This window comes from Aquimarina sp. MMG016, assembly GCF_018100805.1.
GTDB lineage: Bacteria > Bacteroidota > Bacteroidia > Flavobacteriales > Flavobacteriaceae > Aquimarina.
Genome location: NZ_JAGJEA010000002.1, coordinates 461,372 through 576,714, shown reverse-complemented (window position 1 = coordinate 576,714; position 115,343 = coordinate 461,372). Strand labels below are relative to the sequence as shown.

Genomic DNA, 115,343 nt, shown 5'->3' with positions numbered 1-115,343 from the left:
TTAAAGTGACTTTAGCTCCATAAGCTCGCATGGTTTGTACCCGTTCTTTGGTAGAATTTTCAGGCATCACCAGTTCGATATTTAGTTTAAAAATCCCTGCAATCATAGCCAAAGCAATACCTGTGTTACCACTCGTAGCTTCAATAAGCTTGCTGTTTTGATCTATATCTCCACGATCTAATGCAGATTTGATCATATTATATGCCGCACGGTCTTTAACGCTTCCTCCTGGATTGTGGCCTTCAAGTTTTAGATATAAAGTAATATTAGGGTTGTCAATTAAGGAAGAAGCCTTTACTAAAGGCGTATTTCCTACAAGGTCAAGAATACTATGTGACATTTACACTACTTTTTTAATCTTTATCTCTGAAGTATTGGAGATAATTGAATTTTCAGGTACTGAAGATGTGATCCAAGCGTTACCTCCAATAGTACTATTTGCTCCAATAATCGTGTTTCCACCTAGAATTGTAGCATTAGCATATATGGTTACATTATCTTCTACGGTAGGATGACGTTTTACATTTCTAAGTTTTCGGTCGACATATAACCCTCCAAGAGTAACACCTTGATAGATTTTTACGTTGTTTTTGATGATCACGGTCTCGCCAATAACGATTCCTGTAGCATGATCTATAAAAAATGAATCTCCTATTTCCGCTCCTGGATTGATATCTGTGCCTGTTAATCTATGCGAATATTCTGTCATTAACCTTGGTACTAGCGGTAAACCAAATTTCAATAACTCGTGGCTTAATCTATATATTGCAATAGCATAAAACCCTGGATAGGCCATGTAAATTTCTTCAATAGAGTTAGCTGCAGGATCACTTTTCATAAATGCTTGCGCATCGAGATTTAGTTTCTGAAGTATATCAGGTAATGTTTCTAGATACGATTGCCATAATTTACTACAAGGTTTCTCGGTCTCCCAGCATGCAAGGTCTACCAATTCTTCAAAGGTCTTTTCAAGAATATCAATATTTTTTGCAACTTCAGTATCACTATCAAATAAGGTGTAGAATAATAAGTTGGTAAAATATTCGGTTCTCTCCTTAAGTTTATATTTCAGATTTGGGTTCTTTTTTTGCTTTTCAATTTTAGCAATAATCAGATCTCTTTCTTTAGACATAGCAAGTGTTTTGAAAACTCTAGTAAATATATAGAATAAAGAATACATAAGTCTTAATAAGTGCTAAATCCTTACATTTTTAAAATAATAATAACAAACTGAGGTTTAAATTCAGATTTATCTATAAAATTAGGTTAAAACGCTAAACAGAATATCAAGAAAATTAAGTTCTGACCAAAATGGATAAACCATATTTTAGAAAACCAAAACTATGGTTTAAGAGATTTTTTGCTTTACTGATTTAAGAATACTTTTTTGGGTTACCAGCTGATATTTGTCATTATTAATGAGAGTAGGCGATCTTATATTTGATAAACAATTTAAATTGACTCAAATGAAAAAACGAACTCCAGTTTCCAAAATTATGACTTCTGATGTAATAACGCTAAATTCTACAAATAGCTTAGAAACAGCAGAAATGTTATTTAAGAAAAACAATATCCGTCATATACCAGTAGTAAAGGGCGATACAATTGTTGGAATGTTAAGCTATACAGATTTACTGCGTATAAGTTTTGCTGATAATATTAATGAACACGAACACGATGTAGATACGATTGTTTATGAAATGTTTACTATAGAACAAGTAATGGCAAAAAATCTTGTGAGTGTAAATTCAACTACTACTATAAAGGAAGTTGCAGAAATATTGGCTAAAAAAGAATTTCATGCATTACCTGTTGTGGATGATAATAAGTTGGTAGGAATAGTAACAACCACGGATTTAATCAATTATTTGTTGGAGCAATTCTAAGTATTTGATTGATAAAAGTCGTACTTAAATGATTATAATTTAAGATTAGTGACCTTTCTGATAGACAGTACTGTTCTTTTATTAGGTTAATATAATGCAAGATGAAGGAAAAGTATAGGTCGTTATATTGCATAAATTTTAGTTAAACTTCAATTCAGAAAACAGATTTTAGTACTTTTAGATCAAAGTAATTTTATATGAGTACCATACCAAAATCGACCTTTGAATTTTTAAAAGATCTCAAAAAAAATAACCATCGTGATTGGATGACTGAGCACAAGAAGCGTTATCAAGCAGGAGAAAAGGAGTTAAAGACCTTTTACGCTGCTGTAGTAGAACGATTAAATGAAAAGGATGAGATTGAAAAGACAAAAGTATTTAGAATCAATCGAGATGTGCGTTTTAGTAAGGATAAAACGCCTTATAATGTGCATAGAAGTGTAAGTTTTAGTAGAGCAGGGGCACATAGAAGAGGAGGTTATTATTTAAGGCTGGAGCCAGGTAATTCATTAATGGCAGGAGGTTTCTTCAGTCCGGAACCAGCTGATTTACTTCGTATCCGAAAGGAGTTTGAGATGGATGATCAAGAAATTAGAGAAATATTAGCTAATCCTGAATTCAAAAAAGCTTTTGGAGGTTTCAACAACCAATATCAGGTTAAAACGGCTCCTAAAGGATTTAGCAAGGATCATCCTAATATAGATTTGATTAAAAATAAATCATTTTTTGTGGAACATGCATTTACCGATGCAGAGGTTTTTGCACCCGATTTTCTGGATAAAGTTGTCCATCATTTCGAATTGCTCAGACCATATTTTGATTATATGAGTGATGTATTGACAACTGACCTTAATGGAGTTTCATTATTAGAAGATTAAATCGTTAAGTTTAGCATAAAAAAAGTAATTATACTCTCTTTTTTACGACATTACAGATGGAAATTATAACACTATAATTTCATCATTTTTTTACCAACAAAAATAATGTAGTACATGAAAAGAATAGCGATTAATGGGTTCGGAAGAATCGGAAGAGCTGCCCTTAAAGTAATTATGGAAGAACCTGGTTTACAGGTGGTGGCGGTAAACGACCTAATGTCAATTGAAAATGCTCAATATCTCCTTAAATACGATAGTGTGTATGGAATTTATGATAAAGAAATAAATATTAGGGGAGACCATTTAATTGTGGATGGACAAGAGATTACATATTTTAATCAAAGAGATCCTGAACAATTACCTTGGAAGGAACATGACATTGATGTAGTCATTGAGAGTACCGGTTTTTTTACCAATAGAGAGGATGCAGAGAAGCATATTAAAGCTGGAGCGACAAATGTAGTAATTTCAGGACCCACAAAAAGTAAGGATACACCAACCGTGGTACATGGAGTGAATACAGAAGATGGTAAAACTGCCATATTCTCCTGTGCAAGCTGTACTACAAATAATATAAGTCCGGTGGTAGAAATATTAGGAAGAACCATTGGCGTTAAAAAAGCAATCTTAAATACGATTCATGCTTACACAGCTTCTCAGACTTTGGTAGATGCACCATCAAAGAAAAATCCTAGAATGGGAAGGGCAGGAGCAATAAATCTAACTCCTACAACTACCGGTGCTGCCATTGCTACTACTAAAGCACTTCCACAATACGAAGGAAAATTCGATGGAGTTGCCATTCGTACACCGGTCCCTGTAGGTTCTATTAGCGATGTTACCTTTATTGCTGAAAGAAATACTACTCCAGAGGAAATTAATAAGATCCTTGAAAAAGAAGCCAATACAGATCGGTATGCCAAAGTATTGGATGTAACTTATGAACCCATTGTATCTTCAGATATTCAACAAAATCCTTATGCAGCTACTGTGGATGCTTCTTTGACACGTGTGGTAGACGGAGATTTAGTAAAAATTATGATATGGTATGATAATGAATGGGGTTTTACTAATCAGATGATTCGACAAATACTCGAATTGTAATAATTTTAACAAAAAGTAAATTTTCGTATTCTATTTTTGAGAATTTAACAGAATAAATAGTATAAAAACATTAATACGGAAATTTCAGCATGAGGTTTTGGATAGTAATGTTCTCCATCATTTTGGTGTGGCAGAGCCAGGCTCAAACTAATAATAGTCAGAAAAAATCTTTTATAGTAGGTACAACCACCGATAAAATTGAAATTGATGGTGTACTAAGTGAAGCTATTTGGAGTAAACTAACTTCAGCCAAAGATTTTGTTCAATACTTCCCTTCAGATTCTATTCCAGCTAAGGCACAGACGGAGATTTATATGTGCACGGATAAAAATAGTCTATATATTGGCGTAAAATGCTATGCAGAGGGCAATGATTGGGTAGTGAGTTCTTTGCGTAGAGATTACCGGGCGGGGGGTAATGATAATATCACTTTCTTGTTTGATACCTTTGATGATGGAACCAATGCATTATATTTTGGTATTAATCCTGAAGGAGTACGTCGTGAAGGAACTATCAGCAATGGAGGAAATACATTTCAGGATTTTTCTACTTCATGGGATAACAAGTGGAAAGGAGAAGCCCAAAAATATGATGGATATTATACTGCCGAATTAGAAATCCCCTTTAGTACATTGCGATATCCCAATCCATCAAAAAAATGGGGGTTTTCTAGTTACCGTTTTGATACACAATCTAATGAAATTAGCACATACCCCGGAGTTCCCAGAAATCAAATCCTTTTTACTTTGGCTTATCCGGCAGAAATGATCTGGGAAGAAGAATTGACAACTAAGAGTAGTGTTGTATCTCTGATTCCTTTTATTTCTTCTGGTATTAATAAAGATTATGAAGATGCAACACCTACAGATAATTTTTTTGAATTAGGAGGAGATGCAAAAATAGCCTTGACTCCTGGATTGAATTTAGATCTAACGGTAAACCCAGATTTTTCTCAGGTAGAAGTAGATGAGCAAATTACAAATCTGGATCGTTTCGAGATTTTTTTTCCGGAAAGAAGGCAGTTTTTTCTGGAGAATGCTGATCTATTTGGACAATTTGGTTTTTCAAATATAAATCCTTTTTTTTCCAGACGTATTGGAGTAGGAGAAGATGTGCTTACAGAAGAGCTGGTACAAAATAGAATCTATGGAGGGTTACGCTTAAGCGGAAAATTAGATCCAAATACACGTATCGGTGTATTAAATATGCAAACTGCATCTAGTTTAACTCAAGGAATACCAGCTATTAATTTTGGTGTGGCGGTTGCGCAACGAAAAATTGGAGCACGATCTAACATTGGATTAATTGCTGTAAATAAGCAAACAGTAGATTTTGATGAAAATCTGGATACGCTCGATATCAATAGATATAACCGGATGGTTGGTATAGACTATAATTATGCTACCAGAGATAATACCTGGTCCGGTAAAACATTTGTACATGGTACATTCTCACCGGATATGGCTATGGCTATAGCTCAAGGTAGCACTCTAAATTATAATACCCGAAAATATGGAGCCCTATGGAAACACGAATATGTTGATGAAGATTATAATGCAGAAGTGGGTTTTATAAGAAGAACAGATTATTTTAGGATAAACCCTGTAGCAGAATTAAGGTACTATCCACAAAATGACTTTTTGAACAACCATAATTATAGAGTAGAAGCTGATATTTTCTGGCGACCTGGTTTTGGTAAAACTGACCATTTATATTCTGCCGGTTGGGGAGGAGAATTAACTCAACGCTCTAATTTTGGGTTTAACCTTAATCATAACTATGTTTATCTTTTTGATCCATTTGATCCGACAGGAACTGATTCAGAAGAACTGGAGGCAGATCAGGATTTTTCATGGACTAGCTTTACGGCCAATTACCAAAGTGATCGTCGACAAATATTCAGTTGGAGTCTTAATCCTTATATTGGGGAGTATTTTAATGGCTGGCGTTATGGGACAGGTGGAAGCTTTACTGTTAGATATCAACCACGAGGGTCTTTTTCGTTGAATTATGCAGTGAACTTTTTTGATATGCCTCATCTAGATGGTAGTAGAGAAACTTTTTTGATCAGCCCTAGAATCGATTATACTTTTTCTAAAAGCTTGTTCACCTCGTTATTTGTACAATATAACTCCCAAGATGATAATACCAATATTAATGCACGTATCCAATGGCGTTTTGCACCTGTTTCGGATTTGATATTGGTATATACGGATAATTATTTAACAGGAGATGTAGACCCTCAGGATAGGTTTGCATTTAATGTACGAACTCGATCTATAGTTCTAAAAGTTACTTATTGGTTGAATTTATAGAAAAGAAAAAGGTTGATAAAAACCAACCCTTTTAGATTTTAAAATCCTTAAATGCTAATGTCATTTAGCAATATGCATAGCTTAAATCTGACTTAATCCGCCATCAACTTCTAATTCTACACCATTGATAAAAGATGCATCATCTGAAGCTAAAAACAGTGCTGACTTGGCAATTTCTTCTGATGTTCCGAAGCGTCCCAAAGGTACTTGTGCTGCAAAGCCTTTCCCCATTTCTTCTACTACATCTTGCGGTAATCCCATTTTACCATATATTGGAGTATCAATTGGCCCGGGAGCAATTGAATTTACCCTAATCCCTCTGGATTTCACCTCAGAAGTTAATACCCTTTGGTATGCTCTTAATGCTCCCTTAGAAGCAGAGTACACACCTAATCCATCAAATCCTTTTTGATGTACAATAGAATTTGTAAACAAAATCGTTCCACCATCATTAACGTGTGGAAGTGCTTCTTTGGTAGCTAGTATAGGACCTTTTACATTAATGTTAAATACTTCATCATAGTGATCTTCTGTAATTTCGTGAGCTGGAGAAGGAGGTGCCACACCTGCATTAAGAAATAGGATGTCAATTTTTCCGTATTTATTCGTAGCCTCTTGAATTAGTCTTTTGTTATCTTCTAATTTAGATACATCCGCTTTTATGATAGTAAAATCTCCTTCGAGATCTTTTGCAACTTCGTCTAATGCTTCTTGTCGTCTACCAGAAAGTACTACTTTAGCACCTTCTTGAAGATATAATTTAGCTGTAGCTAATCCGATTCCACTATTGGCACCTGTGATAATCGCTACTTTGTTTTCTAACTTTTTCATTGTAAGTTTTTGTTAAGAGTTTATAATAATTAGTTTAAAATTAATTCGTTGATTCCTGTTTTTGCATCTTTTAGGATTTTTTCAGTATCGCTCATGATTTGATCAGATTTAATAAACTCAATATCTATGATACCAATAAAATTCAGGAAGGTAGTTAGGTATCCTGTCACGTGATCAACAGGTGTTCCTAATTTTGTGCCACCGGTGGTGATAATCACGTAGGCTTTTTTACCTTTTAACAGTCCTTCAGGACCTTTCTCTGTATATTTAAAACTAATCCCAGCTCTGGCGATTAAGTCAATATACGTTTTTAAACCAGCTGTAATACCAAAATTATACATAGGAACTGTAAACAGGTAACTATCTGCTGAGGCAAACTCTTTTGCAAGAATATTTGATGTTTGAACAGCTTCTTTTTGTGCTTCGGTTTGTTGGTCCTCGGGTGTAAAATACGCGGCAACGCTATCTTCATTACCTAAAGAGATTAATTCATCATAATATACATCTCTATTTGAGGTGATATAATTTGCTTCATTTTCTAATTTTTCCTGCAAGACATCTCCTAATTGTCTACTTATAGAGGAGTTTTTTCTTGGACTGCTATCTATTCTTAATAGTGTTCTCATAATTATTATTATTTTATTTGAAACAATCGTTTCAAATTAAGTTAAAAAAAATATTAGTATAGTACTTTAAGTACTGTATTTATAAGGTTTCTTAGTTCTTCTTCATTGTTGTTTAATATTCCAGTCATTCTTAATCCTTGAATAGAAGAGTATAAATAAAGAGCATATTGGTTTGCTGTTTGATCTTCATTAAAGATTTTCTCCATTTGCCCATTATGTACAACATCTTCTAACATAGCAATCGACTGTTCCTGGTTCTGCTCCATAAAAGATTTAATAAGAGGTTCCTGATTTGCCATCTCAGACTTACAATTTACAATCAAACAACCTTTTCGATCCTTATCGTCAAGAATATCATTAAGATACATTTCGAAAATTAACTTCATGGTATCTAATGCATTATGAGAATGTGCGAGTTCTTTTCCCATTTCAGCTTTTCCACTAGATTGGTAGTAAGATAAAACTTCCATAAACATAGACAATTTACTACCAAACGAATTATAGATACTTGATCTATTTAAATTAGTAGCATCCACCAAATCTTGCATAGAAGTACCGTTGTATCCTTTTTTATGAAATACTTCAGTAGCATTCTGCAAAACCTGTTTTCTATCAAATGTTTCTACTTTAGGCATATCTTAATGAAATGATCGTTTCAAAATTAAATAAAAACCAAACTACATTGTGTTATTGAAATCATAAAATTCTCAAAAACCTATAATTCCAGCTTCATCATAATATCCGTTTGTACTTCTGTACCTAATATAAATTGATGCTTGTCAAAGGTTTTGAAACCATTTCTTTCATAGAATTTTATAGCTCCGGAGTTTTTATCCCATACGCCTAGCCATATAAAATCTATATTCATTTCTTTAGCAATTTGTATGGATTTATCGAGTAGAAGTTGTCCAATCTTTTTACCCTGATAATCTTTTACTACATAAATCCTTTCAATTTCCAGGGATTTTCCTTCAATTATTTCAGTTTGTGCTTTTCCAGAATTTAACTTCAGATATCCTATAATGTTATTATCTGATTTGGCAAAAAAGAATTGCGAATTATCATCTTGTAACTCTCTGTCAATTTGTGCTAAAGTAAATTTTTCTTGTAAGTAGCTTCGAATATTTTCTTCAGTGTTTACCGGTGGACCAAAACTATTATAGAAAGTTTGAAGACCAATTTCTAATAGTTTTTTATTTTCTTCAGGTTTTACTTTTACAATGAGTATTTCTAAAGACTGTGGCATAGCTATTAGATTATTTCATTTAAACATATCTTCATAACTTCCGTAGAAGCTCTTAAACGGATTTTGATAAAACCTCATAGCACTTGGACGCTTTTTTTATTAGAAACGCCTAATTATAGTATCTGGCTTTTATTTTTAGGTCGTTTTCTGAAATGTATTTAATACTCAATCATTTTTGAGACTAGTATTAAATAACTCTTTTAATTACCCTAAGTTTATGGGTGTGTGTACGTTTTTCGTTATTATAAATTCCAGTATGGTCTATACGATCCACGCGCACTTTGCCATGCGCGTGAATAATATAGTTATCTTTCATCATAATGCCTACATGTATGATGTTACCTTCTTCATTATCAAAGAAAGCTAGATCTCCCGGTTCACTTTCCTCTATAAAACTAAGAGCATCTCCTTGAGTAGCTTGCTGTGAAGCATCTCTAAGTAGTTTATACCCATTCAGTTTATACACCATCTGAGTAAAACCGCTACAGTCGATACCAAAATTAGTTTTACCTCCCCATAAATAGGGAGCATTAAGAAATAAATAAGCGGTTTCTATAAGTTTTTCTTTAGGTTGTTGTTCGGTAACTCTTGTACCTTCGTATTGATGTTTAAAGAAGTCTAACGCCCCTAAAGAAGCTCCAAAAGGAACAGGCATTAGCTGATGTTCTTCACAATTTATGAATTCTACCATATCACCAACCAGAGTAGGAGATTGGTTCTCAAAACTCTTATAATCGTCTTCGGTAATTTCTAAATATTGTTTATTATCGATCCAACCTTCATAGGAATCGAAAGCCAAACGAATTTTACTCCATTTTTTTCGTTGTTCCAGGACTTTGAAATGTTCACCATACAAAACCTGGGTAACCATTTCACTAGGATCGCTGGGTTCAGCTCGTAAAGGGACAATACTTAGATTGCAAATACCGTATTGCATTCAGTATAAATAATTATGAATTCTTAATTAGACTAGACTCTTTCTATCACCATAGCAGAAGCACCTCCACCGCCATTACAGATCGCTGCAGCACCGGTTTTTGCATTATTTTGTTCCAATACGCTCATTAGCGTAATCAAAATTCGTACTCCAGAACATCCCAGAGGGTGTCCTAAAGAAACTGCTCCACCATTCACATTAGTATTAGAGTCATTAAGTCCCAAAATTTTAAGGTTAGCCAATCCTACCACAGAAAAAGCCTCATTAAACTCAAAGAAATCTACATCGTCTAAAGAAATCTCTGCTTTTTCGATTGCCTTTGGTAATGCTTTAGCAGGAGCGGTAGTAAACCATTTAGGTTCGTGAGCTGCGTCTGCATAACTTTTAATTTTTACTAATGGAGTAAGCCCAAGTTCAGCAGCTTTTTCGGCACTCATAACCACAACTGCACCAGCACCATCATTTATAGTAGATGCGTTGGCGGCGGTTACAGTACCTTCTTTTGTAAAAGCAGGACGTAAAGCTGGTATTTTTTCCATCTTCACATTTTTGTATTCTTCATCTTCTGTAACCATAATAGGCTCTCCTCGTCGTTGAGGAACAGCAACTGGTACTACTTCATTGGCAAATTTACCTTCGGCCCACGCTTTAGCAGAACGCTCATAGGACTGAATTGCAAAAGCATCCTGGTCTTCACGGCTGAATTCATATTTTTCAGCACATTCGTCTGCACAAACTCCCATAGCATGTTTATCGTATACATCAACTAATCCATCACGTTGCATACCATCTTCTAGTGTTTGAGGACCGAATTTATGACCTGCTCTTAATCTTACATAGTGAGGAATTAAGCTCATACTTTCCATTCCTCCAGCAACAATGATATCTGCATCTCCAAGAGCTATTGCCTGAGCAGCGTGCATTACGGCTTTCATACCACTGGCACATACTTTATTGACAGTTGTACAAGGCACAGTATCAGGAATACCTGCTCCTAATGCAGCTTGACGTGCAGGAGCTTGACCATTACCAGCTTGTACTACATTACCCATAAATACTTCCTGAACCAATGCAGGATCTAAATTTATTTTATCTAATGCACCTTTGATTGCAGTGGATCCAAGTTCTGTTGCAGGAACGGTTGATAAACTTCCCATAAAACTTCCTATAGGGGTACGCGCTGCAGATACGATGACTACTTCTTTGCTCATTATGTATATTTTAAAAAATGTGTGTATTGTTTGCTGCGAATTTAGCAATTTTTGAAAGATATTAGAAGTTATGTCTTCATAGTTTTAGATCCAAACTTTGGATATCCACAACTATTATGATGTAATCCATAATTCTAAATTTGATTTATTACTTTTGGGTAAACAATACAAAGTCTGAGGTGAAGAAATTTTTGAATACTTTATACAAAAACCAATCTACAATTTATAGAGTTTTTCTCTTTATATGTACAACAGCCTTGATTGTGTATTTATTTCCAAAAGGAGGAATATTCAAATATGAATTTACTAAAGGAAAACCATGGCAGTACGAGAATTTATACGCTCCGTTTGATTTTGCGATAGCAAAAACCGAAGAAGAAATAAAGTCTGAAAAACAGCGTATTACAGATAATATCATACCTTATTTTGAATACGATACCATTATCGCTAACACTGCAAAAGAAGCATATGATGCTGCATTTACCAGTAATCTTGAAGTTATTAGTCAAAGTAGTGCCAATGAACAAGCAAAGCTTTTTGGTCGCATCTTATTAAATGATATCTATCGTTACGGTGTTTTAATCGAAAACTATTCTTATGCAGAAAAAAGGCAAATATTTCTAAACAAAGGAAATAAAGCAGAAGCTATAACATATAGTCAATTGCTTACTGCAAAAGAGTTGACCACACTGATCGATACACGAATTGATAAAAGTGAATATGTAAAGTTTAAAAGTGATTTTGTCGCACTGTTTTATGATTTAATCAAACCAAATGTGCGTCTTAATGATAAACTTACCCAGAGCACATTAGATACTGAATTAGCAAAAGTATTAACCACTAGGGGAGGAGTATCAAGAGGAAGTAGAATTATTGCCAAAGGAGAAGTAGTAGAAGGTGATGAACTTCAGATTCTGAATTCGTTAAAGGCCGAATATGAATCACAGGTTTGGAGTGATAAAAACTTTTATTGGATAGTTTTAGGGTATTGTATACTGGTTTCACTGGCATTAATGATGTTATTACTTTTCTTGAGAAAGTATAGAAAAGATATTTATGAAAGTAATACACAGGTTACCTTCATTGCATTTAATGTATTGCTTATGGTTTTGATTACTACTTTAGTAGTGAAATACAAATCAAATTATATATATGTAGTACCTCTATGTATTCTTCCATTAGTCTTAAAAGCATTTTTTGACTCTAGACTTGGGTTATTTACTCATGTGATTACCGTACTTATTCTGGGATTCGTGGTGCCCAACAGTTATGAATACACATTTTTACAGATTATAGCTGGTATAGTTACAATTCTTACGATTTCAGAATCCTTTAAAAGAGCAAATTTATTCATTTCAGTAGCTCAGATAACTACAATTTATATCATAGCTTATATTGCATTTCATGTGATTCATGAAGGAAGTGTAGGCAATATTGATTGGACTACGGTACTTTTATTTGTGATTAGTGGATTTGCAACCTTGGTAGTACACCCGTTAATTTATATGTATGAAAAGCTTTTTGGATTAATCTCAGATGTGTCTTTACTAGAGCTTACTGATACCAATTCCAGCTTATTAAAAGAATTATCAAATAAAGCCCCGGGAACTTTTCATCACTCACTAAATGTTGCTAATATTGCAGAAGCTGCAGCAAGCGAAATAGGTGCTAATGCATTATTAGTAAGAGTGGGTGCTTTATATCATGATATTGGTAAAATGGCAAACCCTATCTATTTTACCGAAAACCAGACAGCCTCTGGTAATGCTCACGATGTGCTATCTCCAAAAGAAAGTGCTAGAATCATAATCAACCATGTAATTCTAGGAATTGAAATTGCTAAAAAATACAATTTACCAGATCGTGTTATTGATTTTATAAGAACTCATCATGGTACAAGTACTGTCTACTATTTTTATTCTAAGGAAAAAGATAATAATGAAAATGTGAACATGGAAGATTTTCAGTATCCAGGCCCTAAACCATTTTCAAAAGAAACCGCAATCCTAATGATGAGTGATAGTGTAGAAGCAGCTTCAAAGAGTTTAAAAAATCCAACCAGTAGTCTTATAGATTCATTTGTTGAAAAAATTATCAATAAACAAATGGAAGATGGTCAGTTTCTGAATGCTAATATTACTTTCAAAGAAATACAACAGATTAAAAAAGTCTTCAAGCGTAAGCTTACTAATATCTATCATCTACGTATTGAATACCCAGAGTAGCTTCGGAATTTTCATAATAAATGTTAAATTATTAATTATAGGGTAACATATCTTGTTTGGTTGACATAAACAATAAGTAGCAGGTTCTTTAGCTTAAAATATAGCTTAGATAATGGTACTATAAACATTTTCTTAAACCTTAAATATTTATTTATGTCAAAAGATTTTTTAAAATTAGAAACATCAAGAAAACTATCCAGAGAAGAACAAAAAAATGTTAATGGAGGTGGAATACCTGTACTAATCAGATCTTGTGTTGGTACTGGAACATTAGGAGGAAGCCCAGGTGACGAAGGAACTTCTCCGGCATGTGTAGGTAGAGACGGAGATTGTTTGATAAATGGTTATGAAGCAGTTTGTTCAGGCAATGATAGAGGAGGATTTTGGTTTAAATAATCGGTTAAACCTAAATAAAAAGAGCTTATCAGAAATGATAAGCTCTTTCTTATATTTATGCGTTTTTTGATAAATACTTTTTATCCATCCAGAAAGTTCCAAAAGGTATTATGGAACATAGTAAAACAATTCCTAGAGTTTTATTATTCCATTGTTTTTCTGCTTTGATTACTATCGCAAATACGATATAAGCCATAAATAGAAATCCATGAGCATAACCGACAAACTTATTTGGCTCTGGTGATTCGAAAAGATATTTTAATGGCATAGTTACAAAAAGGATCAGTAAGTACGAGATTCCTTCTAAATAGCTAATAATTCTAAAACCCATTGTCATAAAATTTTGTTTTAATTCAAAATGTATTACTTTTCTATAGAGTAATCTAACTCAAACACTTCTAGATTAAAATATGGTATTGCAGATAACAAGTGATCAAAAATATCTGCCATGATATGTTCATAGTTTTTCCATACTTTATCATTACTAAAAGCATAGATTTCCAAAGGAGTTCCTTGAGCTGTTGGAGCCAATTGGCGACTCATAATTGTCATTTCTGTATTGATATACGGATGATTTTCGAGATAAGATTCTACGTATTGTCTGAAGACTCCCATATTTGACAAATTTCTTCCGTTAACCAAAACACTTTTATCAATATTATGTTCTTGATTATAGGTGTCGATTGCATTCTGAGAAGCATTCAGATATTCTTGCAGTAGTTCAATACCTTTTAGTTTTTCAACATCTTCTTTGGATAAAAAAGAAATACTAGAAGTTTTGATTAAAATAGATCTTTTGATTCGTCTCCCTCCTGAGTCCATCATTCCTCGCCAGTTTCTAAACGATTCTGAAGTAAGGTGATATGTTGGGATCGTAGTGATCGTTTTGTCAAAATTCTGAACCTTTACAGAAGAAAGGTTAATCTCTATTACATCTCCATCAGCTCCGTACTTACTCATGGTGATCCAGTCACCAATTCTTACGGTATCATTTACCGCAACCTGAATACTAGCTACAAAACCAAGAATAGTATCTTTAAAAATTAATAGAATAACTGCTGACATTGCTCCTAATGCTGTTAGAAATGTCCAGATTGATTTTCCTGTTATAGAAGAAAAGATAAAAATTGCACCTATTGCCCAAGCAAATATCATAAATACCTGTACATAACTATCAATGGGTTTATCTTTAAACGAGTCTAAAGATTTTAAGAAATCCCTCAAGGTTCTTAGTAAGCTGCGTACAATCCAAATGGTAAGTACAATAACCATAATATCAAATAATACCTCTAAGTACTTTTCTGCAGTTGGAAAAGCAATAAATAGTTTTGGGATAACCCATATAATTATGGATAAAGGAACTATATGAGATAGATAGTCAAATGTTTTATTTTTTACCAGATAATCATCAAAAGTGTTTCTGGACTTTGATGCATATCTTTTAAAAATGGCTAAAACTACTTTTCGAACTATAAAATCAACAAGGTAAACGGTTAACAGAAGAACAACGATACCGATTAGTACATTGAGATACTCGGCTAAACTCTCAGAAACTCCTTTGGAGACTAATAGGTTGTAAAAATAACGGGTTAGGTTTTCCATATGACTTCAGTACTATTTTGTGCAAAATTCGGTTGAAGTCTTTTTAAAAACAAATCAAATATCAATTATATTAGACTAAATATAGCTAACGCGTATAGATAAAAACGTACAAAGCGCAATAACCCAAAAAGTAAATAACTAGTAAAAGAATATTTAATCATTCCGGCAGCGATACTGGTAATAGAGAAAGGTATTGGCAATAGTGCGCCCACTATGATCAGAAAACCACCCCATTTACGGGTGTTTCTAATATGTTTAGCCATTTTAACCTCCAGATAATTATGGATAGAAGGTATTTTGGTAATTGATTTTCCTATAAAATAAGATATGATTCCTCCCGAATATGATAAAAATGCTAATATTGATAAATACAAAATAGGATTTGTCGATTTATCACTCCAAGCTATGAAAATTTCTGGTGGGATTAATCCAAGTAATGATTCTGAAGCAAAAAACACACTAAAGACGACATAGTCTGAGTAGTTTTCAGTAACATAAATCAATAAATCATTGATATTAATTACAAAATAATTAATAGCTAATAACCCTGCTATAAATAATAGAATAGGAGGTAAGGCCTTTTTTAGACTTGTGCCTAAAAATTTATAGAAACCTGTGTAGGTATAATATTGATGTAATAATTGTAATCGTGTTTTTCTGACTGATCGGGACTTCATTTACTTTTGTTTTCTTCCAAAAAGGCTGTAAAAATAGTTTTTCTTTAATAGATATTCCATTAAAAAATCATAAAATTTGTCTCTAATGATTTATAAACCTTACACTTTAACAGTAAAAAGATTACTTTCTTAATATGTAAAAACAAAAAACCTCGAAAAATACATTTTCAAGGTTCTTTATTATATAGCGGGGATATAATTATTTTTTTATAAAAAATTACTCATTTAGAGCATTTCTATAATCCTTTAAGTCAGATAAGTTCATCTTGTTTTTTAGATCTTTTATTAGTGAAAGCATATACGACAAGCTTTCTACAGGATCTACCACAGCTTCTGTATTAGTGATATCGCCTTCTTCAATAGGTTCATCATCCGGAATTGGTATTAAAAAAGTCTCATTTTCCTCTAAGTGTTCATAAGTTAACCTTAACACTTTTACTACTAAAGGAATTTCTTCTTCTAATGCAAATGTTCTTAGTTCTTTAAGGTTGTCTATTAATGAATCGGTATTGATACCTGACTTTTCTAGATTTGTAACAATCTTTTCAATTAGCTTTATTGCCTTTTTATTTTCCAAGGATTTCAGAATTATTGAGGTTAAAAAATGTGTTTCGCAAATTTACTAGTTTAGAAGATTCTTTAAAATCTTTTAACTTATTTATTTATATCAAATTTTATTTTAAGAGATAATGTTAATTTAACATTATGTCATTTTAATTGTAAAATATTGTTAATCAAGTAGTTAAGTTGATTTATTTAAATAAATGCTACTATTCCAGCCAAAGTTTGAGGTAAAACCGTAACCTACATAACTACAATCCTCTTTATCTTTGAAAAGTATTCCAATTACAATTTTTCCCTTACTTTTTTTGTTTTCCCCAACACTTACCTCCTAACTCTAGGAGGTAAGTTCTTTTTATATCAGTTTGTAATTAAAATAATTTCACTACTTGCCCTTCGTCTTTTTTAGAAATGGTTTTTATTAATCTTCTCATTCCTAATTTGTTAACAAGGTATATCTTGGTTCCTATTGTCCAGTTTTCCTTTCTTAAAGCTAAAGGCATCATGGGGAATCCATAACCAAATTTTGATCCATTCGGTTTAGGCCCTACAACTTCAAAATGCCTTCTGTTAGGGGAATTATTCTCTATTTTAAACTTTATGTATCTAATCGAATTGTCATTTTGTTTTTTCTTTTTATTAATTATTCTTTTTGTATCACCTTTTAATTTTTTAGGATTTGAGATAATTTCTAGTGTGGCATTCTCGTTAATTTTAGTATCTAACGTATTTATTACGTTAACTCTTGCTGTTCCAGAATCCCAAATATTTATACGTGCATTTTCTGCAATTAGATCAGTAGCATTAATCTGAGCTTGTTCAGATGCTATTCTGAGTTCTTTGGTTCTACCCTCCAGGACAATATTACCAATAGGAGCAAGTACCTGAATGTAATCGTTATCTAAATTAATTACTCTGGTAGTATCATGAGTTCCGCTTTCCACTTTTCTGATGTTAGGAGCTCCAATTACAATTTTAGCATCCTCTGATGGCTGTATCCATTCTTTTTGATCTAAATGCAAAACACCATTTTCTATATCTTTATCAATTAGATCGAATAAATTACTGTCTGTAGTTATAGTTAAGTTTTCTTCTTTGGACTGATCTATAATTACTTGTGCATAAAAATTGATTTTTATGGTTTGTATATTTTCGATGTTAAAGGTTTTGGTCTCAATGTTTTTATTTCCTTTGATCTGTGCTATACCAGATAAACTAACCAGCATAAATATTAAGAGTACTTTTTTCATAATAATAGGTTTTGATCTACCAGAGGCAGATAGGTTAATGATTAAATAAAGTTTATGTCTGGTTTTGCAATTTTATATGAAGACCATTTTTTAGAAATTATATAGTCTAATCCGAATCTTCCTGATCCCAGTACCAAATTATATATTGATAACCATAAGAATCCCATGGCAGGTAGCATTCCCCATAGTCCTTGATCCCATTTTTGGAATACTATAGCTACGAGCATCGTACACATAATAAAAAAGGAAGCAATTCTTGTTTTTAATCCCAAGGAAAGAAAGATTCCTCCAATAGCTTCGCTGGCGGCACCCATCCAAGCAAAAAATACAGGGTACATAGCGAATAAACCTCCATATTCTGCTATATCTTTTGGAAACCAATCAACAACTTCTAGAAAAGACAATTCTACACCGCTAGGGCTCCAGGGTACACCAAATTTACTTCCGCCGAAATTAACAGCTAAAAAATACCCACATAAAATTCTAGGTATCGCAAATAACAAATCTGTATACCAATTTGTCATAGTAACAGGAGTGATGATTCTTTTAATTACATTTTTCATAACTGAAATGATTTTAGATTGTTTAACAGTTCAAATGTCTGAATCACCTTCTATACTTACGCCTCAGAACAAAATAAGACGGCTCAAATCATAATTTGAGCCGTCTTATTTATTTGAGATAGTATGTTTTCTGTTCTATTATTTAGCTTCTAAAAGAGCAATCTCAAAATCAGAAGTAAAGTTTACAGTGTTTCCTTTTACCGTAGTTTCTTGACCAGAATATCGATCAATTACAGTACTTCCTTCAGGAAATATAGAATTTACATTTAAAGTTTTTTCTCCTTTAGGAAGATCTAGTCCAATGACTACACTATCTGCAAATCCATTCTTACTATATGTTCGCGAGAATGTATATGGAGCATCAGATATCATTTTGTGTTTTCCGGCTCCTACAGAAGGATGGTCTTTTCTAAAGGTTCCTAATTTTTGCCAGTGTGATAACAAAGCTTTAGTATCTTCATTTTTGATATCCTCCCAATTCATATTAGATCTTAAAGTTGCATCACCTTCAGTTCCTTCAATGCTTAGAGACCTTGCTGTTTCATCACCATAGTATACTTGTGATATCCCAGGATTTAATAAAAGTTTAGTTGCAGATTCATAGGTTTTACTACGTTCCTTGTCAAAAGGCTGTCCATCATCATGTGATGTAATGTAGTTCATAACACCCTTACCTACTAGATTAGTATTTAAGATTTCGCTATACTTACTAAAAAGTTCTTCGTGGCTCATTCTTGCCGCATCATATTTAAATTGGAAATTGATCATATTATCAAAACCATTGGCAAAATAATCTACTTTGCGATCTCCAAAATTATAATATCGTTTTCCATCAATACCATAACCATACAATTCACCAAGAACATAGAACTCATTGTCATCAAGTACTTTATCCGGATTTTTCGCTTTCCATTCTGCAAAAGCAACTTTAGCTTGTTCTGCCAGTACGCTCCAGACACCTTCTTCTACATGTTTTACAGTATCTACACGATATCCATCAATTCCGAGTTCTTTTACATAATCAGTTAACCATTTAATGATGTAGTTCTTTGGAGATCTTTTTAGACCGCTTTTAGTAAAGAAGATATCTAATTCTGCAATCTCGATTTCATATCTCCCTTCAGATTTCCATTTTTTTACTAAACTAGGAGGTAAGTCTACTTCTTCATCACTTTCCGTTTTAATATCCGGAAGATTTTTTACTAACGTACAGGTTACTGCGGATTCATAATCTTTATAGGTACACTGAGGTCCTGTTCTTACCCAGCTATCTGGCCATACAGGATCTTTTTCAGTGACAGGTCCCGTATGATTTATAACTACATCCATCAAAATTCTGATTCCGTTTTGATGCGCAGTTTCTACTAATTGTTTCAGATCTGCATTTGTACCATAATTTGGATCTATTTTAGTCCAGTCTTTTGCCCAATACCCGTGATAAGCATATGTGTTTCCGGTTCCTTCATCTACGCTGCCGTGTACTTGCTCAACTACAGGAGTAAACCAAATAGCGTTGATTCCCAAGTCTTTAAAATATCCTTCTTCGATTTTTTGAATTACACCTTTAATATCACCTCCTTCAAAACCTCTCAGCGTACCTGTTTCATTGGTTCGCTCTAATAAGTTATCATTGGATGTATCTCCATTATTAAATCTATCGGTAAGTAAAAAGTATACATTGGCACCTTCCCAAATAAATGGATTTTCTTGTTTGGCTGTTGTTCTTTCTGTGGTTGAATCAGCAGTTGTCGATAATTCGGTTTCTTCTTTTTTAGCTTCACTTTTACAAGCAATAGCGGTACATAAAAGTGAAAAAACAATTGTTTTTACAAAATTCTTCATAAGTTTTTTAGTGGATTAAAGCGCTAATCTATAAAAAGTAACTCAAAAAATAGAGAGAGAAGAACTGAGAAATTCGTAAAAATATAGGATTATACTTTTTTCTGCATTTGAGCATATTGTGAAGGAGAGGTATTGGTCAATTTTTTAAATACCCTATTGAAGGTGGCTTTACTGTTAAAACCGCATTCATAAGCAATACCTAATAGCGATAAGTTTTTTTGTTTTCCTTGATCTAACATTTTCTGTACTTCCAGAACACGATAATTGTTTATGAAATCATTAAAATTTTTCTCAAAACCAGAATTTATAGCTTCTGAAAGGGAAGGGACCGGAATTTTAAGCATTTTAGATAACTCGGTTAGATTTAGATCCGGATTGAGGAATGGTTTTTCTGCTTCCATAAATTGTTGAACCTTTTCTTTATACTGAAGTAATTGTTGATCAACATCTTTTTCAACACTTTTTTTGATTGTTTTTGTTGAAATATCAAAATTTAGGTTTCTTAATTTGGTTGTATCCGTAAAATATCCCTTGATTCCTATATAAATGATAGCCAAGGCAGAGAAAAACTGATACCACCACCGTTGAGTCCAATGAAGATCTGTGATTAAGGAACCAATAACTCCTTCAAAAATACTATACAGAAAAAGAAAAGAATAAATAAAAAGGAAGTTTCGTATCCAATTCAATTCTAATGTATAGGTGTTAGAAAAAAAATGCTGAATCTTTCTTTTATAATTATAATATAGCTGAAAAGTGAAAGCCAGATATAATAACATCTGAAGGTTTTCGACAATACCAATTAGTGGTTGAACATACTTTTCATCTAAATGTATTTTTAGATAACCATTCTGAGTTTCTTCAAAACCTGGTTGTCCTGCATCGTAAATAAAAATAATGATTTTATACAATACAAAAACCATAACAGGTATAAAGTGTAAACCATCCTTTTTCCTAAATCTAAAATTAGATGTAGTAATAGACTTTACATAAAAATAGAGTAGTGGTCCAACAGATAAACTTAAAGCTATTAACCAATAATTGATTTTGGTATTACGATAAGTGTCATACCATTCCATAAAACCAATAGTATATGTAGTTCTATGATATCCGGTTATAAAAATCAGAAGTGCAAGAAAAAGTGCTGATACATATTTAGAGGTAACATAACGATGCAACAAAAGAAAAGCAAATATAAATGCTTGTAACACCAATATTAAAAGAGGTGTGCTGTATATGTTAAAAGAAGGAAATTCAAATAGAAATATAGACAGCATTTGGCTAAGTTAAAGAATTGATCGAATTTATTTTTATTTTTTTGTCAAAATGCATTTCCTTTGACATCTAAATAATAAAGAATGACCAAATTCAAAGCCTGGCTTTCGGCTGCCAGATTAAGAACACTTCCACTATCAGTTTCTGGAATTATTGTAGGATCAGCTTTGGGGCAAAGATTTTATTTAGAGTCAGGTTTATCATCTGAAACTTCGAGCCTGTCACTTTGCTGCGCAGGATGTCCACAGTTTTATCATACTTTAATATTCTGGCTAGCTATTGCTACTACCTTGGGTTTACAAATCTTATCAAATTTTGCTAATGATTATGGGGATGGTGTTAAAGGAACAGATAATAAGGATAGAGTAGGACCACAACGAGCTCTGCAGAGTGGAGCGATTACTAAACAAGGAATGTTTACTGGTATTGTGATTACAGCCTTAATCACACTAGCTTTTGCAATCACTCTAATCTATGTCTCCTTCGGAAAAGAGAATTTCTTTTATTCAGTTTTCTTTTTTATTCTGGGCTTAGCAGCGATTGTAGCTGCTATTAAGTATACAATGGGTAATTCTGCTTATGGATATCGAGGGTTAGGAGATGTGTTCGTATTTATATTCTTTGGATTGGTAAGTGTGGTAGGATGTTACTTTTTGTTTACAAAAAACCTAAACTTGTTAGTGTTTCTTCCCGGAATAACTATTGGATTATTGAGTACGGCGGTATTAAACCTAAATAATATGAGAGATCATAATAGTGACAAAAAAGCCGGTAAGAATACTCTGGTAGTAAAACTGGGGATACAAAAAGCAAGAACATATCATTTTTCAATTATAGTAGTAGCAATGATTTCTATATTAGCATTTTCATACCTCACATATGAAACTCCAATGAATGTATTATATCTGATAGCTTTTATCCCACTACTAATTCATTTGATAAAGGTTGCAAAAACCAAAAACTCAGAATTATTGGATCCGGAACTTAAAAAAGTTGCTTTATCAACTTTTTTACTTTCTATACTGTTTAGTTTGGGACAGATTTTTTAATTTAGTGACACTTAGTTTTATCAAGCTAAAAGCACAGATATAACTTTGTAGAACCTATCTTTTACGGTAGGCAGTCTTATCCCGTCGTAGAGCGGGATCTATATTTAATAATAGTTATAAACTCACACACATGAAAATCACATTTTACGGACATCATACTTTATTAATAACTATTGGTGATACTAAAGTATTAATAGACCCATTTATTTCTGGTAATCCATTAGCTAAAGGTAAAATAGATGCAAATGATATAGAAGCAGATTATATATTATTGACCCATGCACATCAGGATCATATTCTGGATGCTGAAGCTATAGCTAAACGTAATAATGCGACAATAGTTTCTAATTATGAAATAGCGACTTATTATCAGAATAAAGGATTTGAAGCTCATCCTATGAATCATGGAGGTAATTGGAAGTTTGATTTTGGAAATGTAAAATATGTCAATGCAATACATACCAGTAGTTTTCCTGACGGAACGTATGGAGGACAACCTGGAGGTTTTGTAATAGAAGGTGAGCATAAAACGATTTATATTGCCGGAGATACAGCTTTGACCATGGATATGAAATTGATTCCGATGAGTACAAAATTAGACTTAGCTATTCTCCCTATAGGGGATAACTTTACTATGGGAGTAGATGATGCCATCATCGCCAGTGATTTTGTAGAGTGTGATAAGGTGCTTGGAGTACATTATGATACTTTTGGGTATATCGAAATAGATCATAGCGAAGCTAAAAAGAAGTTTTTCGAAAAAAATAAAGACTTGATGCTATTAGACATAGGAGAGAGTATCGAGTTATAGATGACAGCAACCTATCATAAACATATTCTGGAGTTCAAAAGACCTAGCGGTACTTCTCGCGGAATCCTTAAAACCAAAGAAACCTGGTTTATAGTAATTGCTGATGATGATAAAAAAGGTATTGGTGAGTGCGGAATTCTGAGAATACTTAGTATAGACGATAGACCTGATTATGAAGAAAAGCTGAAATGGACATGTGAAAACGTTCATCTAGGAGTGGACAAACTATGGAAAGAACTTATTGAATTTCCAAGTATTCAATTCGGTGTCGAAATGGCTTTTAAATCACTGGAAAGTGATGATCCGTTTATATTATTTCCATCTAAATTTACTGCCGGAGAAGATGCTATTCCAATCAATGGCTTAATTTGGATGGGGGATCAACAGTTCATGAAAGAACAGATTGAAGATAAATTAGAGCAAGGTTTTGATTGTATCAAAATGAAGATCGGTGCCATTGATTTTAAAGCTGAAATAGAATTACTATCATATATACGATCACAGTTTTCTTCTGATGTTATTGAACTTCGTGTAGATGCTAATGGAGCTTTTTCTCCGAAAGAGGCATTACAGAAATTGCAACAGTTATCTGCATTTGATTTACACAGTATAGAACAACCCATTAAACAAGGTCAGACTACTGAAATGCAGGGGCTTTGTAAACAGACACCTTTACCTATTGCATTAGATGAAGAATTAATTGGTGTTTTTGATGTAACGGATAAGCAAAAACTGCTACAAACCATACAACCACAATTTATTATTCTAAAACCAAGTTTAATAGGAGGTTTTAAAGGAACAAAAGAGTGGATTGATATTGCAACATCTTTAGGAATCGGTTGGTGGATCACCAGTGCTTTGGAAAGTAATATAGGTCTAAATGCGATAGCTCAGTATACCTATACTTTACAAAGCAATATGCCACAGGGGTTAGGGACTGGTGGTTTATATACGAATAACATAGAATCTCCTCTGGTAGTTGCCAAAGGAGCATTGGAATATCATAAAAACAAAAATTGGAGTATAAATATTTTTTAAAACAAGATTACATATATGTATATAGAGCAAGCATTTAAGGGACAACATGATTGGTGGAGATATTTAGTAGGATTGGTAATTGTTTTTATTTTTTGGCAAATAATAGGCGTAATTCCTTTAATGGTGGGAGCTTTTATAGAAGCAGGTGATTTAGAAACTTTTTTGAAAGCAGGAGAATCTAGTTTTATGTCATTGGGTATGAATTCTAACCTGTTTTTGACATTGATGATTATAACTTTTATATCCGGCTTAATAGGTTTATTGATTGCGATAAAGTTTTTACATCAACAAAAGTTTAAAGAATTTACAACGACCAGAAAAAAAGTAGATTGGAAACGTATTTGGTTTGCCTTTTTATTGGTAGCTACGGTCAATATTGTGTTTTTTGGAATAAGTTATTATATGGAACCGGAAATCTTTACATTCAATTTTAAGATGATTCCCTTTTTGATTTTAGCTTTAATTTCAATATTTCTTTTGCCTTTACAAACTAGTTTTGAAGAATATTTGTTTAGAGGGTATTTAATGCAAGGAATAGGTGTTTTAGCCAAAAATAAATGGTTGCCATTATTTATTACATCTATAACCTTTGGTTTATTACATAGCTTTAATCCTGAGGTTGAGAAGCTTGGATATATTATGATGGTGTTTTACATAGGTACCGGGTTTTTATTAGGTATTATGACATTAATGGATGATGGTATGGAGTTGGCGTTAGGTTTTCATGCTGCTAACAATATGATTGCAGCAATGTTAGTGACTACAGATTGGAGTGCTTTTCAAACTAATGCCATATTTTTAGACACTTCAGAACCTTCTGGAGGAATAGACATAGTGCTTCCGGTAATTATTTTGTACCCTGTTTATCTTCTAATTTTTGCAAAGAAATACAAGTGGACGAATTGGAAAGGTAAGCTTTTCGGAAAAGTTGAAGACAAAGACAAAATTGAAGTCATAACTAATTTTTAATACATATTTTACATATTCGTAACTTTAGGAAATTTCAGAAAGTAGAAATTTGAATATGCAACCAGCGAATACTTTTTCTATCCCCGAAATACACGATAGTTTTGCTATTAACGGACAATCCTTGGATAAAGAAGGGTTAATACAAATTGCGTACAATTTTGTAAAAGAAGGCGAGGTATATGAACAAGAAGGAGGAAACTTCTTATTAGACTGGCTTAATGATAAAGACCATATTATTGTACAAACTTCTGGTTCTACAGGAAAACCTAAGGAGATAAAGGTTTTTAAGCAACAAATGATAAATAGTGCTATGGCTACCGGAAAGTTTTTTAAAACTGGAACAGGTACCACAGCTTTGTTATGTTTGCCGGCAACTTATATTGCTGGTAAAATGATGTTGGTACGCGCCATGATACTGGGATGGAAGATTGATCTGGTACCTCCTAAAACTAACCCACTAGATACTGTGTATAAGCAATATGATTTCTGTGCAATGGTCCCTTTACAATTAGACAACTCATTGAATAGATTACATCTAATCAAAAAACTTATAGTAGGAGGTGGGCCAGTTTCTGAAAACTTAAAACAATTGGTTCAAGGTATAAAAACCAAGGTTTTTGAAACTTATGGAATGACAGAAACGGTAACACATATAGCCGCGAGAAGAGTTAATCCAAAGAAAAAAGATAAAAAGGATTCAGCATATTTTAAAGCACTGCCTAATATTACGCTTAGTATAGATGATCGAGACTGTTTAGTGATCAAAGCTCCACAGCTTAATAATGAAACCATTGTGACCAATGATGTAGTAGCACTTAAAACGTATAAAAAGTTTATCTGGAAGGGGCGATACGATAATGTAATCAATAGCGGAGGTGTAAAGCTATATCCCGAACAGATTGAAACTAAATTACAGTTATTGATAGGACATCGATTTTTTATTACGAGCGTTCCGGATGATGTGCTTGGTGATAAAGTAGTTCTAATTGTAGAGAGAGATTATGATAAGATTGCATTTCTTTCCTTAAAAGAATCAATCCAAGCCCTTACATCATTAGATAAATACGAAATCCCTAAAGAGATTTATTTCTTGCCCCAATTTATAGAAACCAATACGGGTAAGGTTCAAAGGACTAAAACTTTAGACTTGGTTCTTAATAGAGGAAATTAATTATTACCTCTTTCCTCAACCAGAGGATAACTTCACTCATTTTGCATTTATAGAACATAGCTGTGTCCTTAGTTTTGTCTCTGTAATTAAAAAGATCAATTATGAAACTACTAAATAGCTTAAATACGAATACCATTTTTGTATTCATTATGATGTGTATGATTCCTTTTATACAGTATGGTCAATCTAATCGTAAAAGCCTAATTCCTGATCATAACAGAAAAGCGGCATTTTTTTTAGATTCAACTCTAGTACAAAAACAGACGATAAATGATATAGATCCGGAGAGTATAGAAAGCCTAAATGTTGTTAAGAAAGAGTTTGTTATCGAAAATGAAGTTTTCTATGGAGAAATATATATCAAGAGTAAACCACAGCGCAATTATAAAATGCTTACTATAAAAGAAATAAAAGATAAGTATATCAGTGAAAATACTCTGAAAAAAGGAGTTCTATTGGTTAATGGCTTTCCCATAACCAAAAATATAGGCGAATATATGATTGATGAAGATTACATTCTTGATGTCGAAGTAATGCAGTCTAATGAATTATTAGATTTTGAAAAGGAAAATGGTTTCTATATTATTATGATTACCACAAAAACTAAAGAAAATTTAGAAGAGAAAAAGAAGGTATATATTAGATGAAATATCATAAAGCAAAATATTCATTTAGCAGAAGACTTTACTTTACATAGTACTAGATTATAGCTTATAAATACTTTTGTATTATAATGCACTTGGGTATAGGTATACTTGTCTGTTTAAGCATCGCGAACTCCTTTAGAACATTAAACCCTCTATTATCCAAATCTCCTTGGGGTTTAATGGTTATTTGACTTATAAAATCATCTTTTACTCTGACGGAATTATCATTTCGTCAGCTTTTATGAGGGTTAAGCTGTTATTTAGCGATAAATTTAAAAATCAAAATTATGTTTAAAAAATATCGAATACTTAAATGGATAATCGTTTTTATAGCTGCTTCAATTGTACTTATAGTTTCTTTTGGGCTTTGGTTTAAAAGTTTAATTCCGCATAGTGATCCCAAAGTTAAAACTGCTTTAGTGGAAAATTTACCCTATTTATCAGAAAATAAAATTCCTCTAAGAGGAAAAATATTAGCAGTTGTTACCAGTACAGGTTTTATTGGGAATACTGAAGAAAGTACTGGTTATGAATTAACAGAGTTATCTAGAGCTTATTACACATTTAAAGCCAATGGTTTTGAAGTAGATATTGCAAGCCCTAAAGGAGGTAAGTCACCAGTAGTTATTGATGAAGAAGATATGGTTGCGTATGATTATGCTTTTTTAAAAGATGAAGCAGCACAATATAAAACTAATAATACACTTAAAATAGCAAATATAGTTCCAGAAGATTATCAGGCTATATATTTTGTTGGAGGAAAAGGAGCAATGTTCGATTTTCCAAATAATAAAGCTATTCAAACAATAGTTAAAAATTTTGATCAAGCTAATAAAGTAATAGGCGCAGTCTGTCATGGGCCATCTGCTTTGGTAAATGTGACTTTAGATAATGGACAACCACTATTAAAAGATAGAAGAGTAAGCGGATTTACTAATAAAGAAGAGTTATTATTAATTCCTGATGCAAAAACAATATTTCCATTTCTTTTACAAGATAAAATGGTTGCACAGGGAGCTTATTTTAATGAAGGTGCTATGTATTTAGAAAATATTAGTCACGATAAAAATTTAATAACCGGACAAAATCCCTGGTCAACGTGGAGTTTAGCCGAAAGCATAATACAACAATTGGGATATACACCAAAACACAGAAAATTAACTGATGAAGAAAATGCAGTAAAAGTGTTGATTACATATAAAACAGAAGGAAAAAAGAAAGCAAAAAAAATGATTGAAAAAATGTTAGTAACCGAGAAGAAACCTATTAGTAGAATATTACTTTTAAAGCATAGTATTATTGCAGCTATGCAAGGTAAAATAGGAGACACTTCTGGATTACTAGGATTAGTTTCGTTTGTTAAAAAATCTGAATCTTAACAAGATAATTTAATTAAATTTGGAAAAAAACTTTTGAGCTTTTTAGATATTCTCCTTGTTATTATAAGCAGTGCAGGACTTTTACATGGTCTTGCATTTGCTATTTATTTATGTTTTGTTAAAAAGAAAAGAACAATTACCAGTTACCTTTTAGCTTTTATACTTGTTTTTATGGGCTTAAGAATTGGTAAATCTGTGATGTTAAACTTTGGAAATGACCTTGAACCATTATTTATATTTGTAGGGTTATCTTTTATGCTTGCCATAGGTCCTTTATTAAAATGGTACGTTGTAGGAATGACAAAGGTAAATTTCAGACTACCACGGTATTATTTTTTAGAATTAGTACCATTTTGTATCCTCTTTTTAATGAGTCTTTTTGTTACAAAAAATTGGTTTGAGTCTAATGATAAAGAAGTGATTATTGTATTTGCCGGTTTTCTTATCTTTATTTACTTGCATTTTGTTTTTTACATTTTTTTGGCGGGTCGCATTGTAAAAAAGATAAAAAAAATATATCCAAAATCTTCCCAAACAAAATCTCAAAGTACAGTACTCTCTTGGTTACAGCTTTTAATAATTGGTTTTATTCTCATATGGATTTCTTATTTTTTAAACATCATTGATAATGCGGTTCCTTATATAACTGGCCCTATGATGTATTCTGTAGTAATTTATTTTTTAAGTTTTAAAGCATTTCAACTAAAAATAACCGAAATTGATGGTAATGTGTTTAAAAAGAATGAAAATACAGAACTTTTTCATCAACTAGTGCAGCGTATTGTAGGCGATAAATTATATCTCGATGCCAATGTTTCTCTATCTAGTTTGAGTAAACTAATTCATAAAAGCACACAAAAAACCTCTGAAATCATTAACCAAAATGCCAAACAAAATTTTAATGATTTTATTAATCATTTCAGGATTAAAGAAGCAAAAAAAATGCTTTTAGGTAACAAAAACCATACGATATCTGCCATTGCTTTTGATGCTGGTTTTAACAGTTTATCTTCATTTAATAGTGCTTTTAAAAAGTTTGAGGGTACGACACCATCTTTATACAGGAACAACACATTGAAATAATAAAACTACAAACTTTAAGGCGCGTGTAGGAGTGAAGTGGGAATGTGATGATTAGTAAAGTTTCGTTTGAATTTTTAGACAAAACATTCCCGTAGCTAGAAAAATAGTATTATGGACAGACCTATAAACACAATGTCATTTCTTTATTTCTAAAATAGTATGTACTCCATTTTCTAACTCATACAGTGTTGTGATTTCTTTATCTGTTAAATTTCTATTGAAAATAGATAATTCGTCCATCAATCCAATATATCCTAATCCTAAATAAATATTAGATTTAGACAAATCCCAGGTAAAAGGTGTATCAATATTCTTACGAGTACCCTTGAGCTTACCATTCATGTAAAGAGATGCCTCTCCATTATTAGTATTTAGATTAGAAAAATTAATCAAAATATGTGTCCATTGACCACTACCAAAAGGTGGATTTTTTACTCCTGTGAGACGCTTATTAAAAATAGGGTTTTCGTTATCAGGTCCCTCGGGATTTGGATTCCATACGTCACGATCTCCAATAACTCCTAATCGAAAATCACGAGGGTTTTCTTTGGTGAAATCAACCCAAATAGCAGCATCATTATAACTTACATCTGTAATTTGAATAGGATCACAATAGCCGGGTTTTAAATCCGTAGCGGGATCTAAACTTAACCAAAATGAAACTGCGCCACTCCAATTTTCTGTATTATAGGCTATATTTTTTTCACTGGGATAATAAATATATCCCTTGCTACGCTCTGTAAACACCAATCCGGAACCATATTTTCCTTTTCCTTCTTGTCTGCTAATATCAGGTTTGTGTAATCCAACCTGTGCAGAATCTGTCGCTTTTCTATTGGGTACGGTGTACATACGTGTATCACCTAATGAAAAATCTGCATCAACACCTTTATCAAAGGAGGCATAAAAGGTCAGTGCTTCTTTTAAAGTAGCTTTACTATCATCGGTAACAGCTGTTTCCTCTGTAACAGACGTTTCTTCAGACTTTTTTTCCTGTTTACATGAGTTTAGGATAACAGTAAAAATGGTAATGATAACTACAAATATTCTTCTTATGTATGTAATAAACATAACTTAATGAGATATGGGTGAGACAAATCAAAAGTACTAATTAAAAATTAGCTTTTGTATTAAAATATTCTCGAGTTATGTAGTACCCTGAACTGTCAAACTGAGCTTCCTCCAGAGGCGGACAGGTGTCGAAGGGATAGGAGCGTAGCGGGAGCTCGCCTTAGCGAATCATGATTTCCAAATTATAAAATAGCAAACAATGAGTATTGCTTGCCTTCAGTTAGATCTGTAGAATCAATAGACCTCTATATTTTTATGACTAATATCATAAGAAATAGTATCCTCCTTTTATAATTTTAGAAAATTCTAACCATTTATTAGTGAGCTCATGAAAAATTCAAATAGTAGAGTTATCGGATACAATGTATTTATTCTTGGGTTTTTATTTTTAGTAATAGCATGTAAAGATAGCCCTCCAAAAGAAAAAACGAATATAATTGAACCAGAGGAAATTGTAAAATTCAATGATATCCATTGGAATGTTAAAGCCATGTATCCAGATGGAAAAAGCTTAGATATTAAGGCTTTTGATGAAGAAGAGAAATCTTACGACATCATGGCAGTTCAAGACTCGGACCAAGATGTTTTATTAGATGTAAAAGCTATAGCAGCAGATGGTAAGAAATTACCCGTTAAAATTTTAATGACTAACGAACAATTTGCTCCTGTTTCAGTGATAAGTAATGAAGGAAATGAGTATAGCCTTAAAGCAATAACAGAAGAAGGAGAAAGACTGGATGTAAAAGGTATTAGAAGATTTGGAAATATTGTCATTATTAAAGCCATTACTGAAGAGGGGAAATATATAAAAGTGAAATCTATTGCTCCAGACGGACGACAGAATGATGTTAAAGGCATAAAAGTTAATACAGGGGAAAGAGAGATGACATTAAAAGGTGTAGGTGTGCACGCACATGTGAAAGCAATGCACCCAACTGCTAATGAAGATAAGTTTAGAATGTTTAAAAAATCCAAAAAGAATAAGAAAAGAAAATATAAAACTGATTTTAAAAGAGTTATATGGAATATTAAGGCGGTCACCGCTGATGGTAAAAATCTAGATGTGAAAGCTTTTGATGCCGAAGGCAACATATTTGATGTAAAAGCAACACAAGATTCTAAACAACATAGTTTTTTGAATATTAAGGCATTTGTAGAAGGTTTCGAAATACCTGTTAAAATAATGGATAGTTCAGACGAATATGCACCTATTAAAGCTATCGGAAAAGGTGGTGCGATTTACAAAATTAAAGCATTAACTGATGATAATGTAAAACTAGATATAAAAGGTGTTAGTCGTTCTGGTAATATTATTAATGTGAAAGCTATCAATGAAAATGGGGAATTTTATAGTGTTAAAGCTTTTGGTCCAGACGGAAAACATAATGAAGTAAAAGGTATCAAGATTTTTGATAGAAAAGTAGAGATGAAAGTACAAGGGCAACCAGTATATGCTCATTTAAAAGCTATTCATCAATAAGCTGTGTTGTTGTATCTAATCTCCTAAAGTCGATTTGTCTATCGATATAAAACACTGGCGTATTGTTATACCTGCCTGCAGAAGCATCTGCGCAGGCAGGTCTGCAATTATGTCAATCCGCCGCGGCGGACCGTCAATTTGCTTTAATAAATACATTTGTACTATAATGTACTTGCGTTATGCCCGTCCACCGCAACGGAGTGGAGGAGGATCACTTTGCTTTGGGACGGCCAAATGAAAATGGTTTGGTAGACCTTTTGAAGTAGGAGCGAGGAGGTGCTTTGGCGTTTATTACTTCTACATTTTCTTTAAAAGTTTTCTAACAAAATCGAAGATTCACGAACTCCTCTAAAACAATAAAAATCTTGTGAGCTAAATGTTCCTTTAAAAAAGGTAATGCAACACTTATTGCCAGAAACGACGGTAGGAGAGTAGGGGAAACCGACCCTAGGAGGTTCACGATTTCCAAAATATCAAATTATTATTAATGAGTAATGTGTGTGGAATGGTAATGATTGCAGAAATACTAATTAGGAGTTCTTAATTTTGGAATGTTTAATGAATATTGTATATTACACCAATAGTATGATTATTTAAACATTTAATTATGTCAACAATTAGAAAAACGATCACCTTTACAGAGAAACAAGATAAGTGGATAAAATCTCAAATTAAAGCAGGAGAGTTTACAAATGATAGTGAATATCTTCGTGATTTAGTAAGGCGTGACCAAGCTAAAAAGGCAAAGTTCTCAGCGCTGAAAGCCGCTATAACTGAAGGTATGGATAGTGGTATTAGTGATAAATCTGTTCCAGATATTATGAAAGAAGTCGAAGAACGTATGCGAGCAGATGGGCGTTTATAAAGTATCTAGAAAAGCCGAAACTGATCTTGCCAAAATGTATGAATATGGTATCGAAACATTTGGGTTAAAACAAGCCAAAGGATACTTATTAGGAATGCATACGTTGTTTCAAGTATTAGCCGATAATACTAATCTTGGGCGTGATGCATCAGAATTTATGCTATCATTAAAACGATTTTCTTATAAATCTCATACTATTTTCTATTTAGCTACAGACATTGATATTTTGATTATTCGTGTATTAAACCAAAGTATGGATTATGAAAAGAATTTATAGCGTATAACGCACATCCGAATACAATCCGAATACAATAAAACAATAATTTTTACAGTTGAAAAGCAATTTTATATAATGTCGAATTATGATTACTATTTCTGTATCATAATGTACTTGCGTTATGTCACTTTGCTTTGGGAAAAGCAAAGTTTTTTACTTCTACAGTTTATTTTAAAAGTTATCTAACGAAAAGTTCCTTTAAAAAAAGGTAATGAAACACTTATTACCCGTTCGACGATAGGAGAGTAGGGGAATGTGTATGGAATGGGACATTTCCCTTAATTTTTATTCAGAAGTGAGGGTTTCCCGTAAATGATTACTGAATTTAATTTCTATATTTGATAGACTCCATTTCGAGTTGAAAATTACCCCATACACTTTATCAAAACGAAAAGAAGACTTATAGTCAGATTACTATAAGGCATAATTTTATATGTATGAAAATAACAAAGATTAAAATTGAAAATTATAGACTTTTAAAACAGTTTTCAATTGATTTAGAAGAGATAATGTCTCTTGTAATTGGTAAAAACAATACAGGAAAAACATCTTTACTAACTGTAATAAATAGTTTTTTAAATGGCTCTGAAAAGAGTCGATTTTCTTTTGATGATTTTAATATAGATTTTAAAAAAGAACTAGAAGCTTTAATTGAAGGGGATTTGCCATTAGAGTCAAATTATAAACCTATTGGAATAAAACTTAAACTTTTCATTGAATATGATGAGAGTGATGATTTAACGAATATTAGTAGGGTAATGATGGATCTAGATCCTGAAAACAATAAAATTGTACTTGGATATGAATACCATTTAACATACGATGCTCTCGAAAGAATTAAAGATAAACATACTGAATTTCAAGTAAAAGAAGTTAATAAAAAAGCTGAAAATGAAGATTATAAAACTAGAGACATCTATGATTTCTTAAAAATATATCAAGGAGATTTTTTCAAATCTAATCGAAAATCTATTGAGTATGATAAAACTGATAATGAAGAAAATGATTATGTATATATCGATTTAGATTCAGAAAAAATATCTACTAAAGAAATTATCAATTTCAAGTTTATTAGCGCTAAAAGAAGTGTTACTAATAAAGAAAACGACAAAACCTTATCCACTCAGACATCTGAAATTTATAATCAAACTGAAAAAACAGATGAGCAAAATGAACAAATAGAAAAGTTTAAAGATGAATTAGTATCAACAGATCATACATTTTCTACTATTTATGAATCTTTATTTGAAAATGTTGTTGAAAAAGTAAGGTTATTCGGCGGTATTAGAAATGATGATTCCACAATTAGTATAGAATCGTCTTTGCAACACAGAGAGTTATTATCTGGAAATACAACAGTAATGTATAAACATAACGATACTACTCTACCTGAATATAACAATGGCTTAGGGTATATGAATCTGATTAGTATGATTTTTGAAATCGAAATTAAAATTCAAGAATTCAAAAAAAGTAAGCTAGAAAGACCGTCAGATATTAATTTGTTTTTTATTGAGGAGCCTGAGGCTCATACGCATCCTCAAATGCAATATGTCTTTATAAAAAATATAAAATCAATTCTCAATCAAGGTATCATTCGTGAGGACGGAGATAATAGAAAATTACAAACTGTAATTACAACTCATTCTTCTCATATTGTTGCAGAAAGTAATTTTGATGATATAAAATATTTAAAGAAGGAAAGTGAGAATAATGTTATTGCAAAAAATCTTATTACACTTAAAGAGCAATACCAAGAAGATCCAAAACAATATCAATTTTTAAAGCAATATTTGACTTTAAATAGGGCTGAAATATTTTTTGCAGATAAAGCAATTCTCATAGAAGGAGATACAGAAAGAATTTTGTTTCCTACCCTAATGAAAAAAAATGATTTTGAAGAAAAGAGAAGGTTTGAAGGGTTAAATCAAATAGACCCAAAACATCCACTATGTTCTCAGAATATCTCAATAATTGAAGTTGGTGCATTTTCACAAATTTTCGAAAAATTTATTGAGTTTATAGAGATTAAAACTTTAATAATAACAGATTTAGATGCGGTAGGTGATGATACTAAAAAGTGTAGAGTTGTTGTTGGAACTGATTATTCGAATGATGCACTAAAATTATTTTTTAATAATGCTTCGTTAGATGAGTTAAAAGTATTTACAATTGATAATAAAAAAATCACAAAGAATGGAGATATATGGCAATCAGACGTTAATGGAAACCTTTGTGTTGTTTATCAAACAATGGAAAATGGAGTAAATGCTAGAAGCTTTGAGGATTCGTTTATTCAAATCAATAGAGAATTTATTAATAAAAAAAAAGAAGAATTTAAAGGATTGAAGAATAGAACGTATTTTGATGTTGCTGAAAATGACTCTTACAAATTAGCAGAAGAATGTGTTAGAAAAAAAACACATTTTGCACTAGATATTTTGTTCCATACAGATGAAAATTATACCAATTGGCAAATTCCACTATATATAAAAGAAGGTTTATTATGGTTGAAACAGTAGACGAAAATACTCAAGAACTGGATGATTTTCAACAAATATTGAAACACATTGAAAATGAAGATAACTTTTTATTGAGTGGAGGAGCAGGAAGTGGTAAAACATTTACGCTTGTTCAAGTCATAAAAAAAGTAATTGAAGAATATCCAACTTCAAAAGTTGCTTGTATGACCTATACTAATGCAGCTGTAAAGGAAATAGAGGAAAGAGTAAATCATAAAAATCTAAATGTTACTACTATTCATGACTTTTTATGGGATAACATAAAACATTTTCAGAAAGAACTCAAAAAAGGTTTGATAGATTTAGCAAATGACGATGAGATAACAAGAATTAAAATTTCAGATACAGAGGTTCCTACAGATTATTTTAAAGACATTGAAAAAGGAATACAATACAAAGAATATTTAAGATTAGCAGAAGGGATTATATCTCACGATGAATTATTGATTTTGGCGAATCATATGTTTAAGACATACCCAAAACTCAGTGATATACTTAAGGATAAATTTAAGTTCATTTTCGTGGATGAGTACCAAGATACTAATGAGCTAGTAATAGAGATATTTTTAGACCATTTTAAATTAAGTAGTAAAAGTAATATTGTCGGTTTTTTTGGAGATGCAATGCAATCCATTTACGATGATGGTATTGGGAATTTGGACAATTATAAAGGAGAAGAAGAAGGGCAAATAAAAGAAGTTAAAAAAGAACAAAATCGAAGAAACCCTAAACTTATAATTGATTTAGCAAATAGATTAAGGACCGATGGCCTGACTCAGACCGAATCTGATGACCCCAATGCGCCAAATATGGGTGGTGATGGACAATTGAAGTTAGGAGACATTAAATTTTTATATTCATACGATAATGATATTGAAAAAATTAAAAACCATCTAGCTTGGGATTTCAATGATGTGAAAAACACAAAAGAGTTAAACTTAACCCATAATCTGATAGCTGATAAAGCTGAAATTCGCAACTTAATGAATATCTACAATAACGATGGTATTCTTAATTATAAGAACCGAATACGTAGACATTTAAGAGATAATCCAATAGAAGAAGATTTATCTGAAAAAACTTTTGGCGAGGTCATAGATATTCTTGGAAGTGTAAATCCTACTCCTGCAATGCAACGGTTTATTGACGAAAATCAAGAACTGTACGAAACAGCTAGAAATGAAATCTGGAATGTCTTTTCAAAAATATATGTAGACAAAGATCAATTGCTTGATGATAAAAAACAAGATGAAGATGATGAAAATAAAAAAGGTTCAAAAAGAGATGCTTTAATTAGACATTTATATAAAATAGAAACTAATATTTTTCTCTATTCTAACAAACGTTATAATGAATTTTTAAGAGCTACAGATTATAGATTTAGTATCAGAAGAATAGAAGACAAAAGAATTTTAAAAGCAAGCATTGAATCATTAATTAATGTTGGGGAAAAAACTATTGAAGAAGTAATAAATGAAGCTAACGAAAATGGTGTTTGTTTAATTGATGATAAATTAGAAAGGTTTATAATCGATAAAGGGTATTTGTTTAACAGAGTTAAGAATGTAAAATATAAGGAGTTCCAAAAATTATTTATTTACTTAGAAGGTTTAACTCCGTTTTCAACTCAACATAAAACTAAGGGAGCAGAATTTGATAATGTATTAGTTGTTTTAGATAATGGAGGATGGAATAATTATAATTTTAAAAACCTCTTTTTAGCAACAGGTTCTGAATCTGTACTAAATAGAACTCAAAAACTATTCTATGTTTGTTGTACAAGGTCTAAAGAAAAATTAGCGATATATTTCAATTCACCAGATGAAGCTGTATTAACTAAAGCGATTGAATGGTTTGGAGAAGCTAATGTTATAGCTTTATAGAGAGATACATATACATAATAGAAGTTTTTATCAAATCAAGTATTACAAATCACGTTTATATAGAATATGGATATAACAGACGAAATTTTTAAAGTAAATAATGTTTTTGAATCGATAAGTACCAAAATAGTTAATGAAATAGGGTATAGGCTTTCTATATCCTTTAATATAAAAGACTTACCTGATCATAAAAATTTTAGTACGAGTTTAAAAGACATTGAAAACTCAAAATACATCTATAGAGAATTAGACGAAATAAGATGTGACTGCTTATATTGGTTTGAATTAGGAACAAAAGAAGAGGCTAAAAAACTAAATGCTCGTTTAAACGAATATAGAGCATCAAACTCCAATAGAAGTGTTCCTGCAACAAATAAAAACAAAGATAGTAATGTACTATATGTAGGTATTCGACGTGGCGGTTATACTAAAAAATGGGAGACATCAAATATCACAAATAGAATTAATCAACATCTAGGGTACTATCATAGTGGAAATACACAGGGTTTACAATTAATACATTTTGCAAAAGACTGTGATTTCGATATAAGAATTAATGTTGTTAAAATTGAAAGCACTAATAGTATGTATCTGAATATTATCGAGAAATTAGTTGCTCAGAAATTAAAACCTCTTTGTGGAAGACATTAAAATATTTAACATTATGTAAAATAGAATCCAAAAGTTCAAAAATGGCCTCAGAAAACTTTGGCTTAAACAATAGGCAAAGGAGTGTCAATATTTTAGAGGTTTAGTACTAAGGTTTAATCAGAGTAAATACATATTTATTGGAGCTCAAACAATCTTAGAAGTCAGAATGTTTTCTAAAATATAGCGACTGCGCCGTGATTGTTTCCAAAGTTTTGGGAAGTCTTGATTTTTTTGTTTCTTTTTTTATCAAGAAAAAAAGATAAGCATTATTAAAAAAGGTTCAATCAAAGCTATTTATGTAGCAAGTGTATAAAAATTATCTCGAAGAGTAATTTTATACTCTTGCGGAAACCTTCACGAGAATCTCATAAAAACTTTTTGTACGGATGTTTTATCGAATACGCGATTTATAACACACCTAAAAGTGTTTGCTTTTTTTGGCGTGGGCTATGCGGTTGGATATTGTGTGTAAAAATAAATGCCATGAAAGGCATTTAAATTTTTATAAAACAATCGAGCGCATAGGCAGCGGCAATTTTACATAACGGCAAATTATAGCTACAAATGTGAGCAGAATGTTTAAGCAATAGTTTTTTTGAAATTATGATGACCCAAGTAGCTAAAATTAATATGGAATAGAATTACTGTGGGATATTTTACATAGTATTACATTATAGCTACGAATGAGCTTAACGTTTCGCAAATTGGCTTTTACATAATTGCTGACGATATAAAACACCTGACGGTGTCGTTATATCTGCAACTATGTAAAATGCAAGCATCCGCCAATTTGCTACAATAAATACATTTGTACTATAATTTATATTATGTAAAATAGAATATTTTGAATACTACACTATTCTTTGTTTCTTCGTTTAGTTATAAATTTCTGCTGGTAAATCTGATACAACTCCTTTATATCGAATTCGATTACGATGACTGCTGGTAATAATTATTTCGCTAGTACGATTGTTATAAATGGTGACTGTTGCTCTAAACGATTCCACCTTGTTCCTAAAATCAAATTTCAAAATGTTACGATTTTTCTTGGTATCTAATATTGATTCAAACCGATCAGGAATTCCATCATATCTAATAGCCATATCCCTACTAGCATAACCTACACTCATTTGTTGATCTCCAAAAAATGGTAGGTATACCGATATACTATCTCCATTAACCCTAAAATGATTTGGGTTTCCAATTAAATTAATTTGATTTACAGAACTTCCTATAGGATATAAACCACTGTTAGCCAAAGCTGTTACTCCTGTAGTTACCATGGGATATGCCCAATCTGATGCTATAGACAACTTTTTGAGATCTACTAGCTGATCTACACCATTATTTTCTATTACTTTAGTAGAAATATCACTAGTGCCTGCACATCCTACTAAAAGTACAATTACAATTATCATTAAGTATTTCATATCCTCCCAATTTTATGATAAAATAGTGAATATTAAATAATTAAAAAATTTGTTATTAATATTTTAACTATCGACATAGATTAGAATCTTAAAACTTATACTTTGCTTTAAGTTTAAATAAGTTTGGACCTCCTGTAAAGTTAATAAACTGTGGATCTGTTATCGTATTTAAATTGTAATCTTGTTTTACTTCCATAGAAAAATTACTGTTCACCTCATACCCCACACCATTTATGAATTTATATAGAGTAGCAAATATTTCTGAAGTATCTTTCTTTATATGGTATTCAGCTTCAAAACCAGAAAAAAAATAGAACTTATCAGAAAGATATTTCTTTGCCCTAATAGGAACTCTGAATACATCAATCGTTATGTATACATTGTCATAATATCCGTGTATTTCTGCAAAAAGATTTTTGCTAATTCCATAACTTAATGTAAAATACTTATGCTGATTATTATCAGATGGATCTGAAAATGAAAAACTATCAACGGTTAGTTTCGATTCTTTGCCTTTTTTTTGCGAATACCCGGTAGTCGTATTAAGCAAAAAAATAGAGATGAGCAGTAGAGTAATTAATTTATCCATATCATGTCTTTTTGGTTAGTGAAACAGAATTTTTCTATTCATATTCACGTTTCCATGCTTTAAAAAAGACTATCTAAAATGGTATAGCGTTGCATTAGACCTCTTTTATGATGTAAAGAAATCTTGTCATATAGAAATTTTGTAAAGCGATATTTAAAGATTCATGCTGTATGCACGTGGTAATCTTTCAGGAATATCAGAAAATACATTATTGTTGATAGTGCTTACAATTTCTAATGTGTTTTTTATGGTATTCCTTCCATTTTTGGCTTTTTCCCCAGTAAAAGTTTTAAGATTTTTCATGTTACTTTTTGTTTGTTAATTCCCTTTCTAAAGGTATGACAAACAAAATTGCTGTGTAAGGGTGAAAACACCCATTTTTATTCTAATTTCATTGACCAAATAACTCGTTCAAAGCTAATTTACTTATTATAAAGAATTTTGTCATATCTATTGTCTATATTTATTTGACCATCTTATTTCATATCATTATGGCTAATTCTAAATTAAATCGTAGAAAGGCAATTAAAAATATTTCGCTTGGTATTGGTGCATTATCTTTGGGGTATACAGAGTTAAAAGCTCAAAATTTCCCAGATGTTAAAACTACCAACTTCACTCCTCTTAACAATAAACTTAAGGGTAATATAAACCATTCTGTATGTAGATGGTGCTATCAAGATATTCCATTGTCAGAATTTGCCATACAAGCTAAAGAGATTGGCATTAAAGCGATTGATTTATTAACACCTGATGAATGGAAGATTGTTAGTAATGTAGGATTACAGTGTTCTTTGGCTACCGATAATTTTGCTAGTATTACTCAGGGTTTCAATGATCCTAAGAATCACAAAGTGCTTCAGGAAAAATATCATACACTTATTTCTCAAGCTTCTCATGCTGGTATCAACCAAGTGATAGTCTTTTCTGGAAATCGTAATGGAATTTCTGATAAAACCGGATTAGAACATTGTGCAGTAGGTTTAGAACCGTTGGTTAAACACGCTGAAAAGAATAATGTTACTCTTATTATGGAATTACTTAATAGTAAGGTAGATCATGCTGATTATCAATGTGATCATACTCTATGGGGAGTTGCTTTGGTTGATAAAATAGGCTCGCCTAATTTTAAGCTTCTTTATGATATTTACCATATGCAAATTATGGAAGGTGATATTATTGCAACTATTAAGAAATATAATCATTACATCTCTCATTATCATACTGGTGGTGTGCCAGGAAGGCACGAAATTAATGACTCGCAAGAATTAAATTATCCAGCAATTATGAGGGCTATAGTCGCCAATGGATTTAAAGGATATGTGGCACAAGAGTTTATACCAACTTATGAGAATAAGATGGCAGCATTAAAAGAAGGAATCACGATATGTGATGTATAATTGGTTTCACCTTCTGTTTTATAACGACTTATGTATCGTTTTGGTTTTTTTCGCTATTATCCGGAACAGATAATTCACCATCTCCGGAAATCGCAAAACGATCTCTTTTAGAGCCATAACCAAAATTGGAAGAACGACGATACTTATTCTGGAAATCTGCAAATAACCGCTTTCTGATACTTTTCTTTTTGCTTTTCATCTGTTTTAATTTTTAAACATCCTCCTGACTTTTATCGATTTACACTCTCTAAGTTATTAGTTTTTTTTAGATATTGTTTTGGGATTAACATCTTTTTATATTTTTAATAGTACTCCTCTACTTGGAATGATTATTGTTTCTTATTACTTTTAAAAACAAAAAATAGTTTAAAACAACACCTTTAAATATATACATTTATGAAAGCTTATTTCTACATTTTTATGTTATTTACCTTTGTTTATCAGGGTTTAGGGCAAACAGAATTTCCTGATGACGGGTATGTTTCTTATTCTGGAGATTATGCTTTAATCAATGATTATCAGAATTTAGAAATAGATAAAGAGAATTCTAAAGTTACTTTTGATTTTATAGATGAAGAAACCTCCGGGACCATTGAAGGTTTGGATTTTAAAATTAATTTTAACCCTAATGACCCTAATAATAGTTCTTTTGCAGGTACTGCTCTTGTAGAAACACTTGATACAGATAATTTTTTACGGGATGGTCATTTGATGTGGAAAAAGTTTTTTCACGAAAGTAAATACCCTAAAATTTCTTTTGAAAGTAAACAAGTGGTAGATTTTGATAATAATACTTTTAAAGTGATAGGAAATCTTACTATTAAAGGAACTACAAAAGAAGTGATTCTAACCTTTTCTTTACACGATAAAAAGCTGGTGGGTAAAACTACCATTCATACCAGTGATTATGGTGTGAATATTCATGATGAACGTAAAAGGAATAAATTAAATATTCAGTTTCACTTTCCTATTATAAAATAAAAACTTCTTAATATAAAAAAAGCAGTGTTATTTATGGTAACACTGCTTTTTTGATTTAGAAAATCTAGAGTTTATATCTTATTTCCGTGTATATCCAACTCTGTAACTATTTTATTAAGTTTTTTAACTTCTTCTAATTGAGTAGCCTTATCTCCTACTACAACATAGATCATCTTATTTTCTTCTATATATTTATCAATAATAAGCTTAAAATCTATTTCACTCATTCCTACGAGTTCTTTTTGATCTTTTTCTATAAATGAAGCCGGCTTATTATATTTACTCATCTCTCTTAATATGCTCAACTTATCATTTAGCCCTTCATAATCCCTGGTACTACCTTTTAGGATTTTGGTTTTAGTAGTTTCAGCATCATCTTCGTCAAAACTTTCTCCATATGTGGCGATCATTTCTTCTATGATTTTTAATGAAGGTAGTGTAGCATTTGCACGTACACTAGTGGCAACAAAGAAAGGAGATATATTATGTTGTTTTCTTACACCAGAAAATGCTCCGTAAGTATATCCTTTTTCTATTCTAAGTGTTTGGAATAGTCTTCCACTGGATCCTCCTCCTAGAATTTCATTGGCAAAGTCTAAATTATTAAATTCAGGATTAGTAGCCGATAAAGCCAGTTTACCAATAAAAATTACGGATTGTTTAGAACCCGGTACGTCTATAAAGTATAGTTGATCAACTTCTTCTTTTTTGGCAATTTCCACTTCCGGAAGTGTTACATCCTTACCAGTCCATTGAGTAGCTAGAGAAGACAAAGCTTCTCCTACTCTACTCTTGGTTATATTTCCTGCAACATGAAATGTAGCATTTTTAGGAGATAAATTATCATAATGTGCTTTTAGATCATCTAATGTAATATTGCTTACCGTTTCTAGAGTTCCTGAGTTTGGATGCCCTAAAACATTATCTTCACCATAAACCAATTTATTAAAGTTAATTGATGCAATAGCCCTGGGGCTTGCTTCTCTTCCTTTTAAATTAGTTTCTAAAGCTTGCTTTAGACGTGCATACTCTTTTTCATCCCATCTTGGTTGTAATAAGATTTCTTCTACCAAGGCTACGGTTTCATCAAAGTTTTTAGCTAAACAAGATGCTGTAATTCTTATTTCTTCTGTGCTACTAAACATATTGATGGAAGCTCCTAAAAGTCCAATAGCTTCTTCTAATTCCGCTGAAGTTTTGGTGGCAGTTCCTTCCATCATCATATCTGCCATAAAACTGGAAATCCCAGACTTTTCAATTGGATCTAGAAGATGACCTCCTGGAATAGTAATATCGAAACTTACTAGCGGTAATTCATTGTTTTCTATACCAAATAATTTCATACCGTTAGCTTCTTCAGCAGTCCATACTTCTGGAGCCTTAAACAAAGGTAACTCTCCAAAATCAGGTTCACTACGGTCATATTTAGAAGGAGTTTTTTCATAAACAGCTTCTTCTCCCTGGCTTACTTCTTCACTAGCAACATCTTTTTTTACTTCCTCAATCCAAACTTCAGCCTGAGTAGCATCTGTAACTGCTAGATCTAATTGCCCCTTAGGAACAAAACTAGTCATTACATATTGCTTATCCTTAATATACTTATTGTATACTCGTATTACATCTTCGCGAGTCACATTATTAGTTAATCGAGCAGCTTCAGAAATATAACCAGGATCACCGTTAAATTCATTATCCTGTACTAATTGAAAGGCTTTGTTAAGTACTGTACTAAAACCTTGATATAGCTGAGTTTCTAACTCTGCTTTAATTCTTTTAAGTTCATTATCAGTAAATCCATTTTTTTCAAATAAACCTAAACCTTCTTCTATAGCTAACTTAACACTATCTAAATCCTTGCCGGCATTAGCACGAACAATAAAATTAAACTCTCCAGCAATCTCATTTGATCTCTGAAATGTCGCAGGTCTTGGAGCTAATTTCTTTTCTTCTACAAGAACTTTATATAAAGGTGATTTTTTACTTCCGCTTAATAACTGGCCTAAAATATTTAAGGCATAAGTATCTTGATGATAATTTTCTACTGTTGGAAAAACCATCCTTAACTCAGGAAGTTTAGCAAAATTGTCCTCAAAATATAAAGACTTGCTGCTTTCTAAGGCTACCGGCATTGGTGGTAATGGTTTAACTTCCGGTCCTTTTCTGATTTCTCCAAACCATTTTTCAACTAATTTTTTAGTTTCAGCTACATCAATATCACCAGCAATAACCAAGGAACCGTTACTCGCTCCATAGTATTGCTCATAAAACTCTTTTACATCTTCTAAAGTAGCTGATTGTAGATCTGGAAGCGAGCCAATTACGGTCCAATTATACGGATGTCCTTCCGGATATAGATTTTTACGGATAACTTCATCAGTATATCCATAAGGCGCATTATCCACACGTTGGCGTTTTTCGTTTTTAACTACTTGTTTTTCTCTTTCAAGAGCTGCTTCTGTAACGGTATTAATCATATACCCATATCGATCAGAATCGATCCAAAGGATTTTTTCGAATGCATCTTTCGGTACAACCTCATAATAAACTGTACCATCGTTCCAAGTTCCGCCATTACGTTCTCCTCCCCATTCCGGTATTAGTTTTCGGTTAGCACCAACCGGAGTATTCTCTGAATCATTGAAAGACATATGTTCAAAGAAATGCGCAAATCCCGTTTTACCAGGTTTTTCTCGATTAGAACCTACGTGCATCATCGTAGCAACAGCTACAATTGGATCACTATGATCTTCATGTAGAATAACTTCTAAACCATTGTCTAAAGTAAATTTTTCGTAATCTATTTTGAATTCGGCGGGAGTATTATCCACTACTTCTGTTGTTTTTTCTTCTGAATTAGAGCAGGAACTTAATATACCTCCTATAGCTATTATAGCTAGAGCCTTTTTATAAAATGACATTGTGTATTGCTTATTATTCTGATTAATGAATTACTTATTTGATATCATCCAAAAGTATAAAAAGAAATCACAAATTTTCATAAATCAATGATAAAAGCGGAATGTAAAACTTGATAAGTCAAAGAAAACTGAAGATCTTCTAAAATTTTATTTGGCAGCTAGTTTACCTTCAATAACTTCTATTGAAGCTTTTACTGTCAGCATTTTTTCCATGGCATCATTATCAATTTCTATGTCGAACTCGTCTTCTACATCCAATACGACATCTACTAAGTTCGCAGAATTAATATTCAATTCGTTGATAAAATGACTATTTATTGACACATCATCTAATGAAACATCTTCAGGTAAATATGGTGCTATAATGGTTTTTAATTTTGAAAGTAATTCTTCTTGAGTCATGTTTTAAGTTTCAAAGTATGTAAGAATCATAGTTTTACACTTAAGTATGGTGATTCTTATCAATTATTATACTTTTTAAAGATAATACATGCATTGACATCTCCAAATCCAAAGCTTGCTTTTGCGATAATATTAGGAGAATATTGAAGTGTTTCTGTTGGTATGTTGTCTCTGGAAACGATTGAAGCTATCTCTGGATGAAGATCTTCACAATTAATATTTCCAAAAACAAAATTTTCCTTGATCTGCAATACTGTTGCTACGCTTTCTATACTTCCTGAAGCTGCCAGGCAATGCCCTACTAGACTTTTTAATGAGTTTATATAAGGAAAATCAGTTCCTTTTCTTCCAAGTGCTTCACTCCAATTTTTAATTTCTGTAGCGTCTTTGGTGGTAGCAGTTAAATGACCATTGATTACATCAATATCATCTGCTTGTATCCCTGAATTGATAACGGCTTGTTTTATACATTGTTTCACAGCCACACTATTAGGAGCTGTCATACTTCCTCCACTACGCTGTCCTCCACTATTAATATGTCCACCAAGAATTTCTGCATAAATAGTAGCTCCGCGTTTTTGAGCGCTTTCCAAACTTTCTATCACCAGAGCCCCTGCTCCACTTCCAGGTATAAAACCACTGGCACTAGCGCTCATTGGTCTGGAAGCTTCAATAGGATTATCATTATATTTATGTGGTAAAATACGCATAGCATCAAAACCACCCCAAACATAAGGGCCACTATCGCTTGTACTTCCCGCAAGGATAATTTCGGCTTTACCACTAGAAATACGGTCATAGGCCATTAAAATAGCTTCAGTTCCTGTGCTACAAGCAGAAGAATTGGTAGTTACCACATTGCCGCAACCTAACATTCCTCCTAAAAAAGCACTTATTCCACTGGCCATAGTTTGGGTAACCGATGTACTCCCTAGCCTTCTTACATTGCCTTCATCTACTTTGTAAATCGCTTCTCTAAATTTATCTACACCTAGAATCCCAGTTCCGAAAATCACTCCGGCATTCCAAAGAGGTTCGTTGGAGGTATTGATAGATAATCCTGCATCTTTCCAGGCATCCATACCGGCAATTACACCATATTCTATCCCAGAAGCATTCAATCCTTTAAGTTGAATTTTGTTAAAGTAATCGTTTAGGTAATCTTTTCTATATTTTGGTTTTCCAGCAATTTGACAGGAAAATTTTAGCTTTTCTAGTTCTGCAATATACTCAATACCACTAACACCATGCTGAATCGCATTTAAAAATTCTGAAACGATCATTCCATTTGGTGATACCACTCCTAATCCTGTAATGACTACTCTCCTATCTTTCATTATGCAGTGCCTGGTTAATAATAGAAATAATTTGTTGCAATGCTTTTTTTGACTCTTTCATTATTGGTAATACCGGCCATATATGAGGCATTCCTTCTCCTGTGAAAACCTTGATATCTACACCTTCTTCTTTTGCCTTTTCCACAAAAAGCTCTTGATCAGGCATTAATATATCGTGTGTTGCCATAAACAAACGTATAGGAGGAAAATTTCTAAAAGAACCATATAAAGGCGAAATCAAAGGATTTCTAAGAGATAAATTACCTGCACACATCTTTTTTGCAGACAATACTCCTTTATAACTTAGAATCGGGTCTATAGGATCAAGTTCTACTATTTTTGGATTCGTAAGACTTGCATCCATTACCGGTGTAATAGGTATAAGTCTATTCGGTAGCTTTAAATTTTCTTGTATTAACCGTTGTGTAAGCGATAATATAAGGTTTCCCCCTACCGAATCTCCAAGAAGTATAATTTTTGATGTTTCATATTGTTTACAAGCTTCAAGATATACTTGATATATATTTTCGGTAATAGTTTGTATAGTGTTTTCGGGAGCTTTAGGATAATCAATCATCCAAGTTTCTGTACTGGTTTGTTTTGCAATTTTGGCAACAGCCATCCAATATTCTCTTGTAGGACCATAAATAAAACCTCCACCATGGCAATATAAAATCAGGTGACTAGTACTTTGGCTTTTAGGGTTAACAACCGTAATTATACTGTCTTGTATTTTTTTAGAAGTATAGTTGCAGCCCCATAACAATAACTTATTTGGAGAATGAATATCTTGTTTTCTTTTATTGATATAATCAATAGGATCTTTTGACCAGGATTTTTTCTCTCCTTTTAATTTCAAAACGAACTTGACTAATTCATATCCAATACTCATAATGCATGGAATTTAGCTATCATTCCAGAAATACTGCCTTTAGCAACCAAAACATCTTTTTCATTATACATTGCGATATTGCATTTTAGTTTTTGGAACCTAAAATATTCTTTATCAGCAATTACAGTCACTTTTTCACCGGGAAAAACAGGTTTATAATAATCAATGGTATTGCTAGTCATTGCAACTCCAGAGAGTTCTTCTAGTTTATCTTTATACATATAAATACCCATACCAGCTAGTCCAATTTGCGCCATACATTCTGTAAGAATTACTCCCGGAGTTACCGGATTGTCTTTAAAATGTCCCTTGTAGAAGAATTCGTCTTTATTGAAAGTATAGGTTCCTTTAATATAATCTTCATTGACATCAATAATCTGATCTACAAACAAAAATGGTTTGTCATAAGGTAAATTTTGTATGATAAAGTCTGAAATCACTATCTATATTTTAATTTAAAAAGAACATCCTGTTGGTAAAGGCTGGGTAGTTGCTAAATCACTAGCGAAGTCAGCTGCCAAGGTTTCAGTATTAAATCCTGCTGAAATACTTCCCTTATAGACTTTAGTACCATATCCACTTGTATTCATATGTGCTCTGACATATATTATTTGATCTTTATTGATATCAACCGGACCTCCTGTTCTCACAAAAGGCTGTTCATTGACATGACTATGGGCTAAAATCCTACGATAGATTAACGTACCATCTTCTGTAAAGACCTCCCACCAATTGGCATACTGCGCGCAACCCGTATCAGGACTTTTAATTCCTACACTGAATGTATAGTTATTTTCATCTCCGGATGTAGACACACTTACTATCTCTGCAGTATCTCCTGTTATTTCAGGGTTTGAAATCATCATAGCGGTGGTGTTATCGTCTTTGCAAGAAGATATTATATGCATCAATATAGGGAGACAGAGTATAAACAAGTTTTTCATAATCGATTAATTTAAAACGTTAAGCAATAGCTAATTTAAATGCTCACCACCATTGACAGGAATGATACATCCGTTAACCCAAGCGGCTTCATCTTTGCATAGTAAATATACTATGTTTGCTACATCTTCTGGTGTTGTTAATCTGTTAAAAGGATTACGTTTGATACTATTTTCTATAATATCTTCATTTCCTGGGATCATTCGTAATGATGCAGTGTCTACTGCTCCTGGTTGTAAGCAATTTGCTTTAATACCATATGGAGCAAATTCAAGTGCAATATTTCTGGTAATAGCTTCGAGAGCTACTTTAGCTGCTGATACGGCAGCATAATTTTTCCAGGCTTTAATGTTTCCTTCACTAGTAAACGAAATAACCCTAGTGTCGTCTGAAAAAAGCTTAGAAGTAAAAATAGCTTTTGTCCAATCATATAAGCTAATTGCCATAGCATCAATGGTTAAATGAAAATCATCATTTTTAAGTTCTTGACTTTCGCCAATCATTGGTTTTAAGTTCCCCTTAGCTACGCTATGTACCAAAGTTTTTATTTTTCCATTATGAATACTTTTCTTAATGTCATTAATAACTTCTTCTCTCTTTTCAGGTTTTTGAATATCGATATTATAAGAAAGTATCCTCACACCAAGACTTCTGACGGCTTCAAACTCTGTTTCAATCTGTTTTAGTTCACTTCTGCGATTACGATACAAAATGATGATGTTCATACCGTGAGAGGCAAGTTTTTTAGCCGTAGCTAAACCTAAACCGCTACTACCTCCTAAAATAAGCGCCCATTCATTTTTATGTTCAAAATCTTTATACATAATTTACCATTCCAATAATATTCGTTGAGCAGAAAAACCAGGACCAAAGCTTAACATTAACCCTAAATCACCTTTTGATGGTTTTTTGTCCATAAATTGCTCTAATACGTACAATACTGTAGCACTGCTCATATTTCCATAATCTTTTAGGACAGCTTTAGTTTCATCAATATTCTTTCCTAAATGTCCAAATAGCTCTTCCACAGTTTGAACAATTTTCTTTCCACCAGGATGAAATATCAAATGATCAATATCTTCAATATTTTTTCCATAATTTTCAAGGAATGGATGGATAATTTTAGGAAAATGCTCCGCAATTTTGGCGGGAACCTCTTGATCTAAAACCATCTGTAATCCTCCATTTGTCATACTAAATCCCATCATTGTCGTAGCATCATAAAAATGATACATCTCATCTCCTATTATTTGAGGCCCATTCACTTCTTCTTCAGAAGATAATAATGCACAAGCGGCTCCGTCTCCAAAAATAGCTGCACTCACCATATTGACCATACTAAAATCATCTAATTGAAATGTAGCGGTAGGAGATTCTATAGCAATAACTGCTGCTCTCTTACCTGGGTGAGCTTGTAGAAAATTTCGGGCATATATAATTCCAGAGACTCCAGCAGCGCAACCCATCTCTGTAACAGGAAGACGAACTATATCCTGTTTTAATTTTAGATCATTAATCAGATAAGCGTCTAACGAAGGAATCATAATACCTGTACAACTCACTGTAATTATGTAATCTAGTGACTTTGGGTCCCAACCTGCTTTATCAAGTGCTTTTTTCAGCACCGATGTGCCTAGCTGCTTTACTTCTCTAATATAGATATCATTTTTTTCTTGAAAAGAAGTAGCGGTAAATACTTCTTCGATACTCATAATACCAAATCTTCTATCTACTGCAGCATTTTCAAAGATCTTTAGTATTTTTCTTCGGAATCTATCTTCCTGACCAGAAAGCCATTGTGAAACAAAAGGTAAAATCTCTTTTGTTTCTCTCATATATTGTGGCAATTGCTTGGCAACCGTTGTTATTTTTACGCTCAAACTTATTTTGTTTTCTTAATAATCCATTGATATCTAAAAGCCCATCTCCATCGAATACGATGAAATACTAATGGCAAGGTTTTAGTAAAATTCAACAACTCCCTTTTCTTAAAACCTCTCAAAATAGATATTGCACCATCATATCTAGCCATTGGATTGGAGATAAAAATAACACAAACTAATTTAAAAAGATAATAAGCCAACTTACTTCTTTGTAAGTCGTTAATAACTACTCCAACTTTCGCTTGAGCGCAAATTGTTTTAAGTAAATCGCTTATTTGTTGATTATCAAAATGATGTAGTGTTAACGTACACAAAACAATATCAAATTCACGTTTTGCATAAGATTCATCAAAAATATTTTCTACGAGATATTCGATTTCTTGATATGCTGTAGATAATTCTTTTGCTTTTTTAATCGTAAACATATTAGCATCTACACCAACTAACTTAAATCTATATCCTTTATTTCTACCAAATTGGGCTATTTCTCTAAGCATATCACCATTTCCACATCCAATATCAACTATTACATATTCTTTATCCTTAGTTAAATTGTTTAGTAAAAAGGTTACACCGTCTAATGTTATTTTATTACCGCCTAACCAACGATTCAACTTAGCAATATCCTTAAGAGTCTTTGCTAAGGTAGCTCCTTCCATAGTAAAATCATCCATCAACTCTTCCTCGGTACTTCGGGATTCTGTATTTATTAGCATACTAATGGTTTTCCATGAGTTTGTTTAATAATTTTGGGAACAATTGAAGGTATGGTACTTGCTATTTTTTGTGCTAGTTGCTGTGTTTGGTTATGTAACAAAACATGTTGCAAAACTCTTCCAGTAAACAGTCTTTTAGAAAAAGCTTTTTTCCATTGTTTTGTATATTCTTTTTCTATCTGTAACCTAGAAAGAATAGGTTGTCGGTAATCTACTATTAATAATTCGGACAAGATTTGAGCCCCTTGTATAGCCATTGCCATTCCGTTACCGCATAACGGATGGATCAATCCTGCAGCATCTCCAGTCATAAAAATATGATTTTCAATAGGCTTCTTTTTCTCGAAATTCACCTGACTAATCGTGATTGGTTTTTCAAATATAGGAGTAGCATTTGCAAAAAATGATTTTAAGTGAGGGTTCTGACACATCACTTTATTCTGAAAGCTATTTATATCTTTACATTTCTTGAAGCTATCGTAATGCACCAAATAACAAGCGTTTACAATATTGTTTTCTATTTTAGAAAGTCCGCAATATCCACCTTCAAAATTATGTAACGCTACAGTATCATCACTAAAGTCAGCTTTGTAATGCGCTTTTACTGCTAACCAGGGTGATTTCGTTTCACTAAAACTACGTTCCAATTTACGATCCAGACCAGAACGTTTACCATATGCTCCGATTAGGTATTTAGAAGTGAATTGTTGACTACTTAAAGTTTTAATTTCAAAAACATCACTATTTTGCTTTATATCAACTACTTGACTATTTATTAGTTTAACTCCTAATTCTCTAGCTTTATCCCAAAGATGATGATCTAAAGCATATCTACTTACGCCAAAACCACCTAAAGGTAAATTGCTATTAATGATCGCTCCGTTTTGGGTACTGATCATAAATTTTGTAATCTGCACAGGATTTAACTGCTCTATTTCTACATCCAAATACTCCAAATACGGAAGCACTTCGTTAGAAATATACTCTCCACACACTTTATGTTTGGGATACGTATCTTTTTCGATAAGAATTACAGGAATTTTGGCTTTAGCCAAATGGATAGCACTAGTCAATCCTGCTAAGCCCCCTCCAATAATAATGATGTGTGAATCGATGTTCATAAAATGAAGATACACAAATTTTAAGCATAAAAAAATCCCAACTGGATAGTCGGGATTTTAATATAATGATTACAGAAATTATTGTTTTGATTGCTCTATAGCTTGTTGTTTCATAGCTTCATTAGCAACAACTCCAAGCTCTACTCTTCTGTTTTTTGATCTTCCTTCTGCAGTTCCGTTATCATATTTTGGTAAGGTTTCACCATGCCAATATGTGGTCAAACGTCCTTTAGAAATACCACTAGATATAAGAAAACTAGTTACAGAATTAGCTCGCTTCTTTGATAACTCCAAGTTATAAGCATCATCACCTGTGCTGTCTGTATGTCCTTCTACTATAATGTTAGTATCTGGATACTCCTTAAAAATAGCAACTAACTTTTTTAGGTTTTCTCTGGACTTAGTATTGATATTAGATTTATTAGTATCAAAATATACTCCACTACTTTCATCAAAAACGATATCAATCCCTTCTCCTACTCTAGTAACCTCTGCTCCAGGAATTTCCTCCTCGATTTTCTGAGCTTGCTTATCCATCTGTTTACCAATAACTCCACCGGCTACACCACCAACAACACCTCCAATAACAGCTCCTAATGCCGAATTTCTTTTTCCAACATTATTTCCTATAACTCCACCCAGAACAGCTCCGGCGGCAGTACCAATTACAGCTCCTTTTTGTGTATTATTAGCATTTTGTACTGCATCACATCCAGTTAGCATCGCTACAGATAATAGTACAAGTGATATTTTTTTTATATTCTTCTTCATTATATTGAAATTTCTGATTATTGTTATTGTAGTTTATTAAAATCCATTGTAATTACAAATGGTTTACCTTCTAAGCTCACAGTTTGAGTCCAGGTCATGGTAGTATCATCTAAATGTTTCAAAGCCATTCTATACCCTTTATTGTTATTGGTACTTTTCTTCTTCTCATTGATTGGCTTGAACATAAAGCTATACTCGCCACTTTCGTCTGGTTTAGGAATTGTAAATCTAAAGTTTCTAGCTCCTGTGGATGTACAACTAGCTTGGTTTACATCGTATTTACCAGTATTGTTATTTGGAATAAATTTCCAAGTAGAACCTGTAAAACATTCTGCAGAAGCATCGTTATACAATGTAACGTCGAATATTCCGGAACGATCGTAAGATATTTTGTCTAAAGACCACTCCCCTTTTAGTGTTTTCTTAGCTGAGATAATAGTCTTTTGTGCAGGACTACAAGAGACCAAAGCGACAATGATTAGTGTAAAAAAAACTTTCTTCATAATTGGTTAAGATTATTTTTATAGATTTTGTTAAAATAATAACGTCTCAAATATTATTATATTTCAAAAAATTACTCTTTTGTAACTAATAAAAACTGGTAATTATTAGATAAAAAACAAAGAATCCAGATGAAATATTCTAAAGCTTTTGAATTCTAGAAAAGTATGACAAATATGTTATAGGTTTTAAAGTATAATATTACTCTAATTTATGAATGTTCCTGGTCAGAAACTTTAACATTAAGATACATTAACTAACTATTAACAGTCCTTACAGAATTGTTTTGTAATTCATTTTTGGCTTTCAATATATGGCTATTTCTCTCCCTTTGGAACTCTAAAAAGAAGCATAACCCCTACTACAAAGAATAGAATCAAGAAAAGAATTGAGTATCTTATACTTCCTGTCAACTGCGCAATTAATCCATATGAAAACATCCCAATTACAATACCTATCTTTTCTGAAACATCATAAAAACTGAAATATGATGCAGTATCTATAGCATCTTTTGGGAGAAGCTTAGAATATGTAGATCTAGAAAGTGCCTGTATCCCCCCCATGACTAATCCAACAATAGCTGCTGTTACATAAAACTGCATTGGTGTTGTTACCGTATAAGCATAAACACATATCCCGATCCAAATAAAATTAATTGTAATAAGAGTTTGTATATTACCAAATTTTGAAGAAGCTTTAGAAGTAAGATATGCTCCTAATACTGCCACCAATTGAATTAGTAGGATACTAATAATAAGTCCGGTAGTTGCATTTTGATCTCCCCAGTCTAATTCTTCAATTCCAAAATAGGTAGCTATAAGCATAATAGTTTGAACAGCCATACTATATACAAAAAATGCAGAAAGATATCTGCGAAGTTTTATATCGTGTCGTAATGCATTCCAAATCATTTTTAGTTCTTTAAAACCATTAAAAACCACACTCTTGGTCAAAGTCTCTTTTTTACTTCCTTTAGGCAAATAATAATACGTATATTGACTAAAAATGATCCACCAGACGCCTACCATTACAAAAGATAGTCTAGTTGGAACTCCTTCATCTTTAAAACCAAATGAGTCATAGAAGAAAATCATAATTAGGTTAATGATCAATAAAATTACACTTCCAATATAGCCAAGAGAATACCCTTTGGCACTTATAGCATCCTGTTGTTCAGGAAAAGCAATATCCGGTAAGTAGGAATTGTAAAATACCAAACTTGCCCAAAAACCTATTAATGCTGAATAGTAACATAATAGTCCGAACCAAAGGTTTTCAAGATTAAACCAATACAACCCAATACAAGAGATAGCTCCTAAATAGCAAAAGAACTTTAGAAAATTTTTCTTATTGCCAACATAATCAGCTATACCTGATAGTAATGGACTTAATATAGATACAGTAAGAAATGCTAAAGCTGTTACATAACTAATTAGTGAATCATTATTGAAGTCAATACCAAGAAATCGTACCGTATCACTTATAATTATATCATTATTTTGCTCATCTCTAACTATGGTTAGTGCTCCCCAAAATATTGGAAATATGGCTGAAGCAATGGTTAAACTATAAACAGAATTTGCCCAATCGTAAAATGCCCAGGCATTTAGCAATTTTTTGTGGCCTTTAGGAAGTTGTTGCATGCGTAATTTTTAATAGAGTTTAATTAAAAAAGCTGTTCTGAAAAGTTTCAGAACAGCTTCTAAAATAGGTATAATCTTTTTAACTGCTAAAAGTTTACAATTATTTAAAGGTGGTTACTCCAAATTTTCTAGCTTCAGCTTTTGCTGCTGGAGCCCAAGCAGTAAGATTAGCAATTCGAGTATCATTAGAAGGATGTGTACTCATAAATTCTGGTGGAGATTCTCCCCCACTGTTAGCTTTCATGCGTTTCCATAATTCTGCAGCCTCATCGGGGTTATACCCCGCTATTGCCATTAATTGTAATCCAATTCTGTCTGCTTCAGTTTCGTGGCTTCTACTAAAGGGAAGCATTACTCCAAGTTGACTTCCTAACCCAAAAGCTGTACCAATAATTTGTTGAGTTTCTTGGCTTTTATTTTGTATTGCTACAGATGTAGCAACTCCTGCAACTTGTTGCAGCTGAGCAGCACTCATACGTTGTTGACCATGATTAGCCAATGCGTGAGCAACTTCGTGACCCATAATTGCAGCAACTCCTGTTTCTCCCTTGGCTATAGGTAAAATTCCTGTGTAAAAGACAATTTTGCCTCCTGGCATACACCAGGCATTCACTGTTTTATCATCTACCAGGTTATACTCCCACTTATAATCTTTAAGATATCCAGAATATCCATTGGCATTTAACCATCTTTCTGAAGCTTTTGAGATTTTTTGCCCTACCCTGGTTATCATCTCAGCATCTGCAGTTCCTTTTACAACTTTATTTTCTCCTAGAAATTGGTTGTATTGTTGAAAAGCCATTGGTAATATTTGAGAATTTGGTACCAATGCCAACGTTTGTTTACCTGTAAATGGGTTTGTTGCACAAGACATAAATACTAAAAATGTTCCTAGCGCAACTATTGGTTTTCTTATTTTCATGATAATAGAAATAGGTGTTATTATTTATATGTTAAAAATAATCAAAAAACGTGGGATTTATGACTTATTATAAAAATAACATATCATTTTTTTTCGATGAAATTGCATATTTCTCGTTATAATGCATAATTATCATAGCTATCCATATTTGAGGGGAAAACCCCCTTTAGTATTTGGGGCGTTTACTTTGTAAATATTAAAAAAGATATCTTATTTTCATACTCGATTTAATTGTACACGCATTCTATATGAAGTGATTAGATTATTTGTTTTTAAATTAGGAATAAGTTAAATTTATATACCCTACATTACTTATTTGTAACCGCTTACTTATAAATAATTCATATTACTTTGTTTTCTTAATTGTAGTTATTTCTAATTAACAATTTTGTACACGCAATCATGGGCTTATTTGCATTACTTATTGGAATTAATCAATACGAGCGTAATCCGTTACTGCAGTGTGTTAATGATGTAGATAAAATTGAAACTTATCTTGATTCAATACAGGATAATTACGATTCTTTTTCTGTTAAAAAACTTATAGATGGTGATGCTACCAAAACTAATATAATACAATCTATAAATTCTTTCTACCATGAAGTAAATGATGATGATGTAGTATTTTTATATTATAGTGGTCATGGCACTTTAGAGGAGTCTTCGGGTTTATTTAACGATGTACATTCTGGTTTAATCGAGTGTATGGTTTGTTATGATAAGGATCAGGATAATGATGCCGACTTCTTATTAGCAGACAAAGAGTTAAGATATTTGTTTTCCAGATTTCCAAGTAATCCACATTTAGTCTCTGTTTTTGATTGTTGTCATTCTGGTGATATTGTTAGGTCTTTTAAAAATAAAGATCTAGGGGAATCCAGATCTAGAAGGATGAGTACTATATTTCCGGCCAGAGATTATGAAGATTTTATTTTTGCAAAGGAAATTAATGAAAAGGACTTCAAAACAAATAGTGTCGCTGCTCTAATACCTTATAAGAATTCTGTAAATATTTCTGCTTGTTTATCATCAGAATCTTCTTGGGAAGATGCTAAAGGAGGTGTCTTTACCAGATATCTGTTGCAACTTTTAAGGGCAAAAGAAAACAAAATAAATTATCAGGAAATAACAAAATGGGCAAGAATAAGCCTGAAAGATATAACTCAAAAAAAACAAACCCCGGTTATTACCATTCAAGGAGATGGTACAATTGATCATTATAGTTCGTGGTTGAATCTATTTCCTAAACAGAATAAAATAGATCAGGGTAAAATCGTTTTTAATAATAAGAATGGTTGGTTTTATAATAAAGGACTTCTGTTTGGCATCAAAGAAGACTTTGAAATTATGATACAAGTAGACGAAAATAATTCTTTTACTACTAAAATACTTGAAGTTAATCTGGAATATGCTCTTATACAGGACCCCATGGAGCAAAATATCTCTTTGGATTACAATAATTCATATTCGGTAATTAGTAATTTGATTTATAATGAATTAGAAGTCTATATCCATAATTTGGATCAAGATAAAAAGACAGAGGATAAAATAAAGCCCATCATTAGTGGTATTCCAAATATTTCAGTAGTTACGGCAGATCAAGCTTCATTTTATGTAAATATTTTTAATCAAACCATTTATATAAGTCTAGCTGATGATCCCTATAGACCTTTGGCTTTGCAAATTGATCTGTTAGAACTTGAGGATGATCAAATACATAAAATGCTGTCTAGACAATTACGTTCTTTGATTAAATGGAATTATTATAATACACTAGAAAATCCTGATTCAGGTTTCCAGAAACCACCTATTAAAGTTGAAATATGTCTAGAGGATCAAAACTGGGTAAATATTTTTGATAAAGAACATACTCTTCCTGTTTCCAGTAAAGATCAAAAAACTACCACAGGAGAATATTATCAAAAATATCAGGTTAAAGTCTCTAACATTTCCAATGAAAACATTTTTGTGACTGTATTGTTATTAAGTTCAGATATCAGTATCTCATCTGATCCTTTTGATAATTTAACCAAAGAATTAAAACCTGGACAATCTATATTGTTTTATGATCATTATAACACTGCATATGCAGGATGGTCTTTTGATACCTATAAAGAGATTTATAATTGGGAGTATGATTGGCTTAACTATAAGTTTATTGTAAACAATGTAGAAGATATTACTGCATCCATCCCCGATATGCTTCAAGACCCTTTAAAACACCCTATTACAACAGAATTAAGAGTGACAAGAGGTCACGGCCCAATTTCAGAATTCTCACCAAAAGAAGCTAGATGGGGCGTATATACCACTTCGTTAAAGCTTCCAAACCCTGTGTATAATCAAGTAAGTAAAAAACTACTTGATAATTGGAATTGGTATACTAATCATAGAATTACAAAATCTTTTATAGATATTTTATACCCAAATCAAAAAAAAGATAATTTAATAGCAGATACCTTCAATACATAATATCAAATATTAAAAAAACAAAAACCAACTTGAATATAAATACTTATGAGAATTTGCAAGAACAAAATAACTGATCAGATTAGAGATTTATTTGATGCTAATCCATTAAGAGTTCCGGAAGCTAGGATACAACCCTTATGTATGCTGGAGATTCGGGATGAAAAACCGAAGTACCTTGGCGAGTTTAAGTTTCTGGTCAAAGATGGTTTTCAGCATTCTTTGACCATAAATTCATCTCCTGTATCTCAAATCTCAAATACTAAAACTAAAAAAATAGATTTTAAAATTGGGTTTGATATTCTTGGCAATTTTATTAAAGCATTAGGAATGGATCCAGCTGTGATTGGAGCTTCAGTAAAAGGGTCTAAAAAAATGTCTTTTTCCTTCGGAAATGTAGTTAGGAAGTATATTGATGTTTTGGAATTTGGTAACGTTTTGATCAAGGATGATATAAAGGGAGATCCTGAAAATATGTTTATTGAAGAAATTATAAACAGTAAGAAAGATGTAAAACTAGCATTAATTACAGATGTGCTCACAAGTACAGATTTCTCACTTTCTACATATAGCAGTAATGATACTGAAGCGGCTATTAATATTCCTCTAATTCAGAACTATGTTGCTAATATAGACACAAGTCTTAAAGTAGAAAAAGTTACTGAGAATGAAGTTAAGTTTCAGGGGGATACTCCTCTGACCTATGCTTTTACTTGTATAGAATTAAATATTGATCCAGAAACAGGAAAGTTTTCCAGAGGACAATGGTTGGATAATATTAGATCAGCAAAAAGTGAAGGATTGGGATCAAGTCAAGTACAAATACCACATTATGTATTTGATGAAAATCAAGCAAATCCTTTGTTATTAGAATTTTAGTACAAATTTAAAGATCATGGCAGCTGAATATTTTGTAGGCATATTTGAAAATGATAATCAAAACCCTTTGAGTTATCTAGAAGATGAATACTCTGCTATTGATGGATTATTATTATCCAATAAAGATCAATTTACTAAAGAAATTATTAGTAATAAAGGAGTTGATGGTTTTATAGATAAGGTAAAAGAACTTACTAATGATATGACTGTATTCCATTTTAGCGGTCATCAAGGAGGTGGAACGATTCAGTTAAGCGATGAAGTCTTTAATAATAAAGGGTTGATCAACATTCTTAATAATGCTCCTAAACTAAAGATGGTTTTTATCAATGGTTGCTCTACAGATGCGATCATTAATTCTTTGGATAATGTTCCTATTGTAATCGGAACCACAACACCAGTATATGATCATTTTGCCAAAACATTCTCTGAACGTTTTTATTCTTTATTGTTAAATGAAGAGGAAAATATAAATAGTAGCGACCTTATAGAAAATGTATTTCTGCAAGCGGTTGGTTTTCAGCAAGGATATTATAAAGACCCTGAAGAAAAAGATAACCAGAGAGGTTCAATGGCTTTTGAAGAACTTAATAAAAAATTGGATAATTATGTTATCAAGATCAATAAAGAAGCTCAGGATTTTGATCAAAGGGTTATTTATAACCAAATCCCGGATGCATATCCTATTTATAGCGGTTTTAAGAAATTAGAGCAGGAAATCATCAAAGAAGAAAAATTAGATGACAAATTATATAAATATTATCCATATTTCTTATGTATTCATTTGTATAAACTCTCTGACTATGATAATGATAATAATAGTAAATATCAGAAATTAGGAGAAGAACGCTATAGAACGACCCGTAAGATTCTTAATGAGTTTTTAAAATTCCTTAAGTTTTCTGCATATTCTATAATTTGGTCAATTTCCAAAGAACATCCTGATTTTTCATCTCAACTTAGTCCAGAAGTAAAAACTGTACTTAGAGAAAACCTTAAAATCAGCTGGCAACTTAATGATCAGGATAGAATCATTGAAGATTTAGCTCTTATATATAGTAATATTCCTGACAAGTACATTGAAAACTATCCGTTTTGGCAAGAATTGAAGGAATGTGCTGTAGAAAATCAAAAAGATTTTCAGTATGTGTCTGATTTTTTCTTTGAACATACAGATCAAAATCAGAGTAGTAAACAACAATATATCAAGGCCGAGTCTTATTTAAGAATCTTTTTGAAAAGATTCAGATTCCTTAGAACCCTTGGGATAGAGTCAATCTATGATGTGTTTTATTATCAATTTAAGTATAAAAGCGAACGTTCATACTTCATTAATAAATCTTTCTACCCTATTGATAGCAGACCTTTGCTACAAGGTTTTGAAACCGGAGAAGTATTTACGGTAACGGATTCTAGTACTATGATAGATATCAATGTACATTCTGTATATGTCTATAAAACAGAAATTAAAGAAGATCAATTAATCAACAACAGAGCAATAAACCTCTCCCCTTTTTATCTGGATATAAATTCTGCATCTGTCGCTGCGGATAAGATCAAATTATATTACCTGGATCGATATCATGTAAGCGGAAATAAGCTTATTTATGAAGCCGTAGATTCTGATAATCTAGATGAAGAAAACAAAAAAATAACTGTTCCTCTTAACCCCATTTTATTAGAAAATCAATCCATAAATGGAAATGGAACGATAAAACTTATAGAAAGTAAGAAAAAACTCCTGGATCATTTTAAAACTATATGGGAAATAATATCGTAAACCAATGATGCTGTTAGAATCAAATATATCTTCACCTTTTAAGTTTCTAAATTCTTATCAAAAAGATGATAAGGACAGTTATTTTGGAAGAAGGAAAGAAACACTTAAACTATTTCAGTTATATAAAGATTCTTCTTTAGTTGTACTTCACGGACCATCCGGATCGGGTAAAACCAGTCTTATTTATTGTGGTTTACTTAATAGAGTGCGGTTAAAGGATAATATTATTATTAGTATCAGAAGAAATGAAAACCTTATCGATTCTATTAAGAAAACTCTATTTATTAGCGAAGATAAAACCAAAAATGTAATAGATGATCAATCCGAGTTGTTAAGTGATTTTCTAAATCATCAAAAAGAGCTTAAAGAAATATCCAGAGGGATTGAAACTATAGATGAGATGACTCTTTCTGTTGAGGATCAAATCGTTAAACTAAAGAAGAGTCAAAGAAACTATAATTCAAAAAACAAAAAGCAATCATCAGAGAGTCTTAATGATACTCAGTTAGTTATTGATAAAAACAACAATGTTCTAGAAGATTATATCCTAGAGAGAAATGATCTTTTAGAACAACTAATTAAAAAAAATCAAGAGGTTAATGAATCCTGTATAAAGATTGAAACATATTTTAAAAACAAACATAAAAACTTATCATATGTACCACTCATTATTTTTGACCAGTTCGAAGAATTGTTTGTTTATGGAAGCCAGGAGGAAATTAATGAGTTTGGATTGTTCTTAAAGCTAATATTTGATCATAAAGTATGCCTGAATATTATTATCTCTTTGCGTGAGGAATATTTTGGACATTTGGATCAGTTACAATCCTATATTCCACATATTTTTTATAAAAAAACACGGCTTACCCACCCAGATAAAGAGACTATAGAAGAGATTATAACTAAATCTTTTGATCGATTTAATATCAATAAATATAAAGATCATAATGATGTAAACCAAAGAGCGGAATTGTCTGATGTAGAAAAGCGAAATAGAATTTCTCTTATTGTAGATCAGATTAAGATCCAAGAAGATACCGAAATTAGCTATCATTTACCTTTTCTACAGGTTTATCTTGATCGATTATATAAGATAGACCTTTATAAAACCTACAAAAATAATATTCCTAAGCATATTAAAGAAGCTTATGGTGATTACCCACCAATAGAGTTTAATGAACAGGAAATTAGAGAGTTTGGATCGATAGAAAATGTACTTGAAAAATATATTCGAGAAGTTAATAATAAGATATTACGCAATGCCAGTAATATGCTTAATAACAGAAAAGAACATAATGATTCTGTAATCAAATTTCTAAGACATTTTAGAGCTAAAAATGATCTTAAAAAAAGGATTCCTATACGATTACAAGATCAAATGTATGTTATTGACAGTGAAAAAATATCTAATAAAATACAAATTGATATTTGGGGTAATACTAATGATGAAGAATATAATAGCACTTTATCAGAAATTATTGACGAATTACATCAAAAAGGTATTCTAAATATAAGTACAGAACATGTAGAACTTAGTCATGATATTATAGCTAAAGTTATTAGTAATATTAGAATTGAAGAAGATTTTAGATCATTAATCAAAAAAGATTTTGATTCTTCATTTGATATATATGCAGATACTGGAGAAGCCGGAGATTTTCTTACAGCTCAACAAATTAATAGAATGAATGAGAATAAAGATTTTATAATCTATCATGATGATGTTGATCTGCTAAAAGAAAGAACAGATTTTTTTACTAAAAGTATAGAAGAAAGTAAAAAGGATGAATTAGAAAAAGAAAAACAAAATAGAAAAATTAAGAAGTACTTTAATTACTCTAGAGTTATATCTGTATTGATGTTACTTTCTTTAATTGCGTTAGCAATCTATTTTCAAAGAGTAAATGAGGCCAAAGATGAATTATCTTTAGCCAATAAACTGCAGAAACGGCAAGCTTTAATCAATGAAGTATCTAAAGATATTTATAAAGGCACAGGTGATGCATTCAGAGATTATAAAGCAGATAAAACAAGCTCTTTTAATCATATCAGGAAATCTGAAAGTATATATTTACAAAATGATTCACTATTTAGTTATAAGAAACTTGGTATTGGAAATTTTGGAATCATAAATAGTTTTAAAAACGAGTTTTATAAAAATTACATCAAAACACCTTTTTACTTAAATAGTATTTCTCTATTAGGTGAAGGACATATTATTAAAACTAAAACCCGCAAGCTCGACAAAGCTGATTCTACACTTTATCTATTTGCTTTAACAGCATACAATAAATTAATTGCTCGTTCTCTAGTCTATAAAAATAAGAACGACCAAGGAGCAAAAATCTTTAAAAAAGACAATGTAGTAGCTTTTGAACCTTTTATAAATGATAAGGGAAAATTAATGACTTTTATAGCTATCAAAGAACCATCAGAAAAAAGTATAAGATTAAAGCTATTAAATAATCAAGGAAATCCGGTGGTATTAGACTCTATACATGGAGATAGAGAAATACCAGTATTTGGAAATCGAATAAGTGATATAGAACATCAAAATAATTATAAATTCCTTATTGGCGCAGATAATGAAGTTCTCCAGGTAAATTTAGATTATTTAGCCAATTCAGGTAAGAAGAATTCAATAACCAAACTTAAGGAGTTTGAAAATGACATTAGAACAATAAAAAGCTTTCCCGGTAATAGGGATAACTATCTAGTACTACATGGGGATAATAACTTATTTAAAAGTACGGATACTATTAGCAATATCTTTCAAGGAAAAAATGTTGAAAATGATTACATCTATTCTTTTGAAATATTAAAGAACAATTCAATATTATTAGGTTTCAGTAATGGCGTCAAGTGGTATGACTCCAATCTAAATAACTTTCGTAATCTGGATTATAAAAGCGATGAAGGAATAAGCGCTATAGATGTGCTGGATGGACAAATACTTATTGGTTGTTATGATAAAACTGCTAGTTTATGGTGCTCTGACAATACTGTTTTAAAGGAGTTTATAGGGCATACTGATGCTATACGTAATGTTTCGTTTATCGATAAAGATTATATTATTACTAGTGGAGAAGATCAAACCATTAAAGTATGGATTATAAAACCTGTAGCCGTTGCATCTAATAAAATGGATGGAGAAATTGCGGAAATTCAGTTTAAGGAACTTAATGAAGTATTGATTTCTTATGGAAAAAAGAATAATATAAATACAAAAATCTTGACAAATGACTTGAGTGAATCTGATGATAGTATTGTCAATCAAGAAATACCTTTAGTTGAGCAAAAACCTGCAGCTGTTAATTCTCTAAACATCACTCAGAGAGGTAATATGGTTCTGGACAATACTGATATTATTACAGGTGTAAATGTAATCAAGTATAATACTATAAGAAAAATTATAGCTATAGCTAGTGATGATAATCAAATTTATATTTATAAGAACAATAAAGTTATAGATACTATAGCCGGACATACAGATAAAGTAACGGATATAGACTTTTCTAAAAATGGTGAATACATGGTCTCCGGAAGTTGGGATAACAAGGCACTAGTATGGAAGATCGATCAATCTAATCATTTCAAAAAAATAGCCGAGCTTACTTTTCATACTGGTGATATAGAGGATGTAGAATTTTATGATAATAGTATGTTACTGACCGCTAGTAATGATAAAACTGTACAGATATATAAGTTTAAGAATGACAAATTCGAACAAATCCCAAGCCTGATAAGGCATAATAGTATTGTCACCGCTGCTACTTTTTCTTTAGATGGAAAATATATTATATCTGGTGATAGTAATGGAAATATAAAGAAATGGGACTTTCTTCATTTTGATAAAGAAATTGAAAAAAGAACCATTGATACGGATGTTCTTCAAGAAAGCCCTTGATAGTAATACATAACTTGAACAATTATTATGATATAGAAATTAAATTACCCCCTTTTTTCATGAACTATTATTAACAAAAAAACAGTACCATGGAAAATCTAATAGAAAAACAAAATTTAAGAATTTTATTTCTAGCATCTGATCCTAGCAATGAATCAAGATTGCATTTAGGAAAAGAACTACAATCAGTTAGAGATAAGTTATCAGCCAACGTTCATTTTGAGATAAAAGATCATCTGGCAACTAAGCCAAATGATGTAATGAACGAAATCATGAACTATAAACCACAAATTGTACATTTTTCAGGACATGGTTCTTCTGAGGGTGAACTCTGCTTTGAAGATGAATATGGTAAATCCAAAACGATACCTCCGGAGGCATTAGCGTCCTTGTTTAATTTGGTTACGGATTATGTTAAATGTGTAATAGTAAATACTTGTTATGCAGAAAGACAATCAAAAGCAATTGCTCAATTTATTCCGATAGTAATAGGTACCAAAAGCGAAATATCTGATGATGCAGCTATTAATTTTTCATCTGGATTTTATACAGCATTGAATCCTGATCTGTCCACAGAAAGCCTTAAAAAAGCATTTAATTTAGGATGTATTGCAATTCAATTTGATGGAAATTTAGAGGAGCATCTTAAACCGGTTATTATTTATGGCTCACCAGGTGTAAGGTTTGCTTCTGAAGTGGATTCTGCCTTTTCTTTAATCTCAAATCCCAAAGGAAATGCGGTAACTACTTTGATTAATGGATTAACGCTTACCGGCAGAAAAATGGGACTTACAGAAGCTGAAGCTAAAAAAATCATTGATGATAAAATTTGGAAACTACAAGAATATAATAATGGTATCATAGAGTATGAGAAAAATCTAAAAGCTATTTTAAGAGATGAATTTCCGCTATCAGATTCTTCTTTTACAGCATTATCGTATTTACAAAGTGGGTTAAATTTAACCAATGAAGATGTAAAAGCAATTAATGAAAAAATTCTTTCTGACCCCAATTTAGACAATGCCAATAGTTGGTATAATAGAGGACTTGGTCAGTCTCAATTGCAGAATTATGAGCTTGCTATAGAATATTATTCTAAGGCTATTGAGAAAAATAATGATTATTCTGCAGCATTTTCTGAACGAGGTTTATGTCATAGCAAAAATGAAAATTATGAATTAGCTATTGAGGATTATTCTCAAGCAATAGAAATCAATAATAATTGGGAAATCTCTTCTAATTTAAGCACGACGTACTTTGATCGTGGGTTTTCTTATTATCAGATTAACCCTAAAATCGATGAAAATTTGAACAAAGCTATTGAAGATTGGAACCAGACATTAGAGTTAAATCCAAATGAAAATAGTGCACACTATAACTTAGGGCTGGCACACGAAAAACTGAAAGATTTTGATAAGGCTATAAAATGTTTTGTAAAAGCTTTGGAACAAGGGTATTCTCGTAAAGCTGTTATTTATAGCGGAATCATTAAATGTTATTCTCAACTTGGTGAAACAAAAAAAATACAGGAGTGGACTAAAAAAGCCAAAAATGATCTAAATTTATTAGATGATTTAAAAGAAGAATACTCGGGAAATAATGTAGAGTCATAACTTATCAACTACATTTATATCCCGAGTATTAAATTATTAGGCAACAATGTGAAGCTCTGTAAAGTCTTTCGGAACCACAATTGTATTGGTTTTAGAATCAAAGTGTACACGCTTTAGTTCTACTACTACATTGTCAATTTCTATTTCTCTAATACTAAACGGTAAGCCGATTAATTCTATCCTCATATTTTCATACTCTGTAATGTATGTGCCGTTTTTGTGTTGTTGGATGATTACTTCGTTTTCTTTTCCGGTAACCGAAAAACTTCTAAGACTAAATCTTCCTTTGGCATAATCATATCCATCTTGGGCATCTTCATATACTTTAGATACTTCTTTGTTTCCTTGTTTATAGTATACCTCGAGCTTTAATTCTTCAATCTTCTTTTCACCAACATATTGTTGTATCGGGTATTTAGGAATTATAGCACCTTCTTTAATAAACATAGGAATAGTATCCAAATCGGCATCTACCCATTGCTCCATACCTCCTTTTACATATTCCCTTGTCCAGTAATTATACCAGTTTCCTCGTGGAATATACATCCTTCTTCCCTTAGCATTTGGTTCTTGTACAGGGCAAACTAATATTTGATTTCCAAAAATAAACTCATCTGTTCTGTAGTGGGTTTGAGTATCCATTTGATCATATAAAACCAACGACTTAAGCATAGGAATACCATCTTCCGCATACTCCCAGAACATTGTATATAAATATGGTAATAACTGATATCGTAGCTCCACGTATTTTCTGGTCACATCAATTACTTCTTCTCCAAATGTCCAGGGTTCCTGATTACCATGATCTCCAGAAGAATGTGTACGACAGAATGGATGGAATACACCTAATTGTATCCATCTGGCATATAATTCTCCCGTTGGGTGCTCTGCAAAACCGCCAATATCACTACCGGTAAAAGACATACCACTCATACTCATCCGTTGAGCCTGGATATTAGCAATCCATAAATGTTCCCAGGTTGCTACATTATCGCCGGTCCAAGATGAAGTATAACGCTGTGCTCCTGAATATGCTGATCTGGTGATTACAAACGGACGTTTAGGATAAGCAAATCGTTTAATTCCTTCGTAGGTTGCTCTAGCCATTTGAGTACCGTAAATGTTATGCGCTTTGCGATGACTGCAAGGATTCCCATCATAGTTATGTCTCACATCATTCGGAAAAGTCTTACCGGGAACTTCCATAACTGCCGGCTCATTCATATCATTCCAAACTCCCTTCACTCCTATCTCATCTATAATTTCTTTAAATAATCCTGCCCACCATTCTCTTACTTCAGGATTGGTAAAATCTGGAAAATAACATTCTCCTGGCCATACTTTACCTCTCATATAAGGACCATCTGCTCTTTTACAGAAATAATCTTTGTCCATTGCTTCCGTATAAACTGAATATTGATCATCAATTTTAATTCCAGGATCAATAATAACAACAGTTTTATATCCATCTTCGGCTAATTCTTCGACCATACGTTTTGGGTCTGGAAAATATTCTTTATTCCAAGTAAAACACCTGAAACCATCCATATAATCAATATCTAAGTAAATAGCATCACAAGGAATCTGAAGCTCTCTAAATTTGCCTGTGATTTCTTTAACCTTACTTTCCGGATAATAACTCCACTTACACTGATGATAACCTAAAGCCCATAATGGAGGTAATTCTGGTTTACCGGTTAAATCTGTATATCTTGTCACTACATCCTGCATATTAGGTCCATAGAAGAAATAATAATTCATTTCTCCCCCTTGTGCCCAAAAGCTGGTTACGTTACGTCTCTCGTGACAGAAATCAAAGAATGTTCTAAAAGTATTGTCAAAAAATATCCCATATGCACGTTCTTCATACATCCCAATATAAAAAGGAACACTTTTATATATAGGGTCCTGATCTTTACCAAAGGCATATTGGTCCGTAGCCCAATTCTCAACTCGTTTTCCTTTAAGATTAAGGTGCATAGGTTTATCGCCCAGTCCATAATAACACTCCCCCTGAGGTGCGGCTTTACTCATTTTAACGATGTTACCACCATATTCATAGCTTTGCTCCCAGTGGAATCCCCAATCATCTTTACAAATGATATTTCCTTCTTTATCAGTTATAGTAACGTGAATATTCTCTTTGGCAATAGAGATGTTTATTTTTGAAGTGATAATAACATATTCTTTATCCTTTTCTTCAACTTCTAACATGCTATATCCTCTAGCACCATTTTCACTTATAGCATAAGAGAAATCTTTTTCAAAATTATTATCGGTAGCATACCTAAAGCGAATAACACTCCCTCTTAATATAGTTACTTGTAAAATAACCCCATTTTCTGTGGTAAAGTTGATTTTATCGACATTCTGCGAAAAGGAAATTATCTTACCCGGAAACAAGTTTCCTTTATTCTCTAATTCAGTATTAATAATCATAGTAATTCTCTTTTTCTAGTGCTAGTTTCTTTTCATTCTATGTAACGTAAAAGAACAATATCTAGCGGAAATTAAAAACGTTTTTTACTACTATTTATTAAGAAAAAATTACGAAAACGTTTGAATTACTGATGAATTAACAATTGTTTAAACTACACAGGAATTAATCTTAAATTTTTTGGTAAAAAACATTATTATTTTTCAATTTTGAATGCAATAGCTCCAAGAGGAGGAATCATAATTTCAGCTGAATATTCACGATGATTCCAACCGATATGATCAATCTGTATTTCTTTTTTATTAGAAACTCCGCTACCTCCATATTTTTTATCATCACTATTAAATACTTGAATCAATTTGCCCGCATTAGGAAGCCCGATACGATAACCTGATCTAGGAACCGGAGTAAGATTACATGCCATAATAAGCGAATTTTCTTCATCATTACCTTTTCTGATATAAGCTACAATAGAGTTCTCATGATCATCATAACTAATCCATTCGAAACCTGAAGCACTAAATTGCTGTTCATATAAGGCAGGTTGTTTCTTATATAATTTATTAAGATCAGTAATCAGTTTTTTTATTCCGGAGTGATAATCATACTGCAGTAAATGCCAATCAAGACTACTTTGGAAATCCCATTCTTCTCTTTGCCCAAACTCAGCTCCCATAAAGAGTAGGTTTGCGCCATGGTGTGTGAACATATAACTGTATAGTAATCTTAAGTTGGCAAATTGCTGCCATTCATCACCCGGCATTCTACCTATAATACTGCGTTTACCATAAACAACTTCATCGTGGGATAATGGAAGCATAAAATTTTCTGTAAATGCATATGTCATACTAAAAGTTAGATCATTTTGATGATGCTTGCGGTAGATAGGTTCTTTTGCAAAATATTGTAACGTATCATGCATCCATCCCATCATCCATTTCATTCCAAAACCTAAACCTCCAAGATATGTAGGTTTGGATACCATAGGAAATGATGTTGATTCTTCTGCAATGGTCTGCACATCAGGAAAACTGGCATACACTTCTTCATTTAGTTCCTTCATAAAAGCTATAGCTTCCAGGTTTTCTCTTCCTCCATAGATATTAGGTTCCCATTCCCCATCCTCTCTGGAATAATCTAAAAACAGCATAGAAGCTACTGCATCAACTCTCAGCCCATCAGCGTGATATTGATCTAACCAGAAAATTGCGTTACTAATAAGGAAGCTTTTTACCTCATTCCTGCCATAATTAAAGATCAAACTTTTCCAATCTGGGTGATATCCTTTTCTTTTGTCAGGGTGTTCATAAAGACAGGATCCATCGAAAAAACCTAGTCCATGAGCATCTTCTGGAAAATGTGAAGGAACCCAATCTAAAATAATTCCGATATCGTTTTGGTGTAATTTATCCACTAGTAATTTAAACTCTTCAGGATATCCGAAACGTGAGGTAGGTGCAAAATAACCTGTTAATTGATATCCCCAAGAAGGGTCGTAAGGATACTCCATAATAGGCATAAGCTCTACATGGGTAAACTGCATTTCTTTTACATAATCTACCAATTCATCTGCTAATTCTGTATATGATAAAGAGCGGTTATTATCTTCTACTTTTTTCTTCCAAGAACTAAGATGTACTTCGTATACCGAAAATGGAGCATCAATAGCGTTATTCTTTTTGCGTTTTTTCATCCATTTAGCATCATCCCATTTATATGAATCATCCCAAACTACAGAAGCTGTTTTTGGTGGGTGTTCACAGCGTCTGGCATAAGGATCTGCTTTTTCAGTCTTAATATCATTGTTGTTAGATTGTATTTTGTACTTGTATACACTACCTTTTCCGGCACCGGGAATAAAACCTTCCCAAATCCCTGATTCATCCCAACGTACATTAAGTTGATGTTCTCCCTCTATCCAGTAATTAAAGTCTCCGATTACAGAGACTGATTTTGCAGAAGGTGCCCAAACCGCAAAATATGTGCCTTCTACACCATCTACGGTCGTGATATGTGATCCGAATTTTTCATACAAACGATAATGTTTACCCGCTTTAAAAAGATTAATATCAAATTCTGAAAAAAAACTATGTACAATTACCTTACTCATATTTTAGCTTTAGCTATTTATAATTTTTGAAATTCCCTTTAAAGGAATTACAGCCCATCTTGGCCTACTATTAAGTTCATATCCTAGTTCATATACCGCTTTTTCCAGCAAACAGTAGTTTAGGACAAATTGTATTTCTTTTTTATATCCTATACTAAGATTGTGAGATTGCACATATTTTACATATCTCCTAAGGAAAACAGCAACCATATAACTATATAATACTTCTGCAAAATGAAATAATTCTTCCTGACTGTACCGAAAATCCTCCATATTGTTGAATATGGTAGAATATACAGAGTAGTTAAATGATCTAAAAATACCAGCAACATCTTTTAGAGGTGGTTGCTTTACTTTGCGATCTCTAATAGTACTTTCTGGCTCACCTTCAAAATCGATGATATAAAAATCCCCATCGCTGACTAATACCTGTCCAAGATGGTAATCACCATGAATACGAATACGTTCTCCTTTTAACTTACTTTCATCAAAGTCTAATAACCGTTTGCGAATTTCTTTTTTTCGATCCAAAAACTCCTGAGCTAGTTCTAAACGCATTCCTTCTAGTTTATGTAGGCTGTTTTCAACTAAATTCACACGATTTTCGAACTGATAAATTAATCGATTTTTTAACCAAACAGAGTAATCAGTGCTATATACCTGAGGTGTAAATTGTGTATTAATTCTTTCCAGTCCCAGAGCTACATGCATTTGCGCCGTACGTAATGCAAGTTGATCAATATCTTCAAAGAAACTTACAGGACAATATTCCATTATTTCTTTAGGAATAATACTTGTGTCAATCTTATCGAACATGCCAACAGGTTTGACCTTGCTGACATCAGGATGTATTTCACTTAGTTTTTTGAAAATATCTTTCAGTTGTGCTAGAAAGTATTCCCAAGCATCACCTTCATTAGGAACCAAACGCTGCATTAAAGCCAGTGTAATAACATTCTTATCAGAAAACCGTAGAGTAATGCTACCGCTATATTTTGGGGTATTCTTAAATACTCCTTTATCTGTTAAATATTTATTGATCTCATAGTCAGGATTTTGATCCGTGAATATTCTCCTGAATATCTTGAGAATATATTTATCATTAAAAATTATAGAAGTGTTACTCTGTTCTGCTCCCAAAAAACGAGAAGAAATATATTCCGAGTCCTTACAGCCACGACCTCTCCTAAATTCCAGACCTTTGTATTTAGTTTTAGCTCCCTCCAGGATTTTATCAAAAATTTGCTTTCTAAATGACTCCAAAAGTGTAGCGTCTACAAGAAAACCGTGAGTTTCATTAAGTTGTATTTTAGTAATAATATCATTCTGAGAAAAATTTTGATCCGTAACTAGGGCGATAGGTATAAAATAATTCTGAACAAAAGCTTCTCTGAAATTTACTTCCAAAACCAAACCATAAAACAAATCATTATCATCTTCTATCTTAAAATGATCTATTAGTTCTATATATTTTAAAGCACTTGCTTTACCACCATACCAGCGTTTGGTAATGATATAGGGTTCCAGAATATCTTCACATAACTCTTCTATAAATTGTGGATTTGTAAATAATTCTGACCATTCAGATTTGTATACATACTCATCATTCAGATCTTTTTTGGGTTTGGTCTCTGTCGTCATACTACATCATTTTTTAATTTTGAATATGTGCATAGGCATAGCGGGATGTAGTTCAACAAAATTCCATTCATTATTCCAGTGATAACTACTTTTGGTAATCAAGTCGTGTACTTCTATACCATGGCCTGCGTGAATACCCAGATCGTGTAATGGTAATTGTACATGTCCTTGTTGAGAGTAATGGGGGTCTAGATTGATAACAATCATCACTTCGTTGGTTTTATCATCGTTATATTTATAAAACGCAATGAGTTGATCATTTTCGATATGGCAAAACTTAATGTTGTTAGTTTGTTGTAGAGCGGGATTTTCTTTACGTATATGATTTATACTTGTGATTAGTGTAATTAGTTTATTTTTGATATTCCAGTCCCAATGGCGTAATTGGTATTTTTCACTATCTAAGTATTCTTCTTTACCTGGAATAGCACTTGAAACCATTTGTTCAAATACAGGGCCATAAATTCCTGTATTAGAACTTAATGTAGAAGCTAAAGAATATTTGATAATATGCATAGCTTCATTAGCTCCTTGTAAATGATATGGATTAATATCTGGAGTATTAGGCCAGAAATTTGGTCTGAAATATTCTTTTTGATCTGTAGATGTCAATTCATTAACATATTCAATTAACTCATGTTTACTATTGCGCCAGGTGAAGTATGTATAGGATTGAGTGAATCCTTGTTTAGCTAATTGCTGCATCACCTTTGGTTTTGTAAAAGCTTCACTTAAGAATAAAACATCGGGATGCTTCTTTTTAATCTCACTAATTAACCAACCCCAGAAATGAAACGGTTTGGTATGTGGATTATCTACTCTGAAAATTTTGATATCACATTCTTCAATCCAAAACATGGCAGCATCCAGTAGTTCTTTCCACATTTTCTTCCACTCTTTGGTATCAAAATAGATAGGCTGAATATCCTGATACTTTTTAGGAGGATTTTCGGCATACTGCACAGTTCCGTCCGGTCGCCATTTAAAGAATTCCGGAAACTCTTTTACCCAAGGGTGGTCAGGTGCAGCCTGTAAAGCATAATCCATAGCTATCTCAAGCCCCATTTCTTTAGCTTTAGCTACCAGGTTCTTAAAATCTTCTAAAGATCCTAATTTTTTATGAATGCTAGTATGGCCACCGTCTATAGAACCAATTCCCCAGGGTGACCCTACATCTTCTTTTAATGCTTCTGTGGTATTGTTTTTCCCTTTTCGATTTACTTCACCTATTGGGTGTATAGGGGGAAAATAAAGCACATCAAATCCCATTTCGACTATTCTTGGTAATAATCGCTCACAATCTTTAAACGTTCCGTGTTTACCTTCTTCTTCTGCAGCACTACGAGGAAAGAATTCATACCACGTACTAAAACGAGCTTTTTCTCGATCAACATAAACTTTTAGATCCTGATAAGTAGCCATTAATCCTTTAGAAGGATACTTATAGAATAGATCATGCAATGTATCACTTTTAGCTTCAGCTATTGCATTTTCATATTGTGATGCATCCTGAAATATATCCAATAATTTAGAGATGTATTTTTTTTCACTAGTACTTGCTTTTTTTTGTAGAGGGATTAAATATTCTCTTCCTTCTAATAATTCGGATTTTACATTTTGATTATCTTCAATCTTACGTTTGGTACCATGTTGCCAGTTTAAAGCATAATCGATCCATCCTTGGATTTGGTATGAATAATATCCTTGTTTTTCGACTGTAAAACACCCATTCCATGAATCATTATTTATGTGATGCATTCGGGTCTCTTTCCAGCTTCGTTCACCTTCATGTTTATATCGTACACCTGCCTGAACAATATCATGTCCGTCACCAATAATATCAGCGGTGATATTGACTTTTTCATTAACTATTCTTTTGATAAAAAAAACTCCATTATTAAGTTCTGGAGTTACATTTTCAATGATAACACGTTCCTGATTTAACATGAAAAATTATAAATTAAAATGATTGATTTTTAGTGTTTTGGTAAAAGCATTCCCAATTTATTATTTATTTCGGAAAACAAGGCTGTAAATTGTGCGATTTTAAAGAGAAATGTAAGAATTTATAAACAATAACGTTTTCGAAAAATTGAGCCTTGAGTTTTTTTCTTAAAAAAAATATAAAAAAGGAAATTAGACGTCTTAATTCAGTTCAAATCCATCCGGAATAATAGCTCGTCTTTTGATCACCACCACGCCATCTTTTATAACATAAGATTCTTCATGAGTGTCTTCTAGATGATCCCCTCCTTTAATAACCACGTTATTACCAATTCTGGCATCTTTGTCAATTATAGTATTACTAATCTGGCAATTTTCACCCACACCAATACACGGTATTCCATTATTCAAATCATTCTGGATTTCATCCAGATTCTGATATTGATTACTGCCGATCATGTATGTGTTTTGCATTACACTATCTTTACCAACCCTAGAACGAATCCCAATAACTGAATTTTCTATTTTTTTAGCATTAATAATACATCCATCTGCTATCATAGCTTTGTCAATCTGAGTTCCTGATAATTTAGAAGGCGGTAATATACGTGGCCTTGTTAATATATTTGTAGAGGTATCAAACAGGTCAAATTTTGGAATATCATCAGTTAGACCCAAGTTAGCTTCATAAAAGGAGTGTATCGTTCCTATATCTGTCCAGTATCCTTCATATTGATAAGCCAATACTTTATGTTTTCCTATGGATTGAGGTATTATCTCTTTTCCAAAATCAACAGTATTAGGATCAGACAAAATATCGATTAATAATTGTCTATTGAATATATATATCCCCATAGAGGCAAGATATCTACGATTCTCTTTTTCCATTTCCTCGCTTACCTCAGATTCCCAACCGGGAAGCTTATCCAAGCTTGGTTTTTCCGTAAAAGATGAAATGAAACTTTCTTCATCTGTTTTTAAGATCCCAAATTGTGTTGCTTCTTTTGGTTTGACTGGTAGTGTCGCAATAGATATATCTGCACCTTTACTAATGTGTGCATCGAGCATTTCATTAAAATTCATTTTATAAAGCTGATCTCCCGAAAGTATCAACGCATATTCGAATTCGTGATTTAATAAATGGTGCATAGATTGTCTAACAGCATCGGCTGTACCCTGATACCAAGTTTTATTATCAGGGGTTTGTTCTGCGGCAAGAACATCAACAAAAGCATCGCTAAATGAACTAAAGATATAGGTGTTTTTGATATGCCGATTAAGCGAAGCCGAATTAAATTGAGTGAGTACAAACATTCGTTTAATATCACAATGGATACAGTTGGAAATTGGGATATCTACTAATCTGTATTTTCCGGCTATAGATACCGCTGGTTTGGAACGTTGGTCAGTTAGAGGTGACAATCGGGTACCTTGTCCTCCTCCCAGAATAATTGCTAATACTTTTTTGTTTATCATTTTAGTTGAATAAGGGAGTTATATAAATCTACGTATTCTTGCGCTGATCGATTCCAGGAATGATCGATTTTCATGATCTTTTTTTGTATCTTCTTATAATGTTCCTGGTCATTATATAGGTTGATTGCTCTTTTAATTGAATAGCAAACATCCCATACCAACACTTGATCATGGCATATTCCAAAACCGTTATCCCCTATATCAACAACAGTGTCTTTGAGTCCCCCAACTCTTCTGACTACTGGTACTGTTCCATATCGTAATGCATACATCTGATTTAGTCCACAAGGCTCTACCCTTGACGGCATTAATAAAAAATCTGCTCCGGCATATATCTTATGTGATAATTCTTCATCATACCCAATATGAGCATTATATCTTCCTTGAAATTGTTTTTTTAGTTCTTCTAATTGTTTTTCTACAGCAGGATCTCCAGAACCCAACATAAATACACAAGCATTAGTATTATTTATGGTTTCTGTAATGATCTCAGGTAAAATATCAGCTCCCTTCTCTCCTACTAATCTTCCAATAAAAGCAAATAATGGACGATTAATATCTAGTTCATATTCTTCACAAAGCCATTTTTTATTAGCTTTTCTACCTGTGATCAGATTGTTAAAAGAATAATTTTTGACCAACATACTATCTGTCTTAGGATTCCAATGTTCAGCATCTATGCCATTAAGAATGCCAACAGATTTGTTTTTTTCCTGAGACAATAAATTTTCTAACCCATTGGCTCTTACCTGAAGTTCTTTCATATAGCTAGGCGATACGGTGGTTACTTTCCAAGCACATTTTATTGCTGATGCCAATGGATTAATACACCCACTCCAATCTAATAGCCCAATTTTATTTTTATCAAATGATGGTAAATAATGTAATTTATCATAAGATATTTGTCCTTGATATTGTGCATTGTGTATGGTCAATATGGTTGGAATACTTCTAAGGGACTCATAAGGCTCTCCATGAGTCATTAGAAAAGGAATTAAACCTGTATGGTGATCATGGCAATGAATAATATCTGGTTTTTCTTCAATGTTTTGCAACCAATCTAATACTGCTTTTTGAAAAACAATAAAGCGTTCTGTATCATCCTTATATCCATAAACATTTTGTCTATCCAATAATCTACCAGTGTGTATTGTATATAAGTCAAAACCAAGATCCTTTGATGTTAACTGTCTAACAGAAAATTCATAAACTAAAGAACCTAAAGTGAGTTTACCTTTGTAAATAACTTTAAAATTATGTTGCTGAGTAAAGCTATTATCATGATAAGGCATTATTACAGAAGATTGGTTTTCCAGCTCATTCTGATATCTAGGTAGAGCTCCAACAACATCAGCTAAACCACCTACTTTTGCTATTGGATAACATTCAAAACTTGTGTGAAGAATTTTCATTAAAAAAACAGTATAATTTTTTTACATATTTATAATTATAAAAATATGTTTAAAACTATGAAAAAGCTATCACAAATTTGTCTGATTTATCTTAAAAAGATTATGTAATAATAATTATTTAATAAAAATTTAATTGGTTTTTTTCTGTTTTAATAACATTAAACTAATTTATTAAGTTTTTTAAATAATCACATGGTTGTAAAACTATTTATTAATAGAACGCAGAGCTTTTTTGATAATATATTTTGTTTCCTTAGTGTTAGAATCTTTTTCCCACTGTTTGCAGACAAAAGTCACCCAATCTGATCTTGTTTTACTGGCATCATTAAGCCAGTTTCCCACTGAATCACGTACATATTTTGAACTATCGGACTTTAAAGGCTCTAATAAACCAATTCCCCTTTCTGGATTTTCTTTAAGTTCATCAATCTTTTTGGTCCATACACCTATAGGGCGAGTGGTTTCTATGGCATATCTTCTAATGTTTTCATCCTTGTCCATCGTCCAATCAGACAAAATAGTAATTGCTTTATCTAAATCTTTAATAATACCTTCTTTGGATGCAAAAATAGCTACCTCTCTAACTCCAAAATGTGGGTCTGCTGCATAAGGTTTAACGGCATTTAGTTTTTTAGTGATTTCAGTTTCTTTACAACCAGCCCAATAAGCTGCCCAACATCTTGGCACATCAGATTTATGAGAAGCTAGATGTTTTAGTATGTTATCATCTTCTGTTAGTTGTAAAAAAGTTGTCCCGATTACTTTAGTATTACTATTAGCCGAAGGTTTTTTCTGTGCAGAAACAGCTTCATAAAAACTATCATACCAATCAGATTTGTCTAATTCATTCAGAATCAACTTAAGTAATTTTAACTGATCTACAGCTAACCATTCCATTAGATTAGCTGTTTCAATCAAGCCTCTATTAAGGTACTCAATAACCTCAGGATTAAGATCTTTAAAACTTCTTGCTCCTTTTCTATTTACTATGTGTTCTGGTATCATATAAATTTAAAAAATGACGCTGTTAAATTTACAAAAAGGAAAGTATCCATATTATCCCTCATATTGATTAAAGGAATTAAAATGAAACATCTGTATAGATTCTGGTTTAATAACTTTGAAAGCTTCTTGAGCCTCAGGGTTTTTAACCATATCTTTTGCAGCCTCTTTTGCAGATTTCATGTTCTTCCAATATATAATATCAATGTATTTACCAGCTTCATTAAAAGCAGTAGTTCTTTCAATAAAACCATAGTATAATTTAATCACTTCATTTAATGACTTAAGTGCCTGTGTCGCTTCTTCTTTTGAATATCCTTGATTAATATCAAATAATACGACTTCCACTACACTTGATTCATTTTTCATAGGAATGAGATTTTGGTATTTCTTTGCAGAATAAATAAAAAATAGATTGACCATAACGACCAGAATTAGATGATTTGTAATTTTTATCAAAACTAATTGCATAAAATGACAACCGTATGTCAGGAGTGTTTCAACCTTTTGAAAAATAAGTTTAAAAAAGGCATATAATACTGAAAAACGATATACACAGATGTTAACCACACTCTATTCTCGTATAATCAAAAAAGGTCTATTTGTTCAAGGATTTAGTTTAATCCAAGAAAAAAAATCAGAAAAATATGATGTATATAAGTCTTACGACAATATATCTCTAATTTTTTCCTCTTCTGTGACTTTAGACAAGTTGATTGCGGTTTCAATCAATGCCAAATGCGAATACGCCTGAGGAAAGTTTCCTAATAGACGTTTTGTTTGAAAATCTAGGTCTTCACTAAAAAGTCCCAGATGATTACTATAAGATAATAATTTTTCAAACTGTTCGACTGCTTTTTGCTCTTCTCCTATTTTATATAGACTATTAATAAACCAAAATGTGCAAATGGTAAACGAAGATGATGGCAAACCAAAATCATCCTTGTTTTTATATCTGTACAACAAACCATCGTTGGATAACTCACGTTCAATGGCTTTTACAGTACTTACATACTTTGGATGTTTAGCATCTATAAAACCATATGATTCCATCAATAAAACAGAAGCATCTAAATCGTCAGAACCATATGCTTGTGTAAATGCTTGTGCAGAATTGCTCCAGGCATGTTCCATAATATCTTGTCGTATTGTTTCTTCTAGCAATTGCCAGCGAGCTAACTTGGATGTTTTACCTAACATTTTAGCCACTTTTATTGCTTTATCAACAGCTGTCCAGCATAATACTTTGGAAAAAGTAAAGTGTTGATCTTCAGACCTAAACTCCCAGATGCCTTTGTCAGGTTCTTGCCAGTGTTTGTTTACAACCCAAACGATTCCCTTTGTAATGCTCCACAGCTCTTCACCATTGTCGATATCATTATTAAAATTTAATAGTAATTGATGAATCACATCCATCAGAATCCCATAAATATCGTTTTGCTTTTGTTTATAAGCTGCATTTCCAATTCTTACAGGATTTGAGTTTTCATACCCAGATAAATGATCTAAAAATTCTTCAGTTAACTCCTTCTCTCCATTAATTCCATACATGATCTGAAGTTTTTCATCTTTATCTGATATCAAATTGATGATGAATTCCAAATATCGTTTTGCAATATTCTTATGTCCCAGTTGTGATATCACTTTGACTACCATAGAAGCATCGCGAATCCAACAAAAACGATAATCCCAATTTCGAACTTCTCCTATAGTCTCGGGTAAAGATGTAGTAGCTGCAGCCAAAATCGCACCTGATTTGTCATAGCTCAATAATTTTAAAGTCATCGCACTGCGAGCTATATAATCGTTATAACGTTTATAACTTGGGGTGCGTTCCATCCAATTTAACCAGTATATCTTTGTACGTTCATATTCTAATAACGCTTTCTTTAGATCAGGGACAAATAATTTTTCATTATACCCTACCAAGAAAAAATGGTCAGAAGTAATTGTTATATCCAGCCCATCAACAATTGCTTTTTTATCTAAATCTGTATATAAAAACAGAGTGTCAAAAGCTTCATTTGTAGTTAAGCTGACCACAAAATCATTTTTTATATAGGTATTGGTAACACCTTTGGCATATTCTAACTTAGGGTCATAAATAACTTTTATACTCGGTTTTCCAGAAATATATTTGATATATCTAATAAATTCTGGTGGAGAATGATAATTACCATTTTCCTTGTAATATCGTGGCATAAAATCTCTTATTTCAAAAGTATCCAAACCATTACTAAAAGTAGTAACCAAAATCACTGTATTTTCTACATAACGTTGCTTGATGGTATAGCTATCATCTACTTCGAAGCCAAATGAACCACCAATATTTTTATCTAGTAGCTTACCAAAAACAGTTGGCGAATCAAATTGAGGCAAACAACACCAATCTATAGAGCCTTCTTTAGAAACCAGAGCAGCACTTCTGCAGTTTCCAATAATTCCATAATCTAGATTATTCATCAAAATCTTTTCTTTTTAAAGTGGGTAACTCACTAATTTTTCTTTAAATTAACAAAATCATACTCGTTCAAGCAAATCATTATATGAATAAAACAATAATTGTTTCTAACCGTCTACCATTACAAGTTTCTATAAATGAAGATTCACTAAAAATAACTCCGAGCGTTGGAGGATTAGCAACAGGAATGAAATCTGTTCACGCAGAAGGAAACGGTATCTGGATAGGTTGGTCCGGTATTCCGGAAGAAGAATTAGATACAAACCTTTATAATAAGGTAACTGCAGCAATACAAAAAGAGAAATGCGTTTCTGTACCCTTAACCTCAAAAGATATTGAGGAGTACTATGAAGGGTTTAGTAATAAAGCATTATGGCCATTGTTCCATTATTTCATGGAGTATACCGGATTCGAACAACAGGAATGGGAGGCCTACAAACGGGTAAATCAAAAGTTTGCAGAAGTAATATTAGAAAACATTGAAGAAGGCGATACAGTTTGGGTACACGATTATCAATTGTTGCTATTGCCTCAACTTATTAAAGAGAAAAAACCCAACACAACGATAGGTTTCTTTTTACACATACCTTTTCCATCTTATGAGATTTTCAGAACCTTTCCTTGGCGTAAAGAAATCCTTAGTGGTATGCTTGGTGCTGATTTATTAGGATTCCACACTTATGACTATGAACGTCACTTTTTGAGTTCTGTCCAACGAATTTTAAGATTAGATGTTAATTTTAATCAAATAAGTTATCAGGACAGGCTTATCAAAGTAGATTCGTTTCCTATGGGGATTGATTATGATAAATTTTATAATGCTGCTCTTGAACATAGTGGTAAGCCCAAAGAAAATTCTGAACTTTATCAAAGATTACACGAACATATTTCTGAAGATAAAAAACTTATTTTGTCAATTGATCGAATGGATTATACCAAAGGTATTCCAAATAGAATAAAAGCTTTTGAATATTTTTTAGATAAGTTTCCCGAATATCAAGAAAAAGTAAGATTAGTTATGTTAGCAGTTCCTTCACGCTCTAATGTTCCGCAGTATCAAAAGTTAAAGCGCGAAACAGATGAGTTGGTTGGTCGTATCAATGGTAAATTTGCAACTGTAAGCTGGACACCTATTTGGTATTTTTACAGATCGTTACCCTTTGATGACTTAATTGACCTATACATATCTTCTGATGTGGCACTTATTACCCCGATAAGAGACGGAATGAATTTGGTTGCCAAAGAATATGTTGCTACACGAACTAAAAATGACGGTGTATTGATTTTAAGCGAAATGGCCGGTGCATCAAAAGAAATGAATGAAGCTTTACTTATAAATCCAAATAGCTTTGAAGACTTTGCTCATAATCTAAAGAGAGCATTATCCATGCCTTTGCACGAACAACAAAAACGTATGAAGTTTTTACAGAAGCGTTTAAAACGATATAACGTAGAAAAATGGGCAAAGGAGTTTTTAAAATCTTTGGATGACACCAAACAGCTAAAAGGAGCTATTATGGCTAAAAAGCTAACGGGTGATTATGAGAAAAAATTGATGAGTGATTATCATCAAAAAAAGAAAAAATTAATGCTTTTGGATTATGATGGTACTTTGGTAGGTTTTAAAGATAATCCGCAAGATGCAAAACCCGATGATCATCTTTACAATCTTTTGGATAAGATACAAGAGGAAGAAAACACAACATTGGTATTAATTAGCGGAAGAGATAAAGAGACTTTTCAGAAATGGTTTGGACATAAAAACTATGATTTAGTGACAGATCACGGGGTTTGGCTTTATCAAAATAAGGAATGGATAGCCTTAGAACGTCTAAAAACAGAATGGATGAAAAATATTTACCCCATTTTAGAGACCTTTGTTGATAGAACGCCAGGCACCTTTATTGAAACTAAAAACTTTTCTCTGGCATGGCATTATAGAATGGCAGATCCTGAACTTGCAAAAATACGTACTATTGAATTAAATACTGTATTAACGAGTATGGTTGCTAATAATGACCTTTCTGTATTAAAAGGCAACAAGGTTATTGAAATAAAAAGTAGCAATGTTAATAAAGGTAGAGCAATGAGTCGAGTACTTATGCAGCAAGATTATGACTTTATTACTGTAATTGGTGATGATTGGACTGATGAATATATGTTTGAAGAAGCTCCAGATTGGGCATATACCATTAAGGTCGGATTAGATAAAACTAATGCAAAGTACCAGATTAAAGATCCAGAACAAGTTCTTCAATTGCTTAATAAATTTGTTTGAAATCACCTAAGACGATAAAACATAATATTCAATAGCCAAGATTACTATCAATACAAGGTCTTGGTTTTAGTATTACGGAACAATTTGTCTAACTTATCTTATATTCAAAAGTATAATAACAAATATAGGGAATGTAACTAGGTTTCTAACCATCTATATATTTGTATAAAAATGGAGGAACATTTATCCTCAGCTTTTTGGCTAACAAATCGTAATGAATACAGCTTTTATATTTCCGCAAAGCTATACCGTTGATAATAGGTTAATAATTAAGTGTGTTTTTTTACTAAAAACCGGGAAAAAAATCGTAAATTTTAGATCATAAATTTATATAAATCAAAGGCTTATGAAAAAAACTTTACTATTCTTATTATTTCTTCCTATTACTTTTTATGCACAAACCCATTATTCAGAGGAAGATATTTCTGCTGCAGCATCACACGATAAGCAATGGTTACTTACTAATACTACCGGTGATCAAATAGATTATACACCTGGAATAAAGATGGTGCAAGCTTTTATTCAGGCTAAAACCAAGTGGGATGCAAAATATGTAGCATGTGGAACGAATTGTCAGCAATGGGTACACCAAAGTAGTGCTTCTGGTAACCTAAAAAAGAGAAAAATCTCTTATAAACTATACTATGATAAGTTATCTACAGGAAAACTTATCAGTACTAAAGTAATTTTTGAAGGTAATAAAGGTTTAATCATAGATTTTTTTATGAATTACTGGACAGAAGATCTTGAATTTGCAAAAGGAACAAAAGGAGAGCATGATATTGCTTCTGCTCAATTTTTGACTGATATAGCAACGTTACGAATTGATAAGGAAGGTAATGCTTCTATTATTGTTATTACAGGTACTGCCAAAGATTCTTATGCAAGTAAGATATCCTTTAATTAGTTGTAGTTGGTAATATGATTTATGAATCCCTTTTGCCGAAAACAAAAGGGATTTTTATATAATTATTAGAATCAAATATATACTTCCAAAAATTACCACTCAGAATATTTACTAAAATAATCTTCTAGTGTAAATTGTTTTGGTGGAAACAGTTCTTGGGTTTCATGTAGCTGTAAAATCCTATCGGTTCTAAATTGCCTATAGTCTTTTCGTAATCGACAATAAGCAATCATCACCCAAATACTTGAAGTAAAATATACACCTAAAGGCTCTACTAATCTTTTTGTATACGCATTACTAGCTGCAGTATATTCAATCTCTAATACTCTAAGGTCAGTAATTGCTTGTTGGATAACCGGTAAGGTGTTGCTATGTGGTTTTTCTCTAGGATCCCAAGTAATCATACGTTGTTCCAGAATCTCTAATTTTTCTTTCTGAGAAGTTTTAAGTACCGCTTTTACTTTTTCAACTACTTCCTGATAATCATGAATTAAAGATTGATCATTATTAGTCTCGATAATTTTAGATGCGGTTATGAGTGCATTAGCTTCTTTTTCAGTAAACATAATTGGAGGAAGTGTATATCCATCGACTAAAAAATAACCTATCCCGGCTTCTGAACCAATAGGTACTCCCGCATCTATCAAGGCACTAATATCTCTATAGATGGTACGAAGACTAACATCAAATTTATCAGCTAATTCTGCAGCAAGCACAATTTTTTTAGATTGCAGCTTGACAAGTATTCCGGTTAATCGATGTAATCTTTTCATAGTTTATTTAGTGATCATTAGATGGTAAATTATCTTCAATATCGCTTAAGTCCGTTGTATTATTTATAAAATATTCTGTCTCTTCTATAGATTCCTCCTCCTCGATCGTTTCTTCAATAGCAACCGGATTTAGTTTTTTATCCCGTATCATTCCACCTGTCATAATCAAACTGGTACCTATAATTACAAATAATAATATTCCAGGTTCAAAACCTTCTATAACCGCTTCTGCAGGAATGGCATAAAATAATAATACCGTAATCAATCCTCTGGGAGCAATGAATAGTTGCGGAAAAATATCTTTTCCATAAAAAAGGCGCAATATACCATATCGTATTCCATAAATCGAAATTAATATAAGTATACTGATTAAAGTAACTTTCCAGCTTAACAAAGAGGAAAGTACTATAGTTATACCAAAAATCACAAAGAATAATGTACGAACAACAAAAGCAGTTTCTGCCGTAATCACATGTAATTCGTGATAAATAGATTTTGCTTTTTCAAAATCCAGATATTGCCTAAGTTGACCTTGGAAGAATAATTTCATATTGGCAATCACCAATCCAAAAATTAAAATAATAATAAGCGATGATAAATGCATTTTCTTTCCTAATGCATACAATAGCAATAATACAGCAATCAAAAGAAATAGCTTTACCTGGCTTTTTATTTTCTGAAAGATCAAAATAATAGCATAACTAGCTACTAAAGAAATTACTATGGTCAGAATCAGGTTTAATAAAAAACCTCCGACTCCGGAGTCTTCTGCTGGATTTAATCTTCCTGTAAGAAAATAAAACAACATAATACCCAGAATATCAGAAAAGGTACTTTCATATACATGAAATTCTTTTTTAGATTCTTTAAGAGCCGAAACACTAGGGATAATTATTGCACTTGATAATATAGATAACGGTGTAGCATATAACCAAGCAGACTGCATAGTCATACCGTCTATTAAGGCTTTTAGGATTACCGCAGCAATAAACGTTGAAGCTACTAATCCTACCAGAGCGACTGCCATAGATTTTAGAATTGGCATGAGTTTTTCGCTCTTTAGTTCTAGCTCAAGAGCAGCTTCCAATACGATCATTATTAAACCTACAATTCCTAAAATTTCTAATATAGGGCCAAATTGGTCAGCATCTCCTCCATAAGCCTTTATCCCATACTGAATGATTATTCCCAATATTATTAGCATTAATACTGCCGGGACATTAGTCTTTTTTGCAATACCATTGAAGATAAATGATAAAATTAAAACTATTGAAATCTCGATGATTAGGTTATAAGAAGAAAAAATTTCCATATGTAGGTTTGGGTTGATTAGTTTTAAAGTTGCGAAAAGATAGTAAATAAATTAAAAGTATACTATCTGAATTTATTATCTGTACTTTCCTGTAAACCTATTCTTGGTTAATAATTATTTAACGTATTTCAGTATATAAAACAGTACTTTAGAAGTTAGAAACGTTAAAAATCAATTTTTATGTCCAATGAAGGTTTAATTATTGAAGAAAGAAGTCGTGATATTGGCGATTTTCTGGTGGGTAGGCTAATTCCATTTCGAAAAAAAAGAATGGTAGGACCATTTATTTTTATAGATCATATGGGGCCGACTATGATAAAAAAAGGGCATTATATGGACGTTGATCAACATCCGCACATTGGTTTATCTACATTAACCTATATGCTGGAAGGTGAATTAATGCACGAAGATAGTATAGGTACTCATCAACGTATTTCTCCGGGCTCTGTAAATTGGATGGTTGCCGGAAAAGGAGTTACACATACAGAAAGAACACCCAGGGATATGAGAGACGGTTCTGAATTTACCGCGCACGGATATCAAATATGGGTTGCATTACCTAAAGAATTAGAAGATATAGACCCGGAGTTTCATCATATTGATGCTGAGATTTTACCAAGCTGGAAAGAAAACAATACCGAGTTTAGATTGGTTGCAGGACAAGGATATGGAAAAACTTCTCCTCTACCCGTGCATTCAGAATTATTTATGGTAGAAGTTAAAAGTCCTGAACGCTATGAATTACAACTAAAAGGAGAGTTACAAGGTGAAATTGGTATTTGTATTGTAGAAGGAAGCATACAAGCTTGTGAAAACACAATTGAACAAGGTAATATGTTGGTCTCTAAAGTTGAAGATACATGTAATGTTATTTTGGAACCAAATTCCCATATTTTATTATTCGGGGGAAAACCTTTTGAAGAAGAACGACACATTTACTGGAATTTTGTTTCACATAGTAAAGATAAAATAGAAGCCGCCAAAGAAAAGTGGAAAAATAAAGGGTTTCCTAAAGTCCAAGGAGATGATACTTATGTGGTGATGCCAGAATAATACTCTATTTGCTTAATACACTGATATTAAGTATCTTGTTAATAACAAAAAGAGAATAAATGCCAGATTTTACAAGAGAACAATTCAGACAAGTAAGGGTTGCTAGAGATCGTGCAGTCAGAGCATGCCGTATAGGATATTTTAGATTTCATAGCTATATGAATTCTAATTCATCTCAGCATAGTAGAATGATTGAAAATGCATTGTATGATACATTTTTTTTTACCGTTAGAAATGATAGAAGCAATATAAATGTAAGACAGGTATATGCCAGGGATTGCAATGTCATACTTAGAAAGTTACATAGTTTAAAACTTCATTCTCCAAGGTACGAAGCACAATGGCATGCTGCGGATATTGATGGTCATGATATTGTTTATGAAGATCACACCACAGATTCTGGTCAATGTGGCCCTCGTAATTTTAGAAATGAAGCGTATTCGTATAATGGAACATATGATTGGAATGATAATGGGTATAATCCCGGAGGAATAGATACCAATATTCATATTTGCCCAAGTTTTTTTGATTTCACAACACAAAGACAACAGGTGCATACAATTATTCATGAATTATGTCATACTATTCTCGGGTTTGGTATTTTAGAGCAGAATCGTGATGTCTATCGAGATGATTTTAATTTAGATCCTTTTAATGACCTATCTATTGCTGCTTCATTACGCACTCCTGATAAATATGCATATTTTATTTTAGCTATATCTGGCTTGTTTTCTAGATAATAATTTTCATAGATACATCATTTTATACAAGTGGAACTCTACTAATATTAAAAGAAAATAGAATTCTGCTTATTAGATAGATTATACAAGCTCCCTCCTCAACTCGTTTAAAGTAATATTACTATTTATCAAACGGGTGATAACCTCTTCTCTGAATTCATCCAAGTCATCATAATCATAATATTTGGCCCATTTATGAGTTTCTAAAAGGTTTTTGATCTGTTTGATCAGTTTTCTTGTAGCATCTGCAGAACGTAATACAGCTACCTGATCATATTCGGGGTTATCTTTGTGTTTGTAGCTTACTTTTTTAATCTCAAAATCTACTGATATGTAGTAAGCATCTACATCTTTATCCAGGTTTTCTCTAAAATCTGTCCACTCCGCAAAACCTAATCTTAAGTCATCAATCTCTGCAGGAAAATCTGAAATCAGTCTCCAATTACACTTAGCTGCACGTCCCCAATGATTAGCCAGACGATATACCCCAAGTTTAGTATAGTAATAAGTACTACCTGATTCACTGCGATAATTAGGTTTTCTTCTAGATATTTCTCTTAAAGAAGCTCCTCTAAAAACACAATAGGTTTTATTAAAAAAATTATTGCGAGTATACGTCTTAAGTTTTACAGGTTCCTGTGTTTCCAATACATTTTGTTTTTTCCGATGACAAAGAAATTACATTTTATGGAGAAACAGAAAACAAGTTTTTAACAAATATTAACAGAACTAAAGTATTACGAAGTTTTATTCTGAGGTCCGAAGATCAAAAAAACAAAATAACCTACCAGATTACCAATAAATATGCCTATATAATGTGGTATTGCGAAGAGTGCTTCATACAATATCCCTGCACGTTTTCCCCATTGTCTTGTACAAGCTCTGCCAATGTATGACATGGTCCACCAATGTTTTGTGCTTTTTCCATTACGACCATCGCGATATACTTCTTTACCTGTAGTGTATACACAACGTAAGTGGCCTTTTAGACTACAACTATCTACAGTGGCAAATTCACCCAATGAAGTATTATCGCTATTATTAGTTTTAGTCATAATATCATAATGCACTCGTAAATTATCTTCAATTAGACGCAATAAAAGTACTAACCTTTCTTTTTATTTGTTCATCTGATTCCTAAAATACTTTCTAAACTCCGGCTCTAGCTCTTCTTCATATTTTTCCATTTGTTCATGAGTCAATACTTTTTTCAGTTCTTTATTCTTTCCTTTCTTAATTTTTTTCATATCCCCCATTTTGCTAAACATGTTCCCTCCTGTTTCCATAAGGTTATTCATCTTTTTTGCATACTTGAGATTTATTGAAGCTACATTTTGACTTTGCTCTTCATCGAGTTCTAATGCTGTGTTCATTCTATCTGTTTGATATTTTGCCATGGCGATTGCTTTCTCGCTTTCTTGTTTTGTTGCCATCGTAAATAATAAAACGATTAAAGTAATTCCGATAATTTTTGCTTCTGCAACCATACTTTTCATTCTTTTAATTAAACTTTATTTTTCTAAACCAAATATCTTTCAGACTAAGGTTGATATTGATCAAACTGAAATTTTCTTCTACCAGAATTCCTTCTACCACTCCTCTCCTACCAGAATTATATGATATATTTAGCATAGAAGACCCTCTATTACTTATTGGTATTCCTAAACCTACACTAAAACTATAGTTGTCTATCGTTTGATTATTTACTTTTAAATACCCCGAATCATAATTAAACCCTGCTCTGAATTCTATATTTTGCCAATATTTTAATCCAATCTCTCTCGCACGATATTGTGCGCCTATACTAAAAATCGACTGATCGGTAAACTGGCCAATATTGTCTCTTTGATCCGTATTACCCCATAAGTTTCTTTTATAATCCATGTTAACTGTTAATCCGCTAATGGGTTTGGCACCTATTCCTAAACCAATTTCCATAGGCAACTTGAATGTGTTTATATCTAATCCACTTTCATTGACCTCTTCGGTAAGTATTGCATCCAATGTTTTGGTAATAAAACGATCTTTTGTCCCATCTAATCTGGTGGGTAAATCTGTGGTAAATCCTATAGTATATTTATTGTTTATGTCATATTGAAAACCTACCCCGAATCTGAACCCATTGTAAAAATTATCTTCATCAATATTTAGAAAAGTATCCCCAATTAATACTTGTTCGTTTTCGGCAATAGTACCAAACAAAAAAGAAGTTCTTACCCCAATTCTGAAACCATCATATAATTGATATCCATAATTAAGCCTTAAATCGTTAAGTCCTCCTGATCCGGTGATATTACTCACAAAATTATCTTGGGATCCTTCTACATTACTTTCGATACCAATTAAAGCATACCCTACATCTGTAAAAGGGACTATTGATATTCCCATTCCAGATTTATCATTTACACTAAAGGCTAGAGCTAAATTTGAAAAATTAGCTGCTATTCTATTTTCATCTCTATTATTATTGGATACTGTATTTAATTCGCCCAAAAAACCTATATCGAATAAAAAACTACTCTTTGGAATTGTTGCAAATGAAGCCGGATTAAGGTTGTTAATCATCCTATCACTGCCCAGTGCTAAACCTCCATTTCCTAAAGCACTATTTCTACCGATATTAGAATTAGACTGTACTCCTAATCCAAATAAAGAATATGGAGATCCTGTTAGATTATTAGTCTGCGAATAGGCTACAGTGCTCATAGTTATGATAAAAATTAATAAAAGTTTATGTGTATTATTCATCATAAATGGCATAAGTAACTATTAGTTGGGCTTCAAAATCACTGCTGCTTTCTCCCTCCAGAACAATTCTGTCTACGGTATTGTTAAAATTTTGATTAAAAATGACAATTGAGTTATCATTTTCAGGGCTTTCTGATAATTCATCTTCCAGGTACACGCCCACCGGTATTTCATAAGCTATTTCATTAAACTCCTTGTCTTCTTCATTAATATTGGCAAAAACAAGCCCTTCTCCATTAAAAAGCTGATCACCTAACTCATTATTTTGATCGGCTATTACCACTACAAGCGAGTCTCGAATTGGTCGAAGATCAGAGAAAGTTTGTGGAGGTGGTTTAATTCGTAGTGTTGCGTCCAGAATGGTTCCTGTTCCCGGAATTTCGAAAATATTCTTTATCGTAGGAAATTGAATACGAGTCACCATCCCTACTCCAGCCTGAATATAACTTCTGTTGTTGGATTCTGAGGATGATAAGTTTATTTCCTGATCAATTAAGTTCTCAAAAAAAGTCCCTTCTGTATTACTTTGTATACGATTAAAAAAAGTCGGAAATGTCTCATTAAAATTTATACCCAAATCAAATGTTTCTTCTTCATCTCCAAACTCTCCCGGAATTGTATAAAAAAAACATAAATAGGTTTCTGCATTGTTTATGGTAAACCCAATGATAGAAGAATCGTCATCTGGAGCCGGTTGTAGAGAAAAACCTTTGAATTCATTCCTTAATTCTTCATTATCATTAATGATATTATCTTGTATCTGTTCAAAAACAAGTCGTCCAACTTCTATGGGGATAGAAATGTGCAAAGAATCCTCATCTGTCGGTTCAGGAAAGAAGTTTTTACTTGCTACGGGTATTTCTTCGAACACCTCTCTGCTAGTATTATAAAATACATCATCTTCCGGACGTAGTTCGTCTTTTAATAAATGTACTTGTATTGAGGAAATTTTGGTAGTGTCATTATAAAAATATCTATCGTAGTTTAATATCAAAGCTATACTATCTAATTCTGCATCATCCGGAATTGAATAGTTTGTAGAAGTTAATTCCATATAACTTTCTGCTCGTGTAACCCCAAATATTTCGTCTTTATACTGGCCTATTAAAATTCTATTGGTAGATGAAGTATTGATACTGTCGAATTTATACGTAGATAATTCTACCGTAAAACTATCTATGGATATGATTCTAACATCAGAATCTGTAAAATCCTGACCTACTTCTAACGTAGGTATATCATCTCTTTCGGCACATGATATTAGTAGTATTAATATTAAAAGTATGTGTATTGTGGGTTTCATTTTTATCAGATTTCTCTAACAAAAGAAATAGGCTATAATACCTTATGAAACTATATTATACTTAACCATAGATCATATAGACCAATCTGTGTTTTTTTGCTACTAATACCCTGAAAAATGATTGATAGACAAAATAATCTATTCTGTCTATGAAGATATGATATCTGTATATTTTATTTCTCCTCCCTCCAATACCAGAATACTTTTATCAAAAAATAATAAATGGATCGCCATTTTTTACATATCATTTTCGCATTTGGCATAACCAATATACTTTGGTCTCAGATGCCGGAATTTAATAATGAAATCGCTGGTATTGAGTATACAACGATTCCCGGAATTGGAGAAACAAGTGTACAGAAATATCAGGTTAATGCCGGCTATAGAACTAAGTTACCTAACGGGATGTTAAGCTATGGTCTATCCTATACCTATCATGAGTTTATGTATGCCACAAGCACAGTGCCTTTTGATCCATATTCTTATGAAAACCTGCATGTGATAAGTACAAATCTCTTTTATCAACATACTATTACTAATTCATGGTATATAAACTTAATGATGTCTCCTACTATTCAATCTAACTTAGAAGATGGTATTAGTAATGAGGATATTATTATAAATGCTATGATCACAGGATCAAAGAAATGGGGCAATGCAAATAATTTTTCTATACTAAATTTTGGAGCTGGTTATGGAACTCAATTTGGAAGGCCGAGAATAATTCCGGTGATTTCTTTTAGGTATAAAATAAATAAGTGGAACTACTTTATAGGCTTTCCGGAAAGCGGGATTACCTATCAACCTAATATCAGGCATAAGGTATCTGCAAATGCTTTTTTTAATGGGGTATTTGGAAATATTTCATCCCAGGTTACATTTCCTGATATCGGCACCCATACTAATACTAAGCTACAATATAATACGCTAGATATTGGTGTAGCATATAAATATCGTATTCAACCGAATTGGACCACAGTGATTCGTGCAGGATACTCTCCTTGGAATGAACTAAAAATATTAGATCAAAACAACAATGATATATATGATTTCGAAGCTGACAGCTCAATATTCATATCAATGGGTTTAAAGTTTAATTTAAATAAAAGAAAGAATGAAAAAAACAAATAAAAGACGCAAGCCATTATTGCTAAAACACCTTGAGATAGGTATAATTCTATGCTCATTTATAATGATAACCTCTTGTTCTAGTGATGATGACGAAGATGATAAATTAGGTAACTGGGTAAATCGTTCTGTATTTGATGGAACTCCTCGTAGTAGTGCTGTTTCATTTACTATTGATAATCTTGGATATATGGGTACGGGCTTTGATGGTGATGACTATCTTTCTGATTTTTGGGTATATGATATTGAAGGCAATTTCTGGCGTCAATTGGCTGATTTTGCATCTATATCTGTAGATCAAACTCAAAGCCCTCGCAGCTCTGCGGTGGCATTTACCATTGCTAATGAAGGTTATATAGGACTTGGTTTTGATGGAGATAATGAGTTAGGGGATTTTTATAAATATGACCCTGCCCTAAATGAATGGGCTCCAATAACTTCTTTTGAAGGAACAGCGAGAAGAGGAGCTGTAGCATTTAGCTCCGACACATCAGGATACGTGGGTACAGGATTTGATGGAGATAATGATAAAAAAGATTTCTGGAAATATGATCCCATCGCTGATGATTGGATAGAATTAGTAGGGTTTGGAGGAAGTAAAAGACGAGATGCTACTTCTTTTACTATTGAAGATAAAGTATATATGGGTACAGGTGTATCTAACGGTATTAATCAAGATGATTTTTGGGTATTTGATATAAATACAGAAGTATGGTCACCTCTTACAGATCTTGACACAGATGATTATGATGTAAGGCGCAGTAATGCTACAGGTTTTAGTATTGGTAACAGAGGTTATATTGCCTGTGGAGATACTGGAGTCGGAATAGCCAATTCGGTATGGGAGTATAACCCTGATACGGATTTTTGGGAAGAGAAAACTTCTTTTGAAGGTTTTACAAGACGCGATGCCATCTCATTTTATAACGACAGCAGAGCTTTTGTAGCATTAGGAAGAAGTGGAACATTATATCTCGATGACAACTGGGAATTCTTTCCTTTTGAAATAGAAAATGAAGATGATTAATGTGTCTTTTGTTTGTTTGAATTCAGATAGCTCCTAAACTTATATATAATGAAAAAGGTAATCAACTATATCATGATTTTTAGTACAATTCTATTAGGTGTATTACTAATTAATTCTTTTATAAAACATGAAATAAAGAAAGTTGATTTGTCTACATATTCAATAAAAGTGAAGGAGCTTTCTGATCAAAACGGCTGGTACTATGAAATATATAATGGTAATCAATTATTAATTAAACAGTATAATATTCCTGGAGTATCCGGTAATCAATATTTCAGGACTAGAACAGACGCAGAAAAAATTGGAAAGTTGGTGGTACAAAAATTAGAACAAAAAACAATGCCTGCAATTACCAGGATTGAATTACAAAGTCGTAACATTTATTTTGAAAATTAGTTATATTAAGAGTGTGTATAGAAAAAAGAATAGTTTGAAAAAAACATTTCGAATAAAAGAAGTATGGATACATCTCATTTCATGGGGGTGTTTATTATCATTTCCTTTGGCTACTTCTTTTACTCAATCCGGGAAGTTAGAACCCAATTTTTTAATGCAAATTTTTTTAAACCCTATTGTTTTTTATGCAAACTATTCTTTTCTAGCTCCTAAGCTCTTGCTAAAAAAGAAAATTTTTATTTATATACTATCTTCTATCGGTTTTTTGGTCATCTTCAATTATATGGCAAACTCTATTCCTTTTTTAACTCCATTTGACAGGCTTGAAGATATTCTTCAGGTAAGAGATGGCTTCCCTCCTATTAGAAATATTAAGTACATTATGAGAAGTGTTTTTTCTTTTGCTTTTTTCTTATTAGGTGGTATTTTCTGTTTAATGGTAGATTTTTATAAACGAGATAAAGTGTCCAAAGAAACTGAAGCACAACGCACAGAAACTGAACTTCAGTTTCTTAAAGCTCAATTAAATCCACATTTCTTATTTAATTCTTTAAATAGTGTATACTCTCTGGTACGTAACAAATCTAATGATGCACCAGAAGCTGTATTAACGCTATCAGAACTTATGCGCTATATGCTCTATGAAGCTAATCAAGAAATTGTACCCTTGATCAAAGAAATTGAGTATATTAAGAACTATGTAACATTACAGCGCCTCAGGCTTTCCAATAGTGAAGATGTCAAGATTTCTATAAAAGGACAATATGAAAAGAAAAAGATATATCCATTGTTATTGATATCTTTTATCGAAAATGCTTTTAAGTATGGTACCGATTTTAAAGGTGTTACAGATATTGATATCAAAATACAAATTATTGAAAACAACCTGATGTTTAAAGTTAGTAATGTAATCGGAGTATATCGTAAGAACAAAGATAGTTCTGGTGTTGGATTATCTAATATCCAAAATCGATTAGAGTTGTTGTACCCTGATTCACATACCCTGGAGATTAAAGAAGAAAATGCTAGGTATATTGTGGAACTGGAGCTTATTTTGGAATAAATTTAACAAGGTAAATCATGAAATGTATCATCATTGACGACGAACCACTGGCATTAGGAATTATCAAATCTTATTGCGAAGATATAGGTACCCTGGAAATTGTAGGGTCGTATATCAATGCTTTGGACGCTATTCCTTTATTAAGTGATGGAAAAGTAGACCTGGTGTTTTCTGATATAGAAATGCCACAGATCAATGGCATAGATTTTATTAAGACCTTAGAACATAAACCACTTTTTATTTTCACCACGGCATATTCTCAATATGCTTTAGAAGGTTTTGAGATGAATGCCGTTGATTATTTGGTAAAACCTATCCCTTTTCCCAGGTTTGTTAAAGCTGTTAATCGTGCTAAGGAAATTTTTGAGCTAAGAAAAGGAGGCCAAAAACCTGATTCAAAAGAAGTTACAGGTATTACCTCAAGTTCTACTACTGATCAATTTATTTTTGTAAAGTCAGATTATGATACTATACAAATTAGATTAAATGATATTCTATATGTGCAGGGTTTAAAAGATTATCTAAAAATATATACTGTAGGAGAAAAACCAATACTTACCTTAATGACCTTTAAAGATATTCTATCAAAATTACCCGAAGAGAACTTTATACGCGTACATCGTTCTTATATCGTAAATCTTAGAAATATTAATACCATTCAGCGAAGTAAAATCATCATTTCTGATATTAGAATTCCTATTGGAGATACTTATAAAATAGATTTTTTTACTCGGATCGGTATGTAATAGGTATTGTAGTTTTTAATGTAAACTCAGAAAATCTATTCCTTATAAATTAAAACGATAAACTGCTCCAACCTTTACAAATAAATTACCTATCATTTCAGGGTTAAGACGGTTACGATCATCGTCAAACTCAAAAGCGGATAAGCGAATTGGCAATGTATCTCCCTCCTCAAAAACCTCGTACGAAACACTAGAATAACCAGCTTGTAAACGTAATAAAATACTTTGTTGTAGAAAGCTCTGCTGGAAATAAGGTCCAAATTCTATTACTGAGGATTGGGTGTACAATTGAGGATTACCTTCTTCTTTTTCTAAGCTATAGGATGTCACTGGTGCTTGAAAACCAAAACCTATTGCAGTAGATGGATTAAAACGATAATTTACATCTGCATTAATGGGTAAATTAGCAGTCATTTCCCATTTTTTCTGCTCACTAAGATAATACAATCCTAGTATAGGGGTCGTTAATATACCAAACCCTTCACTGCTCAAATAAGCACCAATACGATATTGTAGCTTCTCACTTTTTTGATATTTTAATATGGCTAATCCGCCGTAAAAAAGATAATTATCATCTGTGTGCAATTTTTCGCTTGCTATTTTAGGTAAGAAAAGATATGTCCCCGACCATCGGTCACTATGTTTGATATTCAACCCTACTTTCAATCGAATAGAATGTAATGTAAACTGATCACCATTAGGAAAAAGATCTAGCCCTTGTTGTGTAAAATCTATTCCTGTAAGAATGGCAAAATTATCATCTAATTTTATTGGGTATGTAATATTTACATTCAATGAAGTAACATTGGTTGTCGCATCATTATTTTCGAACCCAGCATTAAATAAGTTTCCATAATCGACTTTAACCAGATCTACATAATCCTGTGCACAGATACTTTGAATCGTTAAAAAACAAATAAGTAGGTAAGAATATTTCAAAATAATGATTGGATTTTATTTACAAAAAACCAAATATATAATTATATCAGTAAATGAATATACCCGTACTAAAAATTTACATAATTAGTTTGTCAATCTTTTAGAAAGCAAAATACTGTACATTATTTATAGATACATCATAACAGTGATTAGACAAACCTAACAGATAAATAAAAGTCTCTATTTTTTAGTTAAATAGAGACTCCTTTTATTCTATAGATTAATATCTAGAATTTTATTCCCTGCTAACTATTCATATACAGCAGAAAGATTATGGATCAACAAGAACTCATCTCCTTGAATGTCTTCTAAAGTATTATACGTATGAAAATCTTTTGAATTTTCGAAAGTTGCAGGAAAATCATTAATATCATCCTCATCTTCGTATGCATTAGAAGATCCTGCTGTATTAGTTTGTAAAGCAGAAAGTCTATATTGTAGTTTAGTTTTATCTCCCTGTCCATATAAAAATTTGCCATTATTGACTACTAGATATAAAAATCCATCTTCAAATACATATTCTGCCTTAAATATATCACCACTTTCAGAAACTTCAACTTCAGTATCACTAAGAAACTTGAAATAATCATTTGTAAACTCTGTTTCTAATTCTTGCCTATTAAGAGAAATCCTCGAATTATTATAATTGTTCAACACTTCATCAGTAACGAAAGCTAGAGCTCCGTTTTGGTAGAATGTAAACTCTTCATCAAAATTCTTAAAATTAAGAGTTATTGGATAGTTGTCATCTAAATTATTTACAATATCATTTTCATCAGAATCACATGATAAAATAGCAAAGCTACTAATCAGAATAAAAAGAAATTTTACAGTTTTCATAGTTTTTGTAGGTGTTAAATTATGTTTCATTTTGTTTGAGGTAAAATAGCGGCAGCGAAAATATAAAAGATTATGGTGAATGCTATTTAAAATCTTAATTAATTGTTAATAACCACTATTTTATGGTATATATATTTATTCATTTAATATGAATGTTGCAACAAAGTAAAATGTTACCTTGCTTTTCTGTTTTTATTTACAAAATTTCACAATTAACTGAAAATAAAATAGTTACATTACAAGTGTTAGTTGTACGTCCAGAATATTAGTGAGTTGAATTTTAAATTTTATTAATAAAAAACCTCCTTTTACACTATCGCAAAGGAGGTAATCATCATAAATAAAATATGTAATTATAATTTCACAAAGGCTTTAATAGTTGTTTTGTCATCTTTAATAATATGACAATAATATATCCCTGGTTTTAATTTAGAGCTGTCATAGGTAATTACTTTCTTTTTGAATATAAAAACTCTTTTATCCGTAAGGCTATGGTAAGAATTATAAATTAATAATTGTACTTTAGAATCAATAACTCCACTATTCTCTATAAACAATGAGTTTTTAACAGGATTAGGATATAGTTTAAAATCTTCAACAATAGATACAGGTGGCCTTATTGATGAGCTAAGTATCGTAACAGTTTGTTCATAATTACCGAGATTAATATAGCTTGTCGGATCACCGGTATTAGAATATTTCAAGTCTAATTTTATCGTTGTTTCACCTAAACTATCTCTTAAGTAAAGTGCTCTATTTGGTACAATAATTCTCGAACCAGTTATATATGAAAAGCCTCCATCATCATCGTCTTCATCCGGATCAACAACAATAGGTCGTAGAGCACCTCCATCAGTTCCTTTATAAGGATGATATTCTAAACTAAAATAAGGAGATGGCTTATTGGTCATATTTTCTATAGTAATTCGAAAGCCAACAATATTATCTTGATAGAACTGAGAAGGTATTTTTTCAGGAAGTTTCCAAGTAATTTTTCCGGTTGACGAAATTTGCATATTGATGTCAATTAAATGATCGAATACTAATGTATTAGAATTTTGGGATATTGTGTATGAAGTCGCAAATAATAAAAAGCTCCAAAAAAGATAGATATTTTTTTTCATGTAAGAGGTAGTTGTGAGTTTATAGACAAATTACCTAAAAGTTACTGATATCCTGACGTTTATTTATATCAAAAACACACAGATTTATAAATTTGAGGTAATACTACGTTATATTTGAACTGTCTTTTCTAATCGTTTTATATAAAAAGACGGATTCAAGTTGGTTTTGTTTTTAAAAGCTTTTGTAAATGTATTCACACTCTTATAACCTAATTCCTGAGCAATTGCCTGAACCGTATAAGAACGAAACTTACGGTCTTTTTGTAATTGCATCAGTGCATGATTTATTCTAATTTCATTTAAATATTCGCTAAAAGACTGTTTCTTAAACTCATTCAAGGTTTTAGAAAGATAAGTGGTATTAGTATTGATTTTTTTTGCTGTACTATACAAATTACAATCTGTTGATAAGAAAAAAGAAGAATTTTCAAGATTTTTGAGACCGTCGATAATTATTTTAGCTTTTTCATCTTCAATTACTTCCTTATGAATATGTTCCTTCTCTTCTTCTTTTTCTTCCATGTTTTTTAGATTAGAATTTAGCTTTTCCATTAATTCCTGGAAACGTTTTTCATTCTGAGCTACCTTTTTTCTATACCAAACAAAAGCTCCTAGTAAGGTTATAAACATGGTTATAGCAATACCAGTTGCGATTTTTACGTTTAATTTTCCCGTACTTTTCTGCTCTGATAATAAGTCATTCTTAGATTGAAGTCTATTGATTAAAATATCACGCGACCTAAGTTGATCCTGGTATGTGGTATTCATAATTTCCCTATGTTCTGAGCTAAGAGCAATTGCTAAATCTTTTTTTTGTTGAATTTCTGCAATATCTATTGCTAGTTTATACATTTCTTCTAATTTACCAAACTCTTCTGTCTCCTTCATGATTCTAAAATTATCCTGGAGTAAAGAAAGTGCATTGTCGTATTGCTTAAGTTTATAAAAACACTCTGCAATATGATATTTAGCAATCAAAATATTAGGAAAATTATCAGAGTATATTGCACTCAACATTTTTCTACCTTCGTTTAGGTAACCTAATGCAGTATAATATTCCTCTTTTTTATAATAAACTACACCATAGTTTATGTAGAAATCTCCTTTGAGCTCCGGGATCTCATATTGTTCTATTAAAGACAATCCCTGATCATAAGTTTTGATTGCTTCTGATAGTCGATTTAATTCTTCATATGATAAACCTAATGCCAGTAAAACCTGAAGATGAGTCTGTTCAAAGCCTTTGATTTTTTGGTATTCATCTTTTTTTAATTGTTGTATTACCTCTTTTAAGATATCTAAAGCATCCTGGTGTCGTTCTAATTTACTGTGACAGAATCCTATGTTGGCCTTAAATTGTAGTTCTCTCAATTTATAATCTTGAGCTATTGCTATATCCCTGCCTTCATTAAAGGGTATTAATGCTTTCTCAAATATGCCTAGATCAAAAAAAACTGACCCTTTAAGCATATAATTATTTACGAGTTTCTTTTTATTATTTAATGCTATGACATTCTCAATAGCCGCATCCACATATTGTATTGTTTCCAGGTATTTGGATTTACCATAGTTAATATATGCTATTCTAAAATTAGCATAGTGTTGTATATCATAATTATTTTCTTTAATACCTCTTTTCAAAAAATATTTACTGTATACTAAAGCTTTATCCGGATTTTTTAATGAGGTATTTCTGATCATTTTCCTTATTTTCTTTAAGGAATCAGAAGTAGTAATAAAATCAATTACTTCTTGAGTAATTGTGGTATCGATCTCCTGTGTTTTTTCTTCTGATTGTGCATGGGTACAAATAAAGAACAGAAAAAAAAGAACACCAATCATAATCTTTGTGTATGCCCTTAACATTTTGGTTGTTTGATGGATTGTGTGCTGTAAAAATATTTAAAAAAACAGAAGAGTACCGCAGATCTTTGGGTTTATTCAGGTGAATATGCTTTTATACTCTACTATACTTGAAGAAATCTATCAACTACATCAAAAATAGGATTCCTCCAAATTTATAAATCTGACCATACTCTTCTTGTTTCACACTAAGGTATGAGACTACATTTATACCTGCAAATCAAGTTATATATAACATCTTATTATTCATTAAAACTACTTCACATGAAAAACAATTTCACAAGTTCAGTAATAGCATTTTTTATAGTCGCTTTTGGTGTTTCTTTTGGACAATCAAATACATTCCCTTCTAGCGGTAATGTTGGCATTGGCACCACCATTCCTCAGCAAAAACTGCATCTACATTCTAATGCTAATCAAGCAGCGTTCATGCAAATTTCTGGTATTGCGCCAGGGATTATATTCTCTCAAACACATAATATTGGTCCAAATCTACTAGTTCCGGCTATTGGTTTATCTACATCCAATGATCATTATTTTCCGACAGCGATTCCCGGGGATTTTAATGTTAGAGGAGGAGTCAACAGGGATGTACTTTTTGGAACCTTAAAAACAAATTCTATAGATGAACGAATGAGAATCAAAAATAACGGAGATGTGGGTATAGGAACTACTAACCCAAGGCAAAAAGTACATATCCATGAAGATGATAATAAAGAAGCTTTTTTATTACTATCCGGTATTGCACCCGGAGTTTTGTTCTCGCCTTCAGAAACCAGTAGTTTGTTTGTCCCAGGGATCGGTTTATCAACAAGAAACGCACATTATTTTCCAACAGCAGTATCCGGAGACTTTAACATAAGAGGAGCTAATAATGGTGATGTTCTTTTGGGTACACTGACAGGAAATGCTATAAACGAACGTATGCGTATTACTAATAATGGTGATGTCGGTATTGGTACTACATCACCTAATACAAAATTACACGTAGAAGGACAGATTTATTCGTCAAATGCAATTAGAAATAATAGTATAAAACTGGCCGGTAATCGGGGGTTTTTAAAATTAAGACGATACACTGAAGGTGAAAATAATAAATTCAATATCGCATTAGAACCATCAACTACTGAAGTTTCTGAGCTATGGATAAATTCTGATGGAGATTTTAGTAATGGTACCCGAGTAAAGGGAAAAGGGTTGCTTGTGGATCAAAATTTAAGTGTTGGTGGAGCGGATTTTCAACAAGGTTTTGATTTAGCCGTAAAAGGAAAAATAATTGCCGAAGAACTAAAGATTCGCACTTTTGCCAACTGGCCGGATTATGTTTTTACACCTGAATATTCAATAAAATCACTATCCGAAGTTGAAAAATATATCACAAAACATGGGCATCTTGCTAATATCCCTTCTGCAAAGCAAGTTCAAGAGGAAGGTTTTGACTTGGCCAATATGAATGCTTTATTACTAGAAAAAATAGAAGAACTGACTTTGCATACAATAGCGCAGCAAAAAGAATTAGAGTTATTAAAAAAGCAGGTAAATGAATTGAGCTTTAAATAATAATCAAACTTCATAACTTTTTAATATGTAATACTATGAAACATATCATTCTAATCATGGTTATGTTGTTTGGATACCATTCCTGGTCACAATCCATTCCAGAACCCTGCGCAGCAAAACCAACAGAAGCAGCATATCAAAATGCAATCCAAGTAGTGCAACATCGTGCCGGTTTACAACTAGGAGATATCGTTATGCCGAAAACGATTAAATTAAAACCACACATTATAAGAAGCTCCAAAGGTACCGGAGGGCTTACTATTGACGCTTATCAACGAGCTATGAAGCAGCTTGCCAGGGATTATGCAAAAACAAATATTACATTTGATCCTTGTGAGATTAATTATATAGATAATGATATCTTTTTTACTGAAATTATAAAAAGAGAAAGCACAGATAATAAGGGAGTTGAATATGATATGGCCTTGCCTAATATTGATGAAGATGCTTTAAATATATTTTTTGTACCCAATGCTGTAGGGTTTCCCGGATCAGAGTTTAAGATTAACTGGGGATCTTTTTCTTCATATAAGAAACTATACAATAAAAATTGGGTAGTCATGTCTAATGCCTATGCAGATGACACCAACAGTTTTGGAAATCATAAGAAAACCTTGGCTCACGAAGTAGCGCATTATTTTGATCTCTTTCACAGCCACAGAGGACGAGGTGAAGGAGGAATTGATGAACTAGTAACTCGTATACCTATTGCAAATTGCAATCCTAATTGCTCTTCTGCTGGAGACTTAGTATGTGATACTCCTGCAGAACCTAATTTTGATTCAGACAATGATGATTGGCCTGCTGAAGCTGAACTGGTAGATAAAAATTGTAATTATATAGGTACAGGTAGTGATGGTTGTAGAATAAAATATACTCCGAATACGACAAATATTATGTCTTATGCTTATCTCTGTAGAGCTAATTTTACAGAAGGTCAAATAGAGCGTATGCATACATCTATTGTTTTTGATCGCCCTGAACTTGCTTCAGAATGTACCGAAGGTCCTTGTGTAGAAAACCTAACGATTACCACAGTTATTCCGAGTGGTAGTATTGTGAACTATGAAGCTAGTAATGCTATTGTGGGTAGTGCTAATAATCTAATATCAAATCAAGCGTCTGTAATATATAGTGCAAGATATGAAGTGACATTATTACCCAATTTCACCGCAGAATATGGTTCTAATTTTGATATTAATACAGAAGGATGTACTACAACTGGCAGAACGACTAATATATTATCTAACGATCAAGTGCGATCTTCAAAAATCGTTGTAGACAAAGAACCTTTTTCGTTCAAATTATATCCTATTCCATTGCAGAATCAGGGAATAATCACATACTCTTTGGAAGAAAAAAGTAAAGTATCTATACAAATTAAAGATTTAAAAGGAATGATGGTACAACTTGTTTTAGCTGAGAAAAGTCAACAAAAAGGAATGCAAGAAGTATTAATTAATAGGTCATATTTACAATCAGGTGTTTACTTGGTTGATATCAATATAAATGATAAAAAGTACATTAAAAGATTACTAATTAAATAAAGGATTTATAATCTCTGCGATTATAAAATTGGGGGAGTGAGTTTTAAGAAAAGAGGTTGTTTTTGATAGCAACCTCTTTGTTATTAGCAATTATAGATATTATAGTTTTTTTTGACTTAAATGCAAAACGAAAGTAGCATTAAACCCAAAAATAAAATTACCGTCATTGAGGTTAAAATTATTAGGCGTTTGTAATATAAAAGCATCTTCAACCATACCTCTGGTATTCGTCATCATAAATTGTAACATTAAATCACTCATTTCCCAATTTACACCAAGTGAAAAAGCGTCATAGGTTTCAATGGATTTCAATGGGTTCACCACATAGTAGTATTCCGAGGCTATAGATATATGACCTCCAATTTTATATCTAGCCCCAAAACCTACAGCAAAATGATTATGAGGATCCTCATCAAAAGCTGATGAAGCTCTATGAATAAATGTAGGTGAAAGCTGCAATGAGAACTGAGGAGTAAATTTACGAGCAATCAAAATCTGACTGGTATACGCCATTTTATCGGTAAAATCATCAAAAACATTAACATCTACAAAAGGTCTATTGCGTTTACTCTTATAAGAGGCGTTCTGAAACAATGTCAAACTTATAGGTGAACCACCACTCCCCTTTTGCTGATGTAAAAGCCTATACTTAAGGAATCCATCAAAAATACCATCTAGCGTTGTTCCTCCTACTCCAAAAGTTAATCGATCAGAAATACCATACTCTAATGCTATTCTGGCACTCCATTTATCAGCAACAAAGCTTTGACTAGGACGATTAGGAATATTCCAATACCTATTCATTGCTACTACTTGTAATACTCCTTTTTTACGGTTTTCAATAGAATGTCCAATCCCAATACGTGTAGATTTAAAAGTTGCTATTTCATATTGTGGAGTTTCTGGATATTCTTTATCTAGTTTATCAAGTAAACTTTGTGCATATATTGACATACCGAAGCCTAAGTATATAAAAAGGTATGTAAGAAAACGTGTTTTATTTTTCATAAGGCTGATATTCGAATCTAAATTGTATTGATATAGTTTTAGCAATATTGGGAGCCAATACCGGAGGTATTTTGATATCAAAGTCTTTAACTGTAGCTTCAAAATCTCCTATTAATCGATAAGTACCATTTGTATTTTCGATAGTAGTCTTGATTTCTACTTCTTTTGTAATACCATGTATGGTTAAATTTCCTTTAACCATTTTGGTTTGCACTCCTGTTGCCAGAGGCTCAAAATCTATGATTTTACCTTCAAATGTGGCTTTAGGATACAAGTCTGACTCTATATAACTTTCATTAAAATGTTCGTGCATTAATGATTTCTTGAACACAAATGCATTCATGAGCATACTTACTGCTATTTCTCCTTTAGCAAAATCAATTATACTTAATACTTGATTATTTTTTGCCTCTATATTTTCTACTGAAGTATAGGAGAAGAATGAAACCTGCCCCTGACGAGTCATGAATTGATCCGATGTGGTATCAAAGCCCGTAATGGTTATTAAGAGTAATATTAGAATAATAATTTTATTCATTGATTTGGTCATTATTAATCAGAACACAATTTAGTAATATTGCGTCTTTTAGAAATCCTTTACAGATTCCTTTTAGTTTTACTTTTTGGCCTTTTGTAAGTTTTTTTACGTTTTCAATTTGATCGGATTGCATATCGCATAAAACACTAGTATATTTTGTGTGTCCATACAATAAAACTGTATTTCGATTATTATAAAAATTGATTTCCTTTACAGTACCATCAATTTCAACAACTTTGTTTCTATACACAGAGTTTGCATTTTCTTCATTAAGGATAAATGATGAAACTAACTGACCAGAATCAATTTTAACTTCTGGAGAAACATTTTTGATATCATCCACTCTATTGTTATATACTCCAAAATAAATATATAAACCAACCAAAATAATTAGGCTTAAGAAAATCGATATGTAAATGTTTTTATTCATTGTTTATCCGGACAAATATACTTTATACTTAATATTTAGTGCTAGTTTATATCTTACAAATTAAATATAATTCAAACTTAAAAAATCATCTAATTATAGCTAGTTTATATTTTCAATATGATAAAAATAAAAATGTAACCTGTAATGATAACACAAATATGGTTATCGTTAAAAAGCATAAGACTGTTTTGTCTTTAATTGTTTTCATGGTTTGTCAATTTGAATTACCGTAACAAATAAACTATGAATTCAGTTTTTATAACATAAAATGTTAGTAAAGGCGAAAAACTGGCTCTGAAAAGGAAAAAATACGATTGGAAAGAATCACATTTTTTGATTAGTAAAATGAAAAGCAAAAAAATATGCTATTTTCGTTTCCTGAATCATACCTATAGTAACACTTTGGACGTTTAGTCTTAACAATTGTTTTGTCACCAACGATGAGAAAGGATAAATTATATTTTTTGACTTTTATTTCGATATCGATTATTTTTTTAATCATAGCCTCCCTGAGTGTAAAATATTTTATAAAAGTCAGTGCAAATCAACTCATTGAAGTTCAACTAGAATCAAGCAAACGAGAAGCTAATGAGATTTCTCGACTGGTAAGTTATCAATTAACAGGAGGTGTAGACAAAAAAGAAATCATACAGAATATCCAGAATACTATTGAGAATACACATCACGGAGCCTCTTTTATTTGTGTTATGGATTGGTCAGGAAAAGAAGTATGTCATCCTGATAAAACCAAAGTTGGTGAAAAAGTAAACTCCAATCAATCGCTTCTCAATTCTTTAAACGAGGAAAATAGCTCTGATAAGTTGTATGATCTATTAATGAATCAGATAGAAAAGAATGAAAACAATGACGTTATTTCAGAAATTATATATCTATCACCAGTTGAAGACTCTGATCTAATTGTTGCGGCTCATGCTAATTTAGATAAGATATCTGCTCAGACTCGACAGCTTAAAACCAGCTTTTATACGATATTTATAATAATGGGAGTGCTAATCATCTTATCCACTGTTTTTGTGGTTCGTATTTTAGGTAGTTATTATGAGAAACAGTTAGAACTCAAAAACACGAACCTGGAAAGTGAACTAATAAATCTATCTAAACTAAATGCGGATTTAGTGACATATCAGCAAAAAATTGTTGACGACAATACTAATGAAGAGCAAGCTGAAGCATCATCAGATTCCGGAAAAAAGAGAATCTTGACATACATAAGAAATGAATTGATTCCAATACCTATTAATAACATTGCCTACATCTATACAGAGAATACGATAACCTATGTAATCTGTTTTGATGGTAAAAGATCAACAAGCAATAGTAGTTTGGATGATATTTATACCAGTTTAGATTCTTCCTTATTCTTTAGAGCAAATCGACAATTTATAATTAGTATCTCAGGGATCGAAAAAATAATCAAATACGGTAACAATCAGCTTAAAATTTTGGTTAACGATAAAGACGTAGAAATCATAATCAGTAAAAATAAAGCTGCAGAGTTTAGACAATGGTTGAATATCTAGAGATATTATAGTTTTTTCATTTCCTTTTTTTCCTTTTTAAACGCTTATTTTCCCTTTCGCCATTTTTAATTCTAAGACAAATAATATCTTCCTTTTATTTGTCTCATCAATTTATAATTAGAGTTCTAAATAGTCTTTTACTATTTATGGATACGAAAATTTTGAAGTTGAATTTGTTTTTAAAGTTTTAAGTAGACGCAAGTATATCAGGTTAATCTTTAAGTACATTGGGGGTTTTTAAAGAAAACTTGATAATAATCGACTACACTCCTGCCGGCTTTTGTCGGCAGGATTTTTTTTGGTCTACTTTTTATATATACATCAAAACTTACTAATACGATTCAAAAAGTCTGAAAAACCATAATTTATTCAACGCTATTTTTTCCTCTTCAACGTCAAATATTCCCTCTCACAAACATTAGTTTGAGATATAGCCTTCTGTTGGCGGTTATTTGCCTCATAAATCATAAATAATCTTAAAAATGAAAAAATCAATTTTCTTACTGTTCGCTTCAATTACTTTATTATACAGTTGTAGTAGTGATGACTCGGATCAACAACCAAATCCAGAACCATTAGCTAGTACTGTAAAGCTAGCTGATAATGCCACACACGGAAAAATTCTAACCGATACCAATGGAATGTCCCTTTATTTCTTTTCCAGAGATACTAAAGGAGAGTCAGCATGTAATAGCGACACATGTCTTGGAGCCTGGCCAATATTTTATACGAATAACTTAGTATTAGACGAAGGTTTAGAAGCTGCAGATTTCGGTACAATTACCAGAGCAGATGGCGAAAAACAAACAACATATAAAGGTTGGCCTCTGTATTATTATATCAATGATAATGCTGCTGGGGAAACCAGAGGGGATAAAGTTGGTAACAACTGGTATATCGCAAAACCTGATTACTCTATAATGTATGCAGAAGCACAATTAGTGGGTAGAGATGCTGAAGGTAATGATCAGAATTTCAAAAGTGATTACACGCCTGGTGATGAACTTACATTTTACATTACTAATGCTAAAGGAAGAACGATCTATATTTTTACCAAAGACACTAACAATACTAATAACTATACTTTGGAAGACTTTTCTAATAATGGTGCCTGGCCAGTGTTTCATTTCGATATAGAAAGGGTTCCTAGTATTCTAGATCCTAATGATTTTGGAACCATAGATGTGTTTGGGACAAAACAACTCACGTATAAAGGAAGGCCTTTATATTACTTCGGTGGTGATACAGAAAGAGGTGATAATTATGGTATTAGTGTACCTGAACCAGGTGATTGGCCAATTGTTAATGTAGATACCTCAGAAGCTCCTATTCCATTATAAGAGACAATTTTAATTTAATGTTTGTTTAAGTAGTTAGTTGATCATTAAGAGGAAGAAAGAACAGCTTTCTTCCTCTTATTCTAAAAAACCTTTAAAATGAATACTATTTCAAAAATTAAATACATCCTTGCAATTTTAGTGTTCTCTATAACCTTTTTTTCCTGTGAAAATAATGTTGAAGAAGAAACACCAATTATAGGAAGAGATGAACCTTGTGATCCCGATATCTCTTTTGTTGCCAAAATTAAACCCATCATTGATGGTAGTTGTATCAGATGTCATGGTGGTAGTCAAGCTCCTGATTTAAGAACTTATGCGGGAATAAGTAATAACGCTGCCCGTATCAAAACACAAGTTGTAAACAGAACCATGCCACAAGGTGGATCACTAACCAACGAACAAATCGAATTGATTCGTTGTTGGATAGAAAACGGAGCGCTAAATAATTAAATCAATTCTAATGATAAAAAAGACAAAAATCAAGATCACTATTTTTTTGTTATCTACCGCTTTGGTTATTCTATTCATTAACATAGCTATATATAACAAACCACATATAAACGTAGCTAAATCTACTCCAGACATCTCTTTGGTATCTCAAAAACTATTAAATGATTTTGAAAATGATGAAAATCTAGCTAATTCAAAGTATTTAGAGCAAATCATACAGGTAACCGGGAAAATATCAGAACTAAGTAAAACTAAAGAAAACCTGGTGGTTACTTTGAATAATGATAACTCACTAGGTAGTGTTATGTGCCATTTATCGGTAGAGGAATCAAAAAAAGCAAAAGGATTAAAAATAGGAGAAAATATTACTCTAAAGGGAGTATGCACGGGATATCTAATGGATGTAATCCTTATCAAGTGTGTAATCATTAATTAATTATCAAAATCAAACATATTATGAAAACACTTAACATATTATTATGCCTTTTATGCTTTTCTATGCTTTCGCACGGACAACAAAGGTTCTTAACCAAACAAGGATATACTTCATTTTTTTCCAGCTCACCTATGGAGGATATTAAAGCTGACAATAATCAAGTATTAAGCATTATTGATACATCTACAGGGACTATCGCTATTTCTATTCTTATGAAATCTTTTCAGTTTGAAAAATCATTAATGCAAGAACATTTTAATGAAAACTATGTAGAATCTGATAAATACCCTAAAGCAGTTTTTAAAGGTCAAATTGCAAATTTTGAAGGATTAAACAATAACGAACAAGAAATAAATATAAACGGAAACATAACTATTCATGGAGTTACTAAACAAATACAAACCACTGCAAAAATTATTCGGACTGATAAAAATATATCTCTTAAAGGGAAATTCCCTATAGAAGTCGCAGATTTTGACATCGAAATCCCATCAGTAGTTGTTAATAATATTGCCAAAACTATAGAAGTAACCTTCGAGTTGGATCATAAACCGTACAACAAATAAAATGAAGAATATATTAGTAATCGCAGCCTTAATGGCCATTAACGTGCAAGTATTTGCACAAGATGATCTTTTGGATATACTGGATAGTGAAGCACCTCAGACAAAAGACTATGTCACTTCTACTTTTAAAGGAACCAGAATACTTAATGGTCATTCTATAGAAAATCGTAAAAAAGGAACACTAGAATTTGTAATATCTCACCGTTTCGGAAGGGTAAATTTAGGTGCTGATGAATTATATGGATTGGATCAGTCTAACATTCGTTTTGCTTTTGAATATGGATTAACAGACGATATCATGCTAGGAGTTGGTAGAAGTAGCTTTGACAAAACTTATGATGGATTCATTAAGTATAAAGCATTAAAACAAACTTCTGGAAAACAGTCATTCCCTATAAGTTTATCAGTTTTTGGAAGTGTAGCGTATAGAACTTTAAAGGATTTTGATCCAGCAGATGAACCTAGTTTTAGTCAAAAATTGTCATATGTAACACAAGTTTTAATAGCTAGAAAGTTCAGTCCATCATTTTCCTTACAGCTAACACCAACGTTTATTCATAGAAATTCTGTAAAAATAGATCAAGACCCTCATAATATCTATGCGATGGGAATCGGTTCCAGATTAAAACTAACCAAAAGAATATCTATAAATGGAGAGTATTATTATACTGCTAATCCTTTAGAATCCATTGATGCATCTAATTCCTTGGCATTTGGGGTAGATATAGAAACAGGTGGACACGTGTTTCAAATCATCTTATCCAATTCAATTACAATGATTGAGAAAAGTTTTATCACAGAATCTACAGATGATTTTTTTGAAGGAGACATTCATTTAGGTTTTAATATTTCCAGAGCTTTTCAATTTGGTAAACGTAAAGAAAAGCAACTAAAGAAAATGAAAGAATCTGAGCATTGATTCTAAAGAAGTGAGTGTGTAAAGTTTAGGTTAAAAAAACGAAATTAGTAATGATATATAGAAAAACATATAAAGTAAAAGGAGAAGATGTAAATGATTTTATGGTCATGCAAAATTTTGCATATCATTCTTATGCGTCATCAATTTTCAAATCTTTTTTATTCGAAAAAGGATACTCTAAACGTAAGTTAAATGCTTCAAAAATTGACATTCAGGAATATCATAGAACACTAACACATCGAAAGCCTTTAATGTTTATGCAAGATTTTTTTGTGAATATGGAGTTTGTAAACAACGCCGATAACAAAAAAATAAGTATCAAAAACCGTTTTTTTAATACTAAAAATGAATTGTGTGTAACAGCAATCACACAGCTCTATTGGTTCGATTTTAATAATCAAAAAGTTATTGCTATGCCAAAAGATATATTGGAATGCTTTTTACCTGAACCATTTTGCCCCCTCACAAGACGCTTGCAGGTAAATTCGTAGATTATTTATTTGATTAAAAGTGTCGGAAAAGCCTCTATATGAGGCTTTTTTTTTATAAAACACGTTTAATTTGCAGGTGGTTCTTGATTATTTTGAGGTCTTCGGAATAATTCTAAATATGCCTCTCCAATGTTAGAAATAATATCACCAGCAATTAATGATTCAAATCCTGCCTTATGGGCTACAATATCACCAGCACTTCCATGAAGGTATACTCCAAAAATAGCAGCGCGGAGAGGATCATATCCTTGCGAAATTAAACCTGTTATCATACCCGTAAGTACATCACCGCTTCCTGCTGTTGCCATTCCTGGGTTTCCATTATTATTTACATAAAGCTGATCTCCATTAACAATTATAGAATTTGCACCTTTAATAATTACAATACAATTGTATTTTTTAGAAAATGTTTTTACCCTTTCGATTTTGTCAAAATCATCCATCCACTTCCCTACTAACCTTTCTAATTCTTTTGGATGAGGAGTCAAAATAGTGTTTTTAGGAATTTTATCAAGAAATTCAGGGTGTTTTGCCAAAATATTAATCCCATCCGCATCTATAACTAATTTTGATTCGTTCTCATCTAAGAAATCACCAAAGGCACGAATAGTCTTTTCTGCAGTTCCCAAGCCAATACCAATACCAATTGCAGATGGTTTGAAATCTAAACTGATTTCTTCTAACTCATCATCACTATCCGCAATTACCATAGCTTCTGGTACAGAAGTTTGTAACACCTCATAGCCACATTCGGGAATATAAGCGGTAGTTAACCCGGCACCAGTTCTTAAAGCTGCTTTAGTAGCTAGAACCACACTACCTATTTTTCCGTAACTACCACCTATTAAAACACAATGTCCATAGGTTCCCTTATGCGAAAATTTATCTCGTGGATGATATAATGAGACCACTTCATGCTTAAGTACTAGCTCTGCAATACCAGCTGTTTGCCCTATAAAATTTTGATCTAATCCTATATCAATTACTTCTAGATCCTGAGAATAATGAGCAGTCTGTGGTAAAAAGAAAACTAATTTTGGTAACTGAAATGTCGAAGTGACTGATGCATTGATTACACCTTTCGGATTATCCGGTAATTTGTCAGTATACAACCCAGAAGGAATATCAATAGACAATGTAAAACACCTAGAAGTGTTAATATGCTCGATTAATGAAATTACCCAGGGTAATAACGGTCGATTTAGTCCTATCCCAAAAATAGCATCTATTACCATATCCTGTGGTCTGATTTCCGGAAAATCTTCTTCGGATTTAATCTGAATTGGCCATTCCTTTGCAATTTCTTTTAAACGATCATAATTGGCTAAAAAATCCTTCGATCTGTTATCACTAAAATTTACTATATAAGTAGTAACATTATACCCGTGTTCTAGCAATAACCTGGAGATTACCAAACCATCTCCCCCATTATTTCCTATACCACAAATCACGTGAATTGGTATGGGAGCACCTTGTAATTTGTTATGAATAATTGTAAAGATTTGGGTTGCGGCACGTTCCATTAATTCCAGGGAAGTAATTTTTTCGGATTGCATTGTGGCTGCATCGGCCATTCTCATCTGTTGGGCAGAAAATATTTTCATTAGGTTTTATTAAGAATCTTATAACGAAACTATTCTTTAATTGTTGAATTAACAAAAGTTTATATATAACATTAATTTTGTTTTCTCTAAAAGTAAAAAATTATACTTTTGGTAATGTAAATATACCAAAGCAAATGTTTAGTGCGGTTTTAAATAATACTTCTTTAATCACCTTAGTAACGATTAAGTTCTTAGGGCTTATTTCTACTACTCGTACTTCTACTACTATTATTACCCTTAGGGGTTAATTCATTTATATATTCCGTAAAAAGTAAGTAGTTTATAATACCTAAACTACCGAAAACAAGCTTTATCTTTAATTCAAATTAAAAAATATATTATGAACGTTCTAAAATTTGGAGGTTCTTCAGTTGCAAATGCAACTACAATACAAAATGTAATAGAAATCGTAAAAAGACAATCTAAGAAAAGTCCTTTATATGTAGTTGTTTCTGCTATGGGCGGAGTAACAGATTTACTATTGCAAGCAGGAGAAGAAGCATCGACTAACAATGAAAACTATAAAAACACACTTGCCGAAATCGAAAAAAGACATATTGATGCGGTAAAAGTACTTATTCCTGTGGTTTCTCAAAGCGCAGTTATCAGTAAGGTAAAGTCAGAGCTCAACACCTTAGAGTCTTTATGTGAGGGAGTGTTTTTATTAAGTGAATTATCTGCTAAAACAGCTTCTGTAATAGCTAGTTTTGGTGAAATGCTTTCATCATATATTATTGTAGAGGCAGCTAAAGTTAAAGGACTAGATATTATAT

General features: G+C 32.2%; 105 protein-coding genes (2 of these 105 running past the window's edge). 46 read left to right on the top strand and 59 right to left on the bottom strand.

Translation table 11 applies throughout. From position 1 onward, the window contains the following. A protein-coding gene (gene cysM, locus J8M14_RS05525) for a cysteine synthase CysM (RefSeq protein ID WP_211073581.1) crosses the window boundary here: on the bottom strand, positions 1 to 340 show its 5' portion. 545 nt of this gene lie to the left of the window's left edge; only the first 340 of its 885 coding nucleotides appear in the window; the start codon lies at positions 338 to 340; the stop codon falls past the left edge of the window. Next, on the bottom strand, positions 341 to 1,132 hold the full coding sequence (gene epsC, locus J8M14_RS05520) for a serine O-acetyltransferase EpsC (protein WP_211073580.1): 792 nt from the start codon (positions 1,130 to 1,132) through the stop codon (positions 341 to 343). It abuts the gene before it with no gap. Between the two features lie 334 nt (positions 1,133 to 1,466). Between epsC and J8M14_RS05515 the strand changes: the two genes are divergently transcribed. From J8M14_RS05515 to J8M14_RS05500, 4 genes are all read left to right on the top strand, one after another. Beyond that, positions 1,467 to 1,886, top strand: coding sequence for a CBS domain-containing protein (locus J8M14_RS05515; protein ID WP_211073579.1), 420 nt, complete (start codon positions 1,467 to 1,469; stop codon positions 1,884 to 1,886). 197 nt (positions 1,887 to 2,083) lie between these two features. Beyond that, positions 2,084 to 2,764, top strand: a complete 681-nt coding sequence (locus J8M14_RS05510; RefSeq protein ID WP_211073578.1) for a DUF2461 domain-containing protein — start codon at positions 2,084 to 2,086, stop codon at positions 2,762 to 2,764. A 114-nt stretch (positions 2,765 to 2,878) separates the two neighbouring features. Continuing rightward, positions 2,879 to 3,868 (top strand): type I glyceraldehyde-3-phosphate dehydrogenase, encoded by a 990-nt coding sequence (gene gap, locus J8M14_RS05505; protein WP_211073577.1) that lies wholly within the window; start codon positions 2,879 to 2,881, stop codon positions 3,866 to 3,868. Between the two features lie 89 nt (positions 3,869 to 3,957). Then, on the top strand, positions 3,958 to 6,183 hold the full coding sequence (locus tag J8M14_RS05500; protein WP_211073576.1) for a DUF5916 domain-containing protein: 2,226 nt from the start codon (positions 3,958 to 3,960) through the stop codon (positions 6,181 to 6,183). Between the two features lie 81 nt (positions 6,184 to 6,264). Here J8M14_RS05500 and J8M14_RS05495 read toward each other — a convergent pair whose 3' ends face one another. The 6 genes from J8M14_RS05495 to J8M14_RS05470 all read right to left on the bottom strand — a co-directional run bounded on the left by J8M14_RS05495 (position 6,265) and on the right by J8M14_RS05470 (position 11,034). Next, the gene (locus J8M14_RS05495) at positions 6,265 to 7,014 is read right to left on the bottom strand and encodes a glucose 1-dehydrogenase (RefSeq protein ID WP_211073575.1); all 750 of its coding nucleotides are present in this window, start codon (positions 7,012 to 7,014) and stop codon (positions 6,265 to 6,267) included. A 29-nt stretch (positions 7,015 to 7,043) separates the two neighbouring features. Continuing rightward, positions 7,044 to 7,640, bottom strand: a complete 597-nt coding sequence (locus J8M14_RS05490) for an NAD(P)H-dependent oxidoreductase (protein WP_211073574.1) — start codon at positions 7,638 to 7,640, stop codon at positions 7,044 to 7,046. A gap of 53 nt (positions 7,641 to 7,693) precedes the next feature. After that, positions 7,694 to 8,275: a TetR/AcrR family transcriptional regulator gene (locus J8M14_RS05485; protein ID WP_211073573.1), complete on the bottom strand. Its 582-nt coding sequence runs from the start codon at positions 8,273 to 8,275 to the stop codon at positions 7,694 to 7,696. Between the two features lie 80 nt (positions 8,276 to 8,355). Then, the gene (locus J8M14_RS05480; protein ID WP_211073572.1) at positions 8,356 to 8,886 is read right to left on the bottom strand and encodes a GNAT family N-acetyltransferase; all 531 of its coding nucleotides are present in this window, start codon (positions 8,884 to 8,886) and stop codon (positions 8,356 to 8,358) included. Positions 8,887 to 9,073: 187 nt separating this feature from the next. Then, positions 9,074 to 9,823, bottom strand: a complete 750-nt coding sequence (locus J8M14_RS05475) for a C40 family peptidase (protein WP_211073571.1) — start codon at positions 9,821 to 9,823, stop codon at positions 9,074 to 9,076. Between the two features lie 32 nt (positions 9,824 to 9,855). Next, positions 9,856 to 11,034 (bottom strand): acetyl-CoA C-acyltransferase, encoded by a 1,179-nt coding sequence (locus J8M14_RS05470; protein WP_211073570.1) that lies wholly within the window; start codon positions 11,032 to 11,034, stop codon positions 9,856 to 9,858. A gap of 179 nt (positions 11,035 to 11,213) precedes the next feature. Between J8M14_RS05470 and J8M14_RS05465 the strand changes: the two genes are divergently transcribed. Continuing rightward, positions 11,214 to 13,259 (top strand): HDIG domain-containing metalloprotein, encoded by a 2,046-nt coding sequence (locus J8M14_RS05465; protein WP_211073569.1) that lies wholly within the window; start codon positions 11,214 to 11,216, stop codon positions 13,257 to 13,259. A gap of 153 nt (positions 13,260 to 13,412) precedes the next feature. After that, the gene (locus tag J8M14_RS05460) at positions 13,413 to 13,655 is read left to right on the top strand and encodes a hypothetical protein (protein WP_211073568.1); all 243 of its coding nucleotides are present in this window, start codon (positions 13,413 to 13,415) and stop codon (positions 13,653 to 13,655) included. A gap of 55 nt (positions 13,656 to 13,710) precedes the next feature. On the opposite strand, the gene J8M14_RS05455 is transcribed toward J8M14_RS05460, so the two are convergent. From J8M14_RS05455 to J8M14_RS05420, 8 genes are all read right to left on the bottom strand, one after another. Further along, positions 13,711 to 13,992, bottom strand: coding sequence for a DUF3817 domain-containing protein (locus J8M14_RS05455; protein ID WP_211073567.1), 282 nt, complete (start codon positions 13,990 to 13,992; stop codon positions 13,711 to 13,713). Between the two features lie 26 nt (positions 13,993 to 14,018). Further along, positions 14,019 to 15,257 (bottom strand): mechanosensitive ion channel domain-containing protein, encoded by a 1,239-nt coding sequence (locus J8M14_RS05450; protein WP_211073566.1) that lies wholly within the window; start codon positions 15,255 to 15,257, stop codon positions 14,019 to 14,021. A gap of 65 nt (positions 15,258 to 15,322) precedes the next feature. Continuing rightward, entirely contained in the window at positions 15,323 to 15,934 is a 612-nt protein-coding gene (locus tag J8M14_RS05445; protein WP_211073565.1) for a short-chain dehydrogenase, read from the bottom strand. 217 nt (positions 15,935 to 16,151) lie between these two features. Beyond that, entirely contained in the window at positions 16,152 to 16,511 is a 360-nt protein-coding gene (locus J8M14_RS05440; RefSeq protein ID WP_211073564.1) for a hypothetical protein, read from the bottom strand. Positions 16,512 to 16,866: 355 nt separating this feature from the next. Continuing rightward, positions 16,867 to 17,745 (bottom strand): DUF2807 domain-containing protein, encoded by an 879-nt coding sequence (locus J8M14_RS05435; RefSeq protein WP_211073563.1) that lies wholly within the window; start codon positions 17,743 to 17,745, stop codon positions 16,867 to 16,869. Positions 17,746 to 17,786: 41 nt separating this feature from the next. Next, positions 17,787 to 18,308 (bottom strand): DoxX family protein, encoded by a 522-nt coding sequence (locus J8M14_RS05430; protein WP_211073562.1) that lies wholly within the window; start codon positions 18,306 to 18,308, stop codon positions 17,787 to 17,789. Between the two features lie 138 nt (positions 18,309 to 18,446). Further along, positions 18,447 to 20,150, bottom strand: coding sequence for an alpha-amylase family glycosyl hydrolase (locus J8M14_RS05425; RefSeq protein WP_211073561.1), 1,704 nt, complete (start codon positions 20,148 to 20,150; stop codon positions 18,447 to 18,449). Positions 20,151 to 20,239: 89 nt separating this feature from the next. After that, entirely contained in the window at positions 20,240 to 21,427 is a 1,188-nt protein-coding gene (locus J8M14_RS05420) for a helix-turn-helix domain-containing protein (protein WP_247672552.1), read from the bottom strand. Positions 21,428 to 21,508: 81 nt separating this feature from the next. Here J8M14_RS05420 and menA point away from each other — a divergent pair, with 81 nt between their 5' ends. The 8 genes from menA to J8M14_RS05380 all read left to right on the top strand — a co-directional run bounded on the left by menA (position 21,509) and on the right by J8M14_RS05380 (position 29,572). Further along, entirely contained in the window at positions 21,509 to 22,474 is a 966-nt protein-coding gene (gene menA / locus J8M14_RS05415; RefSeq protein WP_211073560.1) for a 1,4-dihydroxy-2-naphthoate octaprenyltransferase, read from the top strand. Positions 22,475 to 22,604: 130 nt separating this feature from the next. Beyond that, positions 22,605 to 23,285, top strand: a complete 681-nt coding sequence (locus J8M14_RS05410; protein WP_211073559.1) for a metal-dependent hydrolase — start codon at positions 22,605 to 22,607, stop codon at positions 23,283 to 23,285. Beyond that, on the top strand, positions 23,286 to 24,323 hold the full coding sequence (locus J8M14_RS05405) for an o-succinylbenzoate synthase (protein ID WP_211073558.1): 1,038 nt from the start codon (positions 23,286 to 23,288) through the stop codon (positions 24,321 to 24,323). It begins immediately after the preceding gene. A gap of 15 nt (positions 24,324 to 24,338) precedes the next feature. Beyond that, positions 24,339 to 25,292: a CPBP family intramembrane glutamic endopeptidase gene (locus tag J8M14_RS05400; protein WP_211073557.1), complete on the top strand. Its 954-nt coding sequence runs from the start codon at positions 24,339 to 24,341 to the stop codon at positions 25,290 to 25,292. Between the two features lie 55 nt (positions 25,293 to 25,347). Continuing rightward, a complete protein-coding gene (locus tag J8M14_RS05395; protein ID WP_211073556.1) occupies positions 25,348 to 26,463 on the top strand; it encodes an AMP-binding protein in 1,116 nt (371 codons plus the stop codon). 101 nt (positions 26,464 to 26,564) lie between these two features. Then, positions 26,565 to 27,110, top strand: a complete 546-nt coding sequence (locus J8M14_RS05390) for a hypothetical protein (RefSeq protein WP_211073555.1) — start codon at positions 26,565 to 26,567, stop codon at positions 27,108 to 27,110. Between the two features lie 287 nt (positions 27,111 to 27,397). Beyond that, positions 27,398 to 28,489 carry a type 1 glutamine amidotransferase domain-containing protein gene (locus J8M14_RS05385; protein WP_211073554.1) on the top strand — a complete coding sequence of 364 codons (1,092 nt, stop codon included), beginning with the start codon at positions 27,398 to 27,400 and terminating at the stop codon, positions 28,487 to 28,489. A 171-nt stretch (positions 28,490 to 28,660) separates the two neighbouring features. Beyond that, positions 28,661 to 29,572 (top strand): helix-turn-helix domain-containing protein, encoded by a 912-nt coding sequence (locus J8M14_RS05380; RefSeq protein ID WP_211073553.1) that lies wholly within the window; start codon positions 28,661 to 28,663, stop codon positions 29,570 to 29,572. 135 nt (positions 29,573 to 29,707) lie between these two features. On the opposite strand, the gene J8M14_RS05375 is transcribed toward J8M14_RS05380, so the two are convergent. Next, positions 29,708 to 30,643: a LamG-like jellyroll fold domain-containing protein gene (locus J8M14_RS05375; protein WP_211073552.1), complete on the bottom strand. Its 936-nt coding sequence runs from the start codon at positions 30,641 to 30,643 to the stop codon at positions 29,708 to 29,710. Positions 30,644 to 30,971: 328 nt separating this feature from the next. Here J8M14_RS05375 and J8M14_RS05370 point away from each other — a divergent pair, with 328 nt between their 5' ends. From J8M14_RS05370 to J8M14_RS05345, 6 genes are all read left to right on the top strand, one after another. Next, a complete protein-coding gene (locus J8M14_RS05370) occupies positions 30,972 to 32,123 on the top strand; it encodes a hypothetical protein (protein ID WP_211073551.1) in 1,152 nt (383 codons plus the stop codon). 607 nt (positions 32,124 to 32,730) lie between these two features. Beyond that, the gene (locus tag J8M14_RS05365) at positions 32,731 to 32,988 is read left to right on the top strand and encodes a type II toxin-antitoxin system ParD family antitoxin (protein WP_148782252.1); all 258 of its coding nucleotides are present in this window, start codon (positions 32,731 to 32,733) and stop codon (positions 32,986 to 32,988) included. Continuing rightward, positions 32,975 to 33,265, top strand: a complete 291-nt coding sequence (locus J8M14_RS05360) for a type II toxin-antitoxin system RelE/ParE family toxin (protein WP_211073550.1) — start codon at positions 32,975 to 32,977, stop codon at positions 33,263 to 33,265. The genes J8M14_RS05365 and J8M14_RS05360 overlap by 14 nt, the downstream gene beginning before the upstream one ends. A 437-nt stretch (positions 33,266 to 33,702) precedes the next feature. Next, positions 33,703 to 35,787 (top strand): ATP-dependent endonuclease, encoded by a 2,085-nt coding sequence (locus J8M14_RS05355; RefSeq protein ID WP_211073549.1) that lies wholly within the window; start codon positions 33,703 to 33,705, stop codon positions 35,785 to 35,787. Beyond that, positions 35,772 to 37,670: an ATP-dependent helicase gene (locus J8M14_RS05350; protein ID WP_211073548.1), complete on the top strand. Its 1,899-nt coding sequence runs from the start codon at positions 35,772 to 35,774 to the stop codon at positions 37,668 to 37,670. The genes J8M14_RS05355 and J8M14_RS05350 overlap by 16 nt, the downstream gene beginning before the upstream one ends. Before the next feature lie 66 nt (positions 37,671 to 37,736). Continuing rightward, positions 37,737 to 38,321 (top strand): GIY-YIG nuclease family protein, encoded by a 585-nt coding sequence (locus tag J8M14_RS05345; protein WP_211073547.1) that lies wholly within the window; start codon positions 37,737 to 37,739, stop codon positions 38,319 to 38,321. A gap of 875 nt (positions 38,322 to 39,196) precedes the next feature. On the opposite strand, the gene J8M14_RS05340 is transcribed toward J8M14_RS05345, so the two are convergent. The 3 genes from J8M14_RS05340 to J8M14_RS05330 all read right to left on the bottom strand — a co-directional run bounded on the left by J8M14_RS05340 (position 39,197) and on the right by J8M14_RS05330 (position 40,643). Then, on the bottom strand, positions 39,197 to 39,751 hold the full coding sequence (locus J8M14_RS05340) for a DUF4251 domain-containing protein (RefSeq protein ID WP_211073546.1): 555 nt from the start codon (positions 39,749 to 39,751) through the stop codon (positions 39,197 to 39,199). A gap of 88 nt (positions 39,752 to 39,839) precedes the next feature. Further along, a complete protein-coding gene (locus J8M14_RS05335) occupies positions 39,840 to 40,340 on the bottom strand; it encodes a hypothetical protein (protein WP_211073545.1) in 501 nt (166 codons plus the stop codon). Positions 40,341 to 40,493: 153 nt separating this feature from the next. Continuing rightward, entirely contained in the window at positions 40,494 to 40,643 is a 150-nt protein-coding gene (locus tag J8M14_RS05330; protein ID WP_211073544.1) for a hypothetical protein, read from the bottom strand. A gap of 188 nt (positions 40,644 to 40,831) precedes the next feature. Between J8M14_RS05330 and J8M14_RS05325 the strand changes: the two genes are divergently transcribed. After that, positions 40,832 to 41,740: a TIM barrel protein gene (locus J8M14_RS05325; protein WP_211073543.1), complete on the top strand. Its 909-nt coding sequence runs from the start codon at positions 40,832 to 40,834 to the stop codon at positions 41,738 to 41,740. Between the two features lie 28 nt (positions 41,741 to 41,768). Here the strand turns inward: J8M14_RS05325 and J8M14_RS05320 are convergent, their stop codons facing one another. Next, entirely contained in the window at positions 41,769 to 41,939 is a 171-nt protein-coding gene (locus J8M14_RS05320; protein ID WP_211073542.1) for a hypothetical protein, read from the bottom strand. A gap of 197 nt (positions 41,940 to 42,136) precedes the next feature. Between J8M14_RS05320 and J8M14_RS05315 the strand changes: the two genes are divergently transcribed. Further along, the gene (locus J8M14_RS05315) at positions 42,137 to 42,721 is read left to right on the top strand and encodes a YceI family protein (protein WP_211073541.1); all 585 of its coding nucleotides are present in this window, start codon (positions 42,137 to 42,139) and stop codon (positions 42,719 to 42,721) included. A gap of 71 nt (positions 42,722 to 42,792) precedes the next feature. On the opposite strand, the gene J8M14_RS05310 is transcribed toward J8M14_RS05315, so the two are convergent. From J8M14_RS05310 to J8M14_RS05245, 14 genes are all read right to left on the bottom strand, one after another. Next, positions 42,793 to 45,639: a pitrilysin family protein gene (locus J8M14_RS05310; RefSeq protein WP_211073540.1), complete on the bottom strand. Its 2,847-nt coding sequence runs from the start codon at positions 45,637 to 45,639 to the stop codon at positions 42,793 to 42,795. Positions 45,640 to 45,786: 147 nt separating this feature from the next. After that, entirely contained in the window at positions 45,787 to 46,041 is a 255-nt protein-coding gene (locus tag J8M14_RS05305; RefSeq protein WP_211073539.1) for a phosphopantetheine-binding protein, read from the bottom strand. 59 nt (positions 46,042 to 46,100) lie between these two features. Then, positions 46,101 to 47,378 carry a beta-ketoacyl-[acyl-carrier-protein] synthase family protein gene (locus tag J8M14_RS05300; protein WP_211073538.1) on the bottom strand — a complete coding sequence of 426 codons (1,278 nt, stop codon included), beginning with the start codon at positions 47,376 to 47,378 and terminating at the stop codon, positions 46,101 to 46,103. Continuing rightward, entirely contained in the window at positions 47,368 to 48,270 is a 903-nt protein-coding gene (locus J8M14_RS05295) for an alpha/beta hydrolase (RefSeq protein ID WP_211073537.1), read from the bottom strand. The genes J8M14_RS05300 and J8M14_RS05295 overlap by 11 nt, the downstream gene beginning before the upstream one ends. Beyond that, positions 48,267 to 48,710, bottom strand: coding sequence for a FabA/FabZ family ACP-dehydratase (locus tag J8M14_RS05290; protein ID WP_211073536.1), 444 nt, complete (start codon positions 48,708 to 48,710; stop codon positions 48,267 to 48,269). The genes J8M14_RS05295 and J8M14_RS05290 overlap by 4 nt, the downstream gene beginning before the upstream one ends. A 15-nt stretch (positions 48,711 to 48,725) precedes the next feature. Then, a complete protein-coding gene (locus J8M14_RS05285; protein WP_211073535.1) occupies positions 48,726 to 49,214 on the bottom strand; it encodes a hypothetical protein in 489 nt (162 codons plus the stop codon). A gap of 30 nt (positions 49,215 to 49,244) precedes the next feature. After that, the gene (locus tag J8M14_RS05280) at positions 49,245 to 50,036 is read right to left on the bottom strand and encodes an SDR family oxidoreductase (RefSeq protein WP_211073534.1); all 792 of its coding nucleotides are present in this window, start codon (positions 50,034 to 50,036) and stop codon (positions 49,245 to 49,247) included. A gap of 3 nt (positions 50,037 to 50,039) precedes the next feature. Continuing rightward, positions 50,040 to 51,092, bottom strand: a complete 1,053-nt coding sequence (locus J8M14_RS05275; RefSeq protein WP_211073533.1) for a type III polyketide synthase — start codon at positions 51,090 to 51,092, stop codon at positions 50,040 to 50,042. A 2-nt stretch (positions 51,093 to 51,094) separates the two neighbouring features. After that, positions 51,095 to 51,811 (bottom strand): methyltransferase domain-containing protein, encoded by a 717-nt coding sequence (locus J8M14_RS05270; RefSeq protein ID WP_211073532.1) that lies wholly within the window; start codon positions 51,809 to 51,811, stop codon positions 51,095 to 51,097. Continuing rightward, positions 51,805 to 52,932, bottom strand: coding sequence for an FAD-dependent oxidoreductase (locus tag J8M14_RS05265; protein WP_211073531.1), 1,128 nt, complete (start codon positions 52,930 to 52,932; stop codon positions 51,805 to 51,807). Before J8M14_RS05265 ends, J8M14_RS05270 begins: the two co-directional genes overlap by 7 nt. 78 nt (positions 52,933 to 53,010) lie before the next feature. After that, positions 53,011 to 53,703, bottom strand: a complete 693-nt coding sequence (locus J8M14_RS05260) for an OmpA family protein (protein ID WP_211073530.1) — start codon at positions 53,701 to 53,703, stop codon at positions 53,011 to 53,013. Between the two features lie 23 nt (positions 53,704 to 53,726). Beyond that, positions 53,727 to 54,206 carry a lipocalin family protein gene (locus J8M14_RS05255; RefSeq protein ID WP_211073529.1) on the bottom strand — a complete coding sequence of 160 codons (480 nt, stop codon included), beginning with the start codon at positions 54,204 to 54,206 and terminating at the stop codon, positions 53,727 to 53,729. A gap of 315 nt (positions 54,207 to 54,521) precedes the next feature. Further along, on the bottom strand, positions 54,522 to 55,847 hold the full coding sequence (locus J8M14_RS05250) for an MFS transporter (RefSeq protein ID WP_211073528.1): 1,326 nt from the start codon (positions 55,845 to 55,847) through the stop codon (positions 54,522 to 54,524). Between the two features lie 100 nt (positions 55,848 to 55,947). Then, on the bottom strand, positions 55,948 to 56,769 hold the full coding sequence (locus J8M14_RS05245; protein WP_211073527.1) for a M48 family metallopeptidase: 822 nt from the start codon (positions 56,767 to 56,769) through the stop codon (positions 55,948 to 55,950). A gap of 402 nt (positions 56,770 to 57,171) precedes the next feature. Here J8M14_RS05245 and J8M14_RS05240 point away from each other — a divergent pair, with 402 nt between their 5' ends. The 5 genes from J8M14_RS05240 to J8M14_RS05220 all read left to right on the top strand — a co-directional run bounded on the left by J8M14_RS05240 (position 57,172) and on the right by J8M14_RS05220 (position 67,417). Beyond that, positions 57,172 to 59,241, top strand: a complete 2,070-nt coding sequence (locus J8M14_RS05240) for a caspase family protein (RefSeq protein ID WP_211073526.1) — start codon at positions 57,172 to 57,174, stop codon at positions 59,239 to 59,241. Positions 59,242 to 59,286: 45 nt separating this feature from the next. Further along, positions 59,287 to 60,117, top strand: coding sequence for a hypothetical protein (locus J8M14_RS05235; protein WP_211073525.1), 831 nt, complete (start codon positions 59,287 to 59,289; stop codon positions 60,115 to 60,117). A gap of 16 nt (positions 60,118 to 60,133) precedes the next feature. Further along, positions 60,134 to 61,897: a hypothetical protein gene (locus J8M14_RS05230; RefSeq protein ID WP_211073524.1), complete on the top strand. Its 1,764-nt coding sequence runs from the start codon at positions 60,134 to 60,136 to the stop codon at positions 61,895 to 61,897. A gap of 4 nt (positions 61,898 to 61,901) precedes the next feature. Further along, positions 61,902 to 65,804, top strand: coding sequence for an AAA family ATPase (locus tag J8M14_RS05225; protein ID WP_211073523.1), 3,903 nt, complete (start codon positions 61,902 to 61,904; stop codon positions 65,802 to 65,804). 89 nt (positions 65,805 to 65,893) lie between these two features. Next, positions 65,894 to 67,417 carry a tetratricopeptide repeat protein gene (locus J8M14_RS05220; RefSeq protein ID WP_211073522.1) on the top strand — a complete coding sequence of 508 codons (1,524 nt, stop codon included), beginning with the start codon at positions 65,894 to 65,896 and terminating at the stop codon, positions 67,415 to 67,417. A 36-nt stretch (positions 67,418 to 67,453) separates the two neighbouring features. Here the strand turns inward: J8M14_RS05220 and J8M14_RS05215 are convergent, their stop codons facing one another. The 9 genes from J8M14_RS05215 to J8M14_RS05175 form a co-directional block, all read right to left on the bottom strand. Further along, complete coding sequence (locus J8M14_RS05215) at positions 67,454 to 69,856, bottom strand: glycoside hydrolase family 31 protein (RefSeq protein ID WP_211073521.1); 2,403 nt, start codon at positions 69,854 to 69,856, stop codon at positions 67,454 to 67,456. A gap of 194 nt (positions 69,857 to 70,050) precedes the next feature. Continuing rightward, the gene (gene glgB, locus J8M14_RS05210; RefSeq protein ID WP_211073520.1) at positions 70,051 to 71,964 is read right to left on the bottom strand and encodes a 1,4-alpha-glucan branching protein GlgB; all 1,914 of its coding nucleotides are present in this window, start codon (positions 71,962 to 71,964) and stop codon (positions 70,051 to 70,053) included. A gap of 9 nt (positions 71,965 to 71,973) precedes the next feature. After that, entirely contained in the window at positions 71,974 to 73,605 is a 1,632-nt protein-coding gene (locus J8M14_RS05205) for a phosphotransferase (protein WP_211073519.1), read from the bottom strand. A gap of 6 nt (positions 73,606 to 73,611) precedes the next feature. Beyond that, complete coding sequence (locus J8M14_RS05200) at positions 73,612 to 75,552, bottom strand: alpha-1,4-glucan--maltose-1-phosphate maltosyltransferase (protein ID WP_211073518.1); 1,941 nt, start codon at positions 75,550 to 75,552, stop codon at positions 73,612 to 73,614. 198 nt (positions 75,553 to 75,750) lie between these two features. Then, positions 75,751 to 77,025: a glucose-1-phosphate adenylyltransferase gene (locus J8M14_RS05195; RefSeq protein ID WP_211073517.1), complete on the bottom strand. Its 1,275-nt coding sequence runs from the start codon at positions 77,023 to 77,025 to the stop codon at positions 75,751 to 75,753. Then, the gene (locus J8M14_RS05190; protein ID WP_211073516.1) at positions 77,022 to 78,437 is read right to left on the bottom strand and encodes a glycogen/starch synthase; all 1,416 of its coding nucleotides are present in this window, start codon (positions 78,435 to 78,437) and stop codon (positions 77,022 to 77,024) included. The genes J8M14_RS05195 and J8M14_RS05190 overlap by 4 nt, the downstream gene beginning before the upstream one ends. 204 nt (positions 78,438 to 78,641) lie before the next feature. Beyond that, positions 78,642 to 79,442 carry a DNA alkylation repair protein gene (locus tag J8M14_RS05185; protein ID WP_211073515.1) on the bottom strand — a complete coding sequence of 267 codons (801 nt, stop codon included), beginning with the start codon at positions 79,440 to 79,442 and terminating at the stop codon, positions 78,642 to 78,644. A gap of 51 nt (positions 79,443 to 79,493) precedes the next feature. Then, on the bottom strand, positions 79,494 to 79,862 hold the full coding sequence (locus J8M14_RS05180; RefSeq protein ID WP_211073514.1) for a hypothetical protein: 369 nt from the start codon (positions 79,860 to 79,862) through the stop codon (positions 79,494 to 79,496). A gap of 240 nt (positions 79,863 to 80,102) precedes the next feature. Beyond that, positions 80,103 to 81,902 carry a glycoside hydrolase family 15 protein gene (locus tag J8M14_RS05175; RefSeq protein WP_211073513.1) on the bottom strand — a complete coding sequence of 600 codons (1,800 nt, stop codon included), beginning with the start codon at positions 81,900 to 81,902 and terminating at the stop codon, positions 80,103 to 80,105. Positions 81,903 to 81,985: 83 nt separating this feature from the next. Here J8M14_RS05175 and J8M14_RS05170 point away from each other — a divergent pair, with 83 nt between their 5' ends. Then, positions 81,986 to 84,178 (top strand): bifunctional alpha,alpha-trehalose-phosphate synthase (UDP-forming)/trehalose-phosphatase, encoded by a 2,193-nt coding sequence (locus J8M14_RS05170; RefSeq protein ID WP_211073512.1) that lies wholly within the window; start codon positions 81,986 to 81,988, stop codon positions 84,176 to 84,178. A gap of 346 nt (positions 84,179 to 84,524) precedes the next feature. Then, on the top strand, positions 84,525 to 85,085 hold the full coding sequence (locus J8M14_RS05165; protein ID WP_211073511.1) for a hypothetical protein: 561 nt from the start codon (positions 84,525 to 84,527) through the stop codon (positions 85,083 to 85,085). Between the two features lie 92 nt (positions 85,086 to 85,177). Here J8M14_RS05165 and J8M14_RS05160 read toward each other — a convergent pair whose 3' ends face one another. Then, positions 85,178 to 85,858, bottom strand: a complete 681-nt coding sequence (locus tag J8M14_RS05160; protein ID WP_211073510.1) for a YafY family protein — start codon at positions 85,856 to 85,858, stop codon at positions 85,178 to 85,180. A 7-nt stretch (positions 85,859 to 85,865) separates the two neighbouring features. Further along, positions 85,866 to 87,170 (bottom strand): cation:proton antiporter, encoded by a 1,305-nt coding sequence (locus J8M14_RS05155; protein WP_211073509.1) that lies wholly within the window; start codon positions 87,168 to 87,170, stop codon positions 85,866 to 85,868. A gap of 180 nt (positions 87,171 to 87,350) precedes the next feature. On the opposite strand from J8M14_RS05155, the gene J8M14_RS05150 reads away from it, so the two are divergent. Next, positions 87,351 to 88,223 carry a pirin family protein gene (locus J8M14_RS05150; RefSeq protein WP_211073508.1) on the top strand — a complete coding sequence of 291 codons (873 nt, stop codon included), beginning with the start codon at positions 87,351 to 87,353 and terminating at the stop codon, positions 88,221 to 88,223. Positions 88,224 to 88,282: 59 nt separating this feature from the next. Next, positions 88,283 to 88,963, top strand: a complete 681-nt coding sequence (locus tag J8M14_RS05145) for a hypothetical protein (RefSeq protein ID WP_211073507.1) — start codon at positions 88,283 to 88,285, stop codon at positions 88,961 to 88,963. An 81-nt stretch (positions 88,964 to 89,044) separates the two neighbouring features. On the opposite strand, the gene J8M14_RS05140 is transcribed toward J8M14_RS05145, so the two are convergent. The 5 genes from J8M14_RS05140 to J8M14_RS05120 all read right to left on the bottom strand — a co-directional run bounded on the left by J8M14_RS05140 (position 89,045) and on the right by J8M14_RS05120 (position 93,014). After that, on the bottom strand, positions 89,045 to 89,611 hold the full coding sequence (locus J8M14_RS05140) for a hypothetical protein (RefSeq protein WP_247672551.1): 567 nt from the start codon (positions 89,609 to 89,611) through the stop codon (positions 89,045 to 89,047). A gap of 89 nt (positions 89,612 to 89,700) precedes the next feature. After that, on the bottom strand, positions 89,701 to 90,060 hold the full coding sequence (locus tag J8M14_RS05135) for a hypothetical protein (protein WP_211073506.1): 360 nt from the start codon (positions 90,058 to 90,060) through the stop codon (positions 89,701 to 89,703). Positions 90,061 to 90,081: 21 nt separating this feature from the next. Beyond that, positions 90,082 to 90,459, bottom strand: a complete 378-nt coding sequence (locus J8M14_RS05130; protein ID WP_211073505.1) for a hypothetical protein — start codon at positions 90,457 to 90,459, stop codon at positions 90,082 to 90,084. 4 nt (positions 90,460 to 90,463) lie between these two features. Then, positions 90,464 to 91,669 carry a hypothetical protein gene (locus tag J8M14_RS05125; protein ID WP_211073504.1) on the bottom strand — a complete coding sequence of 402 codons (1,206 nt, stop codon included), beginning with the start codon at positions 91,667 to 91,669 and terminating at the stop codon, positions 90,464 to 90,466. A gap of 34 nt (positions 91,670 to 91,703) precedes the next feature. After that, entirely contained in the window at positions 91,704 to 93,014 is a 1,311-nt protein-coding gene (locus J8M14_RS05120) for a DUF4270 family protein (RefSeq protein WP_211073503.1), read from the bottom strand. 222 nt (positions 93,015 to 93,236) lie between these two features. On the opposite strand from J8M14_RS05120, the gene J8M14_RS05115 reads away from it, so the two are divergent. From J8M14_RS05115 to J8M14_RS05095, 5 genes are read left to right on the top strand one after another with little or no spacing between them, the layout of a single operon-like run. After that, complete coding sequence (locus J8M14_RS05115) at positions 93,237 to 94,145, top strand: DUF6268 family outer membrane beta-barrel protein (protein ID WP_211073502.1); 909 nt, start codon at positions 93,237 to 93,239, stop codon at positions 94,143 to 94,145. Beyond that, on the top strand, positions 94,129 to 95,169 hold the full coding sequence (locus J8M14_RS05110) for a kelch repeat-containing protein (protein ID WP_211073501.1): 1,041 nt from the start codon (positions 94,129 to 94,131) through the stop codon (positions 95,167 to 95,169). The genes J8M14_RS05115 and J8M14_RS05110 overlap by 17 nt, the downstream gene beginning before the upstream one ends. A gap of 48 nt (positions 95,170 to 95,217) precedes the next feature. Next, positions 95,218 to 95,565 (top strand): DUF4907 domain-containing protein, encoded by a 348-nt coding sequence (locus J8M14_RS05105; protein ID WP_211073500.1) that lies wholly within the window; start codon positions 95,218 to 95,220, stop codon positions 95,563 to 95,565. A 34-nt stretch (positions 95,566 to 95,599) separates the two neighbouring features. Further along, complete coding sequence (locus tag J8M14_RS05100) at positions 95,600 to 96,628, top strand: histidine kinase (RefSeq protein WP_211073499.1); 1,029 nt, start codon at positions 95,600 to 95,602, stop codon at positions 96,626 to 96,628. Between the two features lie 17 nt (positions 96,629 to 96,645). Then, positions 96,646 to 97,374, top strand: a complete 729-nt coding sequence (locus tag J8M14_RS05095; RefSeq protein WP_211073498.1) for a LytTR family DNA-binding domain-containing protein — start codon at positions 96,646 to 96,648, stop codon at positions 97,372 to 97,374. A gap of 42 nt (positions 97,375 to 97,416) precedes the next feature. Here the strand turns inward: J8M14_RS05095 and J8M14_RS05090 are convergent, their stop codons facing one another. The 4 genes from J8M14_RS05090 to J8M14_RS05075 form a co-directional block, all read right to left on the bottom strand. Further along, on the bottom strand, positions 97,417 to 98,313 hold the full coding sequence (locus J8M14_RS05090; RefSeq protein ID WP_211073497.1) for a DUF6268 family outer membrane beta-barrel protein: 897 nt from the start codon (positions 98,311 to 98,313) through the stop codon (positions 97,417 to 97,419). A 249-nt stretch (positions 98,314 to 98,562) separates the two neighbouring features. Further along, positions 98,563 to 99,153: a hypothetical protein gene (locus J8M14_RS05085; RefSeq protein WP_211073496.1), complete on the bottom strand. Its 591-nt coding sequence runs from the start codon at positions 99,151 to 99,153 to the stop codon at positions 98,563 to 98,565. A gap of 353 nt (positions 99,154 to 99,506) precedes the next feature. After that, complete coding sequence (locus J8M14_RS05080) at positions 99,507 to 100,277, bottom strand: T9SS type A sorting domain-containing protein (RefSeq protein ID WP_211073495.1); 771 nt, start codon at positions 100,275 to 100,277, stop codon at positions 99,507 to 99,509. 108 nt (positions 100,278 to 100,385) lie between these two features. Then, a complete protein-coding gene (locus tag J8M14_RS05075) occupies positions 100,386 to 102,119 on the bottom strand; it encodes an AraC family transcriptional regulator (RefSeq protein WP_211073494.1) in 1,734 nt (577 codons plus the stop codon). Between the two features lie 285 nt (positions 102,120 to 102,404). On the opposite strand from J8M14_RS05075, the gene J8M14_RS05070 reads away from it, so the two are divergent. Then, the gene (locus J8M14_RS05070; protein WP_211073493.1) at positions 102,405 to 103,700 is read left to right on the top strand and encodes a hypothetical protein; all 1,296 of its coding nucleotides are present in this window, start codon (positions 102,405 to 102,407) and stop codon (positions 103,698 to 103,700) included. A gap of 35 nt (positions 103,701 to 103,735) precedes the next feature. Next, positions 103,736 to 105,247, top strand: a complete 1,512-nt coding sequence (locus J8M14_RS05065) for a 3-coathanger stack domain-containing protein (RefSeq protein ID WP_211073492.1) — start codon at positions 103,736 to 103,738, stop codon at positions 105,245 to 105,247. A gap of 99 nt (positions 105,248 to 105,346) precedes the next feature. On the opposite strand, the gene J8M14_RS05060 is transcribed toward J8M14_RS05065, so the two are convergent. Genes J8M14_RS05060 through J8M14_RS05050 form a run of 3 tightly spaced genes read right to left on the bottom strand, consistent with a single transcriptional unit; the run spans position 105,347 to position 107,223 of the window. Beyond that, positions 105,347 to 106,255, bottom strand: a complete 909-nt coding sequence (locus J8M14_RS05060; RefSeq protein WP_211073491.1) for a DUF5777 family beta-barrel protein — start codon at positions 106,253 to 106,255, stop codon at positions 105,347 to 105,349. Then, positions 106,245 to 106,793, bottom strand: coding sequence for a YceI family protein (locus J8M14_RS05055; RefSeq protein ID WP_211073490.1), 549 nt, complete (start codon positions 106,791 to 106,793; stop codon positions 106,245 to 106,247). Before J8M14_RS05055 ends, J8M14_RS05060 begins: the two co-directional genes overlap by 11 nt. Further along, complete coding sequence (locus tag J8M14_RS05050; protein WP_211073489.1) at positions 106,786 to 107,223, bottom strand: hypothetical protein; 438 nt, start codon at positions 107,221 to 107,223, stop codon at positions 106,786 to 106,788. The genes J8M14_RS05055 and J8M14_RS05050 overlap by 8 nt, the downstream gene beginning before the upstream one ends. A 440-nt stretch (positions 107,224 to 107,663) precedes the next feature. Between J8M14_RS05050 and J8M14_RS05045 the strand changes: the two genes are divergently transcribed. The 7 genes from J8M14_RS05045 (at position 107,664) to J8M14_RS05015 (ending at position 112,966) form a co-directional block, all read left to right on the top strand. After that, positions 107,664 to 108,764, top strand: a complete 1,101-nt coding sequence (locus J8M14_RS05045; RefSeq protein ID WP_211073488.1) for a LytTR family DNA-binding domain-containing protein — start codon at positions 107,664 to 107,666, stop codon at positions 108,762 to 108,764. A gap of 482 nt (positions 108,765 to 109,246) precedes the next feature. Further along, positions 109,247 to 110,104, top strand: a complete 858-nt coding sequence (locus tag J8M14_RS05040) for a hypothetical protein (RefSeq protein WP_211073487.1) — start codon at positions 109,247 to 109,249, stop codon at positions 110,102 to 110,104. Positions 110,105 to 110,200: 96 nt separating this feature from the next. Beyond that, positions 110,201 to 110,554 (top strand): cytochrome c, encoded by a 354-nt coding sequence (locus tag J8M14_RS05035; protein ID WP_211073486.1) that lies wholly within the window; start codon positions 110,201 to 110,203, stop codon positions 110,552 to 110,554. A gap of 10 nt (positions 110,555 to 110,564) precedes the next feature. After that, a complete protein-coding gene (locus tag J8M14_RS05030; RefSeq protein ID WP_211073485.1) occupies positions 110,565 to 110,990 on the top strand; it encodes a hypothetical protein in 426 nt (141 codons plus the stop codon). Positions 110,991 to 111,010: 20 nt separating this feature from the next. Then, the gene (locus tag J8M14_RS05025) at positions 111,011 to 111,556 is read left to right on the top strand and encodes a YceI family protein (RefSeq protein ID WP_211073484.1); all 546 of its coding nucleotides are present in this window, start codon (positions 111,011 to 111,013) and stop codon (positions 111,554 to 111,556) included. A gap of 1 nt (position 111,557) precedes the next feature. Further along, positions 111,558 to 112,475, top strand: coding sequence for a DUF5777 family beta-barrel protein (locus J8M14_RS05020; protein WP_211073483.1), 918 nt, complete (start codon positions 111,558 to 111,560; stop codon positions 112,473 to 112,475). 50 nt (positions 112,476 to 112,525) lie between these two features. Next, positions 112,526 to 112,966 carry a thioesterase family protein gene (locus J8M14_RS05015; protein ID WP_211073482.1) on the top strand — a complete coding sequence of 147 codons (441 nt, stop codon included), beginning with the start codon at positions 112,526 to 112,528 and terminating at the stop codon, positions 112,964 to 112,966. 65 nt (positions 112,967 to 113,031) lie between these two features. Here the strand turns inward: J8M14_RS05015 and J8M14_RS05010 are convergent, their stop codons facing one another. Further along, the gene (locus tag J8M14_RS05010; protein ID WP_211073481.1) at positions 113,032 to 114,570 is read right to left on the bottom strand and encodes an NAD(P)H-hydrate dehydratase; all 1,539 of its coding nucleotides are present in this window, start codon (positions 114,568 to 114,570) and stop codon (positions 113,032 to 113,034) included. Between the two features lie 340 nt (positions 114,571 to 114,910). Between J8M14_RS05010 and thrA the strand changes: the two genes are divergently transcribed. Then, positions 114,911 to 115,343: the 5' portion of a bifunctional aspartate kinase/homoserine dehydrogenase I gene (gene thrA, locus J8M14_RS05005; protein ID WP_211073480.1), read on the top strand. Its footprint extends 2,012 nt past the window's final position; only the first 433 of its 2,445 coding nucleotides appear in the window; the start codon lies at positions 114,911 to 114,913; the stop codon falls past the right edge of the window.

Excerpts from the sequence above, each read along its gene's own strand:
- J8M14_RS05085 (WP_211073496.1), bottom strand. The coding sequence starts at position 99,153 with ATGAAAACTGTAAAATTTCTTTTTATTCTGATTAGTAGCTTTGCTATT.
- gap (WP_211073577.1), top strand. The coding sequence starts at position 2,879 with ATGAAAAGAATAGCGATTAATGGGTTCGGAAGAATCGGAAGAGCTGCC.
- J8M14_RS05145 (WP_211073507.1), top strand. The coding sequence starts at position 88,283 with ATGCCAGATTTTACAAGAGAACAATTCAGACAAGTAAGGGTTGCTAGA.
- menA (WP_211073560.1), top strand. The coding sequence starts at position 21,509 with ATGACCAAATTCAAAGCCTGGCTTTCGGCTGCCAGATTAAGAACACTT.
- J8M14_RS05255 (WP_211073529.1), bottom strand. The coding sequence starts at position 54,206 with ATGAAGAAAGTTTTTTTTACACTAATCATTGTCGCTTTGGTCTCTTGT.
- J8M14_RS05020 (WP_211073483.1), top strand. The coding sequence starts at position 111,558 with ATGAAGAATATATTAGTAATCGCAGCCTTAATGGCCATTAACGTGCAA.
- J8M14_RS05410 (WP_211073559.1), top strand. The coding sequence starts at position 22,605 with ATGAAAATCACATTTTACGGACATCATACTTTATTAATAACTATTGGT.
- J8M14_RS05050 (WP_211073489.1), bottom strand. The coding sequence starts at position 107,223 with ATGAATAAAAACATTTACATATCGATTTTCTTAAGCCTAATTATTTTG.
- J8M14_RS05355 (WP_211073549.1), top strand. The coding sequence starts at position 33,703 with ATGAAAATAACAAAGATTAAAATTGAAAATTATAGACTTTTAAAACAG.
- J8M14_RS05400 (WP_211073557.1), top strand. The coding sequence starts at position 24,339 with ATGTATATAGAGCAAGCATTTAAGGGACAACATGATTGGTGGAGATAT.
- J8M14_RS05110 (WP_211073501.1), top strand. The coding sequence starts at position 94,129 with ATGAAAAAAACAAATAAAAGACGCAAGCCATTATTGCTAAAACACCTT.
- J8M14_RS05425 (WP_211073561.1), bottom strand. The coding sequence starts at position 20,150 with ATGAAGAATTTTGTAAAAACAATTGTTTTTTCACTTTTATGTACCGCT.
- J8M14_RS05075 (WP_211073494.1), bottom strand. The coding sequence starts at position 102,119 with ATGATTGGTGTTCTTTTTTTTCTGTTCTTTATTTGTACCCATGCACAA.
- J8M14_RS05250 (WP_211073528.1), bottom strand. The coding sequence starts at position 55,847 with ATGCAACAACTTCCTAAAGGCCACAAAAAATTGCTAAATGCCTGGGCA.
- J8M14_RS05340 (WP_211073546.1), bottom strand. The coding sequence starts at position 39,751 with ATGAAATACTTAATGATAATTGTAATTGTACTTTTAGTAGGATGTGCA.
- J8M14_RS05055 (WP_211073490.1), bottom strand. The coding sequence starts at position 106,793 with ATGAATAAAATTATTATTCTAATATTACTCTTAATAACCATTACGGGC.
- J8M14_RS05170 (WP_211073512.1), top strand. The coding sequence starts at position 81,986 with ATGAATAAAACAATAATTGTTTCTAACCGTCTACCATTACAAGTTTCT.
- J8M14_RS05500 (WP_211073576.1), top strand. The coding sequence starts at position 3,958 with ATGAGGTTTTGGATAGTAATGTTCTCCATCATTTTGGTGTGGCAGAGC.
- J8M14_RS05365 (WP_148782252.1), top strand. The coding sequence starts at position 32,731 with ATGTCAACAATTAGAAAAACGATCACCTTTACAGAGAAACAAGATAAG.
- J8M14_RS05385 (WP_211073554.1), top strand. The coding sequence starts at position 27,398 with ATGTTTAAAAAATATCGAATACTTAAATGGATAATCGTTTTTATAGCT.
- J8M14_RS05450 (WP_211073566.1), bottom strand. The coding sequence starts at position 15,257 with ATGGAAAACCTAACCCGTTATTTTTACAACCTATTAGTCTCCAAAGGA.
- J8M14_RS05270 (WP_211073532.1), bottom strand. The coding sequence starts at position 51,811 with ATGCTAATAAATACAGAATCCCGAAGTACCGAGGAAGAGTTGATGGAT.
- J8M14_RS05040 (WP_211073487.1), top strand. The coding sequence starts at position 109,247 with ATGAAAAAATCAATTTTCTTACTGTTCGCTTCAATTACTTTATTATAC.
- J8M14_RS05280 (WP_211073534.1), bottom strand. The coding sequence starts at position 50,036 with ATGTATAAAGATTTTGAACATAAAAATGAATGGGCGCTTATTTTAGGA.
- J8M14_RS05295 (WP_211073537.1), bottom strand. The coding sequence starts at position 48,270 with ATGAGTATTGGATATGAATTAGTCAAGTTCGTTTTGAAATTAAAAGGA.
- J8M14_RS05375 (WP_211073552.1), bottom strand. The coding sequence starts at position 30,643 with ATGTTTATTACATACATAAGAAGAATATTTGTAGTTATCATTACCATT.
- J8M14_RS05435 (WP_211073563.1), bottom strand. The coding sequence starts at position 17,745 with ATGAAAAAAGTACTCTTAATATTTATGCTGGTTAGTTTATCTGGTATA.
- J8M14_RS05305 (WP_211073539.1), bottom strand. The coding sequence starts at position 46,041 with ATGACTCAAGAAGAATTACTTTCAAAATTAAAAACCATTATAGCACCA.
- J8M14_RS05300 (WP_211073538.1), bottom strand. The coding sequence starts at position 47,378 with ATGAAAGATAGGAGAGTAGTCATTACAGGATTAGGAGTGGTATCACCA.
- J8M14_RS05245 (WP_211073527.1), bottom strand. The coding sequence starts at position 56,769 with ATGAAAATAAGAAAACCAATAGTTGCGCTAGGAACATTTTTAGTATTT.
- J8M14_RS05025 (WP_211073484.1), top strand. The coding sequence starts at position 111,011 with ATGAAAACACTTAACATATTATTATGCCTTTTATGCTTTTCTATGCTT.
- J8M14_RS05190 (WP_211073516.1), bottom strand. The coding sequence starts at position 78,437 with ATGAAAATTCTTCACACAAGTTTTGAATGTTATCCAATAGCAAAAGTA.
- J8M14_RS05195 (WP_211073517.1), bottom strand. The coding sequence starts at position 77,025 with ATGATAAACAAAAAAGTATTAGCAATTATTCTGGGAGGAGGACAAGGT.
- J8M14_RS05155 (WP_211073509.1), bottom strand. The coding sequence starts at position 87,170 with ATGGAAATTTTTTCTTCTTATAACCTAATCATCGAGATTTCAATAGTT.
- epsC (WP_211073580.1), bottom strand. The coding sequence starts at position 1,132 with ATGTCTAAAGAAAGAGATCTGATTATTGCTAAAATTGAAAAGCAAAAA.
- J8M14_RS05175 (WP_211073513.1), bottom strand. The coding sequence starts at position 81,902 with ATGAATAATCTAGATTATGGAATTATTGGAAACTGCAGAAGTGCTGCT.
- J8M14_RS05320 (WP_211073542.1), bottom strand. The coding sequence starts at position 41,939 with ATGAAAAGCAAAAAGAAAAGTATCAGAAAGCGGTTATTTGCAGATTTC.
- J8M14_RS05185 (WP_211073515.1), bottom strand. The coding sequence starts at position 79,442 with ATGATACCAGAACACATAGTAAATAGAAAAGGAGCAAGAAGTTTTAAA.
- J8M14_RS05515 (WP_211073579.1), top strand. The coding sequence starts at position 1,467 with ATGAAAAAACGAACTCCAGTTTCCAAAATTATGACTTCTGATGTAATA.
- J8M14_RS05095 (WP_211073498.1), top strand. The coding sequence starts at position 96,646 with ATGAAATGTATCATCATTGACGACGAACCACTGGCATTAGGAATTATC.
- J8M14_RS05035 (WP_211073486.1), top strand. The coding sequence starts at position 110,201 with ATGAATACTATTTCAAAAATTAAATACATCCTTGCAATTTTAGTGTTC.
- J8M14_RS05215 (WP_211073521.1), bottom strand. The coding sequence starts at position 69,856 with ATGATTATTAATACTGAATTAGAGAATAAAGGAAACTTGTTTCCGGGT.
- J8M14_RS05080 (WP_211073495.1), bottom strand. The coding sequence starts at position 100,277 with ATGAAAAAAAATATCTATCTTTTTTGGAGCTTTTTATTATTTGCGACT.
- J8M14_RS05405 (WP_211073558.1), top strand. The coding sequence starts at position 23,286 with ATGACAGCAACCTATCATAAACATATTCTGGAGTTCAAAAGACCTAGC.
- J8M14_RS05160 (WP_211073510.1), bottom strand. The coding sequence starts at position 85,858 with ATGAAAAGATTACATCGATTAACCGGAATACTTGTCAAGCTGCAATCT.
- J8M14_RS05230 (WP_211073524.1), top strand. The coding sequence starts at position 60,134 with ATGGCAGCTGAATATTTTGTAGGCATATTTGAAAATGATAATCAAAAC.
- J8M14_RS05265 (WP_211073531.1), bottom strand. The coding sequence starts at position 52,932 with ATGAACATCGATTCACACATCATTATTATTGGAGGGGGCTTAGCAGGA.
- J8M14_RS05235 (WP_211073525.1), top strand. The coding sequence starts at position 59,287 with ATGAGAATTTGCAAGAACAAAATAACTGATCAGATTAGAGATTTATTT.
- J8M14_RS05105 (WP_211073500.1), top strand. The coding sequence starts at position 95,218 with ATGAAAAAGGTAATCAACTATATCATGATTTTTAGTACAATTCTATTA.
- J8M14_RS05475 (WP_211073571.1), bottom strand. The coding sequence starts at position 9,823 with ATGCAATACGGTATTTGCAATCTAAGTATTGTCCCTTTACGAGCTGAA.
- J8M14_RS05430 (WP_211073562.1), bottom strand. The coding sequence starts at position 18,308 with ATGAAAAATGTAATTAAAAGAATCATCACTCCTGTTACTATGACAAAT.
- J8M14_RS05420 (WP_247672552.1), bottom strand. The coding sequence starts at position 21,427 with ATGCTGTCTATATTTCTATTTGAATTTCCTTCTTTTAACATATACAGC.
- J8M14_RS05060 (WP_211073491.1), bottom strand. The coding sequence starts at position 106,255 with ATGAAAAATAAAACACGTTTTCTTACATACCTTTTTATATACTTAGGC.
- J8M14_RS05455 (WP_211073567.1), bottom strand. The coding sequence starts at position 13,992 with ATGACAATGGGTTTTAGAATTATTAGCTATTTAGAAGGAATCTCGTAC.
- J8M14_RS05390 (WP_211073555.1), top strand. The coding sequence starts at position 26,565 with ATGAAACTACTAAATAGCTTAAATACGAATACCATTTTTGTATTCATT.
- J8M14_RS05310 (WP_211073540.1), bottom strand. The coding sequence starts at position 45,639 with ATGTCATTTTATAAAAAGGCTCTAGCTATAATAGCTATAGGAGGTATA.
- J8M14_RS05225 (WP_211073523.1), top strand. The coding sequence starts at position 61,902 with ATGATGCTGTTAGAATCAAATATATCTTCACCTTTTAAGTTTCTAAAT.
- J8M14_RS05285 (WP_211073535.1), bottom strand. The coding sequence starts at position 49,214 with ATGAAAAACTTGTTTATACTCTGTCTCCCTATATTGATGCATATAATA.
- J8M14_RS05030 (WP_211073485.1), top strand. The coding sequence starts at position 110,565 with ATGATAAAAAAGACAAAAATCAAGATCACTATTTTTTTGTTATCTACC.
- J8M14_RS05485 (WP_211073573.1), bottom strand. The coding sequence starts at position 8,275 with ATGCCTAAAGTAGAAACATTTGATAGAAAACAGGTTTTGCAGAATGCT.
- J8M14_RS05370 (WP_211073551.1), top strand. The coding sequence starts at position 30,972 with ATGAAAAATTCAAATAGTAGAGTTATCGGATACAATGTATTTATTCTT.
- J8M14_RS05495 (WP_211073575.1), bottom strand. The coding sequence starts at position 7,014 with ATGAAAAAGTTAGAAAACAAAGTAGCGATTATCACAGGTGCCAATAGT.
- J8M14_RS05065 (WP_211073492.1), top strand. The coding sequence starts at position 103,736 with ATGAAACATATCATTCTAATCATGGTTATGTTGTTTGGATACCATTCC.
- J8M14_RS05445 (WP_211073565.1), bottom strand. The coding sequence starts at position 15,934 with ATGAAGTCCCGATCAGTCAGAAAAACACGATTACAATTATTACATCAA.
- J8M14_RS05130 (WP_211073505.1), bottom strand. The coding sequence starts at position 90,459 with ATGAAAAGTATGGTTGCAGAAGCAAAAATTATCGGAATTACTTTAATC.
- J8M14_RS05510 (WP_211073578.1), top strand. The coding sequence starts at position 2,084 with ATGAGTACCATACCAAAATCGACCTTTGAATTTTTAAAAGATCTCAAA.
- J8M14_RS05125 (WP_211073504.1), bottom strand. The coding sequence starts at position 91,669 with ATGAGCACTGTAGCCTATTCGCAGACTAATAATCTAACAGGATCTCCA.
- J8M14_RS05165 (WP_211073511.1), top strand. The coding sequence starts at position 84,525 with ATGAAAAAAACTTTACTATTCTTATTATTTCTTCCTATTACTTTTTAT.
- J8M14_RS05010 (WP_211073481.1), bottom strand. The coding sequence starts at position 114,570 with ATGAAAATATTTTCTGCCCAACAGATGAGAATGGCCGATGCAGCCACA.
- J8M14_RS05150 (WP_211073508.1), top strand. The coding sequence starts at position 87,351 with ATGTCCAATGAAGGTTTAATTATTGAAGAAAGAAGTCGTGATATTGGC.
- J8M14_RS05345 (WP_211073547.1), top strand. The coding sequence starts at position 37,737 with ATGGATATAACAGACGAAATTTTTAAAGTAAATAATGTTTTTGAATCG.
- J8M14_RS05015 (WP_211073482.1), top strand. The coding sequence starts at position 112,526 with ATGATATATAGAAAAACATATAAAGTAAAAGGAGAAGATGTAAATGAT.
- J8M14_RS05115 (WP_211073502.1), top strand. The coding sequence starts at position 93,237 with ATGGATCGCCATTTTTTACATATCATTTTCGCATTTGGCATAACCAAT.
- J8M14_RS05240 (WP_211073526.1), top strand. The coding sequence starts at position 57,172 with ATGGGCTTATTTGCATTACTTATTGGAATTAATCAATACGAGCGTAAT.
- J8M14_RS05490 (WP_211073574.1), bottom strand. The coding sequence starts at position 7,640 with ATGAGAACACTATTAAGAATAGATAGCAGTCCAAGAAAAAACTCCTCT.
- J8M14_RS05325 (WP_211073543.1), top strand. The coding sequence starts at position 40,832 with ATGGCTAATTCTAAATTAAATCGTAGAAAGGCAATTAAAAATATTTCG.
- J8M14_RS05460 (WP_211073568.1), top strand. The coding sequence starts at position 13,413 with ATGTCAAAAGATTTTTTAAAATTAGAAACATCAAGAAAACTATCCAGA.
- J8M14_RS05480 (WP_211073572.1), bottom strand. The coding sequence starts at position 8,886 with ATGCCACAGTCTTTAGAAATACTCATTGTAAAAGTAAAACCTGAAGAA.
- J8M14_RS05380 (WP_211073553.1), top strand. The coding sequence starts at position 28,661 with ATGGGCTTAAGAATTGGTAAATCTGTGATGTTAAACTTTGGAAATGAC.
- J8M14_RS05205 (WP_211073519.1), bottom strand. The coding sequence starts at position 73,605 with ATGACGACAGAGACCAAACCCAAAAAAGATCTGAATGATGAGTATGTA.
- J8M14_RS05220 (WP_211073522.1), top strand. The coding sequence starts at position 65,894 with ATGGAAAATCTAATAGAAAAACAAAATTTAAGAATTTTATTTCTAGCA.
- J8M14_RS05315 (WP_211073541.1), top strand. The coding sequence starts at position 42,137 with ATGAAAGCTTATTTCTACATTTTTATGTTATTTACCTTTGTTTATCAG.
- glgB (WP_211073520.1), bottom strand. The coding sequence starts at position 71,964 with ATGAGTAAGGTAATTGTACATAGTTTTTTTTCAGAATTTGATATTAAT.
- J8M14_RS05395 (WP_211073556.1), top strand. The coding sequence starts at position 25,348 with ATGCAACCAGCGAATACTTTTTCTATCCCCGAAATACACGATAGTTTT.
- J8M14_RS05470 (WP_211073570.1), bottom strand. The coding sequence starts at position 11,034 with ATGAGCAAAGAAGTAGTCATCGTATCTGCAGCGCGTACCCCTATAGGA.
- J8M14_RS05330 (WP_211073544.1), bottom strand. The coding sequence starts at position 40,643 with ATGAAAAATCTTAAAACTTTTACTGGGGAAAAAGCCAAAAATGGAAGG.
- J8M14_RS05120 (WP_211073503.1), bottom strand. The coding sequence starts at position 93,014 with ATGAAACCCACAATACACATACTTTTAATATTAATACTACTAATATCA.
- J8M14_RS05180 (WP_211073514.1), bottom strand. The coding sequence starts at position 79,862 with ATGGTCAATCTATTTTTTATTTATTCTGCAAAGAAATACCAAAATCTC.
- J8M14_RS05360 (WP_211073550.1), top strand. The coding sequence starts at position 32,975 with ATGGGCGTTTATAAAGTATCTAGAAAAGCCGAAACTGATCTTGCCAAA.
- J8M14_RS05045 (WP_211073488.1), top strand. The coding sequence starts at position 107,664 with ATGAGAAAGGATAAATTATATTTTTTGACTTTTATTTCGATATCGATT.
- J8M14_RS05350 (WP_211073548.1), top strand. The coding sequence starts at position 35,772 with ATGGTTGAAACAGTAGACGAAAATACTCAAGAACTGGATGATTTTCAA.
- J8M14_RS05260 (WP_211073530.1), bottom strand. The coding sequence starts at position 53,703 with ATGAAGAAGAATATAAAAAAAATATCACTTGTACTATTATCTGTAGCG.
- J8M14_RS05200 (WP_211073518.1), bottom strand. The coding sequence starts at position 75,552 with ATGTTAAATCAGGAACGTGTTATCATTGAAAATGTAACTCCAGAACTT.
- J8M14_RS05335 (WP_211073545.1), bottom strand. The coding sequence starts at position 40,340 with ATGGATAAATTAATTACTCTACTGCTCATCTCTATTTTTTTGCTTAAT.
- J8M14_RS05070 (WP_211073493.1), top strand. The coding sequence starts at position 102,405 with ATGAAAAACAATTTCACAAGTTCAGTAATAGCATTTTTTATAGTCGCT.